Origin of the sequence: Pandoraea sp. XJJ-1, assembly GCF_026802345.1 — a bacterium.
Classification (GTDB): Bacteria; Pseudomonadota; Gammaproteobacteria; order Burkholderiales; family Burkholderiaceae; genus Pandoraea; species Pandoraea cepalis.
Genome location: NZ_CP113827.1, coordinates 173014 through 286763, shown reverse-complemented (window position 1 = coordinate 286763; position 113750 = coordinate 173014). Strand labels below are relative to the sequence as shown.

General features: G+C 64.9%; 104 protein-coding genes, 1 tRNA gene, 1 pseudogene and 1 riboswitch (2 of these 107 only partly in view). Of the genes and pseudogenes, 24 read left to right on the top strand and 82 right to left on the bottom strand.

Going from position 1 to position 113750, the window contains the following annotated elements:
• The 6 genes from metF to OYT13_RS01170 all read right to left on the bottom strand — a co-directional run.
• Positions 1 to 292 carry the 5' end (the start) of a methylenetetrahydrofolate reductase [NAD(P)H] gene (metF, locus tag OYT13_RS01195; RefSeq protein ID WP_017234009.1) on the bottom strand. The gene continues 539 nt to the left of window position 1, outside the view, so the window shows 292 of its 831 coding nt (coding positions 1-292); its start codon is at positions 290 to 292; the stop codon falls past the left edge of the window.
• A gap of 26 nt (positions 293 to 318) precedes the next feature.
• Positions 319 to 1158, bottom strand: a complete 840-nt coding sequence (locus OYT13_RS01190; RefSeq protein ID WP_261939384.1) for a TlyA family RNA methyltransferase — start codon at positions 1156 to 1158, stop codon at positions 319 to 321.
• A 47-nt stretch (positions 1159 to 1205) separates the two neighbouring features.
• Positions 1206 to 1565 carry a phage holin family protein gene (locus tag OYT13_RS01185; protein ID WP_017234007.1) on the bottom strand — a complete coding sequence of 120 codons (360 nt, stop codon included), beginning with the start codon at positions 1563 to 1565 and terminating at the stop codon, positions 1206 to 1208.
• A 173-nt stretch (positions 1566 to 1738) separates the two neighbouring features.
• On the bottom strand, positions 1739 to 3154 hold the full coding sequence (gene ahcY / locus OYT13_RS01180; RefSeq protein WP_017234006.1) for an adenosylhomocysteinase: 1416 nt from the start codon (positions 3152 to 3154) through the stop codon (positions 1739 to 1741).
• A gap of 32 nt (positions 3155 to 3186) precedes the next feature.
• Positions 3187 to 3312, bottom strand: a riboswitch (S-adenosyl-L-homocysteine riboswitch).
• A gap of 108 nt (positions 3313 to 3420) precedes the next feature.
• Positions 3421 to 4104: an LrgB family protein gene (locus OYT13_RS01175; RefSeq protein WP_017234005.1), complete on the bottom strand. Its 684-nt coding sequence runs from the start codon at positions 4102 to 4104 to the stop codon at positions 3421 to 3423.
• A gap of 70 nt (positions 4105 to 4174) precedes the next feature.
• On the bottom strand, positions 4175 to 4618 hold the full coding sequence (locus OYT13_RS01170; RefSeq protein WP_017234004.1) for a CidA/LrgA family protein: 444 nt from the start codon (positions 4616 to 4618) through the stop codon (positions 4175 to 4177).
• Between the two features lie 196 nt (positions 4619 to 4814).
• Here OYT13_RS01170 and OYT13_RS01165 point away from each other — a divergent pair, with 196 nt between their 5' ends.
• Together OYT13_RS01165 and OYT13_RS01160 are read left to right on the top strand one after the other, a co-directional pair.
• Positions 4815 to 5759, top strand: a complete 945-nt coding sequence (locus OYT13_RS01165) for a LysR family transcriptional regulator (RefSeq protein WP_268567155.1) — start codon at positions 4815 to 4817, stop codon at positions 5757 to 5759.
• A gap of 93 nt (positions 5760 to 5852) precedes the next feature.
• The gene (locus tag OYT13_RS01160; protein WP_039830358.1) at positions 5853 to 6626 is read left to right on the top strand and encodes an exodeoxyribonuclease III; all 774 of its coding nucleotides are present in this window, start codon (positions 5853 to 5855) and stop codon (positions 6624 to 6626) included.
• Between the two features lie 88 nt (positions 6627 to 6714).
• On the opposite strand, the gene OYT13_RS01155 is transcribed toward OYT13_RS01160, so the two are convergent.
• The 19 genes from OYT13_RS01155 to OYT13_RS01065 all read right to left on the bottom strand — a co-directional run bounded on the left by OYT13_RS01155 (position 6715) and on the right by OYT13_RS01065 (position 24764).
• Positions 6715 to 8010, bottom strand: a complete 1296-nt coding sequence (locus OYT13_RS01155; protein WP_017234001.1) for an AmpG family muropeptide MFS transporter — start codon at positions 8008 to 8010, stop codon at positions 6715 to 6717.
• 106 nt (positions 8011 to 8116) lie between these two features.
• Positions 8117 to 8779, bottom strand: coding sequence for a methionine biosynthesis protein MetW (metW, locus tag OYT13_RS01150; protein WP_017234000.1), 663 nt, complete (start codon positions 8777 to 8779; stop codon positions 8117 to 8119).
• A complete protein-coding gene (gene metX, locus OYT13_RS01145) occupies positions 8776 to 9957 on the bottom strand; it encodes a homoserine O-succinyltransferase MetX (RefSeq protein ID WP_017233999.1) in 1182 nt (393 codons plus the stop codon). The genes metW and metX overlap by 4 nt, the downstream gene beginning before the upstream one ends.
• Before the next feature lie 308 nt (positions 9958 to 10265).
• On the bottom strand, positions 10266 to 10922 hold the full coding sequence (gene slmA / locus OYT13_RS01140) for a nucleoid occlusion factor SlmA (protein WP_017233998.1): 657 nt from the start codon (positions 10920 to 10922) through the stop codon (positions 10266 to 10268).
• Positions 10923 to 10932: 10 nt separating this feature from the next.
• Positions 10933 to 11736 (bottom strand): HAD-IA family hydrolase, encoded by an 804-nt coding sequence (locus OYT13_RS01135; protein ID WP_017233997.1) that lies wholly within the window; start codon positions 11734 to 11736, stop codon positions 10933 to 10935.
• Positions 11737 to 12006: 270 nt separating this feature from the next.
• Positions 12007 to 13086 carry a porin gene (locus OYT13_RS01130; protein WP_369751577.1) on the bottom strand — a complete coding sequence of 360 codons (1080 nt, stop codon included), beginning with the start codon at positions 13084 to 13086 and terminating at the stop codon, positions 12007 to 12009.
• A 195-nt stretch (positions 13087 to 13281) separates the two neighbouring features.
• On the bottom strand, positions 13282 to 13764 hold the full coding sequence (locus OYT13_RS01125; RefSeq protein WP_017233995.1) for a nuclear transport factor 2 family protein: 483 nt from the start codon (positions 13762 to 13764) through the stop codon (positions 13282 to 13284).
• On the bottom strand, positions 13761 to 14516 hold the full coding sequence (locus tag OYT13_RS01120; protein ID WP_017233994.1) for an alpha/beta fold hydrolase: 756 nt from the start codon (positions 14514 to 14516) through the stop codon (positions 13761 to 13763). Before OYT13_RS01120 ends, OYT13_RS01125 begins: the two co-directional genes overlap by 4 nt.
• Positions 14513 to 15631 (bottom strand): 4-oxalomesaconate tautomerase, encoded by a 1119-nt coding sequence (locus tag OYT13_RS01115; protein ID WP_017233993.1) that lies wholly within the window; start codon positions 15629 to 15631, stop codon positions 14513 to 14515. Before OYT13_RS01115 ends, OYT13_RS01120 begins: the two co-directional genes overlap by 4 nt.
• A gap of 10 nt (positions 15632 to 15641) precedes the next feature.
• Positions 15642 to 16346, bottom strand: coding sequence for a 4-carboxy-4-hydroxy-2-oxoadipate aldolase/oxaloacetate decarboxylase (locus tag OYT13_RS01110; RefSeq protein WP_017233992.1), 705 nt, complete (start codon positions 16344 to 16346; stop codon positions 15642 to 15644).
• Positions 16343 to 17098: a PIG-L deacetylase family protein gene (locus OYT13_RS01105; RefSeq protein WP_268567154.1), complete on the bottom strand. Its 756-nt coding sequence runs from the start codon at positions 17096 to 17098 to the stop codon at positions 16343 to 16345. The genes OYT13_RS01110 and OYT13_RS01105 overlap by 4 nt, the downstream gene beginning before the upstream one ends.
• Before the next feature lie 35 nt (positions 17099 to 17133).
• Complete coding sequence (locus tag OYT13_RS01100; protein ID WP_268567153.1) at positions 17134 to 17853, bottom strand: ABC transporter ATP-binding protein; 720 nt, start codon at positions 17851 to 17853, stop codon at positions 17134 to 17136.
• Complete coding sequence (locus OYT13_RS01095) at positions 17846 to 18598, bottom strand: ABC transporter ATP-binding protein (protein WP_017233990.1); 753 nt, start codon at positions 18596 to 18598, stop codon at positions 17846 to 17848. The genes OYT13_RS01100 and OYT13_RS01095 overlap by 8 nt, the downstream gene beginning before the upstream one ends.
• A complete protein-coding gene (locus OYT13_RS01090; protein ID WP_150562102.1) occupies positions 18595 to 19683 on the bottom strand; it encodes a branched-chain amino acid ABC transporter permease in 1089 nt (362 codons plus the stop codon). The genes OYT13_RS01095 and OYT13_RS01090 overlap by 4 nt, the downstream gene beginning before the upstream one ends.
• Before the next feature lie 10 nt (positions 19684 to 19693).
• Positions 19694 to 20566: a branched-chain amino acid ABC transporter permease gene (locus OYT13_RS01085; RefSeq protein WP_268567152.1), complete on the bottom strand. Its 873-nt coding sequence runs from the start codon at positions 20564 to 20566 to the stop codon at positions 19694 to 19696.
• A 37-nt stretch (positions 20567 to 20603) separates the two neighbouring features.
• Positions 20604 to 21797, bottom strand: coding sequence for an ABC transporter substrate-binding protein (locus OYT13_RS01080; protein ID WP_268567151.1), 1194 nt, complete (start codon positions 21795 to 21797; stop codon positions 20604 to 20606).
• Between the two features lie 408 nt (positions 21798 to 22205).
• Positions 22206 to 23546 (bottom strand): LysR family transcriptional regulator, encoded by a 1341-nt coding sequence (locus OYT13_RS01075; protein ID WP_268567150.1) that lies wholly within the window; start codon positions 23544 to 23546, stop codon positions 22206 to 22208.
• 19 nt (positions 23547 to 23565) lie between these two features.
• Positions 23566 to 23925, bottom strand: coding sequence for a hypothetical protein (locus OYT13_RS01070; protein ID WP_017233985.1), 360 nt, complete (start codon positions 23923 to 23925; stop codon positions 23566 to 23568).
• A complete protein-coding gene (locus OYT13_RS01065) occupies positions 23922 to 24764 on the bottom strand; it encodes a gallate dioxygenase (RefSeq protein WP_017233984.1) in 843 nt (280 codons plus the stop codon). The genes OYT13_RS01070 and OYT13_RS01065 overlap by 4 nt, the downstream gene beginning before the upstream one ends.
• 211 nt (positions 24765 to 24975) lie before the next feature.
• On the opposite strand from OYT13_RS01065, the gene OYT13_RS01060 reads away from it, so the two are divergent.
• From OYT13_RS01060 to OYT13_RS01050, 3 genes are all read left to right on the top strand, one after another.
• The gene (locus tag OYT13_RS01060) at positions 24976 to 25644 is read left to right on the top strand and encodes a GntR family transcriptional regulator (protein WP_017233983.1); all 669 of its coding nucleotides are present in this window, start codon (positions 24976 to 24978) and stop codon (positions 25642 to 25644) included.
• Positions 25645 to 25728: 84 nt separating this feature from the next.
• Positions 25729 to 26802: an aromatic ring-hydroxylating oxygenase subunit alpha gene (locus OYT13_RS01055; protein WP_268567149.1), complete on the top strand. Its 1074-nt coding sequence runs from the start codon at positions 25729 to 25731 to the stop codon at positions 26800 to 26802.
• Positions 26799 to 27743, top strand: a complete 945-nt coding sequence (locus OYT13_RS01050; protein ID WP_017233981.1) for a PDR/VanB family oxidoreductase — start codon at positions 26799 to 26801, stop codon at positions 27741 to 27743. Before OYT13_RS01055 ends, OYT13_RS01050 begins: the two co-directional genes overlap by 4 nt.
• 115 nt (positions 27744 to 27858) lie before the next feature.
• On the opposite strand, the gene OYT13_RS01045 is transcribed toward OYT13_RS01050, so the two are convergent.
• From OYT13_RS01045 to mdlC, 3 genes are all read right to left on the bottom strand, one after another.
• Entirely contained in the window at positions 27859 to 29226 is a 1368-nt protein-coding gene (locus OYT13_RS01045) for an MFS transporter (protein ID WP_261939393.1), read from the bottom strand.
• Between the two features lie 94 nt (positions 29227 to 29320).
• Entirely contained in the window at positions 29321 to 30790 is a 1470-nt protein-coding gene (locus OYT13_RS01040; RefSeq protein ID WP_268567148.1) for an aldehyde dehydrogenase, read from the bottom strand.
• 53 nt (positions 30791 to 30843) lie between these two features.
• Positions 30844 to 32472 carry a benzoylformate decarboxylase gene (gene mdlC / locus OYT13_RS01035; protein WP_268567147.1) on the bottom strand — a complete coding sequence of 543 codons (1629 nt, stop codon included), beginning with the start codon at positions 32470 to 32472 and terminating at the stop codon, positions 30844 to 30846.
• Between the two features lie 251 nt (positions 32473 to 32723).
• Here mdlC and OYT13_RS01030 point away from each other — a divergent pair, with 251 nt between their 5' ends.
• Positions 32724 to 33629 carry a LysR family transcriptional regulator gene (locus OYT13_RS01030; protein ID WP_268567146.1) on the top strand — a complete coding sequence of 302 codons (906 nt, stop codon included), beginning with the start codon at positions 32724 to 32726 and terminating at the stop codon, positions 33627 to 33629.
• 15 nt (positions 33630 to 33644) lie between these two features.
• On the opposite strand, the gene OYT13_RS01025 is transcribed toward OYT13_RS01030, so the two are convergent.
• The 3 genes from OYT13_RS01025 to OYT13_RS01015 form a co-directional block, all read right to left on the bottom strand.
• Positions 33645 to 34343: a diphthine--ammonia ligase gene (locus OYT13_RS01025; protein WP_268567145.1), complete on the bottom strand. Its 699-nt coding sequence runs from the start codon at positions 34341 to 34343 to the stop codon at positions 33645 to 33647.
• Positions 34344 to 34456: 113 nt separating this feature from the next.
• Positions 34457 to 35362: an acetylglutamate kinase gene (argB, locus tag OYT13_RS01020; RefSeq protein WP_017235112.1), complete on the bottom strand. Its 906-nt coding sequence runs from the start codon at positions 35360 to 35362 to the stop codon at positions 34457 to 34459.
• Between the two features lie 662 nt (positions 35363 to 36024).
• Entirely contained in the window at positions 36025 to 36552 is a 528-nt protein-coding gene (locus tag OYT13_RS01015; protein ID WP_017235113.1) for a copper chaperone PCu(A)C, read from the bottom strand.
• Between the two features lie 241 nt (positions 36553 to 36793).
• On the opposite strand from OYT13_RS01015, the gene OYT13_RS01010 reads away from it, so the two are divergent.
• Together OYT13_RS01010 and OYT13_RS01005 are read left to right on the top strand one after the other, a co-directional pair.
• Complete coding sequence (locus OYT13_RS01010; RefSeq protein WP_268567144.1) at positions 36794 to 38062, top strand: ATP-binding protein; 1269 nt, start codon at positions 36794 to 36796, stop codon at positions 38060 to 38062.
• On the top strand, positions 38059 to 38601 hold the full coding sequence (locus OYT13_RS01005; protein WP_017235115.1) for a response regulator transcription factor: 543 nt from the start codon (positions 38059 to 38061) through the stop codon (positions 38599 to 38601). Before OYT13_RS01010 ends, OYT13_RS01005 begins: the two co-directional genes overlap by 4 nt.
• Positions 38602 to 38676: 75 nt before the next feature.
• Here OYT13_RS01005 and hslU read toward each other — a convergent pair whose 3' ends face one another.
• The 7 genes from hslU to OYT13_RS00970 form a co-directional block, all read right to left on the bottom strand.
• Complete coding sequence (hslU, locus tag OYT13_RS01000) at positions 38677 to 40035, bottom strand: ATP-dependent protease ATPase subunit HslU (RefSeq protein WP_017235116.1); 1359 nt, start codon at positions 40033 to 40035, stop codon at positions 38677 to 38679.
• Positions 40036 to 40142: 107 nt separating this feature from the next.
• Positions 40143 to 40694 (bottom strand): ATP-dependent protease subunit HslV, encoded by a 552-nt coding sequence (gene hslV / locus OYT13_RS00995; RefSeq protein ID WP_017235117.1) that lies wholly within the window; start codon positions 40692 to 40694, stop codon positions 40143 to 40145.
• A 289-nt stretch (positions 40695 to 40983) separates the two neighbouring features.
• Positions 40984 to 43173: a TonB-dependent receptor gene (locus tag OYT13_RS00990; protein ID WP_268567143.1), complete on the bottom strand. Its 2190-nt coding sequence runs from the start codon at positions 43171 to 43173 to the stop codon at positions 40984 to 40986.
• A 225-nt stretch (positions 43174 to 43398) separates the two neighbouring features.
• Positions 43399 to 43839: a hypothetical protein gene (locus tag OYT13_RS00985; RefSeq protein WP_268567142.1), complete on the bottom strand. Its 441-nt coding sequence runs from the start codon at positions 43837 to 43839 to the stop codon at positions 43399 to 43401.
• Between the two features lie 278 nt (positions 43840 to 44117).
• The gene (gene dksA, locus OYT13_RS00980; protein ID WP_130027651.1) at positions 44118 to 44537 is read right to left on the bottom strand and encodes an RNA polymerase-binding protein DksA; all 420 of its coding nucleotides are present in this window, start codon (positions 44535 to 44537) and stop codon (positions 44118 to 44120) included.
• A gap of 390 nt (positions 44538 to 44927) precedes the next feature.
• Positions 44928 to 46001: a CobW family GTP-binding protein gene (locus OYT13_RS00975; protein ID WP_268567141.1), complete on the bottom strand. Its 1074-nt coding sequence runs from the start codon at positions 45999 to 46001 to the stop codon at positions 44928 to 44930.
• 91 nt (positions 46002 to 46092) lie between these two features.
• A complete protein-coding gene (locus OYT13_RS00970) occupies positions 46093 to 46587 on the bottom strand; it encodes a Fur family transcriptional regulator (RefSeq protein WP_017235122.1) in 495 nt (164 codons plus the stop codon).
• Positions 46588 to 46731: 144 nt separating this feature from the next.
• Here OYT13_RS00970 and OYT13_RS00965 point away from each other — a divergent pair, with 144 nt between their 5' ends.
• Entirely contained in the window at positions 46732 to 47607 is an 876-nt protein-coding gene (locus OYT13_RS00965; RefSeq protein WP_261939400.1) for a DMT family transporter, read from the top strand.
• A gap of 19 nt (positions 47608 to 47626) precedes the next feature.
• Here OYT13_RS00965 and OYT13_RS00960 read toward each other — a convergent pair whose 3' ends face one another.
• From OYT13_RS00960 to OYT13_RS00940, 5 genes are all read right to left on the bottom strand, one after another.
• Positions 47627 to 48841 (bottom strand): class I SAM-dependent rRNA methyltransferase, encoded by a 1215-nt coding sequence (locus OYT13_RS00960; protein ID WP_026132182.1) that lies wholly within the window; start codon positions 48839 to 48841, stop codon positions 47627 to 47629.
• A gap of 120 nt (positions 48842 to 48961) precedes the next feature.
• A complete protein-coding gene (gene xerC / locus OYT13_RS00955) occupies positions 48962 to 50008 on the bottom strand; it encodes a tyrosine recombinase XerC (RefSeq protein ID WP_261939401.1) in 1047 nt (348 codons plus the stop codon).
• A 58-nt stretch (positions 50009 to 50066) separates the two neighbouring features.
• On the bottom strand, positions 50067 to 50735 hold the full coding sequence (locus OYT13_RS00950; RefSeq protein WP_130024549.1) for a DUF484 family protein: 669 nt from the start codon (positions 50733 to 50735) through the stop codon (positions 50067 to 50069).
• Between the two features lie 168 nt (positions 50736 to 50903).
• Complete coding sequence (gene dapF, locus OYT13_RS00945) at positions 50904 to 51755, bottom strand: diaminopimelate epimerase (RefSeq protein ID WP_026132183.1); 852 nt, start codon at positions 51753 to 51755, stop codon at positions 50904 to 50906.
• A 43-nt stretch (positions 51756 to 51798) separates the two neighbouring features.
• Positions 51799 to 52695, bottom strand: coding sequence for a lipid A biosynthesis lauroyl acyltransferase (locus OYT13_RS00940; protein WP_017235128.1), 897 nt, complete (start codon positions 52693 to 52695; stop codon positions 51799 to 51801).
• 188 nt (positions 52696 to 52883) lie between these two features.
• Here OYT13_RS00940 and metK point away from each other — a divergent pair, with 188 nt between their 5' ends.
• Entirely contained in the window at positions 52884 to 54062 is a 1179-nt protein-coding gene (metK, locus tag OYT13_RS00935; protein ID WP_017235129.1) for a methionine adenosyltransferase, read from the top strand.
• Between the two features lie 128 nt (positions 54063 to 54190).
• Here metK and OYT13_RS00930 read toward each other — a convergent pair whose 3' ends face one another.
• Both OYT13_RS00930 and OYT13_RS00925 read right to left on the bottom strand, forming a co-directional pair.
• A complete protein-coding gene (locus OYT13_RS00930) occupies positions 54191 to 55669 on the bottom strand; it encodes a coniferyl aldehyde dehydrogenase (protein ID WP_017235130.1) in 1479 nt (492 codons plus the stop codon).
• A 70-nt stretch (positions 55670 to 55739) separates the two neighbouring features.
• Positions 55740 to 57404 carry an isovaleryl-CoA dehydrogenase gene (locus OYT13_RS00925; RefSeq protein WP_017235131.1) on the bottom strand — a complete coding sequence of 555 codons (1665 nt, stop codon included), beginning with the start codon at positions 57402 to 57404 and terminating at the stop codon, positions 55740 to 55742.
• A gap of 290 nt (positions 57405 to 57694) precedes the next feature.
• Between OYT13_RS00925 and OYT13_RS00920 the strand changes: the two genes are divergently transcribed.
• Positions 57695 to 59374 (top strand): GMC family oxidoreductase, encoded by a 1680-nt coding sequence (locus tag OYT13_RS00920; RefSeq protein ID WP_017235132.1) that lies wholly within the window; start codon positions 57695 to 57697, stop codon positions 59372 to 59374.
• Here the strand turns inward: OYT13_RS00920 and OYT13_RS00915 are convergent.
• The 13 genes from OYT13_RS00915 to gatC form a co-directional block, all read right to left on the bottom strand.
• Entirely contained in the window at positions 59345 to 60238 is an 894-nt protein-coding gene (locus tag OYT13_RS00915; protein WP_261939403.1) for a prepilin peptidase, read from the bottom strand. The genes OYT13_RS00920 and OYT13_RS00915 overlap by 30 nt on opposite strands.
• Positions 60238 to 61236: a type II secretion system F family protein gene (locus OYT13_RS00910; RefSeq protein ID WP_157211530.1), complete on the bottom strand. Its 999-nt coding sequence runs from the start codon at positions 61234 to 61236 to the stop codon at positions 60238 to 60240. Before OYT13_RS00910 ends, OYT13_RS00915 begins: the two co-directional genes overlap by 1 nt.
• 135 nt (positions 61237 to 61371) lie before the next feature.
• Positions 61372 to 63090: a GspE/PulE family protein gene (locus OYT13_RS00905; protein ID WP_017235135.1), complete on the bottom strand. Its 1719-nt coding sequence runs from the start codon at positions 63088 to 63090 to the stop codon at positions 61372 to 61374.
• Complete coding sequence (locus OYT13_RS00900) at positions 63074 to 63535, bottom strand: hypothetical protein (protein WP_017235136.1); 462 nt, start codon at positions 63533 to 63535, stop codon at positions 63074 to 63076. Before OYT13_RS00900 ends, OYT13_RS00905 begins: the two co-directional genes overlap by 17 nt.
• The gene (gene pilO2 / locus OYT13_RS00895; RefSeq protein ID WP_261939404.1) at positions 63525 to 64889 is read right to left on the bottom strand and encodes a type 4b pilus protein PilO2; all 1365 of its coding nucleotides are present in this window, start codon (positions 64887 to 64889) and stop codon (positions 63525 to 63527) included. Before pilO2 ends, OYT13_RS00900 begins: the two co-directional genes overlap by 11 nt.
• Position 64890: 1 nt before the next feature.
• Positions 64891 to 66672 (bottom strand): secretin N-terminal domain-containing protein, encoded by a 1782-nt coding sequence (locus OYT13_RS00890; protein WP_026132186.1) that lies wholly within the window; start codon positions 66670 to 66672, stop codon positions 64891 to 64893.
• A gap of 52 nt (positions 66673 to 66724) precedes the next feature.
• On the bottom strand, positions 66725 to 67282 hold the full coding sequence (locus OYT13_RS00885; RefSeq protein ID WP_017235139.1) for a toxin co-regulated pilus biosynthesis Q family protein: 558 nt from the start codon (positions 67280 to 67282) through the stop codon (positions 66725 to 66727).
• Between the two features lie 55 nt (positions 67283 to 67337).
• Positions 67338 to 67985: a type 4 pilus major pilin gene (locus OYT13_RS00880; protein WP_017235140.1), complete on the bottom strand. Its 648-nt coding sequence runs from the start codon at positions 67983 to 67985 to the stop codon at positions 67338 to 67340.
• Positions 67986 to 68476: 491 nt separating this feature from the next.
• The gene (locus tag OYT13_RS00875) at positions 68477 to 69283 is read right to left on the bottom strand and encodes a polyphosphate kinase 2 family protein (protein WP_017235141.1); all 807 of its coding nucleotides are present in this window, start codon (positions 69281 to 69283) and stop codon (positions 68477 to 68479) included.
• Between the two features lie 126 nt (positions 69284 to 69409).
• Positions 69410 to 70882, bottom strand: coding sequence for an Asp-tRNA(Asn)/Glu-tRNA(Gln) amidotransferase subunit GatB (gene gatB, locus OYT13_RS00870; RefSeq protein WP_017235142.1), 1473 nt, complete (start codon positions 70880 to 70882; stop codon positions 69410 to 69412).
• Between the two features lie 127 nt (positions 70883 to 71009).
• Entirely contained in the window at positions 71010 to 71501 is a 492-nt protein-coding gene (locus tag OYT13_RS00865; RefSeq protein WP_150562071.1) for a hypothetical protein, read from the bottom strand.
• Between the two features lie 2 nt (positions 71502 to 71503).
• Complete coding sequence (gatA, locus tag OYT13_RS00860) at positions 71504 to 72994, bottom strand: Asp-tRNA(Asn)/Glu-tRNA(Gln) amidotransferase subunit GatA (protein WP_268567140.1); 1491 nt, start codon at positions 72992 to 72994, stop codon at positions 71504 to 71506.
• 122 nt (positions 72995 to 73116) lie between these two features.
• On the bottom strand, positions 73117 to 73416 hold the full coding sequence (gene gatC / locus OYT13_RS00855; RefSeq protein WP_017231545.1) for an Asp-tRNA(Asn)/Glu-tRNA(Gln) amidotransferase subunit GatC: 300 nt from the start codon (positions 73414 to 73416) through the stop codon (positions 73117 to 73119).
• Positions 73417 to 73966: 550 nt separating this feature from the next.
• Here gatC and OYT13_RS00850 point away from each other — a divergent pair.
• From OYT13_RS00850 to rodA, 5 genes are all read left to right on the top strand, one after another.
• Positions 73967 to 75010 carry a rod shape-determining protein gene (locus OYT13_RS00850; protein WP_010805637.1) on the top strand — a complete coding sequence of 348 codons (1044 nt, stop codon included), beginning with the start codon at positions 73967 to 73969 and terminating at the stop codon, positions 75008 to 75010.
• A 184-nt stretch (positions 75011 to 75194) separates the two neighbouring features.
• Positions 75195 to 76163 carry a rod shape-determining protein MreC gene (gene mreC / locus OYT13_RS00845; protein WP_017231544.1) on the top strand — a complete coding sequence of 323 codons (969 nt, stop codon included), beginning with the start codon at positions 75195 to 75197 and terminating at the stop codon, positions 76161 to 76163.
• 9 nt (positions 76164 to 76172) lie between these two features.
• Positions 76173 to 76685 carry a rod shape-determining protein MreD gene (gene mreD / locus OYT13_RS00840; RefSeq protein ID WP_017231543.1) on the top strand — a complete coding sequence of 171 codons (513 nt, stop codon included), beginning with the start codon at positions 76173 to 76175 and terminating at the stop codon, positions 76683 to 76685.
• Positions 76686 to 76728: 43 nt separating this feature from the next.
• Positions 76729 to 78942: a penicillin-binding protein 2 gene (mrdA, locus tag OYT13_RS00835; protein ID WP_150562068.1), complete on the top strand. Its 2214-nt coding sequence runs from the start codon at positions 76729 to 76731 to the stop codon at positions 78940 to 78942.
• Entirely contained in the window at positions 78942 to 80090 is a 1149-nt protein-coding gene (gene rodA, locus OYT13_RS00830) for a rod shape-determining protein RodA (RefSeq protein WP_017231975.1), read from the top strand. The genes mrdA and rodA overlap by 1 nt, the downstream gene beginning before the upstream one ends.
• Here the strand turns inward: rodA and OYT13_RS00825 are convergent.
• The 15 genes and pseudogenes from OYT13_RS00825 to def all read right to left on the bottom strand — a co-directional run bounded on the left by OYT13_RS00825 (position 80087) and on the right by def (position 94033).
• On the bottom strand, positions 80087 to 80800 hold the full coding sequence (locus OYT13_RS00825; RefSeq protein ID WP_157211336.1) for a tetratricopeptide repeat protein: 714 nt from the start codon (positions 80798 to 80800) through the stop codon (positions 80087 to 80089). The two genes, rodA and OYT13_RS00825, sit on opposite strands and share 4 nt — an antisense overlap.
• A 170-nt stretch (positions 80801 to 80970) precedes the next feature.
• Positions 80971 to 81393: a DsrE family protein gene (locus OYT13_RS00820; RefSeq protein ID WP_017231977.1), complete on the bottom strand. Its 423-nt coding sequence runs from the start codon at positions 81391 to 81393 to the stop codon at positions 80971 to 80973.
• Between the two features lie 38 nt (positions 81394 to 81431).
• Positions 81432 to 81818 carry a hypothetical protein gene (locus OYT13_RS00815; protein WP_268567139.1) on the bottom strand — a complete coding sequence of 129 codons (387 nt, stop codon included), beginning with the start codon at positions 81816 to 81818 and terminating at the stop codon, positions 81432 to 81434.
• A gap of 183 nt (positions 81819 to 82001) precedes the next feature.
• Positions 82002 to 82442 carry a 6-carboxytetrahydropterin synthase QueD gene (queD, locus tag OYT13_RS00810; RefSeq protein WP_442796503.1) on the bottom strand — a complete coding sequence of 147 codons (441 nt, stop codon included), beginning with the start codon at positions 82440 to 82442 and terminating at the stop codon, positions 82002 to 82004.
• A 12-nt stretch (positions 82443 to 82454) separates the two neighbouring features.
• Complete coding sequence (gene queE / locus OYT13_RS00805) at positions 82455 to 83090, bottom strand: 7-carboxy-7-deazaguanine synthase (protein WP_017231980.1); 636 nt, start codon at positions 83088 to 83090, stop codon at positions 82455 to 82457.
• Positions 83091 to 83112: 22 nt separating this feature from the next.
• Positions 83113 to 83850 carry a 7-cyano-7-deazaguanine synthase QueC gene (gene queC, locus OYT13_RS00800; protein WP_017231981.1) on the bottom strand — a complete coding sequence of 246 codons (738 nt, stop codon included), beginning with the start codon at positions 83848 to 83850 and terminating at the stop codon, positions 83113 to 83115.
• Positions 83851 to 84060: 210 nt separating this feature from the next.
• Positions 84061 to 84136, bottom strand: a tRNA-Phe gene (locus tag OYT13_RS00795).
• A 105-nt stretch (positions 84137 to 84241) separates the two neighbouring features.
• Positions 84242 to 84982, bottom strand: coding sequence for a response regulator (locus OYT13_RS00790; protein ID WP_261939409.1), 741 nt, complete (start codon positions 84980 to 84982; stop codon positions 84242 to 84244).
• Positions 84983 to 87274, bottom strand: coding sequence for a sensor histidine kinase (locus OYT13_RS00785; RefSeq protein WP_254440897.1), 2292 nt, complete (start codon positions 87272 to 87274; stop codon positions 84983 to 84985).
• Positions 87275 to 87473: 199 nt separating this feature from the next.
• Positions 87474 to 88067: pseudogene (locus OYT13_RS00780) on the bottom strand (DUF4390 domain-containing protein); the annotation flags it as partial.
• Positions 88064 to 89377 (bottom strand): 16S rRNA (cytosine(967)-C(5))-methyltransferase RsmB, encoded by a 1314-nt coding sequence (gene rsmB, locus OYT13_RS00775; protein WP_261939410.1) that lies wholly within the window; start codon positions 89375 to 89377, stop codon positions 88064 to 88066. The gene rsmB and the pseudogene OYT13_RS00780, both read right to left, overlap by 4 nt.
• 172 nt (positions 89378 to 89549) lie before the next feature.
• Complete coding sequence (gene htpX / locus OYT13_RS00770; RefSeq protein ID WP_017231986.1) at positions 89550 to 90410, bottom strand: zinc metalloprotease HtpX; 861 nt, start codon at positions 90408 to 90410, stop codon at positions 89550 to 89552.
• A gap of 211 nt (positions 90411 to 90621) precedes the next feature.
• Positions 90622 to 91605, bottom strand: coding sequence for a methionyl-tRNA formyltransferase (gene fmt, locus OYT13_RS00765; RefSeq protein ID WP_150562017.1), 984 nt, complete (start codon positions 91603 to 91605; stop codon positions 90622 to 90624).
• Positions 91606 to 91634: 29 nt separating this feature from the next.
• Positions 91635 to 93383, bottom strand: coding sequence for an ArnT family glycosyltransferase (locus tag OYT13_RS00760; protein ID WP_268567137.1), 1749 nt, complete (start codon positions 93381 to 93383; stop codon positions 91635 to 91637).
• A gap of 146 nt (positions 93384 to 93529) precedes the next feature.
• Positions 93530 to 94033 carry a peptide deformylase gene (def, locus tag OYT13_RS00755; protein WP_026131609.1) on the bottom strand — a complete coding sequence of 168 codons (504 nt, stop codon included), beginning with the start codon at positions 94031 to 94033 and terminating at the stop codon, positions 93530 to 93532.
• Positions 94034 to 94270: 237 nt separating this feature from the next.
• On the opposite strand from def, the gene dprA reads away from it, so the two are divergent.
• The 3 genes from dprA (at position 94271) to OYT13_RS00740 (ending at position 99005) form a co-directional block, all read left to right on the top strand.
• The gene (gene dprA / locus OYT13_RS00750) at positions 94271 to 95611 is read left to right on the top strand and encodes a DNA-processing protein DprA (protein WP_268567136.1); all 1341 of its coding nucleotides are present in this window, start codon (positions 94271 to 94273) and stop codon (positions 95609 to 95611) included.
• A gap of 91 nt (positions 95612 to 95702) precedes the next feature.
• Positions 95703 to 96092 carry a thioredoxin family protein gene (locus tag OYT13_RS00745; protein WP_261939413.1) on the top strand — a complete coding sequence of 130 codons (390 nt, stop codon included), beginning with the start codon at positions 95703 to 95705 and terminating at the stop codon, positions 96090 to 96092.
• 225 nt (positions 96093 to 96317) lie between these two features.
• Positions 96318 to 99005, top strand: a complete 2688-nt coding sequence (locus OYT13_RS00740) for a DNA topoisomerase III (RefSeq protein ID WP_017233788.1) — start codon at positions 96318 to 96320, stop codon at positions 99003 to 99005.
• 98 nt (positions 99006 to 99103) lie between these two features.
• Here the strand turns inward: OYT13_RS00740 and OYT13_RS00735 are convergent, their stop codons facing one another.
• Entirely contained in the window at positions 99104 to 100072 is a 969-nt protein-coding gene (locus tag OYT13_RS00735) for a LysR family transcriptional regulator (RefSeq protein ID WP_017233789.1), read from the bottom strand.
• Positions 100073 to 100716: 644 nt separating this feature from the next.
• Here OYT13_RS00735 and hemN point away from each other — a divergent pair.
• Positions 100717 to 102048: an oxygen-independent coproporphyrinogen III oxidase gene (hemN, locus tag OYT13_RS00730; RefSeq protein ID WP_268567135.1), complete on the top strand. Its 1332-nt coding sequence runs from the start codon at positions 100717 to 100719 to the stop codon at positions 102046 to 102048.
• 106 nt (positions 102049 to 102154) lie between these two features.
• On the opposite strand, the gene OYT13_RS00725 is transcribed toward hemN, so the two are convergent.
• Both OYT13_RS00725 and OYT13_RS00720 read right to left on the bottom strand, forming a co-directional pair.
• Positions 102155 to 102352 carry a YbdD/YjiX family protein gene (locus OYT13_RS00725; protein WP_017233791.1) on the bottom strand — a complete coding sequence of 66 codons (198 nt, stop codon included), beginning with the start codon at positions 102350 to 102352 and terminating at the stop codon, positions 102155 to 102157.
• A gap of 16 nt (positions 102353 to 102368) precedes the next feature.
• Complete coding sequence (locus OYT13_RS00720; RefSeq protein WP_017233792.1) at positions 102369 to 104435, bottom strand: carbon starvation CstA family protein; 2067 nt, start codon at positions 104433 to 104435, stop codon at positions 102369 to 102371.
• A gap of 365 nt (positions 104436 to 104800) precedes the next feature.
• Between OYT13_RS00720 and OYT13_RS00715 the strand changes: the two genes are divergently transcribed.
• Entirely contained in the window at positions 104801 to 106186 is a 1386-nt protein-coding gene (locus OYT13_RS00715) for a cache domain-containing protein (protein WP_017233793.1), read from the top strand.
• Positions 106183 to 106815 (top strand): response regulator transcription factor, encoded by a 633-nt coding sequence (locus OYT13_RS00710; protein ID WP_150562011.1) that lies wholly within the window; start codon positions 106183 to 106185, stop codon positions 106813 to 106815. Before OYT13_RS00715 ends, OYT13_RS00710 begins: the two co-directional genes overlap by 4 nt.
• Before the next feature lie 74 nt (positions 106816 to 106889).
• Here the strand turns inward: OYT13_RS00710 and OYT13_RS00705 are convergent, their stop codons facing one another.
• The 3 genes from OYT13_RS00705 to OYT13_RS00695 all read right to left on the bottom strand — a co-directional run bounded on the left by OYT13_RS00705 (position 106890) and on the right by OYT13_RS00695 (position 109666).
• Entirely contained in the window at positions 106890 to 107309 is a 420-nt protein-coding gene (locus OYT13_RS00705; protein ID WP_017233795.1) for a type II toxin-antitoxin system VapC family toxin, read from the bottom strand.
• A gap of 15 nt (positions 107310 to 107324) precedes the next feature.
• Complete coding sequence (locus OYT13_RS00700; RefSeq protein ID WP_130024507.1) at positions 107325 to 107525, bottom strand: DNA-binding protein; 201 nt, start codon at positions 107523 to 107525, stop codon at positions 107325 to 107327.
• 251 nt (positions 107526 to 107776) lie between these two features.
• Positions 107777 to 109666: a phosphoenolpyruvate carboxykinase (GTP) gene (locus OYT13_RS00695; protein WP_261939415.1), complete on the bottom strand. Its 1890-nt coding sequence runs from the start codon at positions 109664 to 109666 to the stop codon at positions 107777 to 107779.
• Between the two features lie 562 nt (positions 109667 to 110228).
• Between OYT13_RS00695 and OYT13_RS00690 the strand changes: the two genes are divergently transcribed.
• Positions 110229 to 111239, top strand: coding sequence for a D-2-hydroxyacid dehydrogenase family protein (locus OYT13_RS00690; RefSeq protein ID WP_130024506.1), 1011 nt, complete (start codon positions 110229 to 110231; stop codon positions 111237 to 111239).
• A 23-nt stretch (positions 111240 to 111262) separates the two neighbouring features.
• Here the strand turns inward: OYT13_RS00690 and OYT13_RS00685 are convergent, their stop codons facing one another.
• The 3 genes from OYT13_RS00685 to OYT13_RS00675 all read right to left on the bottom strand — a co-directional run bounded on the left by OYT13_RS00685 (position 111263) and on the right by OYT13_RS00675 (position 113293).
• The gene (locus OYT13_RS00685) at positions 111263 to 112111 is read right to left on the bottom strand and encodes a patatin-like phospholipase family protein (RefSeq protein WP_261939416.1); all 849 of its coding nucleotides are present in this window, start codon (positions 112109 to 112111) and stop codon (positions 111263 to 111265) included.
• 55 nt (positions 112112 to 112166) lie between these two features.
• Complete coding sequence (locus OYT13_RS00680) at positions 112167 to 112568, bottom strand: PaaI family thioesterase (protein WP_268567134.1); 402 nt, start codon at positions 112566 to 112568, stop codon at positions 112167 to 112169.
• A gap of 137 nt (positions 112569 to 112705) precedes the next feature.
• Entirely contained in the window at positions 112706 to 113293 is a 588-nt protein-coding gene (locus tag OYT13_RS00675) for a hypothetical protein (RefSeq protein WP_268567133.1), read from the bottom strand.
• A 383-nt stretch (positions 113294 to 113676) separates the two neighbouring features.
• Here OYT13_RS00675 and OYT13_RS00670 point away from each other — a divergent pair, with 383 nt between their 5' ends.
• Positions 113677 to 113750, top strand: partial view of a DoxX family protein gene (locus tag OYT13_RS00670; protein WP_268567132.1) — the beginning only. It continues 334 nt past the right edge of the window; 74 of the gene's 408 nt are visible here — the first part of the coding sequence; it begins with the start codon at positions 113677 to 113679; its stop codon lies off the right edge, out of view.

Here is a 113750-nt window from a genome sequence, read left to right as displayed (position 1 = left end):
GCAGCGCCACGATGTGGCGGATGCCGTGTTGGCGATACGTCTGCAGAATCTCGCGGATGTTGTCCTTGGTCGAACCGACGCAAGAAAGGTGGGGGGCCGCTTCCACGCCTTCGCGTTGGATTTCGACAACCGTATCGAGCGTACCCTGCTGCGTGGAGCCGCCGGCACCGAACGTCACCGAGACAAACTTGGGGCCGAGCGGGAAGAGTTGCTGGCGCGTGGCGCGCAGCTTCTCCGCGCCCTCCGCCGTCTTGGGCGGGAAGAATTCGAAACTGAAGGAAGGTTGCGTCATGATCGTTCTATTATCGAGAGAGTCGTTCATGCCGCGCGCGTCGCGTGCACGAAGAACTCCCGGTTGCCGTCACCGCCAGCGATAGGACTGTCGAGCCATGCGGCTACCGTCAGTCCCAACGTCTCACAGGCGGCGCGGATTTTTGTCTCCACTTGCGCATACTGCGCGGCATCTCGCACCAGGCCGCCGCGGCCAATGTGCTCACGCCCCACTTCGAACTGCGGTTTGACCAGCATCAGCAAATCGCCGGTCGCGCCCAGCAGCGGCGCCACGGCCGGCAACACCAGTGTGAGCGAAATGAACGACACATCCCCGACGATCAGGTCAAAGCCTGCCTCGGGAACAGCCGCCATCGTCGACGCCGGTTCGCCCTGTGCGCCGCCCTCCGCCGCCTGCTGTGCCAGACGCGCATCGAGCGTCTCACGCGACAGATGCCGCGCGTTGATCCCTTCGAGCGACACGAGCCGCGGCTCGCGCGCCAGTCGTCGATGCAGTTGCCCGTGACCGACGTCGACCCCGACCACCCGCGCCGCCCCCGCCTGCAAGAGGCAGTCGGCAAAACCGCCGGTCGACAACCCGACGTCGAGCGCGACGCGGCCGGTGACGTCGAGCCGCGTTTGCGCCAGCGCGCCCGCCAGCTTCAACCCGCCTCGCGACACGTAGCGGTCCTCGCCGGGCAGGCCGTCGGCGGCGGCACGTACTTCCAGATCTTCGTCGCTCGCCACAACCTCGCTGGCTTTCTTCACGGCCGTTTCGGTGCCCGCGTAATAAACACGTGCGGCATCGATCAGACGTTGCGCGGCGGTGCGCGATGCGGCCAAGCCTCGGGCGACGAGGGCTTGATCGGCACGAAGGGCTTGCGACATGACAGCGAATTTCCTGCAATACAAGGTCGACGACGACGCGTCGACCGTTACACGTTGGTAGCGCGGTCGCCGCCGAACACCAGCGCCGACAGAATCCACGAGATCAGGCTATACAGCAGCGAGCCGAAGAGCGCCGCCCAGAAGCCCGAGACTTCAAAGCCCTTGACGACATGCGCCGCCAGCCAGAACAACAGCGCATTGATCACGAAGATGAACAACCCGAGCGTGAGCACCGTGACCGGCAACGTCAGCACGACGAGCAACGGCCGGAGAAACGCGTTGATCAGGCCGAGCACGATCGCAACGACCAGGGCCGTCCCGATGCCCTTGAGCTGAATGCCCGACACAACGTGCGGCAAAACGAGAAGTGCAATGGCATTGATGAGCCAAATCAGCAGCAGACGCATGGCAAGCTCCGAAGGACAGGCCGGTGCGGGAGGTCGCTCCCGGCACCGGCAGTGACAAAAACCAACGCGGCGCACGATGTCGCCGCGCGAAACCGTTGCCCGTCACCCGTGCCTTGCAGCGCACCGGCGACGGTCGGTAAGACACGTTATTGATCGGTAGCGATCGCGACCGATCAATAACGGTAATGCGCCGGCTTGAACGGACCGTTCTTGTCGACGCTGATGTAGTTCGCCTGATCGTCGGTGAGCACCGTCAGTTCGGCGCCGATACGTCCCAGGTGCAGGCGCGCGACCTTCTCGTCCAAATGCTTCGGCAGCACGTACACGCTGTTCTTGTACTTGTCGCCATGCACGAACAATTCGATCTGCGCGAGCGTCTGATTGGTGAACGAGTTGCTCATCACGAACGACGGGTGGCCCGTGGCGCAGCCCAGGTTCACGAGGCGGCCTTCCGCCAGCAGGATGATGCGCTTGCCGTCCGGGAAGATGATGTGATCGACCTGCGGCTTGATGTTTTCCCACTCGTACTTGCGGGTCGACGCCACATTGATTTCCGAATCGAAGTGACCGATGTTGCACACGATGGCCTGGTGCTTCATGGCCGCCATGTGGTCGTGATCGATCACGTGGAAGTTGCCCGTGGCCGTCACGAAGATGTCGGCCTTGTCGGCGGCGTATTCCATCGTCACCACGCGGTAGCCTTCCATCGCGGCCTGCAGCGCGCAGATCGGATCGATTTCCGTGACCCACACCGTGGCGCCCAGACCGCGCAGGCTTTGCGCGCAGCCCTTGCCCACGTCACCGTAGCCCGCCACGAGGGCGATCTTGCCGGCGATCATCACGTCGGTCGCGCGCTTGATACCGTCGACCAGCGACTCGCGGCAGCCGTACAGGTTGTCGAACTTCGACTTGGTGACCGAGTCGTTCACGTTGATGGCCGGGAACGGCAGCGTGCCGTCCTTTTCCATCTGATACAGACGGTGCACGCCCGTGGTGGTTTCTTCGGTCACGCCCTGGATCTGGGCCAGGCGCTTGCTGTACCACTGCGGATCGATGGCGATGTGGCGCTTGATCGACGCATACAGCGCGACTTCTTCCTCGTTGGTCGGGTTGCCGACAACCGACAGATCCTTCTCGGCCTTGCTGCCCAGAATCAGCAGCAGCGTGGCGTCGCCGCCGTCGTCGAGAATCATGTTGGCGAACTCGCCGTTCGGCCATTCGAAGATGCGGTGGCTGTATTCCCAGTATTCGTCGAGCGACTCACCCTTGAAGGCGAACACGGGGATCCCGGCAGCGGCGATGGCCGCCGCGGCGTGATCCTGCGTCGAGAAGATGTTGCACGAGGCCCAGCGCACTTCGGCGCCGAGGGCGATAAGCGTCTCGATGAGCACGCCCGTCTGGATGGTCATGTGCAGCGAGCCGGCGATGCGCGCGCCCTTGAGCGGCTGGCTGGCCTTGAATTCGGCACGCGTGGCCACCAGACCCGGCATCTCGCTCTCGGCGATGGTCAGCTCTTTGCGGCCCCAATCGGCCAATTTGATATCGGCAACATGGAAATCGGAGAATTTTGAATCGACTACGGCGTTCATCACGCCTCCTTTCTCTAAAAGACTAGATAGTTGGGACGTGAGCGCCGTTCTTGGGGCCCACACGCCATGCGCTCCGGAGGTAACCGGCGGCCGGCGGGGCCAATAGGAAGGATCTTGAGCCTGGCAGCACGGTGGCTGTCGCAACGCTCCTCAAGACCCCGGCATTGTAGCAAAACTGATGCGCGCCGTCGGGGCAAGGGCAACGCCCGAAGGGATATTTTTCGAGGGGGAGGCGCGAGCGGCACGGCGCCCGTGCCGACCGGTCGTCAGATGGGCAGATGGGCGAGCAACGGCGCGGCAAAGACCATCACGATGCCGTTGATCATCATGACGAGACTGGCCACGACACCCTCTTCGCTGCCGATCTGGCGCGCCTTGGCGGTGCCGAAGCCGTGGGCCCCCGCGCCGAACGGCGCGCCGCGCGCCATACGGGTGCGCAGCGGCAACCACGACAGCAGCGCCTCGCCGAGCAACATGCCGATAAACCCGGTGATGATGACGAAAAGCCCCACCAGATCGCGCGAGCCGCCGACCTTGTCGGAGACCGCAAGGGCAAACGGTGTCGATATCGACCGGGCGAGCAGGCTGCGCGCCATTTCGGGGGGCAGCTCGAACAGGCGGGCAAGCACGAAGGAGCTTCCCACGGCCACGACCATCGCGACGAGCACGCCGACGATCAGTGCAAAGGCATGCCGGCGAATGATGTCGCGATGCTCATAGATCGGCACGGCAAACGCGATCGTCGTCGGGCCAAGCAGCCACACGAGCCAGCGCGAGTCTGAGATGTACGTCGTGTACGAAATGTCGCCGCCGACCATCACGGCGATGAGCAGGACCGGCGCGAGAATGGCCGGGCCGAGCCACACCTTGCCGAAACGCGCATACAGACGCTTCGACACGTAATAGAAGACGACCGTGAGAACGAGCAGCAGGAGCGCCGTATGATTCATGGCAAGACCCGGCAAGCGCCAGCAGGATTGGGCGCCGCTGCGACAGCGGCGACTTGGCACACGTCACGCATCAGCGGGCGTCGTGCGCGTGCGCACGGCGAACGAGGGCGCGCTTGAGATGACGCTCGGCGCGGCAGGCCAGATCGACCGCCAACGCCGTCGAGACCATCACGAGCACCGTGCCGACGCCGATCACGGCGAGCAATTGCAGGCCCTCTTGGCGCAGCAGATCGGTGTATTGCATGACGGCCGCGACCATCGGCACGAAGAAGAGAATCATTTCCGCCAGAAACCAGTCGGCACCGCGCTTGATCTTCTCCGTCTTCAGCACACCGCTCATGAGCAGTGCCACCACGGCGAGCAGCCCCAGTACGCCACCCGGCAGCGGGAGATGAAAATGCCGCGATGCAGCATCCGCCACCAGATAGATACCGGTGAGCAGCGCGATCTGCCAAACCACGTCAACCACGCCCTTGCTACGGCGATACATACGGCTGGCAATCATCTTGGTCATGGCGGGCTCCCGGGTGTGGCATCAATATGAGACGGAGTATAGGAAGCACCGCAACATAAATATAATGAATTAGAATTATCAAATCGATTCCAAATTGGAATAATTTAAGTATTAACCCTAATGGTGCGTGAGAAAGCCATACAGGACGGGGCTTTCCCGCCGATCGCACCAAAGCGGTGCAAACGAGAGATCCAAAATGGAACTGCGCGCGTTGCGAGGATTTGTGGAAGTGGTGCGACAGCAGAGCTTCACGGCGGCGGCCGAGGCGCTGTTTGTCACGCAACCGACCGTGAGCAAGATGGTCAAGGCGTTGGAAGACGAGTTGGGTACGCCGCTGATGTTGCGCGAGGAGCGCGGCTTGGGGCGCAGGCTCCAATTGACCGATGCGGGACGCGTCGTCTTCGAGCGCGGGCAGGATGTGCTCGCCGCTTACGCGCGCCTGCAGCAGGAGGTGGCCGATCTCGAGACGGTCGCGCGCGGCGAATTGTCGATCGGGATTCCGCCGCTCGGCGGCGACTTGTTCATCCCGGTGATCGGCGCGTTTCATCAGCACTACCCGGATATCGAGATGAAGCTCTTCGAAACCGGCTCGCGTGCCATCGAACAGGCGTTGCTGGCCGGCGACATCGAATTGGGCGCCGTGCTGCTGCCGGTCGATCCCACGATTCTCGACGTGCTGCCCGTGTGCCATTACCCGTTGCGGTTGATTGCACCGCGCGATTCACGCTGGGAAGGCCGCGCCTCCATCGGTCTGGGCGAGTTGCGCGACGAACCGTTTGTCTTTTACGGCGAGGGATTTGCCTTGTCCGAACTGGTCATCACCGCATGTCGTCGCGCGGGCTTCACGCCCAAGATTGCGGGACGCTCCAGCCAGTGGGACTTCATTGCGTCGATGGTGGACAACGGCGTCGGCATCGCCTTGCTGCCCGAGCCCTTCTGCGCGCGGCTCGACCCGAAACGCTTCGTGATCGCGAACGTGCGCGACCCCGAGATTCCGTGGGATCTGGCGATGGCGTGGCGGCGCGACTCGTATCTGTCGCACGCGGCGCGACGCTGGCTCGCGCTCGCGCGCGACCTGCTCGGCCCGGGCGGCGACGGCGAGGCCAAGGCGGCCATCGCCGGCGGCGCCCGGCGGACGTGACATCTGGCCGTCGACCGGCGACCGGCTGGCGATTGCGGTATCCTTGCCGCTGACATTTTCCCCTTGCCGCGTCAGCGCGGCGCATCGACACTCATGCGCATCATTACCGCGAATCTGAACGGCGTGCGATCGGCCGCCAAGAAGGGCTTTTTCGAGTGGTTCGGCAATCAGGACGCCGACATCCTGTGCGTGCAGGAAATCAAGGCGCAGTTGCCGGACATGACAGCGGACTTCCTCACGCCCCACGACTACCAGGGCCACTTCCATTACGCGCAGAAGAAGGGCTACAGCGGCGCGGGCGTCTACGTGCGACGCGAGCCGGACGACGTCGTCGTCGGCTGGGGCAATGCGGAGTTCGATGCCGAGGGCCGCTATGTCGAAGTGCGTTACGGCAACCTGTCGGTCATTTCGGTGTACATCCCGTCGGGCTCGAGTGGTGAGGAACGACAAACCGCCAAGTTCCGCTTCATGGCCGACTTCATGCCGCATCTGCTCGCGCTCAAGGCGGCGGGACGCGAGGTCGTCCTGTGCGGCGACGTGAACATCGCGCACAAGGAAATCGACATCAAGAACTGGAAGGGCAACCTGAAGAACTCAGGCTTCCTGCCAGAAGAGCGCGCCTGGCTCACCCAGTTGTTCGACGACCACGGCTATGTCGACGTCTTCCGCACGCTCGACCCGCGCGCCGATCAATACACGTGGTGGAGCAATCGCGGACAAGCCTATGCGAAGAACGTCGGCTGGCGCATCGACTACCAGATCGCCACGCCCGGCATCGCCGGCAAAGCCAAGACGACCTCCGTGTTTCGCGACATCAAGTTCAGCGACCACGCGCCGCTTACGGTCGACTACGATCACGCGCTGTAATCCAGACGCCCAAGGGGCCGGCACGCTCGTGCCGCGCCCGAGCCATAGCATCACAGCGAAGGCGACGAACGGTGCCGGCCCCTTCGCGTCAGCGCGACCCGCTTGCCGCGGGTACGCCATCGCCGTCGTCATCGTCGGCTCCCCAGGGGGCGACCTTCGGCAAGAGCAGCATGCCCGGCACGGCCAGCACCGTGCAGATGAGGAAGAACGTCACCCAGCCCACGCCGTCGACGATATACCCGGTGCCCGCGTTCGCGAACGTGCGTGGCACCGACGCCAGACTCGTGAACAGCGCGAACTGCGTCGCCGTGTAACGCGGGTCGGTGGTACGGGCAATGTAGGCGGTAAACGCCGCCGTGCCCAACCCGGCCGTGAACGCTTCGAAGGCGATCACCGCGCCCAGCCCCGTGACGACCGGCCCTGCCTTCGCCAGCCACGCGAAGCCCAGCACCGACACCAGTTGCAGCACGCCGAACACCCATAGCCCACGGTTGATGCCAAGTTTGATCAGCCAAACCCCGCCGATGATGCCCCCCGCCACGCTCGCCCACAGGCTCGTCGCCTTGGCGACCACGCCGATCTGCGTCTTCGTGAATCCCAGATCCAGGTAGAACGACGTGGCCAGCGACGTCGCCATCGAATCGCCCAACTTGTAGAGAAAGATAAACGCGAGCACCAACAGCGCCTTTGCCCAGCCGCCGCGCGTGACGAACTCGTGGAACGGCTCGACCACCGCCTCGCGCAGCGTCTTCGGCGGCGTACCGCGAATCGCCGGCTCCTTGACGACGAGCGTCATCACGATGCCCGGCAGCATGAACGCCGCCGTCGCGAAGAACACCTGCGACCACGGCAGATGATCGGCCATGATGAGAGCCAGGGACCCCGGCACGAGTCCCGCCACCTTGTAGGCATTCACGTGCATCGCCGTGCCGAGCCCCTGCTCGCGGTCGGACAGCAACTCACGCCGATAGGCATCCAGAGAAATGTCCAGACTGGCGCTGAAGAACGCCAGCGCGGCCGCGAGCGCGGCAATCGTCATCAGGTCGCGCTGCGGCGAATACGTTCCCATGAGCGCCACCACACCGGCCACCAGCAGTTGCGTGACGAACATCCAGCCGCGTCGCCGTCCCGGCTTCCATCCGAACACGTTGGGCGCGAAGCGATCCATGAGCGGCGCCCACAGGAACTTCCACGTGTACGGAAACTGGATGAGGGCGAACAGGCCGATGGCCTTGAGGTCCACGTGCTCGCTGCGCAGCCACGCCTGCACCAGGTTGAGCAGGATGAACAGCGGCAAGCCGGAGGTGAAACCGAGAATCACGCAGATGAGCATCCGCGTGGGGTGGAAGACGCGCCCGTCGTCGGGCGGCAGCGAATCGGTCATGGAAAGGACAGTTGGGGCCAGCCGCCCGCGGTGCACGGCACCCGGCCCCCTTTGCCTTCACCCGCCAGGGGCCCGGCGCTTCGCTGCCCCGTTAGCTGCCGTCGGTTCAGGAACGCTTGACGCGATAGACCGCAAGACTACCACGCCAGTTCGCGCCCACGGACACGAGTCGCCCGTTATGCAGCACGGCCCGATCGAGAATCTGCACACCGACGTCCGGGGCCAACGCCTCGAAGTCCTTGATGGTCAGCACGCGCACGTTCGGCGTGTTATGCCACTGGAACGGCAGGCTCTTCGACACCGGCATGCGTCCCTGCAACACCGACAGCCGGTGCGGCCAATAACCAAAATTCGGGAACGACACGATCGCTTCGCGGCCGACCCGCACGGTCTCGCGCAGAATGTCCGCCGTGCGGTGAAGCGTCTGCAAGGTCTGCGACAGAATGACCGTATCGAAGCTCTGATCCTCAAAGAGCTTCAGCCCGTCTTCCATGTTTTGCTGGATGACGTTGATGCCGCGCTGCGCCGAGGCCAGCACGCCAGCGTCGTCGATCTCTACGCCGTAACCGCTCACGTCGAGTTCGTCGATCAGCAAACGCAGCAGCGAGCCGTCGCTGCACCCGAGGTCGAGCACCTGCGACGACGGTTCGATCCATCGCGCGATCACCCGGAAATCGGGCCGCTCGGCCAGCGACGCCGCAATACGGCCCCGCGACGCCGCGAGCGCCGCCGCCTGGGCGCTGTTCACCGGTACCGTGGACTGACTCATACCCCGACCTCCTGGGCGATACGTTCGTAGTAGGCGCGCACCAGGTTGTGATAGCGCGCATCGGTAAGCAGGAAGGCGTCGTGCCCGTGCGGCGCGTCGATCTCGGCGTAGCTCACGGTACGGCGCGTGTCGAGCAGCGCCTTGACGATCTCGCGCGAGCGCGCGGGCGCGAAACGCCAATCGGTCGCGAACGACACAATCAGGTACTTGGCCGTGGTGTGCGACAACGCCTTCGCCAGATCGCCGCCCACGGTGCGGGCCGGGTCGAAATAATCGAGCGCGCGCGTGATCAGCAGATAGGTGTTGGCGTCGAAGTACTCGGCGAATTTGTCGCCCTGATAGCGCAGGTACGACTCCACCTCAAACTCCACGTCGAAGCTGAAGCGATAGCCTTCGTCCTGCGCGTTGCCGTCGCCCTTTACGCCGTCGGCCATCACCTCGGCACGGCGCAGCGCGCGGCCGAACTTGGTCGCCATGTCCTCGTCGGACAGATAGGTGATGTGGCCGATCATGCGCGCCACGCGCAGACCGCGACGCGGCACCACGCCATGCGCGTAATAGTTGCCACCGTAGAAGTCCGGATCGGAAAGGATGGCCGAGCGCGCCACTTCGTTGAAGGCGATGTTCTGCGCCGAGAGCTTCGGTGTGGAGGCGATCACCAGACAATGCCCAATGCGCTCCGGATACATGATGCTCCACGCCAACGCCTGCATGCCGCCGAGACTGCCGCCCATCACCGCCGCGAACTTGTGGATGCCGAACGCATCGGCCACGCGCGCCTGCGCATTGACCCAGTCTTCGACGGTCACGACGGGGAAGCGGGCGCCGTACGGTGTGCCCGTGGCTGGGTCGAGACTCATCGGCCCGGTCGAGCCGAAGCACGAGCCGAGGTTGTTCACGCCGATGACGAAGAAGCGATTCGTGTCGAGCGGCTTGCCGGGCCCGACCATGTTGTCCCACCAGCCGATGTCCTTGGGATTGTCAGCGGCGATACCGGCCACGTGATGCGACGCATTGAGCGCGTGACACACCAGCACCGCATTGCTGCGATCGGCGTTCAATTCACCGTAGGTCTCGACCATCAGGTCGTAGCCGGCGAGCATGCTGCCGTTCTGCAGTGCCAGCGGCTCAGCGAAGTGCATCCGCTGCGGTGTGACGATTCCGATTGAAGATTCCATAACTCCCTTTCCGAAACATGCCGGGGCCAGCGCCCCAGTCGACAAGGGTCGACGGACGGCGTCCTGAAGCGTTCTGTGCGGGAAAAGGGGTCGACGGAAAAACGGCGGCGTGCGCGCACGACCTCTTTAGCCGCATTTTTAATGAATGCCCTCTGCCGGGAAGCCCCCCAGAGTCATTCGCGCGCCCGCAAGCGAGTCACCAAATCGGCGCGCCAATCATCGCGTCAAAGCCTGTCAAACGTACGTCGGCCTCGGCGCGGGAAGCAAAAGTATAACGTAATCCGCGCCGTCGGCGCAGACCCGGGATCTTAGCGCAGGAGCGCGGCGATCTGGGGCTCGGCCCCCTCGACCGGCGAGCGCTTGAAGCCGCTCTTGGCGAAGCGATGCCAGCGGCCGAGCACGTAAGACACGAGCAGGTTGGCGCGCGAGTTGGCATCGAACGTCTCCGGCAGCGTGCCCTGTGCACACGCCAGACGCAACACCTGGCGCAGCGAGGCCTCGATGCGGTCGAGCAACTGGTTCATGCGCTCCTGCAAGCGCTCGTGTTCGCCGACCAGCGCTTCGCCGGTCAGCACGCGCGTCATGCCGGGGTTCTTCTCTGCGAACCCGAGCAGCATCAGCACGATGGCGCGTGCTTGCGTCACGCCGTCCTGATCCTGCGCGGAGATCTGGTTGATCAAACCGAAGATGGTCTGTTCGATGAACTCGATCAGACCCTCGAACATCTGGGCCTTGCTCGCGAAGTGGCGATAGAGCGCCGCTTCGGAAACGTCGAGACGCGCGGCGAGCGCGGCCGTGGTGATCTTTTCGCCCTTGGGCGTCTCGAGCATGGCGGCGAGGGTCTGCAACACCTGCACCCGGCGCTCACCCGGCTTGGGGCGGGTTGTCTTCACTGGCGCGGGCACGGCCTCAAGCGCATCGGCGGCGCCGTAACCGGCACCGCTCGAAGAGTTTTCCTGCTGCATCGTCTGGTCGTTATCGGTAGGTATTTTTGGGTCGGGCGGCTCGGGCTGCGCGTCTCGCACCGGCCCCGGTCGCAAGGCGCGCCCGTAACTCGCGCAGAGATTGTACTTTGATATCCACGTAGTGTGGGCGCCCACTGCGCGGCATGGCATCGCCAAGACTGTTTCTGGCCGGCAGATGCCCCGTGATCCAGACCGTCTTGATACCGAAATGCCGGAGGTGCTTGAGGTGGGAGCGCGTGTCTTCGACCAGCCACGTCCGATACGGCGCGAGGCCCTCGCGCACCAGCAGACGACGCAACATGATCGCGTCCGGTTTGGCGCGCCAGGCCCGGCGGTCCGCCATGTCCTCGATGCTCACGCAGCGCTCGAAATGTCGGCGAATGCCCAGCGCCTCGACAATCGGCAGGGCGTAATGCGCGGGCGCATTGGTCAGGAGAATTTTGCGCCCGGGCAGGCCGGCGAGCAGGCGGGCGATCCCGCGCTCGGCGCGCAGCACCTCGACCAGCGGCGGCAGCTCGTGCACGCGCGCCAGAAACTCATGTGGATCGATGGCGTGATGCTTGATGAGGCCCAGCAGCACGGCCCCATACTTCGCCGTGTAGTCGGTACGCAGACGATTGGCTTCGTCGGGCGGCAGCCCCAGCTTCTCGACGATATAGGCCGTCATCGCGCGATTGATGCGCGGAAAGATCGCGTGCGACGCGCGATGCAGCGTGTTGTCCAGATCGAACAGCCAGACCGGACCGCGCGTGCCGTGTTCGCTGCGGGCGCGGGGCGCCCGGCGTCGCCGGCTCAGAACGTGAGAAGAAGACACGAAGATAGCGGATTCATGCGAGGAGATACGGGGAGATGGCTGCCGCGCCCCGACAGCCACCCTTCCTGTCGCAGAACACATTGCCGCCATGGCTAGGCACGATGCTAGCGCGTGAATCCCGCTTTGACAAACCTCGGGGCGCAGCACCGCATCACGTGGGGATCGCCCCCCCGGACGATCCCCACGCCTGAACGACACGCGATGCTGCGCGATCTGGCCGTTGTCATGGCGCCTCGATGACGTCTTTCGCGTCATCGCCAGCGCCACCGATCAGAACGTGTGCTGAATGCCCAGCATCGTGCCGAACTGATTACCGCCCGTGGCAACCGAGCCGCCTGCGGCAATCGCCACCGCGCCGTTTTGGCTGTTTGCCACCCAGCCGACCAGGCCATACAGCGACGTGCGCTTCGAGAGCGAGTACGAGGCGCGGCCGATGAGCATCGTCGCGTTGGCACGGCTCTTCAACTGGTAGCGAATGGCCTGCGCGTCGAACGCCCACGTGATCGTCGGCAGATAGCTCACGCCGATGAAGTAGATGTCCGAGCGCAGCGAGGCGGCATCGGCGCTCACGTTACGGTGAATCCAGCCACCGCCCACGCGTCCCGTCGACCATTTGTAGTACGCGTTGATGACCGAGTGCGAGTCGGTGTAACGCGAGCTGGTCAGCGGGGCCGCGGCGCCCGTGTTGCCGCGCATCTGGTCGTACGATGCCGAAATGCCGAAGTTCTGGTAGTCGTAGCCGATCAGGCCCGTGAACTGCTTGCAGGCCTGGTAGTTGCCGGCGACGTTGCCCGCGCAGTTCGTGGCCGACGGACCGCCGGCGGACGAGCCATCGCGCCCGAAGCTATACGTCGCGCCGAGCGTCACGCCGGAGAATTTACCCATGTAGCCGACCGCGCTGTCGCTACGTGCGCTGGCGATGTACGGATCGACGCTGGCCAGCGAGAAGATCGACGGTCCGATCACGTCGGCGTTGCCGGTCACGTAGAACGTCATGTTGTTCTGACGGCCGAGGAGCACCGTGCCCCAATCGCCCGACAGACCGACGTTCGCCTGACGGCCGAACAGACGTCCGCCGTAGTTCAGGTTGCCGGTGCCCGGCTGGAAGCCGCTTTCCAACGTGAAGACGGCTTTCAGGCCGCCGCCCAGATCTTCGACGCCCTTGAAGCCGAAGCGCGACGGCACCTTGCCCGTGAGGGTCGGCTCGCCGATGAAGCTACCGCCCGTGGCGGCGTTGTTGTAGTAGGCGATGCCGGTATCGACGATCCCGTACAGCGTCACGTTGCTTTGTGCGTGCGCCAGGCCCGCCCCCAGCAGCAGGCCAGCGGCCAATGCATGTTTCACTTTCACTTCTGTCCCCTTGTTTTTGAAATACACAGCAACTACAGACTTCAACCTCCGGACCGTTGGCAACCTCGCCGGCCCAGTCTTTTGCAAGACGGCATGCTGGCCGCCTCGGGTACTGCCCTTGGAACCACCGCCCTAACTGCGCCCTCGGCCGGGTTCAAGTGCAGGGATGGCGCGACGTGCGATGCTGTTTTTTCCTCACGCCTCGCGTACGAAAGCGAAACGCGCTTCGCGGCGGGCAATGCGCCAACCCTGCGCGGTCCGCACGAACGTGTCTTCGAACTCCCCCATGACCTGCCGGCCCTGTGCCGGACGTCCGAATGGCCCCGGCACATCGTGTGCCGAGCCGCTCCAGAGCAACACCGTGCTGCTGCCGATTGCGCGCGTCGGCGACGTGACATCGATCAGCACGTTGCCTACGAGATGCCGCGTGAGCCGATCCACTGGACGCTGCGCATAGGCAGCCGCAATGGCGACGGGGCCAATGAGCGCGTCGCCGTTGGGGCGCACGAGCACCCCCGCCTCGGCAAACAGCGCGGCGAGTCCCTGCGCGTCGCGCCGGTCGTTGCAGGCGACGAAGCGCATCACCAGGTCGTGGCAAGCCTGTTTGGCCAGCAGGGCGTCGAGCGATTGCGGGTCGACGCCGGGCGTCAGGTCCTGATCGGCGGCATCGTTCGTCATGCGTCGCGCCCCTCGGTGGGTGCGATGTCCAACGCGGGCCGTGCCAGCCAGGTCCGCATGGCCTGCGCCACTTCCTGCGGGCGCTCCATCGGACTCATATGGCCACTGTGTTCTATGACGTGCAGCACGCTCCCCGGGATGAGCCCCGCCATCACTTCGTGGCGCGCGAGCGGGCTCCATGTGTCCTGCCGGGCGCACAACACGAGCGTCGGACAGCGAACGCCGCCCAGCAGCGACGTTGCATCCGGTCGACCGAGCAATGCATGAATCTGGGCGGCAAACTGATCGGGGTGGCTGCGCTCGATCATGTCGAGAATCGCGCCGAACAGCGGCGTGCCGATCTGGTCGGGATGCACCATCCCGGTCGCCCATACCTGCCCCATCGCCCGCATGCCGGCTTCGCGCGCGCGAGCGAGCAAGGCGGCGCGTCCGGCACGTTCCTTCTCGGCCGCCTCGCCGTCGGGCAGCGCCTGATAACCCGTGTCGAGCAGCGCAAGATGCGTGACGCGATGCGGTGCGCGGCGCACCACCTCCAGCGCCACGCGTCCGCCCATCGAGTGCCCTGCGAGGGCGAAGCATGGCGCGGCGGTACTTGCCAACACGTGATCGGCCATCGCGTCGATGGTGTCGAGCATGCCCCACGTGGGAACGCGGCAATCGTATTGCGGCAGCGCTGCCGCCGTGGCCGCCCAGGCCACGTGATCGCAAAGCAAGCCGGGGAGCAGGAGCAACGGGGAACGTTCGACACTCATGGTTTTCCTCCCTGCGGCCAAGCACGATTCGGTATGCACACCTCGCCGTCGAAGAGCCAGCGCGCCGTGCGCAGCAGGCCGGCGCCGGCGACGTCCGGCGCACCGTCGGCATCGACGCCGAGCGCGAGGCGCACGGTGAATTCGCCCGTCGGGTGTTCGATGGCGAGCAGCGGCGCGTCGTCGTCCGGCACCACGGCCATCGCGTGGCAAACGGTGCCCGGCAGCGCGGCAGCCGTCGCCACGCTCACTGCCGCCAACACGCCGATGGACGAGTGGCAACGATGTGGGATGAAACAACGTGTCGCGAGGGCGCCACCGGCCTTCGGCGGCGCGACGAGACACATCTTGGGCACCGTGCGCGAACGCACGTCGCCAAGATGCATGCGCGGGCCGACGGCCAGTCGAATGGCCTCGATCCGGTCGCGCATCGTCTGAAACGCTGGCGCCGAGTCGAGCTGCTCGCAAGACTCAGCGCCAGTGATGCCCAGGTCCGCCGCGCGCAGGAGCACGAGCGGCATGCCGTTGTCGATGCATGTCACCGTGATGCCGTCCACGACGTCCTGACGCTGCCCCGTCGGGAACAGCGCACCGCAGGAGGAGCCTGCCGTATCGCGAAACATCAACGGAATCGGGGCAGCCGTGCCCGGCACACCGTCGATGGCCACGTCGCCGTCGTACTTCACCACGCCGCGCGGGGTCTGCACGGTGGCCACCGCCACCTGCCCCGTATTGAGCATGTGAATGCCGACGTCCGTCACGTCACCCGGTGCGCTCACGAGCCCCCGCTCGATCGCGAACGGCCCCACCCCGGCGAGCAGGTTGCCGCAGTTCTGTCCGTAGTCGACACGCGCTTCATCGACCACGACCTGGGCAAATAGATAGTCCACGTCGGCGTCGGGCCGCGTGGCGCGCGAGACGATGGCGACCTTGCTCGTGAGCGGATTCGCACCGCCCATGCCGTCGATCTGACGTGCGTCGGGCGAGCCCATCGCCGCGAGCAGCACGGCGTCGCGCGCGGCGCCCTGCTCAGGCAAATCCTCGGCGAGGAAGTACAACCCCTTCGAGGTGCCGCCCCGCATGACGGCCGCCCGGATACGCGTTTGCGAATGCGTCACGTCGCGGTCCTCATTCGCCTTGCAGCTCGTCGAGCGAATCGACGTAGCGCAAGCCCTTCGCGGCAAGGCGTTCGCGCATCTTGTAATAGTCGAGCCCCAGCGTGCCGCCCGCGAGCACACCGCGCTTGTAGGCTTCGTCGGCACCGCGTGCGGCCGCCGCCTTGGCCACGGCCTCGGCGTTCGCGAACGGCACCACGACCACGCCGTCGTCGTCCGCGACGATCACGTCGCCCGGGTTCACGATCTGATGGGCGCACACGACCGGCACGTTCACCGAGCCGAGCGTCTCCTTGACCGTGCCCTGTGACGAGATGGCCTTCGACCACACCGGAAACCGCATGTCGGTGAGCGTGCCGATGTCGCGACAGCCCGCATCGATAACGAGGCCGGCGACACCGCGCGCCTTCATCGACGTGGCGAGCAGGTCGCCGAAGTAGCCGTCGTCGCAAGGCGACGTCACGCCAACCACAACGATGTCGCCCGGCTGCGCCTGCTCCACGGCAACGTGCAGCATCCAGTTGTCCGAGGGCGGCGCGAGCACCGTGACCGCACTGCCGGCCACCGCAGCGCCGGCGTAGATCGGGCGCAGATAGGTGGCCATCAGGCCGAGCCGGCTCTGCGCTTCGTGCACCGTGGCACTGCCTGCGCTGCGCAGCACGTCGAGCGTGGCGGCGTCGACACGGGGAATTTGACGAACGACGACGCCGCGGATCATGACAGTTGCTCCGTCACGACCGGCGTGAGGCGCATGAGCCCCTCTGCGTACTTGATGTCGCGCGCGGCGGCGATGCCGATGTTGCGCTTGGCCTGCACGCCGCGTTGCAACGCCACGCGCGTGTAGTAATCCCACAAGTGCTCCTGCCCCGCCATGCACTCGATGGCGGCACGCTTCGTGTCCCACACCGGCGTGATGTCGACGAAGGTGTTCGGGATCCATTCGCACTGCTCGGTCTGATGCGGCTCGAACGCGAGCACGGCGGGAGCGCCGATGATCTTTGCGCCCGGCTTGTGGCCCTCGGCCTGCGCAATGACGCGGGCTTCCTGCGTGACGTGCATCGCGAGCGGATGATCGAAGTTATACGGATCCTTCTCCGAGTGGCTCAGCACGAACGACGGTTGCAGCTCGCGATAGATGTCGACGAGCCGGAAGAGCGTTTCGTCGGATACGCGCATCGGGTAGTCGCCGATATCGAGGAATTCGATTTCCGCGCCGAGAATATCGGCCGCGCGCTGCGCTTCTTCGCGACGCGCGACCTTGACCTTCGCCTCGGTCATGTCCGCGCCCTTGCGCCAGAGCTTGGCCGACTCGCCACGCTCGCCGAAGGACAGGCACACGACCTTCATGCGATAACCCTGCGCGACATGCGTGGCAATCGTGCCCGCCGCACGCCAGACGAAGTCCGCCGAATGGGCGCTGACCACAAGGCCGGCCAATCCGCCGGTGAGGGTGTGCTGTGATGTGCTCATATGTTTGACGTCAATACGTGTTGTGCTGTGCCCGTTCAGGCACTTTCCAAGCCGACCAGCGTGCCGAGCAGTTCCGGCGATGCGGCCAGTTCGCTGCTGCGTCCCGTCCAGACCTCGCGGCCCCGGTCGAGCACCAGTGCGCGGTCCGTCAGCTCCAATCCCAGTTCCGCGTGCTGTTCCACGAGCACCACGCCCATGCCGCCGTCCGCGCGCAGCTTCCAGAACGCATCGACCAGTTGATCGACGATCACCGGTGCGAGCCCTTCAAATGGCTCGTCGAACAGCAGCACGCGCGGATTGCCGATCAACGCGCGGCCGATGGCCAGCATCTGCTGCTCGCCGCCCGAGAGTTGGTTGCCCAGGTTGCGACGCCGCTGGTGCAGGCGAGGGAACAGGTCGTACACACGATCGAGCGTCCAGGCGCCGTCGGCCGTCCCCATCGCGGACACCTGCAGGTTTTCTTCGACGGTGAGCGACTTGAAGATCTCGCGCTCCTGCGGCACCAGCGCCAACCCGGCGCGCGCTCGCTTGTACGCGGGCCACGACGAGATATCGTCATGGCGATAACGCACCACGCCGCCGTGGCGCGTGGTCAGTCCCAACAGGCTGAGCAGCAGCGTGCTCTTGCCCACGCCGTTGCGACCGAGAATGGCGAGCGCTTCTCCCGACGCCAGACGCAGGCTCACGTCTTCGAGCACAATGGTCTCGCCGTACCCGGCGCTGAGCCCGCCGGCTTCGAGCACGATGTCAGTCATGATGGCGACGCCCCAGATAAATGTCGCGCACGCGCGGATCGCGGCGCACGTCGTCCTTCTCGCCTTCCATCAGCACCGCGCCTTCGACCAGCACCGTGATGCGGCGCGCGAACCGGAAGACCAGATCCATGTCGTGTTCGATGACCATCACCGCCACGTCTTCGGGCAAGCGTTCCAGCAATTCGAACAGCTTGCGGCCCTGCCCTGACGGCACCCCGGCCACGGGTTCGTCGAGCAGCAGCACCTTGGGATCGAGCGCCAGACCGAGCGCGATTTCGACCTGACGACGTTGGCCGTAGGCCAACTCGTCGATGCGCCTGCCCGCGAGATCGAGCATGCCGAGCGCGCGCAAACGCTCCGCCGCTTCCTCCACGACTGCCGGACGGCTGGCCATCGGCTTGCCGACGCGACCGTCGAGGCCGCTGCGCGCCGAGAGGGCGAGCGCAACGTTCTCGGCCACGGTGAGTGTGTCGAATAGCGTGTTGAGCTGGAACGTGCGCGCCAGACCGAGCTTCACGCGCTTGTGCGACGGCATCGATGTCACGTCGGTGCCCCCCACGCGCACCACGCCCGCGTTCGGTTTGAGCACGCCCGTGAGCAGATTCATCAACGTGCTCTTGCCGGCGCCGTTCGGGCCGATCAGCGCGTGTCGCGCGCCCACGGGCAGCGACAGGCTGACGTTGCGTGTGACGTCGAGCTGGCCGAAACGCTTGGACAGCCCCTGAATGTCGAGTGCAGCGCTCACGGCGTCACCTCCTTGTCCGTGGTCGTTGCCTGGGTGTTGCCGATGGTGTCCGTCACGATCGCGCGCGGGTCGCGACGCCGCGCACGGGAGACGCGAGCGGCAAAGCGATCCACCAGTCCGATCAGGCCGTCGGGCGCGAAGCGCACCACGACAATGAGCAACACGCCGAGGGCGGCGAGCCAGTTCGTCGGGTCGATGGCAGCGATGCGATCGGACAGCACCATGAAGACGATGGCACCGAGGGCCGCGCCATAGAGGCGTCCGGTGCCGCCCAGGGCAAGCATCACAAGCACGTTGGCCGACAGCGTGAACGACAGTGTGTCGAGGGCGACGATATTGTTGACCTGTGCCGAGAGCGCGCCCGCGACGCCGGCCAGGGCGGCGGCGAGGGTATAGAGCATCAGGCGCCGCAAGCCAACGCGCACACCGAGCAGCGACATACGCGTGGCGTTCTCGCGAATGCCCTTCACGGTCAGACCGAACGGCGAGTTCACGAGGAATTGCGTGAACAAATACACGACGAGCAGCACGGCGAGTGCGTAGAGATACGCCGTATGTCCATAGATATCGAACTCGAACTTGCCGAGCACCGGCGCGATGGTGTAGCCGGTCAGGCCGTCGTCGCCCATCGTGATCGACTTCGCGACGTTGCCGGCCTCATAGAGCAGCGTGGCGCACACGAGCGTGAGCATGATCTGCGTGAGCCCACTCACCCGCAGCACGACGATGCCGGTGACGAGCCCCACCAGCGCCGCTACCACGGCACCCGCGACCAGCCCGAGCAGCGGGTCGGGCGAGACGTGCAGCGCGAAGAGACCGGCCGCGTAGGCACCGCTGCCGAAGAATGCCGCGTGCCCGAGTGTCTCGATGCCGCAATAGCCCTGCACGAGATCGAGCGAGAGCGCAAAGATGATCATGATCAGCACGCTCGTGGCGAGCGCGAGATACAGATCGGCGAAGAAGTAAGTGGCAACGGCGGCGAGAAGCAACACCGCATCGAGTGCACCGAGACGTTTGCGTCGCAGCGCGGGGACAACGTGCGTCGTGCCTGCGGCCGACGGCAGCGGATTCGTATGAGACATCATGACCCTCCGCTCAGGCGCGCCCGACCAACCCTTGCGGGCGGATCAGCAGAATGGCCAGCACGGCCAGGTAAATCATGAAAGCGCCGAGCGCTGGCACGTAATAGCGCCCCAGCGTGTCGATCAGGCCGAGCAGCAGGCCTGCATAGAGCGAGCCGCGCAGACTGCCGAGACCACCGGCCGCCACCACGATCAGCACGAGCACCAGATACTTCAGACCGTAATAAGGCTCAAGCGGCAGGATCTGGCTCGACAGCGCGCCGCCCAGTCCGGACAGCCCGCATCCGATGGCAAATGTGATCGAGAACACGAGCGGCACATCAATGCCAACGCAGCGCGCCATGCGCGGGTTGTCCACGGCCGCGCGCAGCTTCGCGCCGAACGGCGTGCGCTCCAGCCCCCACCAGATGCCGAGGGCCACGACCGCGCTGCATACCAGGGCGAAGATGCGATAGACGGACACGGAGAATGCACCGAAGTCCCATGTGCCGCGCAGTGCCTCGGGAATGGGAATCGACTGCAGCTCGGTCCCGGCGAGATGCTTGGCCAGCGCGCAGATGATGAACGCGAGCCCGATCGTCATGAGCAATTGCCCCAGACCGTTGGCCGTGTAGACCCAGCGATACAACGTGCGTTCGAGCACAGCACCGAGCACCATGGTGCCCGCCACACCGACGAGCAACGCGGCGAAGAAATCGAGCCCGGCACGCTGCATGGCCCACAGGGTGAAATATCCGCCGATCATGGCGAAGGCGGAGTGCGCGAGATTGACCACGCGCATTACGCCCAACGTGACCGTGAGACCCACGGAGATGAGGAACAGCAACATCCCGTAGGCCACACCGTCGATCGACAACGACAGTAAAGTGGCAAGCGATTGCGTCATGACGAATTACCGAACGAACTGAGCGACAACGCCTGCGTTACTTGGCGGCCACTTGGGGGTGGCTCACATGCCACGGCTCGACCACCGACTTGAAGGTCTCGATGGGCTTGTTGCCCAGCTTTCCATCGATGTTCTCCACCCGGCGGATATACACGTTCTGCACGATTTCACGCGTCTTCGGATCGATCGACACCGGACCCCGGGCGCTCGTCCAGGCGAAACCCTTCACGGCGGCGATCGCCTTGTCGCCATCCTTCTTGCCCTTCGTGGCCTTGATCATCTGTGCGATGACGGTCATCGAGTCGTAGGCCGACACCGAGGCAATCGACGGCAGCGCCCCCGGACCGTACTTCGCCTTGTAGGCCTTCACGAACGAGGTGTTTTCCGGCGACGTCAGGTACGGCGAATAATGCAGGGCGGTAATCGTGCCGATTGCGCTGTCGCCGATGGCCGGCAAATCGGACTCCATCGTCTCCGTCGTTGCGAAGAGCTGGATACCCGCTTTGTCCAGTTCGCGCTCCTTGAACGCCTTGACGAAGCCGGCTGACATCGGCCCCACCGGCATGAACAGGAAGAGGGCATCCGGCTTGGCATCGCGAACACGTTGCAGATAACTCGAAAAATCGGTCGTGCCGAGCGGCACCTTCACTTCGGTGGCAATCTTGCCGCCCGCCTTCTTGAACGTCTCGCTGTAGGCGTCGATCGCGTCGTAGCCTGGCGCGAAGTCGGCCACCACGATGGCCGCGTTCTTCACGCCCTTGCTGGCGGCGTACTCTACGAGCGGCACGCTCACGGCCCACTGCGTGAAGCCCGTACGCACGAAATACGGCGACTTGAGCGTCACACTGGACGTGCCCGAATTGCCAATGACGAGCGGCGTCTTGGTCTGCGTCGCCACATCGGCCATGGCCAGCACGTTCGGCGTGAACGAACCGCCGAACAGGTACTGCACCTGATCGCGCACCACCAGCTCCTGCGCCAGCTGACGCGTGCGTTGCGGGTTGACGCCGCCTTCGTCACGCTCAAGGATCACGAGCGTGTCGTCGCCCACTTTGCTCTTGTGCTGCTCGAGCCACAGGTTGACGCCGCGACGATACTCCGTGCCCCACCAGGACGCCGAGCCTGAGAACAGCCCCAGCATGCCGACCTTGATTTCCCCGGCATGCGCCGAGACAGCGGTGAATTGGCAAACACTCGCAAGTGCTACAGCAAGCCACAGATGGCGCTTCACACAGATGGCGCTTCATCATGATGTCGTCTCCTCGTCGGCGTCGAGCGCCGCTCCGCTTTTTCGATGTGGCGCGCCGGGGGGCGGGCCTTTTCAAGGTATGGGAAACAGCTTAGGCAGCCGAGCGCGGCGCGTCGAATGAAACTCCCGCGTCGAGCGTCGCGTTTTTCGTATATCCCCGAGATTTCCCTTACGTGACGGGACGCATTTCGCGAGCGAGATTTCGCAGTGCGAGACGTTTTGCGTTCCCATGGTGGAACGCCCGCCGCAAAAGGCGCGGCGGGAAGGCGTCACGGCACATTTCAAGTCGAATGACTCGGAAGGAAGAGAACGCGTCGACACATGCAAGCCATGGCGAAATCAGCGAATTTCGCCGCGCTCGCGAACCGTATCGCGAGCCTGTCACGCGTCTTACGTCGGATGCTGCATTGTCGGGGCCAGCGCGCGCAGCTCGTCGAGCAATTGCTCAGCGGCCGGGGACAGCAAGCCGTCGCGCCGCGTGGCGACACCGATCGCACGACGTGCATGCTGCAACGGCACCGGTACAACGGCCAGCTCGCCGGTGCGCAACTCCGACGTGATCTGCACCGGCGAGAGCAACGCAAGCCGGTCGCTCGATGACAATAACCCGCGTACCACCGGTGAACTGCTCGCGTGCACCTGCGTACGCGGCAATGCCAGACCCTCCGCATGAAACACGCGCTCGAATACCCGGCGCGCGGGCGTGGAGGGCAGCGGGCTCACCCAGCCGTACTCGGCCAGTTCCGCGAGCGTGGGCGTGCAGCCCGACGACAGGCAGGGATGATCGGCACGGGCGACCACCGACAGGTGATCCTCGAACAGCGCTTCCTGGCGAATGTCCTGCGGCACGTCGCTCGCTCGCAGGGCGCCGACGATCATGTCGACGTCGGCCTGTCGCAGCTGGCGAATCAGAGCTTCGTAGGTGCCGTCCACCACTGTCACATTCAGATACGGCGACTGGTACAGCAGACTGTCGATGGCTTTGGGCAGCAGAAAGCCACTGGACAGCGGCAACGCGGCCACGATCACGGTGCCTTGCTGACGCCCCCCGAATGGCGCGAGTTCGTCTTCGGCGATCGCCAGCTCGGCCAGCGCGCGCTTGACCGGGCCGAGCAACGCCTGCGCCTCGTCCGTCAGACGCGTGCCGCGCGGCGTGCGTCGAAACAGCTTGATACCGATCAGATCTTCGAGCTGATCGAGATTGCGCTGGATGGTCGGTTGAGAGCATTGCAGGCGGCTCGCCGCGAGCGGCCCGCTACCCAGCTCCGCGACCGCGATGAAGCTGGTGAGTTGCTGGGGAGCGACAACCGCCGCGAAGCGACTTGCGGCCCGCGCACCGCCGTCGGCCTGCGACGCCGTGGCGGCAAACGCGTCGCGATACCCGTTGGCCAACTCCGCGAGTGCGCGCGTGGCGCGCACACCCAGGCGCTGACCGGCCGCGTTCGGCGTCAGGCCGCGCGCGCTGCGGTGAAACAACGGAAAGCCCAGCTCCGCCTCGATATCGGAGATCGAGCGTGCAACGGCCGACTGTGAGAGATGCAGCATGCGCGCCGCACGCGCTACCGAATCGCATTCCAGCACGGCGACCATCGCGCGCAGGCCGCGCAATTTTCGGCACAGGAGCGTCGCCTCGTTGCTCTGTGGCGCACGGCTCCATGTGCCGCGCTCGTGACAGGCGAGTTGAGGGGCGGCCAACGGCGTGGTCAGGCTGATCGACGTGTCGATGGACATGCGCGGTGCGTCGCCGGGTTCAGCGCAGGGTCGGCACGCGGCGCGTGGCCATGAACTCGTCGAGCGTCTCGCCGCGCATGAGCGCATAGACTTCGAGGTTCGTCTTGCGCACCACGCGAGCGAATTTTTCGAGCACGAAGAAATTCACGCCGTGACGCACGAGTCCAAGCCAGTCCTGCGCTTGCACCATCGCCTGTTCGTCGGCGGTCAGACCGGCGGCGGTCATCGCAGCAACGGGGTCGCCGAGAAACGACTCCCGATTGTCGGCGCGAATCATGTGCCAGAAGAAGCGATTGAGCTTGAGCGTGCGATGGCTCACGCGCAAGTCGAACGCGTACGTGCCGGTGATCGCCTCGATGCCTTCGAGCTGCGGGTTCATGCGGCGTCCTCCTCGTAGAGCGCGACGGTCATGGCCGTCGTCGTCGCCAGGTAGTAGTTCAGATGCAGACGCTTGATGCGCGGGCCCAGCGCACCGCGCATCGACAGCCACATGATTTGCTCCACGCTCTCGGCACCGCCGCGCTCGACGTAATCCACATGCCTGAGTTCGGTCAGCGTCTCGGGCTGATGTTCGAGCAACGACAGGAATTCGCGATCCCACGCTTCGTCGTTGTAGCCCGCGCGCTCGCCGTGGATCTGGTGCGAGAGACCGCCCGTGCCCACCACCACCACGCGCAGATCTTCCGGATACGACTCGATGGCGCGGCGCACGGCCTGACCGAGGCGATAGCAGCGGCGCCCCGTCGGCAATGGGTATTGCAAAACGTTGATGGCGATCGGCACGACCGTACCCGGCCAGTCCGGCTTGTGCGGCCACAGCAGCGGCAGCGGCGACGCGCAGCCGTGATCGATGGGCTTGTCCTGAAATACGGTGATGTCGAATTCGTCGTTCACGAGCGACTCGGCAATGTGTGCCTGCAGCGCGACGTCGCCCCGAATCGGCGGCAACGGACGCAGCCCGGCCCCTTCGTCGGCGATCGGGAACGAGTCGCCCACGCCGAGCGCGAACGTCGGATACATGTCGAAGAAAAACGTGGTCGCGTGATCGTTGTAGAAGAACACCAGCACATCGGCCTGCTTCTCCGCCAGCCACTTCGCCACGGGCTCGTAGCCCTGGAACAGCGGCGCCCACGCGGGATCCTGCTGCTTGCCCTTGTCGTACGCCACGCCGATGGTCGGCACATGCGACGTACCGATCCCCCCAATGATCTTTGCCACGTGAAGTCTCCGTCCTTTGTCTTGTCATGCGTGGGCGATGCCATGCGATCCCCCACCGTTATGCTGCGGCGAGTCTATACGGGATCCCATATGCACATAAAGCAGGGTATTTACTGATGCAATGTCTTATTATGGGATCCCATAATAAAAAAGCCGGGCCTGGAAGCCTCCAGAATGACCGGCACGAATTCCCGCCATCGAAAGGAGACGCATGCTGCATCCCACGCCCACCACGGTTCAGTTGCGCGAGATGATTCTCAAGGGTGAACTTGCGCCGGGCGAGCGTCTGGCCGAAGCCAAGCTCGCGGAGCAACTCGGTGTCTCGCGCATGCCGGTGCGGCAGGCATTGCCGGTGCTTGCCGAGGAAGGGCTGGTCGTGCGTGCCGGTCAGCGCGGCTACGCGGTGCGAGCGCATACGCGTGAGGAAAGTGTCGAGGCGCTGCATCTGCGTGGCGCGCTCGAAGGTTATGCCGCACGTCTGCTGGCCGAAAAGGGCGCAAGCGCCGAGCTGCTCAAGCAGTTGCGCGACCTGTTGGCCGAAGGCGACGCCCTGCTCGCCGACCATACGATGACAGCCGAAGTACAGATCGGTTACGCGTCGCTCAACGCGCGCTTTCATGACCTGCTCGTCGTCGGCGCGCAGAATCCGCTGCTCGAAGGCTTCGTCGCGCGCTGCAATCTGGTGCCTTTCGTCGCGCCGCGTACGGTGGCCTTCGGACACAAGGACCGACGCCAGTACGCCGACATCATCGCGTACGCGCATCGCCAGCATCACGCGATTGTCGAGGCGATTGCCGCCCGTCAGCCCGATCGTGCCGAGTTCATGTGCCGCGAGCACATCGTCACCCAGGAACACAGCATGGGCGCGCAGTTGCTCTGACACGCGTCCCTCGACTTCATCCCGACCATCCTCTATCGACACGAGAGCGCGCCCGTCGACGGCGCGCCAAGGAGACAAACGAACATGTTTCTGAAAAATACCTGGTACGTCGCATGCACGCCGGACGAGTTCGCCGACAAGCCATTGGGCCGCAAGGTCTGCAACGAAGCGATGGTGTTTTTCCGTGAAGCCAACGGCAACGTCGCGGCCCTGGAAGACTTCTGTCCGCATCGCGGCGCGGCGCTGTCGCTGGGCTTCGTCAAGGACGGCCACCTCGTGTGCGGCTATCACGGCCTGACGGTCGACGGCGGCGGCAAGTGCACGAAGATGGTCGGCCAGCGCGTCGGCGGCTTCCCGAAAACGCGCGCGTATCCGTGCGTGGAGCGTTACGGCTTCGTGTGGGTCTGGCCGGGCGACGCCGCGCTCGCAAATCCCGACGAGATTCCTCACCTGGAATGGGCGGTGAGCGATCAGTGGGCCTACGGCGGTGGCCTGTATCACATCAAGTGCGACTATCGACTGATGATCGACAACCTGATGGATCTGACGCACGAGACCTACGTGCACGCGACGAGCATCGGTCAGGACGAGATCGAGGAAGCCCCGCCGAAGACGACGGTCGAGGGGGATAGCGTGATCACCGCGCGTCATATGGAGAACATCAAGGCCCCGCCGTTCTGGGCGAGCGCACTGCGCGCGAACGGCCTGGACGACCAGGTGCCGTGCGACCGCTGGCAGGTGTGCCGCTTCACGCCGCCGAGTCACGTGATGATCGAAGTGGGTGTGGCGCACGCGGGTCATGGCGGTTACGACGCCCCGGCCGACAAGAAGGCCGGCAGCATCGTGGTCGACTTCATCACGCCCGAGACCGACGAATCGATCTGGTACTTCTGGGGCATGGCGCGTAACTTCAAGCCCGAAGATGCCGAGCTGACCGCCGCGATCAAGCGCGGCCAGGGCGGTATCTTCGCCGAGGACCAGGAAGTGCTCGAAGCCCAGCAACGCAACCTCTCGGCGTATCCGGAGAAGAAGATCCTGAAGCTCAACATCGACGCCGGCGGCGTGCAGTCGCGCAAGGTGCTCGATCGGCTGATCGAGGCCGAACGGGCCGCAAAGGGGATCGCGGGCAGCCTGGGGAACGCGGAGAACGCGGCATGAAGGTCCGGCTCGCGAGCAAGCGCGATGTCGCCACCGACATCTGCGAATTCGAATGGGTGAGTGTCGACGGCACGCCCTTGCCGGCCTTCACCGCGGGTGCGCACATCGACGTGCATGTCGCCGACGGGCTCGTGCGGCAGTACTCGTTGTGCAATGCGCCCGGTGAGACCCATCGCTATTGCGTGGGTGTACTGCGCGACCCGGCGTCGCGCGGCGGTTCGACCGCCATGCATGCGCTCACGCCCGGCACGACGGTGGAGATCAGCGCGCCGCGCAATCACTTCCCGTTGGTGGAACACGCCACGCACAGCATCCTGCTTGCCGGAGGGATCGGCGTGACGCCCATTCTGTGCATGGCCGAAGCGTTGTGCGCCCGCGGCGCGTCGTTCGAAGTGCATTACGGCACGCGTGAACCGGCGCGCACGGCGTTTCGCGATCGTTTCGCGCGCGACGATCTCGCGGCGAAGACGCACCTGTACTTCGACAGCGAAGGCGAGCGCGCCGATCTCGACGCGATTCTTGCGCAACCGTCCGTCGGCAAGCACCTGTATGTCTGCGGCCCGGCAGGATTCATCGACGCCGTGCTGGCACGCGCAGAAGCGGCGCAGTGGCCGGAAGGCAATGTGCATCGCGAGTACTTCGCCGCACCGGTGCCGTCGGACACGGCGGGCGACAAGGCATTCCAGGTCAAGCTGCATTCGAGCGGTCGCGTGATCGACGTGAAGGCGGGCGAGACCATTGTCGCGGCGCTCGCCGCGCACGGCGTGGAAGTGCAGATGTCGTGCGAGCAAGGCGTGTGCGGCACGTGCCTCACGCGGGTGATCGACGGCACCCCGGAGCATCGCGATGTCTACCTGACCGACGACGAGCGCGCCGCCAACGACCAGATCCTGCCGTGCTGCTCGCGCAGCCGGTCGCCCATGCTGGTGCTCGATCTGTAACGCATCCTTGTCCTCACCGAAGGAAATCGCCCCGCTTCGCATCGCGAGCGGGGCTGACTTTTCTTGATGACCTGACCGCGTCGCGAACGCCATCGACGTCTCTATGTCGTGGGCCTCACAGCACCCGGGCCTTCGTCTCCCGGACGAGGAACGTCGAGATCAGCGCCATCGCGGCGAGCACGAGGAAGTAGACGATGACCGGCCAGATGTGGCCATGGCTCCAGGCAAGCAGACTCGCCGCGATCATCGGTGCGAGTCCGCCCCCCAGCACGGTACCGATCTGCTTGCCGAGCGACACGCCCGAGAAGCGTACGCGCGTATCGAACAGTTCCGAGAAGAAGCTGCCTTCGGGACCGAACATCATCGGGTGAATCAGGCCCGCGCCGATCACGATGGCGAGCACGACCAGCGCCGTCTCCTTGCTGCCCATCATCAGGAAGAACGGATAGATGAAGATCGCCGTGGCAGCCAGCCCCAACAGGAACATCGGACGGCGGCCCAGCTTGTCGGAGAGCATGCCGAACGTCGGGATCGTCAGCATGGCGAGCAGGTTCGCGTACAACACGCCGTCAGCCATCATGCTGCGCGGCAAGCCGAGCGTCTTGGTGCCATACGACAGCGAGAAAATCGCGACCAGGTAAAAGAAGCTCGTCTCGGCCAGGCAGATGAAGAACGTGACGAGCGTCGGCCGCCAGTAATGCGTGAGCACTTCCACGACCGGCACTTTCGCGATGTCGCGATGCTGCTCCGCCGCCTTGAAGCTCGGCGACTCCTCGACTTTCAGGCGCACGTAGGTGCCCAGCGCCACGAGCAGCAGGCTCACGAGAAACGGCACGCGCCAGCCCCACGCGAGCAGATCCTTTTCGGGCAGGCGGGTAATCAGCACGATAGCGAGCGACGCGCCAACGATCGACGTCGGCCCGGCGGCCTGGATCAGTCCGCCGAACAGGCCGCGTAAGTGCGCGGGGGCCGCCTCGACGGTCATCAGCAACCCGCCGACCGACTCGCCACCGAGCGCAAATCCCTGCACGAAGCGCAGCGTCACGAGCATGATCGGCGCCCACATGCCGACCTGGTCGTAGGTCGGCAACAGACCGATCATCGTGGTGGCCACGCCCATCAGAATCAGCGTGAACAGCAGGATCGACTTGCGACCGATGCGGTCGCCGAAGTGTCCGAATACAATGCCGCCAATCGGCCGCGCGAGGAAGCCTACGGCGAACGTGGCGAATACGGCGATCATGCCGGTCATCGCGTCGAGCTGCGGGAAGAACAGCCGATCGAACACGATGGGCGCGAGAAAGCCGTAGACGAAAAAGTCATACCACTCGATGGCGGTACCGAAGCAACTAGCCGCCACTACGCGGCCGAAATTCGCCGTCGCGCCAGCGGTGTTCGCTTCAGGGTGGTGCGCGTCGCCGGCCTGGGTGTGGCCGGACGTGGCGCCGGCAGTCGCCGGCGCAGTCTCAAACGGTTGTGACACGGTTGTCTCCTCCGGCCGTCTGTTCCGGTGTCCCGGCTGCGGCGGTATGGTGGTCCTGCATGACATCATCGGTGCGCTGGCGACTGGACGTCGCTCAGAACGGGTAATGACGCGGGGTGGTCTGCACCGTCATCCAGCGCAGATCGGTAAATTCGTGAATGCCGGCTTTGCCGCCGAAACGTCCCCAGCCGCTCGACTTCACGCCGCCGAACGGCATCTGCGCTTCGTCGTGCACTGTGGGGCCATTGATGTGGCAGATGCCCGATTCGATGCGCTTGGCCACGCCCATCGCGCGGGCGATGTCGCGACTGAACACGGCGCACGACAGGCCATAGGCGTTGTCGTTGGCGCAGGCGATGGCGGCTTCGTCGTCCTTCACGCGCACAATGCCCTTGACCGGACCGAACGACTCTTCGCGGTAGATCTGCATGTCCGGCGTGACGTGATCGAGCAACGTCGCAGGCATGAGCGTGGTGTCGGCACGGCCGCCGCACAGCAGCGTTGCGCCCTTGGCAAGCGCATCGTCGATCAACGCATTGCAGCGCGCGACGGTCGCCATGTCGATCACCGAGCCCAGCACGACCGGGCCGTCGCGCGGATCGCCCAGCGGCAGTGCGCGCGCCTTGGCGGCAAGCTTGTCGACGAAGGCGTCGGCAATCGATTCCGCCACCACGATGCGCTCCGTTGACATGCAGATCTGGCCGGAGTTGGCGAACGCGCCGAACGCGACACCGTTGACGGCCGCGTCGAGATCGGCATCGTCGAGCACAAGACACGGCGCCTTGCCGCCCAGCTCCAGCACCGCGGGCTTGAGATGCTCGGCGCACAGCGTGGCGATGATGCGGCCGACGCGCGTCGAGCCGGTGAAGTTCACGCGACGCACCGCAGGCGCGGCGATCAGCGCTTCGACGATGGCGCCCGCGTCTTTCGGTGCATTCGTAATGAAGTTCACGACGCCCGGCGGCAGACCGACTTCGTCGAGCGCATCGGCAATCAGGCCGTGCGTGGCCGGGCACAGCTCCGAGCCCTTGAAGACGACGGTGTTGCCGCAGGCGAGCGGCAGCGCGAGCGAGCGCACGCCAAGAATCACCGGCGCGTTCCACGGCGCGATGCCCAGCACTACGCCGGCGGCCTGACGCACGCCCATCGCGAGGCTGCCCGGCACATCCGAGGGGATGATCTCGCCGGCGATCTGCGTCGTCATGGCGGCGGCTTCGCGCAGCCCCTGCGCCGCCAGATGCACGTTGAAGCCGGCCCACAGACCGGACGCTCCCGTTTCCGCCGCCATGGCCGCCTGAAACGCCTCGATCTTCGCTTCGAGCCGGTCGGCGGCCTTCATCAACAGCGCGCGCCGTTCGCCGGGACCGGTGTTCGACCAGGCGGGGAACGCGTCCCACGCGGCGCGCACCGCGGCGCGGGCGTCGTCGACCGTGGCGGCGGGGGCGCGCGAGGCGACCTCGCCGTCCAGCGGATTGCGTCGCTCGAACGTGGCGCCGTGTGTGGCGCCGACGCGCTTGCCGGCGATCAACATCGTCAGCGCTTTGGGATCTTGCTGGGCTTGCATGGTGTTTTGTCTCCTGGCTCGGTAGTTCGTCTCGGGATGGCACGCGCCGTGCGTCATGTCACCACGATCTCGACAAGACGCGTCTCGCCGCTCGCGAGTGCCTGCGACAGGACGCCGTGCAACTCGCCGCCCTGCGCGACGCGTTGCGCGCGCACGCCCATGCCTTCGGCCAGACGCACGAAATCCAGATCGGGCAGATCGGTCCCCTGCACCGGATCGGTGGGGCCGAAGCCGAACGACGGCGCGAAGTCCTGCAACGCGGCGTAGCGCCGATTATTCAGGATAACGAACGTGATTGGCAGCCTGGCTTGCGCCGCGCTCCACAAGCCTTGAATCGAGTACATCGCGGAGCCATCGCCAATCAGGCCGATGACGCGCCGCCCGGGATGCGCCATCGCCACCCCGACGGCCGCGGGCATCGAGTAGCCGAGACCGCCGCTGTTCATCGTGTAGAACGTGCCCGGCTGCGAGAACGGCAGGTATTGCTGCATGACAGAGCGTGCGCTCGGCGCCTCCTCGACGACGATGTCGTGCGCCGCGCGAACGCTCGCGAGCGTTTGCAGTGCGAAGGCCGTCGACATGCGCTCGCCTGCCGCGTTCGGCAGCGCCACCGGCGGCATGCTGCGCGGCGGCGGCAACGCGCGCTCGCCGGGCACCTCACGCGCAAGCAAGGCTTCGACACCGAGTCGCACGTTACCGACGACGGAGGCGCCGACCGGCGTCCACGCGGCCACGCCCGGATCTTCGATCAACTGGAACAGCGAAGCGCCCTCGGGCACGTGCGGCCCGGTCCCTTCCACGTGATACGTGAACGCCGGGGCGCCAATCACAAGAATCAGATCGTGGCCGCCCAGCAGATCGACGATCTTCTCGCGCATCGGCGGCAGGAAACCGGCAAACAGCCGGTGATCTTCCGGGAACGCGCAGCGCGCGGACATCGGTGCGGTGAAGACGCGCGCGTGATGCCGCTCGGCCAACGCGCGCACGGCATCGAACGCCCCGGCGCGGTCAATCGACGAGCCGACCACGAACACCGGACGCAAGCATGCATCGAGCGCCGCCCCCAGTTGGGCAAGTGCGAACGGATCGGGCTGCACCCGCGTGCTCACCTGACGCGGCGGCAACGCCTCTGCCGGCCGGTCCCAATCATCGACCGGAATGGAGACGAAGACCGGCCCCTTCGGTTCCTGCATGGCGATGTGATAGGCGCGGGCCAGCGCCATCGGCACGTCTTCGGCGCGCGCCGGCTCCAGACTGAACTTGACGTACGGTTGCGGCAACTCGGTCGCACGCACCGACGCGAGGAACGGATCGAACGGGAGAATCGAGCGCGCCTGCTGTCCGGCCGTCACGATGAGCGGCGTCTGGTTCCTGTAGGCGGTAAAGATGTTGCCCATCGCGTTGCCGACACCGGCGGCCGAGTGCAGGTTGACGAACGCCGCGTTGCCGCTCGCCTGCGCATAACCATCGGCCATGCCGACAACGACGGCCTCCTGCAGGCCCAGCACGTACTCGAAGTCCGGCGGGAAGTCGCGGAACAACGGCAGCTCGGTCGAACCGGGGTTGGCGAATACCTTTGTCATGCCATGGCGGCGCATCAGATCGATGACCACCTCGCGAACCGTCAGGGTCTGAGGGTCGCCGGCGCGTTGGCCGGCACGAAGTTCTCGGCTGTCTTTCATGGGGGCTGTCGTCTCCTGCCACCGTCGACGGGCGAACGCGTGACGGCGGGCGGTTGTCGTAGCTCGGGCCGCGCGATCAGTTGCGGGTCTCGGCGAGCGCTTCGACGAGTATAGGGAGTCGATATATGCACCGGAATTGCTTTTGCGTGCCGAAGTCATTACGATTTTGCATGACTTATGCGCCGCCCTGCTGCCACGTTGCCGGAGCGGCGCTCGGTCTCGTTCCGACCTCTGGAGTGCCCTCCCCCCTCATGAGCCTCAATCTCCAGCAATTGCGCGCTTTCACGACCATCGTCGAGACCGGCAGTCTCGGACGCGCCGCGACCGAGCTGCATCTCACGCAGCCCGCGCTGAGCCGTACCATCAAACGGCTCGAAGCCGATCTCGGCGCGCCGCTGTTCGAGCGTCACAGCAAGGGGATGGCCTTGACGGCATTCGGGCAAGCGTTGCTGCCGCACGCCATGTTGCTCGAGCGCGAAGCCGAGCATGCGCGTGAAGAAATCGATGCGCTGCGCGGGCTCGCGAAAGGCACGATCAAGGTCGGCGCGGTCGGCGCCATCGCCAGCCATGTGCTGCCGCTCGCTGTCGAGCGCGTGCTCGACCGCTGGCCGAACCTGCGCGTGGAAATCATCGAAGGGGTTTGGGACCGGCTCGCCCAGGGACTGATGCACCACGAGATCGATCTGGCGCTCTCGACTGTGGCCCCCGACACCGATGACATCGTCGCGATCTCCGACTGCCATTGGAAGGACGACAGCTATGTGGTCGCCGCGTGCGACCATCCGTTGCGCCAGCGCGGCACGCTCACACTGGCCGACACACTCGGAGAACGCTGGGCGATTCCGCCCCGCGGCACCGCGCCATACGCGCATGTGGAAAGCGTGTTCGCCTCGCATGGGCTGGCGTTGCCCAGCATTGTCGTGGAGACGCGCTCCGTCCCGGTGCTCAAGAGCATGGTCGCGCGATGCGGCTTTCTGACGTGGATGCCCGAGCCGATGTATGACGTCGAAGCACGCGCGCGTGTGATGGACACCCTGGCGATCCCGACCGTTCACGCCACGCGCACGCTCACGGCCTTCCGCCGCCGTCAAGGGATCTTGCCAAGCCCCGCCGCCAAGCTGCTCGACGAACTGCGTCGGCTGACGGCGCCCGGCTGATGCCGTGGGCGCCGGTCAGCCGCCCGCTGCCACGATCTGCGCGCGGTGGTATGGCGTGCCGCCGTACTCTTTGGGGCCGTGAATCGTCTCGACACGCTCGATGCGCCACGGCACCGGGCGCGTGAAGCGAGGGCCATCGAAGGCGAACGTGTGGAACTCGCCGTTCTCACCGCACGCGTCGACGTGCGCCGGCAGGTCCGCCAGCAGCGAGGCATCGTATTCGCGGCCGACGAATTCCGGCCCGAGGTGCCGACCGTCCACACAGACGATCACCGCCCGATAGCCCAGCGAGATGAATTCGTGCGCGAGTGTCAGGCGCTCGCGTTGCCACAGCGGCAATACGGCGGTCATGCCCGCCGCCGCGCAGACCTTCTCTTCCCAATCGCGATGCGGTTGCAAATCGATATCGCCGAACAAGCCGTGCGTGATGCCCTCGGCACGCATCGCCAGCAAGCGGGCGACGAACGCCGCCTCGTATTCGTGCCAGCCGGCATGGCCGACGTCGAGCGCGATGCCGAGTGCCTCGGCCTGCGACTGCATCAATTCACGCGGCAAACCATGCGAGCGCGAGCTGTCGCCCGTTTCGTCGAACATCGCAAGCAGACGACGCACCTCGTAGTGCGGCTCGCCGCGCGTGTCGCCAGACAATGCGTGATGCAGGGCAAGGCAGGAATCCTTGCCGCCGCTCCAGGAGAAAAAGGCGGGGGTGGGCATGCGGTCTCGCGAAGAAGGGGTCACACCAAAACAAAGCGGACCCCGCAGGGTCCGCCTTCGATACTCGGGGGGCCGGGCGATGTTGGCATCGTCACCGCTCCCACGCGTCGCACTCAGTGCGAGCGGATCATCGTGCCGAATGGCTGTTCCGTCAGGATTTCGAGCAGCACCGAATGCTCGATACGGCCGTCGACGATGTGCACCGACTTCACGCCGCTCTTCGCAGCGTCGAGTGCCGACGAGATCTTCGGCAGCATGCCGCCCGAGATCGTGCCGTCGGCGAACAGGTCGTCGATCTCGCGCGCCGACAGGTCGGTCAGCAGATTGCCGTCCTTGTCCATCACGCCCGGAATGTTGGTCATCATCACCAACTTCTCGGCGCCCAACACCGTGGCGAGCTTGCCGGCCACGAGGTCGGCGTTGATGTTGTACGCCTGGCCATCTTCCCCAACGCCGATCGGCGAAATCACCGGGATGAAAGCGTCGTCTTGCAGCGCACGCACCACGGCCGGATTGATCGAGTCGACTTCACCGACGAAACCGATGTCGAGCAGCTTGCCGGCGTTTTCGCGATCCGGAATCAACATCTTGCGCGCGTTAATCAGGCCGCCGTCCTTGCCGGTGAGACCCACCGCCTGGCCGCCGTACTGGTTGATCAGCATGACGATGTCCTGCTGGACTTCGCCGCCGAGCACCCACTCAACCACTTCCATCGTCTCTTCGTCGGTCACGCGCATGCCCTGGACGAACGTGCCCTGCTTGCCGATCTTCTTGAGCGCCTGATCGATCTGCGGGCCGCCCCCATGCACCACCACCGGGTTGATGCCCACGAGCTTGAGAAGAATGACGTCGCGCGCGAAGCCTCGCTTCAGGCGCTCTTCGGTCATTGCGTTGCCGCCGTATTTAATCACCACGGTCTTGCCGTGATATTTGCGGATATACGGCATCGCCTCAGCCAGAACTTCGGCCTTGAGAGCAGGAGCGATGTCGTCGATGGAAGACGGTTGCAGATCGGACATGGCGGGAAGGTTTTTCGCAGGTGGACCAGAAACACGGCGAATTGTACAGCCAAGGCGCCCGGCCGTGCGGGGCTTTGACGGGATTCGACAGGGTCTGGGACTTGCGTCGGTCGATGCCCATGGCGACCCTTCGTCACATGCGGGGCGGCAACCGCAAATGCGGCGATTCTCGCCCCGTCAGCGGCGCAGGGCCGCGCGTGCGTATCTCCCCTTTGGCCTCTCCATGCACGCCCGTCAGCGGCCGATTTTTACCGCGTCCCCTTTCGCTCCCGATTTACGCGCTGCGCCCCCCCGCCAGAGGCCAGCCCCTGACAACGCCGCCGCTGTTGCAGTTGTGCAACTCGTTTCGCCGCGGGGCACCTGTCTATGCCCCGCCTGTCTTCGCGCGGCGCTGCTTGCGGCCGGTGTGGGAATCAACGGCACCGCCGCCGCCCGTGCGACGTCCGCCAACCTCACCAACCCCACCGACCTCGCGACCATTGCCAATCCCGACTGACCCCGGCCGACGGCCCGGCACCCCGGGCGCGCCAGGCGCCGGTGGCGGAGGCCGCCCCCCCGTGTAACGGGCGCCCACCCGGCCGCCGACACCCGCCGTGCCGCGAAACATCAGCTTCTGCCGGGTACCGAGCGTCTTGTTGGCCATGGCCTGAACCGCCGGCGCTCTATTGACTATGGGCGGCGCCGTGCGCCATGCCGGCCATACCGCTCATACCATTCATACCACTCATGCCGGCGCCCGCAGGCCCGCTCGCCGTCAGGTCGAGCACGGGGATCTGAACCTGCTGCTCGGACATCTTGTGATCGGCGGATTCGAAGCGCAACGTGACCGGCACGGTGTCGCCCTTCTTGAGCGGCGTCTTCAGGTCGCTGAGCATGATGTGATAGCCGCCCGGCTTGAGCTGCACGGGCTGATTGGCCGGCAGCGGCAAACCGCTCGGCAGGGCGCGCATTTTCATGAGCGTGCCTTCGAGCTTCATTTCATGCACTTCGGCGTTTGCGGCGGCGGGGGTGCTCACGCCCACGAGCGTGGTCGCCCGAGGCGCCTGCAACGTCATGAAAATGCCGGTCGCACTCTGACCCGGCACGGTGCCGCGTGCCCACGCGTCGGACACCGTCACCTGCCCCACCTGTGCGTAGGCCGAAGCCATGCCGAGACTCAGTGCGGCAACTGCCCATAGCTTGTGCTTCATGCAAACTCCTTATCGTTGTCGACGGAAGGCTTCCGCCCTGTATCGCATGAGAGGTTACGCGACACCCTGCCGCGCAAGACGTGGATGCTCATTGTAGTCGCGCCCCGCCACCCGCGGGAACGCGTTGCGTGATTCCGGTCATCGGCGCCTCATCGGTTCTTCATCGGTACCCATGCGGCAGAGTGTCGCAGCGCCCTGCGACGCGGGATAGCCCGTGACCCGGACTTGGTACACTTGTCGTATGACCCATTTCCCCATCGAGCGAGCCAACGTCGTTCAGCTCTTCTGGTTGCGCTGTCTGGCCATCGTCGGCCAGTTGGCGACGATCGGCGTTGTGCAACTCTGGCTCGGCGTGCGACTGCCGCTCGAGCCGATGCTCACCATCATCGCCCTCGAAGTGCTGTTCAACGTCCTCACGTGGGTGCGCGCGCGGCGGGGTATCGAGCGCGCCCGGCGCCGCACCGATCTGGACCTGATGAGCCAGTTGCTCGTCGATCTGGCCGCGCTCACGGCGCTGCTGTTCTTCTCGGGCGGCGCGACCAACCCGTTCGTCTCCCTCTTCCTGCCGGGCCTGGCGATCGCCGCCGCCGTGCTGCCATGGCGCAACGCGTCGCAACTGGCGCTGCTCTCGCTGGTCGCGTATGGCGCGCTGAACTTTCAGTACGTGCCGCTCGATCTGGCGGACCCGGGCAATCTGCTGCGCCTGCATCTGGCCGGCATGTGGGTCAACTTCGTGGTCAGCGTGCTCGTGATCGCGTGGTTCGTTTCGCGGATGTCGCGGGCCTTGCGCGCGCGCGACGCGCAACTCGCCCGCGCCGAACAGCGGCTGCTGCGCGACGAGCGGATGGCCGCTCTCGGCGCTCAGGCCGCGAGCGTGGCGCACGAACTCGGCACCCCGCTCTCGACCATGGCCGTGGTCGTCGGCGAACTGCGCAGCGAGAGCCTGGGCAATGCCGCGTTGAAGCCCTACGAGCCGGATCTGCAGACGCTTGAACAACAGATCGCGCTGTGCAAGAGCGCCATCGGCCACGTGCAGACGCGTGCGGCGGCACCGGTGCGGCAGGCGTTGGCCGAATGGTTGCCGGCGTTCACCACGCAATGGCGCTTACGGCATCCGCAAGTCCAGTTCCAGATGCACGTGCCGCCGAAGTTGACCGCGCGCATCGAAGACACCGTGCAAGTTGGCCAGATCCTGACCATCGTGCTCGATAACGCCGCGTATTTCAGCCCCTCGTCGGTCACCCTCGACGTGGCGGTCACGCCGGACGACATCCGCTTCACGGTCTGCGACGAAGGCCCCGGCATGACCGCTGAGCTGCGTACCCGGCTGGGAAATTCACCCGTCATGAGTACGCACGGCGGACAAGGCATGGGCCTGTATCTGGCCTTTGCCAGTGCCCAGCGTCTCGGCGGCGACATCGTCCTCACCCCCAACACGCCGCAAGGCACGCGCGCCGAGCTGCGCCTGCCGATGGCCACTTTCCTCTTCGGCTCGCGGAGTCAGACATGAACGCCTCCCACTTCCTCCTTATCGACGACGACGTCGTCTTCGCCGAAACGCTCGCCCGCGCGCTGACGCGGCGCGGCTATGACGTGCAGATCGCCGCCGACAGTGCCGCGGCGCTGCTCGCGGCGCGCACGCGCCAGTTCGACCTGATCTCGGTCGACCTTCATCTGGGTCACGACTCGGGACTGCCGCTCATCGCGCCATTGCGCGCGTTGCAACCGAAATCACGCATGCTGGTGCTCACCGGCTACGCGAGCATTGCGACGGCGGTGCAAGCCGTCAAGGATGGCGCCGACAACTACCTGGCCAAGCCGGCCAACGCCGACACCATCCTCGCGTCGCTGCGCAGCGATGCGAGCGAGACCCAGGCCGACGAAGCCATCGAAAACCCCTCGCCGCTGTCGGTCGCGCGCCTCGAATGGGAGCACATTCAACGCGTGCTCACCGAGCACAACGGCAACATCTCCGCCACGGCACGCGCGCTGAACATGCATCGGCGCACGCTGCAGCGCAAACTGCTCAAGCGTCCGGTGAAGCAGTAACGCCCATCGTCAAATCGTCAAACGCAAAAAAAGGCCCCGAGGGGCCTTTTTCACATTGCAGCGAACGTCACGCCATCACAGCACGTAGCGCGACAGATCTTCGTTCTGCGCCACTTCCTCGAGGAAGCGATTGACGTAGCCGGCGTCGATCGACACCACTTCGTTCGCCTGCTTGCCGGCGTTGTACGAGATGTCCTCGAGCAGCTTTTCGATGACGGTGTATAGACGTCGCGCCCCGATGTTTTCCGTCTTCTCGTTCACAGAGAAAGCGATTTCCGCGAGCCGCTTGATGCCGTCCGGCGCGAAGTCGAGCGTCACGTCTTCCGTGGCGAGCAAGGCCTGATACTGCTTCACGAGGCTGGCATCCGTCTGCGTGAGGATCGCTTCGAAATCCTGGACCGACAGCGATTCGAGTTCGACGCGAATCGGGAAGCGGCCCTGCAGTTCCGGAATCAGATCGCTCGGCTTGGCCAGATGGAACGCCCCGCTCGCGATGAACAGAATGTGATCCGTCTTGATCATGCCGAACTTCGTGCTCACGGTCGTGCCTTCCACGAGCGGCAGCAGGTCGCGCTGCACGCCCTGACGCGACACGTCGCCGCCACCCACTTCGCTGCGCGTGGCGATCTTGTCGATTTCGTCGAGGAACACGATGCCGTTCTGCTCGACGTTGCGCAAGGCCAGTTGCTTGACCTCCTCGTCGTTGAGCATCTTCGACGCTTCTTCGTCGGTCAGCACCTTGAGCGCGTCCTTGATCTTGAGCTTCTGGCGCTTTTTGCGCTGGTTGCCCAGATTCGCGAACATGCCCTTGATCTGCTCGGTCATCTCTTCCATGCCCGGCGGGCCCATGATCTCCATGCCCTGCGCCGGAATTTCCACTTCCAACTCGACTTCCTTGTCGTCGAGCTGACCTTCGCGCAGACGCTTGCGGAACGTCTGGCGCGTGGCGTTATCCTCGCTGCTGGCCTCGACCTCGTGCGACGCCGAACCGAAACGGATATCGCGCGACGACTCGCGCCCGCTCGGCAGCAACAGATCGAGAATGCGATCCTCGGCGCGATCTTCCGCCGTGGTGCGCACCTTCTTCATTTCAGCTTCACGCGTCTGCTTGATCGCGATTTCCGCGAGGTCGCGCACGATGCTGTCCACGTCGCGCCCCACGTAGCCGACTTCGGTGAACTTGGTCGCCTCGACCTTGATGAATGGCGCGTCGGCCAGCTTGGCCAAACGGCGCGCGATTTCGGTCTTGCCGACACCGGTCGGACCGATCATCAGAATGTTCTTCGGCGTGATTTCCTGACGCAGGGGATCGGCCACCTGCTGACGGCGCCAGCGGTTGCGCAACGCCACCGCGACGGCCTTCTTGGCCTTGTGCTGGCCGATGATGTGTTTGTCGAGTTCGGAAACGATCTCTGAGGGGGTCATATGGGTCATGACGTTCGCCAAATTAGGGGGTTCGCACGGAGGGTGACGTCCGGCCGGTCACCTGCCGACCGGCCAATCGTGCCGCAGGAGGGAGGCCCGCTGCGGCACGCGCGTCGTCACTGCGCTGCCTTCGGGGGCAGCGCCTCGATGATGTGATTGCCGTTGGTGTAGATGCACATTTCGCCCGCGATCGTCAGCGCCTTCTTGACGACTTCCGCCGGCGTCAGGTCCGTGTTCTCGACCAGCGCGCGGGCGGCCGCCTGGGCGTACGATCCGCCCGAACCGATCGCGGCAACGCCACCCTCCGGATCGAGCACATCGCCGTTGCCGGTGATGACCAGCGTGGTCTCGGCATCGGCGACGATCATCATCGCTTCGAGCCGGCGCAGCATGCGGTCGGTACGCCAATCCTTGGCCAGTTCCACCGCCGAGCGCGTCAAATGCCCCTGGTGCTTCTGGAGCTTCGCCTCGAAACGATCGAGCAGCGAGAAGGCATCGGCCGTCGCACCCGCGAAGCCAACCATGACCTTGCCGTCGTAAATCGTGCGAACCTTGCGGGCGGTGCCCTTCATCACGATGTTGCCGAGGGTGACCTGACCGTCGCCGCCAAGCGCGACCTGATCGCCGCGCCGAACGCAGACGATGGTGGTGCCGTGATATTGCTCCATGCCTGTTCCTTTTCGGGGGGCGACGTGCGCCCCGTAACGATTGGCCCGGCCGCGCGCGCCACACAATCGTGACGACGTGCCCGACCGGGCGAGATGTCACTGTAGTTTAGGGCAATCGAAAGAATATCAAGAGGCGTCGACGGCAACACGCCCGCCCTGCTTGACGCCCTCGAGGCGATGCCGCACAACGTGGCATGGATCGTGAAATTCGCGCGGCAATGCGCCGCGCGAATCGTCTACTGCGACGAAATTTCTCGGAAATTACTCCGTTTTTGCGGCACGATCCCGCTCAGAACGTGGTGCGCAAACCCACGCGAACCGAGCGCCCCCCCTGCGGCGCAATGTCGCGCAGCACCGAGCTGGCCAAACGTACCTCCTGGTTGGTCAGGTTCTCTCCCTTCAAGTACGCCAGCCACTGCGCGCCACCCGCCTTGAACTGATAGGTGAGCGCCGCACCGAGCGTGGTGTAGCCACGGGTCGTCAGATCGTTGGCGGGCACGCGGCCTTGAGGACTGGCGTGCACCATTTCCAGTCGCGCGCCCCAGTGACCCAACGCATAGGCAAGCGCCGCCGTCAGACGCAATGGTGCGATGCGCGGCAGCGGTTCGCCCGTCTCGCGGTTGCGCGCGATTGTGTAGTCGCCGCGCAGTTCGAGATCGAGGTTGCCGTGACCGCGCCAAAGGCGCGCACGGCCTTCGGCTTCCATTCCGTAGAGGTCGGCTGGCACACCCGCGTACTGATAGACCGGCAAACTCTGGCCGCCCTCATCGATCGTGCGCCCCGTATTGTTGAGTGCGATGAAGTTGTTGAAGCAGCTGTAGAAGAGACCGACGCTGGCCTTGTTCGGGCCCTGCTCATAGCGTAGCGACAGGTCCGTCGAAAACGCCTTTTCAATCGCGGCCTGCGGACTGCCGATTTCCCAGACCCCGGTCGCCAGGTGCGGGCCGTTCGCATACAGCTCGTAGAACGTGGGCGCGCGCTCGGTGTACGAGGTGTTGAGCGCGACCGACCACGCGGGGGCCAATGCGAAGACCGCACCCGCCGACACGCTGCCCGGCGTGAAGTCGCGCGACGGCAGATTGTCGAAGCGCTCATTACCGCCCGCCGTCGGCTTGACGCTCGAGTGCTCGATGCGCGCGCCGAACGAGAGCTTGATCGCCGGATGCATCGCCCACTCTTCGAGGGCAAACAGCGCGACATTGCGCGTGTCGCTCTTCGGCACAAAGGCCTCTTCACCTAGCGCGGAGAAGGTGTTCTGCGAGAACTGCACGCCCACGGCGCCGTCGAGTGGCCCGAGCTTCGCGTGACGCGCTTCGATACGGCCTTCGTAGCCGTGATTCTTGAAGGTCGTTCCCGTCTCGCCGTTTTCGATTTCCTTGTGCTCGTAATCGGTGTAGCCAAAGTTGAACTTGAGAGCGGTGATCGGGCCGCTCAGGTCGCGGATCTCGCTGGCCAATGCCAAACGCTGCTGCCGCAGCCGAATGCGTGTGTCCGCCTCGGCCACGGTGCCGTAATCCGAGTCGTAACCGGAGTACGACAGGCCCGTATAGCCGTCGGCCCACGTCCACGACGCACCGACAGCCGCGCCACTCACCTGCCCCTGGCTGTTGGGCAAGGTGCCCGACGGTTGCGGCGTGTCCTCGTCATCGCGGGCGCGTTGTTGCGCCGAACGGGCGAAGCCGGGAATGCGCAGGTCCGCGCTTTTTCGGGCGAAGCCGTCAACGTGGAACGCGAACTCGCCGTTGCCGAATTCAAGTTGCGCGGCCCCGGCACGTTCGCGGTTCGCACCGCCATAGCTGAAGTCCGTCGCACCGGAAATGCCGGTGATGGATTCTCGCGGAATGCGGTTGTCAATGGTGTTGATCACGCCGCCGACCGCATTGCCGCCGTAGAGCAGTGCCGCAGGGCCCCGCACGACTTCTACGCGTTCGATCGTCAGCGGATCCTGCGCCACGGCGTGATCGTAGGATAGCGACGAGGCGTCGAGCGCCGCCGTGCCGTTCTGCAACACGCGAATGCGGTCGCCGTCGAGGCCACGAATGATGGGGCGGCTGACGTTCGGGCCGTACGATGTGGCTGAAACGCCCGGCAGCCCGTCGAGCGTCTCGCCCAGCGTGCCCGCACGGCGCAACGCCAGCGCCTTCCCTTCGAGTTCGGTGAGTGGCACGGTCAAGTCGGCGGCGGCGCGCCCAAGCGGATTGCCGGTCACGAAGGTGGTTGGCAACGTCACTTCGGGCCTCACCGGGACGGCAGTGGCAGACGTTGCTTCCAAGGGTGCATCGGACACATCGGCCGCCTGCACGGACGCGCTTGCCGCAGCGAGCGCGCTGAACGTCAGCGCTGCGGCGAGCGGGCGCGGCGAGTTCACGGGCCACGGGCGGCGTGCCCGGCGGGAAGCCGAAGGGGCCTCGATGGGGAAAGCGGGAGCTAGCAAGGGCGTCGCGCGCTCACGCGCGGCGTTCAAAGCAGAAAGTGCCATGTCGGTATCGGGTGTGTTGGGTCGGTGCGCGGGAGCCTCGTCAACGGGCTCCCGAGGATTCCGGGCCTCGGCGCGAACGAAGCCCCGCCGCGTCGGCGATGATGGGCCGACGAGCGTGCAGCCGCCGCCATCGCGGGCCCGAAGGCTGCGAGGGTCGGCACGGACAGTGGCAGGGATTCGCGCAGTCAGCGCGGAGAAGTTCGAATGGCGCGAATACGCGTGGCGTCAGATCGCGAGCGGCGGTGCGCGGGAGTCGAACGGTCGTCGGTGAACGCTCGGGTGACGGCGCCCGGTCGCGCGCTGGGGGAGGCTCGCGATGACGGTATCGCTTCCCCACGACAGGACGGCCACGGCCATGGCCGCGGCCAGCGTGGCGCCTTCGAACAGATGGCAATGGTGGTGGGAGTTGCCGAAATCGACGGACACCGTGCCGACCGCTTGGGCGCGACCGTCTGCGGCCATCGCGAGATCCGCACCTCCCGCCTCGTCCGGATCATTCGCCTCGCCCGCCGCTGACCGGCTCGCATCTGCCGAAACCGGCGGCACGCCGGACAACCTTCGGGCATGCAGAATTTCGTGTTGCAGCCCCCAGATCTGTACGCCGATCAGCCCAACGATGAGCCACGCGACCCAACCGCTTCGCCCACACCCCACCCGCGTGCGCAAACGCGCGCGCCAAAAGCGAGAAGCGGATTCGATAGACGGCATAGGCGGCCACAATTGCAACTGAGTTGCAATTGTGTCATAAAGTTGGCTCGACGGCGAGCGTCAGCAAGCGTTGCGTGCAAGCCACAGTTCCGGGAGGAACGGGCCGCGGTCGACCGGACGACGTCAAAAAACGGCAACAAAAAAGGCACGTCGAGACGACGTGCCTTTGGCAAACCGGGCGCCGACGGACCTGACCTGCCGCCACCGCGCGGCGTCGGGCCGGTTGTGCGATGCGATCAGTCGCCGAACAGCTTCTGACGCAATTCGCGACGCTCTTGCGCTTCGAGCGACAGGGTGGCGGTCGGGCGGGCGAGCAGACGCGGAACGCCGATCGGCTCTCCGGTTTCTTCGCACCAGCCATATTCGCCCGATTCGATGCGAGCGAGCGACTGTTGCACCTTCTTCAGCAGCTTGCGTTCACGATCGCGGGTACGCAGCTCAAGCGCGTGCTCCTCTTCAATCGTGGCGCGGTCGGCCGGATCCGGGACGAGAATGGTTTCGCGCAGGTTCTCGGTGGTTTGACCGGCGTTACGCAAAATGTCAGCCTGCAGGTTTTCCAGACGATCCTTGAAGAAGGCGAGTTGATCTTCATTCATGTAGTCCTTCTCGCCCATCTTCAGAATTTCGGCCTCGGTCAAAAGTCTTTTCTTGCTCATGGGTTTTTGTGGCGTCTCTTTCGGATAGTCCGGTGACGCCCCTGCAGCGAGTGGGACGTCTTGCTTACCGGCGATGCCGCGGGCGGCTTCTTGGGTTACGTTCCTACCGGACGATTTGGGCGCCCCGTGCTTGGCGGCGGCCTTTTCGCCCGTCTTCGAATTACCTGCTGGAGCCCGCTTGGCGCCCGCTTCCGACGCCGGCTCTGACCGGCGCGTGGGGCCTGCGGTGGCAGTCTTGCGAGAGGCGGTAGCCATGGCGGTGCTCCCCTGCCGGCCCTCCGAAGTGCCGCGTTGGTTCGCTGGCGGCAGCCCCAGTGGGCACGTATTGTAACCGAATCGTTCAACAGCCCTGATTAAGGGGTTTCCCGTTGCACGGTTCGCCGGTCCCGCTCAGACCAGACAGCGCTCCAGCCCTTGCAGGATGATCTCTTTCGGCAGCTCGGCACCAATAAACACCATCTTGGTGTTCGGCGTCTCATCGGGCTGCCATTTCGCGCCCACGTCGCTGCCCATCATCTGGTGAACGCCCTGGAACACGACCCGGCGGTCGATGCCACGCATGTTTAATACACCTTTATAACGCAATAAGCGTTCGCCGTACACCTGTAGGATGCTCCCGAGGAAATCCTCCAGCTTCGCCGGATCGAAGGCTTTCTCGCTGCGAAAGACAAACGATTTGATGGCGTCGTCGTGGTGGGCATGGGCGTGACCGTGGTCGTGCCCCTCGTGCGCGCACTGGTCATGATCGTGATCGCAGTGCGAGTGATCGTGATCATGGCTGTGATTGTGATCGTGATCGTGCGCGTGGTCGTCGGCGCCCAGGAATTCCGGATCGATGTCGAGCTTGTCGTTCAGGTTGAAGCCGTGAAGGTCGAAGATCTGCTTGAGCTCGGCCTGGCCGAAGTCGACTTCCTGCTGCGGCGCGCGCGGATTCATGTGCGCGAGGCGATGCTTCAGGTCGTCCAGCGCCTCGGGCGTGACCAGATCGGCTTTGGTGATGAACAGGCGATCGGCAAACCCCACCTGGCGCTGCACCACTTCGTGCTGATCGAGCTGCTGCTGGGCGTGCTTCGCGTCGACCAGCGTGATGATGGCGTCGAGCCGGTAGGTGTCGGCCACCTCGTCGTCGATGAAGAAGGTTTGCGCCACCGGGCCGGGGTTGGCCAGGCCGGTCGTCTCGATGACCACGCGGTCGAACTGGATCGCACCCGCGTCGCGCTGGCTGTTCAGGTCGGACAGCGCCTTCACCAGGTCGCCACGAATCGTACAGCAGATGCAGCCGTTGCTCATCTGTACGATCTGCTCGGCGTTGTCGTGCACGAGGATGTCGTTATCGATGTTCTCTTCACCGAATTCATTTTCGATGACGGCGATCTTCATGCCATGCGCCTCGGTCAGGATGCGCTTGAGCAGCGTGGTTTTTCCGCTGCCGAGAAAGCCGGTCAGGATGGTGACGGGGGTCATGAATGCTATGTCCTGTTGTAATGCGGCGTACTCGACGCCGTCTCAATGTCGCCCACTGTACCCGAGGTAACGAAAAGCGGCTGGGGACGCGTCAGTTGGGGGCGCCCGCGCACTGTGCGCAAGTGCCATGAATCATCAGCTCGACCTGTTCGCCCACGAAACCCTTGGGCAGGCGCTTGAGTTCGCGCTCACTCAATTGGGGATGCTGGGGCCAATCGTCAAGACAGAAGGTCCGGTGGCAGCGTACGCAACGAAAATGTCCGTGTTGCGTATGCGGACGCGGCGATGCCGCACGCTGCGGGTCGACATGCTCGGCCATGACGAAGCGGAAGATTCGGTCGTCACCGGCCTGCTTGATGGCCCAGCCCTGCGCGACCAGCCAATCGAGCACGCGGTAGGCCGTTACGCGGTCGAGCGGATCGGCGTCGGTGGCCAGATCGGCCAGCACTTCCTGGTGCGTGAGCGGACGGCCCGCCTTGAGCAGCATCGCCAGCACGCGCACGCGTCCAGAGGTCACGCGGCCCGATTGCTCTTGCAAGCTCGTACGGGCGGCTTCCAGATAAGGTTGTAGTTGAATAAGGCTCATAAATCGATTTAAGCACAGCACCGCCAGCACTGCAACGGAGTTGCAAAAGTAGGCATTTCCCGAGCCCTGAAGGCCGCCGACCGAATCTGTCCGGAGGTGAACGGGCAATGCGTCATACAATTGACGCAAAAAACACCGCTCACCATGTCGCTCACCGCTCTCGCCCTCGTTGTTACCGCCGCATTCCTGCATGCCACCTGGAATTTCCTCGCCAAGCGCATCGACACGCGCGAAGGCGGGGGCCCGCAGCTCGTCTTCCTCTATGCGCTGCTGACCGTCGTGCTGTACACGCCGCTGGCGATGTTTTTCCTGATCGGTTCAAACGCCAGTTGGCCGAATGCGCTGGGTTGGGGCGTGATCGCCACGAGCGCCATGCTGCACTACGGCTACACGCTAGTCCTGCAGCGCGGCTACCGGGTGGGCGACCTGTCGGTCGTCTATCCGCTCGCACGGGGCACCGGGCCATTGCTGTCGTCGCTGGGCGCCATCGTGCTGCTGGGGGAACGCCCGGGCTGGCTGGCGCTTTTCGGGATCGGGCTGGTGGTCGTCGGCGTGCTGATCATCGCCGGGGGCGAGCGCCTGTTCCGGCGCGACACCATGCACGCGGGCGCGGGCTGGGGCGTGCTGACCGGCGGATTCATCGCAGCGTATACGCTGGCCGACGCCTACGCCATCCGCACCCTGCTGCTTGCACCGCTCGTCTATTACTACCTGGAGAATGTGCTGCGAGTCGTGCTCTCGGCACCGATGGCGTGCTCGCGTCCCGCCCGCATGGTCATGGTGTGGCAGGCGAACTGGCGCAAGATCGTGCTGATCTCGCTTATCTCGCCGATGTCCTACTTCCTGATCCTGACGGCGCTCAAGTACGCGCCGGTGTCGCACGTCGCCCCAGCGCGGGAGATGTCGATGATGATTGCCGCGCTGTTGGGCGTGCGGCTGCTGGGCGAAGGGGAGATGCACCGCCGCGTGGGCGGTGCCGTGTTGATCGCGCTGGGCGTGGTCGCACTGACACTGGGTTGACGCCCACAGAAGCGAGCGCTTACATACGCTGCAACCAAAGCCCCTTGAGATATTCGCCTTCGGGGAACTGGGTGAGCATGGGGTGATCCATGCCCGCCGACAGGCGCCGCAGAATGCGGGCGTCCACGCCGGCATCCACGGCCGCGCCCGCCACGATCTTCTGGAACAGATCGGCATCGATCGCGCCTGAGCACGAGTACGTCAGCAGCTGGCCGCCCGGGCGCAGCAGCTTGAAACCGGCCAGATTGATGTCCTTGTACGCCCGTGCGGCACGCTCCACGTGATGGGCCGACGGTGCGAACTTGGGCGGATCGAGCACGATCATGTCGAACAGGCGCCCCTCTTCGCGCAACGCGCGCAGGGTCTTGAAGACATCGGCGTCGCGCCATTCGGCGCGCGCGGCGTCGAAACCGTTGAGTTCGACATTGCGCGCGCCGATGGCCAACGCGTCGCCCGACGAGTCGATGGACAACACGCTCTGCGCCCCGCCCGCCAGCGCCGCCAGCGAAAAGCCCCCGGTATAGCAGAAGCAGTTGAGCACGTCGCGGCCCTTGGCCTGCTGCTTCACCAGCAGACGATTGTCGCGCTGATCGACATAGAAGCCGGTCTTGTGCCCGTTGCGCACGTCGACGTAATACTTCACGCCACACTCGTACGTCGTGAGCAAGTCGGGCGCCTGGGGCGGCTCAGCCCCCGCCAGCACGCCAGTGAGGCTCGGCAGACCTTCGCGCTCGCGCACGGCGGCGTCGGAGCGCTCGTAGACATTGGGGCAGCCGGTCGCGCCGACGAGGGCATTCACGATCGCGTCTTTCCAGACTTCCACGCCCGCCGCCATGAACTGGCAAACGATCTGGTCCGTCACCGGCGCACCGGGCGCGGACTGATAACGGTCGACGATCAGACCCGGCAGGCCGTCGGCCTCGCCGAAGATCAGGCGGGTCGCCCCGGTGTCGTGCACCATCTGCTCGCGATAAGCGAGGGCGGCGGTCACGCGACGCTTGAAGAACGCATGATCGACCGGCTCGTTTTCATCGAACGTCCACACGCGTGCGCGGATGGCCGAGACCGGGCTGAAGGCGGCGCGAGCGAGAAATCGCCCGTCGGCGGCGCGCACCACGACCGTCGCGCCGGAAGCCGGTTTGCCGTCCACGCGTGCCACGGCGGTGGCGTAAATCCAGGGGTGACGGCGCAGCAAGGACTTTTCTTTGCCGGGCTTGAGGGTCAAGGTATTCATGCGGGACGGACCAACGGTTGACGACGGGGTGACGGCAAGTCATCCAGCAGACGGAGAACATGCGGGACTTGCTGAGGAAGGACGCGATTCTACACCGAGTCGCGCCGCCCACCGCAACGCTCAGGGCTTCTTGCGCGAGCGCGGATGCGCCTGATCGTAAACCTTCGCGAGATGCTGGAAGTCGAGCTTCGTGTAGATCTGTGTCGTCGAAATATTGCTGTGCCCCAACATCTCCTGCACGGCGCGAAGATCGCCGGACGATTGCAGGACGTGCGTGGCGAACGAGTGACGCAGCATGTGCGGGTGCACGTGTGTCGGCAGCCCGGCCGCCAGCGCGTGGCGCGACAGCCCCTGCTGCACCGCGCGCGCGCCGATGCGCTTGCCGCGCGCCGACAGGAACAGCGCATGCGGCTCAGCCGTTGCCAGTTCTGCCCGCATGTCCAGCCAACCGGCCAGCGCCTGCGCCGCTTTCTCGCCCACGGGCACGCGGCGTCGCTTGTTCCCCTTGCCGGTCACGACCACCTCGCGTTCGGGCAAATCAAGCCAGCTCACGGAACGGTAGCCCTCGGCCTCGACGTAGCGATGATCGAGGCTCGTGAGTTCCGACAGGCGCAGGCCAGACGAGTACAGCAGCTCGAACATCGCCCGATTGCGCACGGCCTCGGCCGACGTGCCGGAGACGAACTCGACGAGCGCCGATGCCTGATCCGGCGACAGCGCTTTCGGCAACGGCTTGGGTTGTTTCGGCGCGCGCACGCCGTCGACGGGATTGGCCGCCAGCGACGTGCGCTGGGCAAGCCACGCGAAGTAGCCTCGCCAGGCGGAGAGCTTGCGGGCGATGGAGCGGCCGACGAGGCCCTCGCTGTGCAACTGCATGGCGAAGCGGCGAATGTCTCCATGCTCCAGCGATTCGAGCGGGCGGCCGCGCGCCAAACGCTGCAACTGGCGCAAGTCGCGCGTGTAGTTTTCCAGGGTGAGCTCGGCGAGCTTGCGCTCGCTGGCGAGCGACGTCAGGTAGTGGCGGATGCCCGGTTCGAGCGGCGTCTCGTCGTCCGACGCCTCTGCGTGCGCCCCGGGCTTGCGCGCGCGTTCCGGCGCGGCGCGCCCGGCGCGCGCCTTGGGCGTGGCCACGCTGGCAGGACGCGGCGATCGGGTCGAGGTGACCATAAGGCGTGGTGAAAGGTGCCGTCAGCGCGTCAGTCCGCCCGGGCGCCGGCGACGCGCATCAATCGTTCGCGCGCAGCTTGCTGAGCGCCGCGCCGGCCAGTTCCCCGATCTGCGTCAGGAAGTCGGTCGCCATGCCTTCATGGAAACGGCGGGCGTCTTCCGAGCCCATGACCAGCAGGCCGAAGACCGGCCCATCCGTGACTTGCGGGTCACGCAGCGCGAGCAGCGCCACCGACGCCGGATCGCTCGGCGCGCCGAGCCATGTCACGGCTTCGAAACCGGTGTTGGCACCGCAATAGGGAGTCGCCAGGCTCGAGGCGAAGATCTTGACCTCTTCGCTCACGCTGCGGGCGAACTCGGCCGGTTGGTACGGCGCGGCCACGTTCCACACACGAACGGCCGCAAAGGGGACGTTGAAAACGTCGCGCAGGCCGCGGGCAATCGCGTCGGGCAACGCGTGCGGATCGCGCTCGCCGAGCAGGCCGAGGTTCCAGCGATGCAGCTTGGCCGAGATGTCGTCGTTCTCGTGCCCGTAGCGCATCAATTCGGCGAGGCGTCGCTCGATCTGCTTGGTCTTTTCGCGCTGCATCTCGATCTGGCGCTCTTGCAGCGACACGGCGCGCTGGCCGTGCGGGCTGGTGAGCCGCACGCCGGCCAGCAATTCGGCATGGCGTTCGAAGAAGTCGGGATGCGCGATCAGGTATTCCGCAATATCTCGGTCGTTCATGAGTGTCCGTCTGCTGTTCGTCAACTGCCGCCGACCGCCGCTGCGCACGAGGCACAACGGTGGCGCACGGCCGCCTGGGTCGCTAAATCAGAGTCCGTCAGAAACCAAAATCTTACTGTGCTGCGCCCGCGGCCTGCCCGCGCGGAACACCGGGACCGACGTTTGGCGTCAGATCTCGATCGTCCCTTCGAAGACCGTGGTGGCGGGTCCCGTCATGATGACGGGACCGCTTGCGCCGTCCCAGTCGATGGTGAGCGTGCCGCCGTGCGTTTCGATGGCCACGGGCGCGGCCAGCAGCCCGCGGCGGATGCCTGCCACTGCCGCCGCGCATGCGCCGGTGCCGCAGGCGAGCGTCTCGCCCGCACCGCGCTCGTACACGCGCAGACGCGCCTGATGCTTGTCCACCACCTGCAGGAAGCCCGCATTCACGCGGCGCGGGAAGCGCGCATGACGCTCGATCAGCGGGCCGTCCGTTTCCACCGGCGCGGTATCGACGTTCTCCACCACCTGCACGGCATGCGGATTGCCCATCGAGACCACGGAAATCCACGTCGTCTTGCCGGCCACGTCGAGCGGCCAGAGCGTGTCGTCGCCCTCGCGACGACCTGCCAGCCCGCTGGCGTCGAACGGCACATCCGACGCCGTGAGGATCGGCGCGCCCATGTCCACGCTGACCTGGCCGTCGTCGCGCATCGTGAGCGTGATCAAGCCCTGCTGCACCTCGACGCGCACCGTGCGCTTGTCGGTCAACCCCGTGTCGCGCACGAACTTGACGAAGCAGCGCGCCCCATTGCCACAATGCTCCACCTCACCGCCGTCGGCGTTGAAGATGCGATAGCGGAAGTCAACGCCAGGCTGCGTCGAGCGTTCGACGAGCAGGAGCTGGTCTGCGCCGACGCCGAAATGGCGGTCGGCGAGCGCCCGCCACTGGTCGGGCGTGAAATCGATGGATTGCGAGATGCCGTCGATCACGACGAAGTCGTTGCCGGCACCCTGCATCTTGGTGAATTTGAGCTTCATGGCGCTATTGTAGTGGAGAAGGCCGACGCGCATCCGGCGCCTGTCAGTACACGCTTGGCTCGCCGGGCGGGCGCGTCTTGAAGCGCTTGTGCACCCAGTAGTACTGCTCCGGCATCTTCAGGATTTGTTCTTCGAGGAACGCGTTCATCCGGCGCGCGTCGGCGTCGGGGTCGCCGCTGGGATAGTTTTCCCACACCGGGAAGACCTTGAGGCGGTAGCCCTTGTAGTTGGGCAGCACCTCGCCGATGAACGGCAGGATCTGGGCCCGGCCGACTTCGGCCAGACGGGACACGGACGTCAGCGTACAAGTGTTCACGCCGAAGAACGGCACAAACGTGGAATTTCGCGCGCCATAGTCCATGTCGGCCGCCAGCATGACCGGCTTGCCCTTTCGGAACATGCGCAGCACATCGCGGGCACTGTCGCCGCGCGCGATCATTTCCGCGTCGAAACGACCGCGCTGCTCGCGGGCCATGGCGTCGAACGCCGGGTTGGACATCGGCGTGTAGAGCGACGCGCACGGCCGGTGCAGCGAATAGTTGATGAACACCGAGCCCGCCTCGATGCCCACGAAGTGGAACCCGAGCAGGATCGTCGGTGGCATATTCGGGTCGAGCAGGTCGACCGCCGAGTCGAGTTCGATCAGCCGCTCCAGCTTCTTGCCGTCGGCGAACCATTGCACGCTGCGCTCCGCGTAGCTGCGAATGGCATGCACGAACGACGCCTTGGCCACGCGCTCACGCGTCGCCTCGTCCCAATGCGGGAAACACAGCCGCAAATTGGTGTGCACAACGCGCTTTCGCGAGCTGGGAATCAGGTACAACAGGTGCCCGAGACCCGCGCCAAAGCGCGCGACCCAGCCATAGGGCAGCAGGTTGAGCCCGCGCAGCAGGCCAACGCTCAGGTAGTAGCCGAGGGATTTCTTGGGTGTGGTTGCCATGTCGCAAGCAGGATTTCTTCAGGGGCGTATAATAAGCGACATCGCCGAGTTAACTGACAACTTGCGGGGCGATTCGAATGTGCCACCCTATCGAGGCAGCGCATACGACCAATTTTCCGCTAAAGCGTCGCCGCTTCCCCTCCGATGACGGCAACGTGAGTCGCCAAATTCGTTTAGAGGAGCCAGAAGTGGCGAACGATTATCTCTTTACTTCCGAATCGGTCTCCGAAGGTCACCCGGACAAGGTAGCCGACCAGATTTCGGATGCCGTGCTCGACGCCATCCTGAAGCAAGACAAGTACGCGCGCGTTGCCGCAGAAACGCTGTGCAACACGGGTCTCGTCGTGCTCGCGGGTGAAATCACCACGACCGCCACGGTCGACTATCAGCAAGTCGCGCGCGAGACCATCCGCCGCATCGGCTACGACAACACCGACTACGGTATCGACTACAAGGGTTGCGCGGTGCTGGTCGCCTACGACCGCCAGTCGCCGGACATCGCCCAGGGCGTGGACCGTGCGCATGACGACAACCTCGATCAGGGCGCCGGCGACCAGGGCCTGATGTTCGGCTACGCCTGCGACGAAACGCCGGAACTCATGCCGCTGCCGATCTATCTGTCGCACCGCCTGGTCGAGCGCCAGTCGCAAGTGCGCCGTGACGGTCGTCTGCCCTGGCTGCGCCCGGATGCCAAGTCGCAAGTCACCATCAAGTACGAAAACGGCCGTCCGCACAGCATCGACACCGTCGTGCTCTCGACGCAGCACCATCCGGACATCGCGCTGGAAGCCCTGCGCGAAGCCGTCATCGAAGAAGTCATCAAGCCGGTGCTGCCGGCCGACCTGATCAAGGGCGACATCAAGTTCCTGGTGAACCCGACCGGTCGCTTCGTGATCGGTGGCCCGCAGGGCGACGCCGGCCTCACGGGCCGCAAGATCATCGTCGACACGTACGGCGGCGCCGCACCGCACGGCGGTGGCGCGTTCTCGGGCAAGGATCCGTCGAAGGTCGATCGCTCGGCCGCCTACGCGGGCCGCTATGTCGCGAAGAACATCGTGGCGGCCGGTCTCGCCTCGAAGTGCGTGATCCAGGTCTCGTACGCCATCGGCGTGGCGCGACCGACGTCGGTCATGGTCAACACGTTCGGCACGGGCAAGATCAGCGATCAGCGTATCGCCGAGTTGGTCGAGAAGCACTTCGACCTGCGTCCTAAGGGCATCATCCAGATGCTCGACCTGCTGCGTCCGATCTACGAGAAGACCGCCGCCTACGGTCACTTCGGCCGTGAAGAGCCGGAATTCTCGTGGGAAGCGACCGACCGCGCCGACATCCTGTTGGCCGACGCCGGCCTGCGCGCGGTGGCCTGATCCGGCATCGCTAGCGTGGTGCCCGCCGGTCTCGACCGGCGAGCACCCAACAAAACCCCCGCTCGGGTCGAACCGGCGGGGGTTTTGTTTTATCGCGACGTCGGATGCCCGACGTCAGAGCTCAGAGGTCAGCGCATCAATTGCCGGATCATCGTGGCGAATACCTTGCCATACGGCGGGTTGAGCAGGCCGGCGCCGTTCCAGCGCGCCTGCCGGAAGATCGGCTTCTCCTTGGAGAACGTCCGGAAGCCCGCCTCACCGTGGTACCCCCCCATGCCCGACGGCCCCACGCCACCGAACGGCAGCGCATGCTCCGCAACGTGCAGCAGCGTGTCGTTGATCGTCACGCCGCCGGAAATCGTGCCGTCGACGACACGGCCAATGCGCGTATTGTCGGTATCGAACACATACAGCGCGAGCGGACGCGCACGCTCATTGACATAGGCGATGGCGGCGTCCAGGTCATCGTAGGGCACCACCGGCAACAGCGGCCCGAAGATCTCCTCGCGCATCACGCGCATGCCGTCATGCACGCCAGTGAGCACCACGGGCGGCAGACGCCTGCGCGCCGCCTGCGCCGGGGTATCGAACAGCGCGTGCGACGTGGCGCCCTGCGCCGCCGCCTCGGCGGCAAGCCCGGACAACCGCTCGAAGTGCCGCGACGACACAATGCTCGTGTATTGCGGATTGTTCACGGCGTCGGGATACAGACGCGCCGCCACCTGCCGCGCCGTGGCAACGAAGGCGTCGAGCTTGTCGCGCGGCACGAGCACATAGTCGGGCGCCACACAGGTCTGACCCGCGTTGACCAGCTTGCCGAGCATGATGCGCTCCACCGCGTGCTCCCAGCGCGCGCCCGGCCCGATGATGGCCGGCGACTTGCCACCGAGTTCGAGCGTCACCGGCGTGAGGTGTTCGCTGGCCGCACGCATCACATGATGGCCGATCGACGTCGCGCCAGTGAACAGCAGATGGTCGAACGCCAGCGTCGAGAACGCCCTCGCGACCCGTGCATCGCCAGTCACGACCGTGACCCACTCCGGCGGGAACGTCTCGGCCACGGCGGCCGCAAACGCATCCGCGAAGCGCGGCGTGACCTCGGAGACCTTGATCATCACCCGATTGCCGGCGGCCAAGGCGTCGGTGAGCGGACCGACGGCCAGAAACAACGGGTAATTCCACGGCACGATCACACCGACGACGCCGAGCGGCTGCGGCACGACGGCGCGTCGCGCAGGCAGCATCCACAGGTTTGCCCAGCCGCGCGACCCGCGCATCCAGCGGCGCGTGTGCGCGAGCGCATGCTTCAGGTTGCCGTGCGACGGGAACAGTTCGAGCATGTCCGTTTCCTGCGCCGAGCGGCCGCCGAAATCCGCATCGATGGCGTTCGCGAACGTTTCACGATACTTGTGAAGCATCGCTTGCAGCGCTTTCAGGTGACGCTTGCGCGTCGGCCAATCGACTTGCGGCGCGGCGTCGTGTGCGCGGCGCATCGCGTCGAAGCGCGGCAATAGCGACGCGCGGGCGATGTCGTCGTCGGTCGAGGTATCCGGTGCCGACGACGGTGTCGCCTCATGCAACCCGTTCAATTCATGTTGGTATCCCATGCCTTCTCCTCCCTGAGGTCGCAGGTGGCCCCGTCGGTGCCGCCCAACGCCATCGATATATTGTTATCCGTTATGCGAGAAAAGCCCGGTCGAGCCAGGCACGTTGCACTGCCACCGCGAGCGTGTCCGGCATCACGCCGTACACCCGCCCGCCCGCGTTCGAGAATCGGCTCTCGATGAAGCCATGCGCCAACTCGGCCGGCGCGTGTTCGAGCAACAATGCCGCCTGTGCCAGCAGTACCACCTGCTGTGCAATCGCACGCGCGCGGGTCGCGTGCGTTGCCTGATCGGCCGCCAGCCAACCGTGCAACTGCGCCAACGCCGCGCGCAGCGGCGCATGCGATCCCGTGCGCTCACCGATCCATCGGAACCAGTACTGTGCGACGTCAGGCTCGCGGCTCATGGCGCGCAGCACGTCGAGACACATCACGTTGCCCGAGCCTTCCCAGATCGAATTGACGGGCGCCTCGCGATACAGCCGCGCGAGCGGGCCGGTCTCGACGTAGCCGTTGCCGCCCCACACCTCCATGCACTCGCCCGCGAGTTCGAGCGCGCGCTTGCATACCCAGAACTTCGCGGCGGGCAACACGATGCGGCGCCACGCCCGCTCACACAGCGAATCGTTGTCGGACACGCCCGCGTCGAACGCCTGCGCCAGCCGCATCGCCAGCCACGTCGCCGCTTCCGACTCCAGCGCCAGATCCGCTAGCACCGTCGTCATCAGATCCTGATCGACAAGCTTCGCCCCGAACGCCGAGCGATGGCGCGCGTGATGAATCGCCTGCACGACACCCGCGCGCATCATTGCCGCGCTGCCGATCACGCAGTCGAGCCGCGTATACGTCGCCATCTCGATGATCGTGGGAATACCGCGCCCCGGCGCACCCACGCGTGTGCCATACGCGCCCTGCAACTCGACTTCACTGCTCGCGTTGGAGCGATTGCCGAGCTTGTCCTTGAGACGTTGCACTTGCACACCGTTCTTGCGCCCGTCCGGCGCGTAGCGCGGCACGAAGAAGCAGGACAACGCTTCGCTGTCGGCGTCGCGTGCGAGCACCAGATGCGCGTCGCACTGCGGCGCCGAGAAGAACCATTTGTGCCCGACGAGCGAGAACGTGCCGTCGCCGCAATCGGTGGCCGTGGTGGTGTTGGTGCGCACGTCGGAGCCGCCTTGCTTCTCCGTCATCCCCATGCCGATAAGAATGGCGTGCTTCTGCGCGAGCGGCACGTCGCGCGGGTCGTGCTGTGGCGCGAGCAACTTGTCCTTGATCGACGCGAAGGCCGTGGGCTCCTTGGCGAGCACCGGAATGCTCGCGAACGTCATGGTCGTAGGGCACAACGCACCGGCCTCGTTCTGCGCGTGCAGGAAATACGCCGCCGTGCGCGCCGTCATCGCGCCGTCGCGCGGATGCGCCCACGGCAATGACTGCAGTTCGGCCCCCCGCAACAAACCCATGAGCGCATGCCACGACGGATGAAACTCGACGCGATCGATGCGATTGCCTTGCGAATCGAACGATTGCAGTTCCGGCGCGTGACGATTGGCCGCCTCCGCCCACGCCTGCACCTCGGCTTCGCCCAGGCGAGCGCCCTGGCGGTAAAGCGTTGTCGCATGCCACCCCGCGCCGAAGGCCGCCACTGCGGCTTGCAACGCGGCGTCGGTGGCGTAAAGGTTGTAGTCCGTAAGCGGCGGCACCTGATTGGTGACGTCGTGGGTCTGCCAGGCTTGCGTCATCCGTGTCTCCGTATGCCCAATTGCCGTATGTGACGGTCACGCCATGGGGATCCTTTCATCATAGCGGCTAGGTCCGCGCGCTCCCATAAATTAGAGGATTGCTTCACATCCCCCCCGAGCGCAGGGATTGTCTGCTTACAATGAGTGCCGCTCCGAGGCGTCGCCCATGCGGCGGCACCGCGCGCAGCGAGACACGAGACAATCGCGCTCAGAACGACAAGCAAAAAGCAGCGAACAAAACGTCAAAAAAAAGCGGTAGATGCAGTGCCCATCCAAGGGAGGATGACAGCATGGACTACGACTACATCATTGTCGGCGGCGGCTCGGCCGGTTGTGCGTTGGCGGCGCGATTGGCCGACGGTGCGCCGGGCAGCACGATCGCGCTGATCGAAGCGGGTCCGCCCGACAACAGCTTTCTCGTACGGCTGCCGCTCGGTCTCGCCGCATTGGTGCCGTTCCGATCGCGGCGCAACTATGGCTATCGCACAACGCCGCAGGCGGGGCTGGCCGGACGTCAGGGCTATCAGCCGCGCGGACGCGGTCTAGGTGGCTCGAGTTCGATCAACGCGATGATCTACACGCGCGGTCACCCGGACGATTACAACGCGTGGGCGCAGGCCGGCTGCACCGGCTGGGGATGGGACGACGTGCTGCCGTACTTCCGTCGCAACGAGAACAATGAACGCGGTGCGGATGCCTGGCACGGTACCGGCGGCCCGCTCAACGTTGCCGATCTGCGCACGGTCAATCCGTTCTCGCAACACTATGTCGACGCGGCGCGCGAAGCCGGGTATCCCGTGAGCGACGACTTCAACGGTCCGCACTACGAAGGCGCGGGCATCTATCAGGTGACCCAAAAAGACGGGCAGCGCTGGAACGCCGCGCGCGCCTATCTGCAAGGAAAATCACGCGCAAATCTTCATGTCATCACCGATGCGCTGGTGCAGCGCGTTGTCTTCGATGGCAAGCGCGCGACCGGCGTCAAAGTGCAACGGCGCGGCGCGCTGGAGACGCTGCGCGCACGCGCTGAAGTCGTGCTGAGCGCCGGAGCGTTCAATTCGCCGCAGTTGCTGATGTGCTCCGGAATCGGCCCTGCCGAACACTTGCGCTCGCATGGCGTGGAGGTGCACGTCGATGCCCCGGGTGTCGGAGAGAACCTGCAGGATCACATCGACTTCATCATCAACAAGTACGTGGCGCATCGCGATCTGGTCGGCTACACGCCCGCGGGATTGTGGCATCTGCTCACGCAAGGGCTGGACTATCTTCGCGAGCGGCGCGGCCTGTTCGCCAGCAACGTGGCCGAAGCCGGTGGCTTCCTCAAGAGCGATCCGTCACTGGCGTGCCCCGATTTGCAGATGCACTTCCTCGTGGGCATCTGCGACGACCATAATCGTCGGCTACATCTGCGGCGTGGCCTGTCGTTGCATGCCTGCGTACTGCGTCCGAAAAGCCGCGGACGCGTGACGCTTGCCAGCGCCGACATGCGCGACGCGCCGCGGATCGACCCGGCCTTTCTGCAAGCGCAGGAGGACGTCGACACGTTGCTGCGCGGGGTGCGCGTGATTCGTCGGATTCTCGCAGCGCCGTCGCTCGCGCGGTTCGGCGGCGAGGAGCTGCACAGCCGGGGCATCGAGTCGGACGAAGCGCTCACCGCGCTGATACGTGCGCGCGCCGACACCATCTACCACCCGGTCGGCACCTGCCGCATGGGCAGCGATGCGGCGTCGGTCGTCGATCCGGAACTGAGGGTTCGCGGCGTGGAAGGTTTGCGCGTGGTCGATGCGTCGATCATGCCCACGCTCATCGGCGGCAACACCAACGCCCCGTCGATGATGATCGGCGAAAAGGCCGCGGACCTGATGTTGTCCGGCGCGGGTCGATTGACGCAGCGCGTTGGATCGACATCCGTCGACACCGCGCCGCACGCACCAGCGACGTTAGCCGCCCGGGCGCAGCCACAGATCTAGGAAAGGCTCGCCCCACAGCCGGCTCGCCACCGCGCCCAAGCATAGCCAGGGACCAAACGGCAGCGGCTCGCGCAACGCGCGGCCGCGCCACACGCCGAGGCCCGCAAAAGCGAGCGTGGCCGCCACCGCGCCGAAGGCCAGCATCAGCGGCGTGCCGATCCACCCCAGCCATGCCCCACACGCGGCGACGAGCTTGGCGTCGCCGCCGCCCAGTCCGTCGACACCGGTCAGCGCCCGGTACGCGCCCGCCATCGCCGCCATGACGCCATATCCCAACGCAGCGCCAAGCACGGCTTCGTCGATGGGCAATGTCAGGCCCGCGACGCTGCCCAGCAAGCCCGCCCACAGTAGCGGCAACGTGAGCGCATCGGGCAACAACCGCGTATCAATGTCGATCAGCGCGAGCGCCAGCAGTGCCGCGCCGAAGCCGCACCATGCCAGCATCGCGAGGTACTGCATCGAAGGGACGAACGCCCACGCGAGCGTTGCGAACATGATCCCTACGGCTAGTTCGACAAGCGGATAGCGCAGGGAAATCGCCGCGCGGCAATTTGCGCAGCGGCCGCGCAGGAGGACAAAGCCTAGCACCGGGACATTGTGACGCGCCGCGATGCGCGTCTCGCAATGCGGGCAGTGCGATGGCGGCCAGGCGAGGTTGAAGGCGGGCACGACCGGCGGCGCCTCGCCCGCCCACGACGCCGCGTCGTATGCCCATTGCCGCTCCAGCATGCGCGGCAGGCGGCAGACGACCACGTTCAGGAAGCTGCCCACCAGCAGCCCCAGCGTCGCCATCGCGGCCACCACGGCTTCGCGCGGCAGCGCCCGGAAGGCGTCTCCAACGTTATCGATGAGCAACGCCATCATCAGAACATCGACTCCGCGTACTCACCCGCCGCGTGACCGATCTGCAACATGCCGCCCACGGTGAAGATGATCGTCAGCCCGACCAACGCCATCAGCACCGAGCGTAGCGCGGCAGATCGCGCCTTGACGCGCTCCGCGACTTCCTCGATGGTCATCAGGCCGATCTTGCGAATGCCGGCATCGAAGTTGGTGCGTCCCGAGTATTCGACCAGACGATCGAAGACTTCCTCGTTGAAGATGCCGGTATCCATCGCCTTGACCATGCTTCGCTCGCTCTTGAGCGACGCCCGCATGCGCAGCAAATGCGAGCGCATCCAGGGCGAGGCGCCCGCGAGCATGAGTGACACGGCGTCGAACACCGACGTCTTTGCGCCGGTCAGCGCGGCCAGTGACACCAGAAACTCCCCGGCGCGCACGTCGCGATACACGGCATAGGGGCCGAAGTTCTCGACGCGCTGCCGCATCGGCCCCGTCCATCGGCTCAGCGACAGCAAGACCGCCACCACGATCACGACCGGCACGCCATAGAGCAGTGGCCACCAGTTCGCCACGAACCCGGACACGATATACAGCCCCGCGCCCACGAGGGGAAACATCTCCGGCGGCATGATCTCGGTCATGATCGGCATCATGCCGTAGGCCACGCCCAACTGGATCGCGGCGAGCAGCACCGACATGAAGATCGGCAGCACAACGGCCCCGGCGATCGCCGCGCGCGTTTGCTGCTGCAAGGTAACCACCCGCGCCAGAAAGCGCAGCGTGCCGGCCAGGTCGCCCTTCTCGCCGGCCGAAATCACGATCAGATCTTCGTCGGGGATCGTGCCCTGCCACGACTTTCGCAGGTTCTTCGAGCTGGCGCGATCGCGCCATATCGCATAGAGGGGCGCCATCGGACTGCGCCGCTCCTTGGCGCGTGCATACCGACGCGAGAATAGCTCGAACGGATTGGCACCGTCCTCGATAGCGTCGGCAAAGTCGCTGTAGAACTTCGCTCGCATTTTGCGAAAGTGACGTTTCGCGCGACTCAGGCCCGGGTAAGAATCACGCGCGGGAGATAGCTTGGCAAGCAGACGATTGACGGCTTCTAGCATAGGAAATTGGGCGACGTTTCAAACAAGTTTCGTGAGGACGACTTACACACTCGAGAGTCGGCGCGGGGGTTGGGGCGATGTGGAGCCCCCTTTCCATATCTGGAATTTCTTGAGCTTGTAGAACGAGGCTTCGATGTCATGCGGATCGACGCGACCCTGCGCCATCTTGTAGATCGCATGCTCCATCGCCGATTTTCCGTGCATGACAGGGCTCGTGAGATCGCCATCGTGGTACGTACGCCAGTGGCGCTGCGCCTCCCAGAATTTCGACTGTCGCAGCAGTTCGAGCAACTCCTCGGTCACCTCGCACACCTCGGCCACGACCGTCTGCCCCGCCGTACCCCGTTCCTTGCAGTGCCCGCACCCCGGCCCCGCCACGCACACGCGCGCCGTGTCGATACCGAGACTACCGATCACGCCCAGCGTCATCTCGTCGAGCTTGCCGACGGCCGGCAACTTGCAGTGATCGCACAACACCGGGATCAGTTTTTGATACACCATCGCGGTGAGAAAGTTGGGCGACGTCACGGCCGAGACTGGCATGCCGATCTCGTCGCTGATCAGGCGCGGAATGATGCCGAAGGCGCTCGACGCGTGCACGGTCGAGAGTACCTGGTGGCCCGTCTCGGTCATCGATTTCGCGAAAGACCCGGTTTCGACATCGCGGATCTCGCCAGGCATGAGCTTGTCCGGGTCGCCGCGCAACAGCACCTTGGCTGCCGCACCGAAGGCCGATTCGCCGTGACCGTCTTCGGCACGCCGTTGAATCGGGATCTGCGTCACATGCGGCTGGATGTATTCGACCGGATCTTCGATGGAGAAGAATTTCTTACCGGCGTCGCGCTCGTACATCATCATGGTGCGCAGCGTCGTCGACTTTCCCGAGCCCGTCTCGCCGGCGATGATCGTCAATCCGGGGCTGCGATACACCGCGTTCTCCAGCACTTCGATCTGATCCTCGGAGTACCCGAGTTCAGCGAGCGTCATGACATCGTCGTCGACGGCCTCGTTCACAAGCAGACGCAGCACCACGTCGACGCCACGATTCTCCTTGATGCTCTGCAAGCGCAGTTGGTACTTGCGATTGCGCAGGTTCAGCGGAATGGAGCAACTCTGGTGCTGGGCTTCATCGAAGTGATTGTGGCTTCGGCTGCTGGGGTCGGCGCGCGAGTTGTAGGCCGCCGAAACGGCATCGAGCATGGCATGGTAGTCGCGCGAAAGGCGATCCAGCTCGCCGGTCGCACGAAGCTTGCCGTGGATGCGCATGCGCACGCGCACATGCCGGCCCTCGCGAAACTCGAAATGAATATCGGAGGCACGCGCATCGATCGCCCGCTCGATGATCAGATCGAAGTTTCGATAGGCGCCCGTGCGCTGCTCCTCGGCTCGGGCACCCGTTTCGCTATGCTGCTGGAGGCGCGACTGCATGAGCAGAATCTCTTCGGTCGTGCCCACGTAGACACCCTCGAGATCGAGCCGATGCGTCGCGCGTACTGCCTGTTCGAACCGCGCGAGCAGATCGGACCCCTGCATGCGAACGAACGTCGTGTGTTCGAGCAGCACCAGGAACAGGCGCGGCTTGATGGCCACGAGCACCAGCGATCCGTTCTCGGCGCCGGCCAGGGTAATGCCGAGATCCTGACGCCAGCCCTGCGTCTGGATATCTTCGATGCGAAGGTCGGCAATCGGCCGCGCCACCGCGCCGCCGCGTCCATTGACGCGCGAAAATGCCGCCTGGAAGCGGTCAGAAATCGTCGCCATTGCGCCGCCCTGGTGACCCCTGCCTTGCACTGCCCGCCTGCGTCGCGCCCATCGCATTGGGTAACAACAGGCGACGTGGCTTGCCGCCTCGCGCCACGTCGACGTAGTCGCTGCCGATCTTCACCACTCGCCAGTCGCCAAACCGGTCGCCGTCACTCACGCTGTAGCCAAAACGACCGTCAACGCGCAGATAGGCCACCGTGGTGTCGTCAACGCCGTGAATGAACAGCAGCTCTGGCGCTACGTCGGGCGTCGCGCCCGTGACGGGCTGAGGCTCGCCCCCCGCCGCCGCGCTCTGGGCGGCCGTGGCTTCCTGCGACGACTTGAGATGCGCACGCGCAAAGGTGTCGATCGTCTCGGCGGCACGCACAGGCGTGATCGCCATCGGCAACGAGAGCATCGCGGTCATCGCGAACCCTGCGGTGAGGCGAAGCTTAGTGGACATAGTAGGTTCCTTGAGCGGAGAAGACCGGTTTGGTGTCGTCGATCACAATCGTCAACTCGCGCAACGACATGTTGCCCGCGCGCATCATCAAACCGGCCACGGAGTCGACAAAGGCCAGGTGCCCGGCCATCTTCCATTCGCCCTTGGCGATCGGCGGCGGCACATCACTGCGCCCCGCCGCCCCCGGTGGGGCATTGACGAGCGGTTTGGGCATGGACAGCGAAATGTCCATGCCGTAGTCGCCGAGCGATTGCAGACGGGCGCCTGCCGTGCGCAGGAACTGCGTGCGCGGCACGGGCGTCACGCGCGCATCGCCATCGTCGCCATCGTCGCTAACGTCTTCGTCGTCGGCGAGCGCTGTGGCGGCATTCGCGGCCGACGCCGTCGTAGCCGGCTTCGACACAGGTACGAGGGTATCGGGCGGCGTCATCATTTCCGTTGCATTGTCGAGATCGACGATTTGCGCGTTCGGGCGCTGGGAGAGAAGCAGATCGAACGTGCCACCCTCCTGGCGACGCCACTGGATCTCGCAGGCATGGGTGTTGCACGCGATGGCTGCGGGACGCCATCCGCCAGCACTCGCCGGCAATGACTGAATCGCGTATTGCAAGCGCCTGACATACGACGCCCCGGCCGAGAACGGCTCCGCGGCGATCGCCCGCGCAAGTGCCTGCTTGTAGGCGTCGATCGGATCGACCTGATTGGCCGCCGCAAGCTTCGCCTGCTGCATGTCGTCATACCAGGACCATCCCCACCAACCGGCGCCACCGACGAGACAGAGCGTCGCGAACGAGAGGGCCGCGATCTTCAGTTGCCGCGCCGGCAGAGGCTTGCGCACCTCCCGCAGCCGCGCATCCTGCGGGACATCCCCATGCATTTGCTTCGCGATGTCGTCCAGCGTGAGCGCCACGTCAGCACCGCCGCAACTCAAGGGGGCGATACCGGCAATCGTGATCTTGCCCTCGATCTCCGCGGCCCATTGCTCCAGCCTCGCGGCAACTTCAGCGGCGGGCATCACCAGATCCAGTTCCGGACGGCGATCGCGCAACGTAATGAAGAGCGTTGCCGAGGCATTGTCGGGATCGGGATGCAGGAACGCGACGTTTGGCGCATCGACCATGGCGCCGAGCACCGCGCCGAGTGCATATCGCTCCGGCACGCTTTGCCCTGTGATGGCGGGATCCATCGCAAACAATCCTACGGTACGCGTACCTGCGCCGTCATCCGCCACGGCGAAGTGCGACGCATCGCGGCTCCTGGCGAGACCCCGGATCTCCGTGGGCTCTTTTTGCAGGCCGAGCAATGTCTCCCACTGCGCACCGACAACGAGCTGGTTGGTCAATATGCGCGTCATGTCACACGCCCTCGGTCAGTTCCGGCGAAATCAGGATGACGACTTCCTTGACCTGCTGACGCGCCTCCTTCGTGCCGCCTTCGTAATTGAAGATGCCGTCGCGGTCGGTCGAATCGTCTGTGCGACGGAAGCCGCTGAGTACCAGCGTATCGCCCGACTTGAGCGACGCCCGCTGCATGGTCTGGATCGATGCCGTGATCGGCAACTGCATGAACGAGCCCACGCCGAGACCGTCATCGCCGCTCGAGCGTCCGTTCGCTCTGCCGCCGACCCCCACCTTGACGCCATCGGATCCAATTTCCGCGGTGACATCCGAACCGCCGTCGCTGACGCCCGCATTGCTGCCGCTGGGCGCCTCCTTACCCGTGCGCAAATTGATCTTGTCGAGCTTCCTGAGGTCGGACATGTCGATCTGCACCTGCAACATCACGCTTCGGTTGTCCATGAGCGTGGGCAACAGGTTCATCACGAAACCGGTGGTCAGCACGGACTGCTCGGCGGTCACGACCGCCTGTCCACCGTAGTTACCGGGCGACATTTTTGTTTGCGCGACAAAGCCCTGATTCTGGGTGACGGCAACCGGCGCCGGCTGGTTGTTCAGCGTGACGACCGTGGTGTCGATCACCGTGCTCACGCGCCCCTGTTGACTGAGCGCGCGGATAAACGCGTTGGAGCCCTTGAATCGCCCGCTGTCGAGTGTTCTGAGCTGCATACCGCCTTTGCGCGACATCAGCGATCCGCCGGCGGCGGGACCGGCCAGCCCCAGCGTAATGCCGCTCGCGGCCTGGTACACCAGGTCCCAGTCGACGCCGACGGCCGAATTTTCTTCCAGCGAGACGGAATACACCTGCACGCGCAACTTGACCTGACGGCCGAGCACCGCGTTCTCGGATTCGATATAACTCGCTACGCGTTCAACGACGTCGGCCGTGTCGCTCACGACCAGCGAACTCGTCACGACCGAGGGCGTGACACGTCCGCCCTCGGAGAGCATGTCCGTGACTGTCTTGACGAGATCCGACCAGTAATCGAGTTCGGACTCCACGCTCACGTTGGCGTCAGCGTTGAAGCTCAGGTCGACGCCGCCCGCCGAGCCGCTCGCCCCGCCACCGCCGGAGGCGCCGCGATTGGCCTGCATTTGCGAAGCCTTGCCCACGGACGCCCGATACGACGAGCTGCCGGGCATCATCTTGATCTGGAAGGTTCGTGTGACATACCTCGCGAAGTGAACGACACCGTCACGATAGGTCCAGTGCGTCCCGGTTCGATTGGCGATGGTGTCCAGCAAACCCGACAGCGTGCCGGAGAATTGCAACGGCACCGTCGGCTCGCCGGTCTCGGCACAGTTGAGTTGGAAGAGGTTCGTCGGACTGCCGCCGCCGTTACCCCCGCGACTCGGCCCGCGGGCACCAGGTGCGCCACCGCCCCCGGTGCCCGCGGCGCACGACACGTCCGAGGCCATGCGGATCGTCAGGCCATTGCCCCGGGCCACCTGTGCCAGCACGACCGACATCGGAAGCGGCGCACCGGTCGCAAAGCGTACGTTGCGCTTGAAGAAGTCCGGCAACGCGACCGACGCGTTGATCGGGACGGAGCGCTTCGCCAGCCACGCCCCCTCGACGTGTTCAATGGCGCGAATCGGGGCTGCCGAATGCGCGTCGAACGCCGATCGCGCGCTCGTTTGCGCTTGCGAGACGTTGGCATCGGTCTTGGAGAGCATGCCGGGCGTACCGCACGCCGTCAGGAACAGGGTGGCGCACAACACGCCTAGTCGCTTACTCATGGATTGCCGCTTCCGTGATGATGGCTGCGCCGGGGGGGGTGCGCTGCGCTTGTTATTGAGTGGCGTGAACGACGCGCAGCACCCGGTTGGCCTCGTGGACCTTCACGCGAATGGGGGCGTCGGTGTTCTGCAACGAGACCACGACCTGCTCGACGATGCCGAGGAAGTCGCCCGTGAACGTTGCCGGATACTCGATGGGGAAGTCGCGGTCGATTTCCCAGGCGAGTTGCCAGCCGTGCGCCTCCAGGTAGCGCGCAAGCGCCACGGAGACACGGCCGTCGCCCGGCGACATCAGCAGTTCGAGAAGCTCGCGGACTTCGACCTGTGCCGCCAGCGGCTCGGGCGATGCCGCGGCCTGCGAAGCCGCGTCTGGCGTCGAGTCCACATCCGGCGGCGCATCGTTCGGCGGTGCCATGTCCAGCGCGCTCGCGAACGAACGTTGCGACGATGCGCCTGCCGCCGCATCGCCCGACATCAACGGCTGATGGCTGGCGAACGCGATCGGCAGATCGGCAGATCGATGCGCCCCATCGGAAGTCTCGAAAGCGAAAGCCGTACTCGACCATACAGCTGACGCGACAGCAGCGGTCAGCACTATTTTGATGTGCATGGTTTCCTCACGTCGAATTCAATGCCGAAATGCTGGATGGGGTTCGACCATGGGATCAGGAGCCGCTGATGGTGAAATCGAGCTTGGCCTTGGTAAGATCGTTCTTCTCGTCCGCGTTAGTGCCGCCAGAATTCGACGACTTGCAAGCCTCCGCCAACTTGCCCATCTGGAAGCTTGTTTTCAGATTTTTAAGCGTCGTGCCGTTCACAGATATCGTCGCGAAGTTCGAATGCAACGTCGTCATGAATTTTTGACATTGGTCGCTGGGAACATCCTCCGACGTAACCTGAACCCCGAAATTCGGACCATCGTTGATAGCGGCAGTGATAGGTGCCATCTTCATGGTCCCGCCGAACCGGTTCAAGTATTCACCATCAACGTTACCCGGCGACGGCGTCATCGCCCCGAACAGCCCCATATTGTCCATATCCTTCGGGGTCGTCTTGGCGGTCAACTGCCCCGACAGCACGGCGTTCTGCACCGACACCACCGCCATCTGCCAGTCCTTGATCTCCTGGTTCACCCGGACCGAATTCATCAGCCTGGGCACACCCACCATCGCGCCGGCCATGATCAGCCCCATAACCGCCACGGCGACGGACAACTCCACCAGCGTCACACCGCGCTGACGGCGCTTGCTCCACCGGCCAACCATGTTGTTCTTCATTTGCACGAGTGCGCCCTCGTTCACTTGCATGTCCATACCCCTCTTCCTGAGCAAATCGATTGGAAAAGCCGCGCGCCTTTGCGGTGACATCCGTGCGCTGCGACAGGGGCGATTTATGCCTGAACACCCGGCACCGCGTTATCGCGTGTTATCCGAATTTTTCGCAAAATGACAATTCCGGGGGGCAGGAAAGCACCCATCTGCGTGCCAATTTCGATAAGTCGCTGTCTATCGCCAAACGGCGAACAAGCGTCCTGAAGGAAGTTCAGAGCAAGGAGGGGCAAGGATCGACGCGAACGAGTGTTGCGTCAGGGGTCGTCGTGGCCGTCAGAATCGGCCCAACCGCAGCAAGAGTATTCCCAACGTCGCGTGCCGACGTCATCATTCAGCGGTTTCACAAGGCGCGTGGCGCGCCTGCGTACGCAGATCGGGACGGTGACGCAACGCGCCGTGGAAGACCGGACGCACAGCGGATTTGCGCCGCCCGCCGCCGAAAACGCGACGCCGGTCGCGTCAGCGCACCGCAGTCATTCCACCTTCATGCCCGCGAGTTCCGGTCGTGCGGGCGGGTAGGACAGATTCAGGTCGGTCAGCGCCTGCACCAGCAACTCAGCCACCATCAGGTTGCGGTGACGTTTCGAGTCGGACGGCACGACGTACCACGGCGCGTGTTCCGTCGACGTGGCCGATAGCGCCGCCTCGTAAGCCTTGGTGTAATGCGGCCAGAAGCTGCGTTCCTTCAGATCGTTCAGTTCGAACTTCCAGTGCTTGTTCGGATCGTCGATGCGCTCCTGCAAGCGCTTGCGCTGCTCGTCGGACGAGATATACAGGAAGCACTTGACGATGCGCGTGTGGTTGTCAGCCAGCAGACGCTCGAAGTTGTTGATGTGCGCGTAGCGTCGCTTGCACTCGTCGGCGTCGATCCAGTCGTGCACGCGCGTGATGAGCACGTCTTCGTAATGGCTGCGATTGAAGATCACCAACTCGCCCGCCCCCGGCACGACGCTATGGACACGCCACAGAAAGTCGCGCGCCAGTTCCGTGGGCGTGGGCGACTTGAAATTCGCCACGCGAATGCCGAGCGGATCGACGTTCTGGAACACCGCGCGGATGGTGCTGTCCTTGCCGCTGGTGTCCATGCCCTGCAACACGAGCAGGACACGTTGCCGGCTGTTGGCGTGCAGAAGCGTCTGCAACTCGTCGAGCTTGAGCGCCAGCTCGGCCATGCGCGCCTTGTCGTCGCCCTTGCTCTCGCCGGTAAATGGCGTATCGGCCGGATCGTAATCCGACAGGTCGAGCTTCTTGCCGAGCGGTACGCGGTATTTCTCGAACATCGCCAACTCCTCGTGACAGGCCTGCGGGCTAGTATCTCGCAAAAACAAAAGCGCGGCGCCGAACCGGCCACCGCGCTTTTTGCCTGAGGGATTCTCGTCGCCGCGTTGGCGCCGGGTTCTCCCGCGTCAGGCCCCGAGCTTCTTCTTGAGCAACTCGTTGACCTGGGCCGGATTGGCCTTGCCCTTGGTGGCCTTCATCGCCTGGCCGACCAAGGCGTTGAATGCCTTCTCCTTGCCCGCGCGGAACTCTTCGACGGACTTGGCGTTGGCGGCCAGCACCTCGTCGATGATCTTCTCGATCGCACCCGTGTCGGTGATCTGCTTCAGCCCCTTCGCTTCGATGAGGCGATCCGCCGCGCCCTCATCGGTGGCGCGCTCCTCCCACATCAACTGGAAGACCTCCTTGGCGATCTTGTTGGAGATCGTGTTGTCGGCGATGCGAGCGAGCAGACCCGCGAGCTGCGCGCTCGAGACCGGGCTTTGCTCGATGCCGATGTCTTCACGGTTCAGCAGGGACGACAGCTCGCCCATGATCCAGTTCGCGGCCGGCTTGGCACTCGCCTTGCCCGCCTTCGCGACCACGGCTTCGAAGTATGACGCTTGGGCTTTCGATTGGGTGAGCACAGCGGCGTCGTAGTCGGACAAGCCGTACGACTCGACGAAGCGCGCCTGCATGCCGGCGGGCAGCTCGGGCAACCCGGCGCGCACGCGCTCGATCCATGCGTTATCGATCACGAGCGGCAGCAGATCCGGATCCGGGAAGTAGCGATAGTCGTGCGCGTCTTCCTTGCTGCGCATCGAACGCGTTTCCTTCTTGTCCGGATCGTACAGACGCGTTTCCTGCACCACCGTGCCGCCGTCTTCGATCAACTCGATCTGACGGCGCACTTCGTACTGAATCGCCTCTTCGAGAAAGCGGAACGAGTTCAGGTTCTTGATTTCGGCACGCGTGCCGAATGCCTGCTGACCGACCGGACGCACAGAGACGTTGGCGTCGCAGCGGAAAGAGCCTTCCTGCATGTTGCCATCGCAAATACCGAGCCACACCACGAGTCCGTGCAACGCTTTCGCGTACGCCACGGCTTCGGCCGCGCTGCGCATGTCGGGCTCGGTCACAATTTCGAGCAACGGCGTGCCGGCGCGGTTCAGGTCGATGCCGGTCATGCCGGCGAAGTCTTCGTGCAGCGACTTGCCCGCGTCTTCCTCAAGGTGCGCACGCGTGAGCGTCACGACTTTTTCATAGGCTTCGCGACCGGTGCGTGCATCCGCCTCGACCTGAATCTTCAACGAGCCGCCCTGCACCACCGGAATTTCATACTGGCTGATCTGATAGCCCTTCGGCAGGTCGGGGTAGAAGTAATTCTTGCGCGCGAAGATGCTGCGCGGCGCAATCGTCGCCCCAATGGCCAGGCCGAATTCGATCGCGCGCTCGACAGCCCCGCGATTGAGCACCGGCAACACGCCCGGCAGCGCCAGATCCACGGGGCAGGCCTGCGTGTTGGGGGCCGCGCCGAACTGCGTCGATGCGCCCGAGAAAATCTTGGAAGCGGTGGAGAGCTGTGTGTGCGTCTCCAGACCAATAACGACTTCCCATTGCATAAGGTTCACCCTGTCTCAACTTGTCGGCATGGCGCGTTCGCCCTGCCCTTGCCGCCGGTCGTCGCCGCGACGGTGACGCTCCGGCCTCTGTTCCTGTTCGCCGATGCTGGCTGGCGCTGGTTCGCGTCTATCGGCGAGTGTCCGCCGCGCAAATCCCAGAGCGCGGATCGAAACTCACCGGCCAGGCGTTCTGGTAAATGCCCGGCGTGCAATACGCCTCGCAATTGGCATGACCGATGGTCACGTTGCCCGGATCCTGCCAGATGAGCAGTTTGCAGCTTCCGCTGTTCGCCCGCAGTTCGATGCTCGGACGCCACTGCGTCTGGTGGAAATCCGCCAGATTGAAGTGGCAGCTCCCCCGCTGGCCGACCCACAGACGCCAGTCGAGCGACTGCACCTGGTTGGCCGACACCTTGAGCGTTGCCTGCTCGCGGAAACCGTCTTCGTCCGTCTGCGAGCAGTAGCCCGACAGATTGATCTCGCGGTAGGCGATCGGCGTAGGACGCCCGAACGGCAGGCTGCACGACGCGAGCGTGAGCACCATGCCGGCGAGCGCCAGCCCCTTCGATACCCACGCGGCGTGCGGGGCGAGCGACGTCGTCAAGCGTTGGCGGCGCACGATCAGACGCCTGCCGGAGCGCGCTTGTGCCAGTCGGTCGCGCGCTGGAACGCGTCGGCCACTTGCAGCAGGCGGGCTTCGTCGAAGTAGTTGCCAATCAGTTGCAGACCGACCGGACGCGCATCGCGCCCCGCGCCGACCGGCAGGCTCATCCCCGGCAAACCGGCCAGGCTCACCGACAGCGTGTAGATGTCGGCCAGGTACATCTGCACCGGATCGGCGCTCTTCTCGCCGAGGTTCCACGCGACCGACGGCGCCACCGGACCCATGATGACGTCGCACTGCGCGAACGCATTCTGGAATTCCTGCGCGATCAAACGGCGAATCTTCTGCGCCTGCAGGTAGTAGGCATCGTAGTAGCCGTGCGAGAGCACGTACGCGCCCACGAGAATGCGGCGTTTGACTTCGGTGCCGAAGCCTTCGGCGCGCGACTTCTTGTACATGTCGAGCAGATCGCGGTACTCGGCCGCGCGGTGGCCGTAGCGCACGCCGTCGAAACGCGACAGGTTCGACGAGGCTTCGGCCGGTGCCAACACGTAGTACACGGGAATCGACAGTTCGGTCTTCGGCAGCGACACCGGCACGCGCACGGCGCCGAGCCGCTCGAACTCACGCAATGCGTTGTCGATCGCTTCGCGCACGTCGGCGTCGAGACCTTCACCGAAGTACTCGGCCGGCAAGCCGATGCGCAGACCGGCCAACGGCTTGTCGGCCGTGGCGCCGTCGAGCGGCTTGCCCAGACCGCGCGCGAAGTCTTCGTCGGCGCGCTCCAGGCTGGTCGAGTCGCGTTCGTCGAAACCCGCCATGCCGTTGAGCATCCACGCGCAATCCGCCGCGCTATGACCGAACGGGCCGCCCTGGTCGAGCGACGAAGCGAACGCGATCATCCCGTAACGCGACACGCGGCCATACGTCGGCTTGATGCCGGTCACGCCGCAGAACGCCGCCGGCTGACGGATCGAGCCGCCGGTGTCGGTTCCGGTGGCGACCGGCGCGAGACGCGCGGCCACCGCGGCAGCCGACCCGCCCGACGAGCCGCCGGGCACGGCGCGCGTGTCCCACGGGTTCTTCACCGGGCCGTAATACGAGTTTTCGTTCGACGAGCCCATGGCGAACTCGTCCATATTGGTCTTGCCCAGCGTGACCATGCCCGCGTGCGCCAGGCGCTCGACGACGGCGGCGTCGTATGGACTGACGTAGTTCTCGAGCATGCGAGAGCCAGCGGTGCTGCGCCAGCCGCGCGTGACGAATACGTCCTTGTGCGCAACGGGAATGCCCAGCAACGGCCGGTTCGCGCCCTCGCCGGCGGCGATGCGCGCGTCGGCGGCACGCGCCTGCGCGAGGCTCGCCTCGGCGTCGACGTGCACGAATGCGTTCAGATCGGCGGCCCCGGCAATGCGGTCCAGATAGTGCTGCGTCAGTTCGACGCTCGAGACGCGCTTGGCGTCGAGCGCAGCGCGCAAATCTTGCAAATGAATCAGATCTTGTTCCATGGTGGCTGCTGTGCGTTATAGCGCATGAAGGCATGAGGGCATGCGGGGCGCCGAGGGCGCGCGGCAATCCGTTGCGCGAGCGTCCGGCGCACCGGAGGCATACATCGCGCAACGGGCCGGACTCATTCGATGACCTTCGGCACCAGATAGAGGCCGTCCTGCACGGCGGGCGCGGGGCGCTGATTGGCTTCGCGATCGACCTGCTCCGTCACCGCGTCGGTCCGCAGACGCTGGGCGACCGCCTGAATTTGCTCGATCGGATGTGCCAGCGGGGCTACACCTTTCGTGTCGACCGACTGCATCTGCTCGACGAGCGCGAAGAAGCCGTTCAGCTCCTTTTCCATGTGAGCGGCCTCGTCATCGGCCAGCTCGAGACGCGCGAGGTGGGCGATGCGTTTGACGTCTGAGAGATTCAAAGCCATGAAGAAATCCCGAAAAAATGCGCATTGGAGAGCAGCCGGGTGCATGCCTGACGCCAATATTAGGGACAGAATGCGGAGAATGTGCGGACGGCGTTGGGTTCGTCCACCGTTTTACTCCGTGCACCGGGCCGCGCAGGAGGGCTGGCGCGCCGTGCCACAAGGCTCCCGGCGGGCGCACCGGGGGCGTCGAATGGGGTGTCAACGTGCTCGTTTTTCCTGCAAAACCTGCGAAATTATAAGGTATCATTGCGCATTAAATTTGCGTCGGAGCGTGTTTTTGCACCCTTCGACGCTGTCGCGCAGGTGGGCCACGGTCAGTCCGGGGGGCGCGACAGACGTTCGCGCAGTCCATTGGAAGACCCTGACGCGACGGATGGATAACGGCAGTCCCGCCTCCTGCCCGGTACCGCATTCCTCGGTTTGTCCGCACGTTTCGCGAGCCGCCGCGTGGCGCCTGGCGATTTTTTTGCGAACAGGCCGGAACCCAGATGACAGGCCGCCGTCCCAGTCACATCCATTGGGACGGCCTCACGCAGACACAGGATTTTGCATGTTCGGTTTTCTTCGAAGCTATTTCTCCAACGACCTGGCCATTGACCTGGGCACCGCCAACACGCTCATCTACATGCGCGGCAAGGGCGTCGTGCTCGACGAACCGTCGGTCGTCGCCATTCGCCAGGAAGGCGGCCCGAGCGGCAAGAAGACGATTCAAGCCGTCGGCAAGGAAGCCAAGCAAATGCTTGGCAAGGTGCCGGGCAACATCGAGGCGATTCGCCCGATGAAGGACGGCGTGATCGCCGACTTCACCGTGACCGAGCAGATGATCAAGCAGTTCATCAAGATGGCTCACGAGTCGCGCCTGTTCTCGCCTTCGCCGCGCATCATCATCTGCGTGCCGTGCGGCTCGACCCAGGTCGAGCGCCGCGCCATCAAGGAAGCCGCGCACGGCGCGGGCGCCTCGCAGGTGTATCTGATCGAAGAGCCGATGGCCGCAGCCATCGGTGCCGGCCTGCCGGTCTCGGAAGCCACGGGCTCGATGGTCGTCGACATCGGTGGCGGCACGACCGAGGTGGGCGTGATCTCGCTGGGCGGTATCGTCTACAAGGGATCGGTACGTGTCGGTGGCGACAAGTTCGACGAAGCCATCGTCAACTACATCCGCCGCAACTACGGCATGCTGATCGGCGAACAGACCGCCGAAGCGATCAAGAAGGAAATCGGCTCGGCCTTCCCGGGTTCCGAAGTCAAGGAAATGGAAGTCAAGGGTCGCAACCTGTCGGAAGGGATTCCGCGCGCTTTCACCATTTCGAGCAACGAAATCCTCGAAGCGCTGACCGATCCGCTCAACCAGATCGTGTCGTCGGTGAAGATCGCCCTCGAACAAACGCCGCCGGAACTGGGTGCCGACATCGCCGAGCGCGGCATGATGCTCACGGGCGGCGGCGCGCTGCTGCGCGATCTCGACCGTCTGCTCGCCGAAGAAACGGGCCTGCCGGTGCTGGTCGCCGAAGACCCGCTTACCTGCGTGGTGCGTGGCTCGGGCATGGCGCTCGAGCGCATGGACAAGCTCGGCAGCATTTTCTCTTACGAGTAAGCTAACGTGCGTGGTTCGTCGTCCGGCGCGGTGGGGCCATCCCTTCCCCCCCTCGCCCGACACGACTGGCCACGTAGCAAGACCACGCGCACGGAGCTTGTCGTCATGCCGCGCCGTCGCACCCGACTGACACCATTCGCGCACCGCGGCGCCTCGCTGCGCGTGCTCCCCTGAAGGGCCCACCATGCAGTACAGTCCGCCGCCACTGTTCAAACAGGGTCCGTCGGCGTTGGCCCGGCTGATCTGTTTCGTCGCGCTTGCCATCGGCCTGCTCGTGGTCGACTCGCACTACAACACGCTGGAACGGGTTCGGGCCGTTGTCGGCACCGCCCTGTATCCGGTGCAACGCATGATGCTGTTGCCGCGCGACGCCATTCTCGGCGTGGCGGGCTTCTTCTCGACCGAATCGCAACTCTCGGGCGAGAACCGGGCGCTTCTCGCGCAAAACCTTGAGCTCTCCGTGCAGGCTCAACGCAATAACCAGTTGACCGCCGAGAACGAACATCTGCGCCAGATGCTCGCCTTGCGCGAGCGCCTGCCCGTGCCGAGCATTCCCGCCGAGATCGAGTACGACACACGCGACCCGTTCACGCAGCGCGTGGTCATCGATCGCGGCACAAAGCATGGCGTGAAGCTCGGCGCCCCGGTGGTCACGGAACAGGGTCTGCTCGGTCAGGTCTCGCGCGTCTTCCTGCTGCAAAGCGAAGTCACGCTGCTCACCGACAAGGAGCAAGCCGTACCCGTGCAAGTCACGCGCAGCGGTGTGCATAGCGTGATCTACGGCGGACTGCGCGGCAACGTGCTGGACCTGCGCTTCATTCCGCTGTCGGCCGACGTCAAGGTCGGCGACGAAATCGCCACGAGCGGCCTGGACGGCATCTACCCCGCCGGCCTGCCCGTGGCTCGCATCACCAAGGTCGACCGCGTGTCCGACACCGCGTTCGCGCGCATTCTGTGTCAGCCGGTGGCCAATCTGCGCAGCCAGCGTCAGGTGCTGGTGCTGCAATACACCACGCCGCTCGCCCTGCATCCGGACGCCGCCGCCGATCTCGCGCGCGCGTCCGATCCGTCGGCAAGCGGCGAAAAGCCCGGCCAGAAGGGCGGCACGCGCGCCGATCCAAAGCGCGCCCCGGCCGCCCGCAAGGGTCATTGAGGAATCGACATGCCACGACCGCAATACATTCTGCTGCCGGTCAATCCGTACTTCATCGCGATCAGTCTCGTGGTGGCGTTTCTGGTCAACCTGATGCCGTGGGGCCACGCCCCCGCCATGCCCGACTTCGTCGCGCTGGTGTTGATGTTCTGGAACATCCACCAGCCGCGCAAGGTGGGCATGGGCGTGGCATTCCTCGTCGGCCTGCTCATGGACGTGCACAACGCCGGCCTGCTGGGCGAGCACGCGCTCGCTTACACGCTGCTGTCCTACGGCGCGATCATGATTCACCGCCGTGTCCTGTTTTTTACGCTGCTTGGCCAGGCGCTGACGGTGCTGCCGTTGCTGCTGCTCGCGCACGTGGTGCCATTCATCATTCGTCTGGCGACCGGTGCGGCGTTTCCGGGCTGGTGGCCGCTCGCGGCGGGGTTTGTCGAAGCCCTGCTCTGGCCGGTGATCAGTATTCTGTTGCTGGCGCCGCAGAAGCGCGCCGTCGACCGCGACGACACGCGTCCGATCTGATGGGCCCCGTCCCCACCCGATCGCGCCACCGAGCCCTGCTTGCATGACCGAGTTCAAGAATCCCCAGCAACAACTGCAGACGTTTCATCTGCGGATCACAGCGGCTGCATTTTTCGTGCTGATCTGCTTTGGCCTGCTCGGCGTACGCTTCGTCTACCTGCAGGTCTTCCGCCATAACCAGTACGCGCTGCAAGCCGACGAAAATCGCGTCTCGCTCGCGCCGATCGTGCCCAACCGGGGCGTGATCATGGATCGCAACGGCGTGGTGCTCGCGCGCAATTATTCCGCTTACACGCTGGAAATCACGCCATCGAAGATCGGCCGTCCGCTGGAAGATCTCATCACCGATCTGTCCGACGTGATCGAGATCACGCCGCGCGACCGCGCCCGCTTCAAGAAGCTCATGGACGACAGCAAGAGCTTCGAGAGCCTGCCGATCCGCACACGCCTGACCGACGAGGAAGTCGCGCGCTTCACCGCGCAGCGCTTCCGCTTTCCCGGCGTGGATGTGCACGCGCGGCTCTTCCGCCAGTACCCGCTGGGCGAGACCGCCGCGCACGTGATCGGCTACATCGGCCGGATCTCGCAGCGCGATCGCCAGCGGATCGAGGCGATGAGCGAAGAGAACGACAGCGACAGCGCCAAATACGACATCCGCCGCGACGTCAACAACTACAAGGGCACCGATTACATCGGCAAGATCGGCGTCGAGCAGAGCTACGAGACGCAGCTCCATGGCATCACCGGTTTCGAGGAAATCGAAGTCACTGCCGGTGGCCGCCCGGTGCGCACGATCTCGCGCACCCCGGCCACGCCCGGCGACAATCTGGTGCTGTCGCTCGACATCAAGCTCCAGCAAGTGGCCGAGCAAGCGTTCGCCGGGCGGCGCGGCGCCGTCGTGGCGATCGAGCCGAAGACGGGCGACGTGCTGGCGTTCGTCTCGGCGCCGAGCTTCGATCCGAACATGTTCGTCGAAGGGATCGACCAGCAAAACTGGGACGCCCTGAACAATTCGCCCGACCGGCCGCTGCTCAACCGTCCCTTGCGCGGCACCTATCCGATCGGCTCGACGTACAAGCCGTTCATGGCGCTCGCCGCCCTCGAACTGGGCAAGCGCACCACGAGCTGGGGCTTCCAGGACACGGGCGCATTCACCCTCGGGAACCACACGTTCCGCAACGACGTTCGCAACGGCCAGGGCTGGATCGACATGTACCGTTCGATCGTGGTGTCGAACGACACGTATTACTACATGCTCGCGCACGATATGGGCGTGAATGCGATTCACGACTTCATGGCGCCGCTCGGCTTCGGTCAGTTGACGGGCATCGACATCGAAGGCGAGGCGCGCGGCATTCTGCCGTCGACCGAATGGAAGCGCAAGGCGTACAAGAAGCCCGCGCAGCAGAAGTGGTACGACGGCGAGACGGTCAGTCTGGGCATCGGGCAAGGCTACAACTCGTTCACGATCCTGCAACTTGCGCACGCGACGGCCACGCTGGCCAACAACGGCGTGGTGATGAAGCCTCACCTCGTGAAGGCCATCGAGGATCCCGTCACGCACGCACGCCAGCTCACCGTGCCGCACGAAAGCGCACGGCTGCCCTACAAGCAGGCGAACATCGATTTCGTCAAACGCGCGATGGTCGGGGTGATCAAGGAAGGCACCGGCCGTCAGGCATTCGCGGGCGCGCCGTACGAGGCCGGTGGCAAGACCGGCACGGCGCAGGTCTACTCGCTCGGCAAGAACGAGAAGTACAACCACAACGCTATCCCCGAATTCAAGCGCGATCATGCCTTGTTCATCGCGTTCGCCCCCGCCGACGATCCGAAGATCGCCGTCGCACTGATCGTCGAGAACGCGGGATGGGGCGCCGCACAAGCCGGTCCGGTCGCGCGTCGTCTGCTCGACTACTACCTCATCGACGAGCCGAAGGAGCGCGCCGCCGAAGCGGCGGCGTTGCAGGCGGCCGCATCGGCTCCGGGGGCGGCATCGGGCGTCTCGGCCGTGTCCGCCACACCCGATGCCGCCCCCGCCAGCGCTGCCGAACTGAGCGGGCGCACGACCGTGGCACGCGTCGCCCCGGTCGCATCCAACGCGACGGCGAGCGTATCGGGTACCGCCGACGGCAAGGCTTCCGCTGCCGGTGCACCCAAGCCCGCCCCGGCGCCGCATCGTCAGCCGGCCGTGAGTCCGACCGTCGCCGACGAAGCTCGCCATCGCGCGGCCATTCGCGCGCAAGGAGGAACGCCATGATGGCGCTCGACAAACATACGTGGAAGCAGCAGGTGAAACGCCTGTTCGTCGGTTTCGACAGGCCCCTGGCGCTGATCGTCTTCCTGCTGTTGTGCGTGGGACTGGTCACGCTCTATAGCGCCAGCATCGATGTGCCCGGGCGCGTCGAAGACCAGGTGCGCAACATCGTGCTGACGTTCATTCTGATGTGGCTGCTGGCGATGCTGCCCACGCAGACACTGATGAAGTTCGCGGTGCCGCTCTATACGGCCGGCGTAGCACTGCTCATTGCGGTCGCGATGTTCGGGCTGACGAAGAAAGGGGCGAAGCGCTGGCTGAACGTGGGGATGGTGATCCAGCCGTCCGAGATCATGAAGATCGCCATGCCGCTGATGCTGGCGTGGTACTTCCAGAAGCGCGAAGGCAATATTCGCTGGTTCGACTATCTGGTCGCCATGGTGTTGCTCGGCTTGCCCGTGGGGCTGATCGCCAAACAGCCTGACCTCGGCACCGGCCTGCTGGTGGCCGCCGCCGGACTTTACGTGATTTATCTGGCCGGACTGTCGTGGAAGCTCATTCTGCCGGTACTCGTCGCTGTCGTGATCGGCATCGGCACCGTTCTGGCCGTGCAGGACAAGATCTGTCAGCCGGGGGTCGAATGGTACTTCCTGCACGACTACCAGAAGCACCGTGTGTGCACGCTGCTGGACCCAACGTCGGATCCGCTCGGCAAGGGCTTCCACACGATCCAGTCGGTCATTGCCATCGGCTCGGGCGGCACAACCGGCAAGGGCTGGCTGAAGGGAACGCAGGCCCACCTCGAGTTCATTCCCGAGAAGCACACCGACTTTATTTTCGCGGTGTTTGCCGAAGAGTTCGGGCTGATCGGCGAAGCCGTGCTGCTGGTGCTGTATCTGCTGCTGGTCGCGCGCGGGCTGGTGATCGCGGCCTCCGGCGCCACCTTGTTCGGGCGCCTGTTGGCAGGGTCCGTCACGATGATCTTCTTCACCTACGCCTTCGTGAACATGGGCATGGTGAGCGGCATTCTGCCGGTGGTCGGCGTTCCGCTTCCGTTCATGAGCTACGGCGGCACCGCGCTGGTCACGCTCGGCCTGGGGATCGGCATTCTGATGAGCGTGGCGCGCGAGAAGCGCCTGATGCAAAGCTAACGGGCCGGCGCAGGGGACAGGGTGGGCGCGGGCCCCCGATTCATCGCATCGAGCTTGCCTTGGGCGGCCACGTCGCCCTGGGCGGCGGCCTTTTCGTACCATAGACGCGCACGTCCGAGATCCGGCGTCACGACGCCATAGCCCCGCTCGTAGTAGCTCGCCACGATGTACTGCGACGGCAGATCGCCACCGCGCGCGGCTTTCTCGTACCAACCAAACGCTGTCTTGTAATCCTTGGGCACGCCGCGCCCGATGAAATACTCGTTGGCGATGGCCGCCTGCGCCTGCACATGGCCCTGCTTCGCCGCCTTTTCGTACCAGAGATTGGCCTGGGGAATCGATTTTCCGACGACATAGCCGTCGTCGAACATCTTGCCGTAGACGTACTGCGCCTGGGTCATACCTGCGTTCGCCGCGCGCTCGAGCCACTGCACGGCGCCGCTCGGATCGGGCGTGCCGCCCTCGCCGTTGAGCAGCATCATGGCGTAGTCGAACTGGGCGAGGCGATTGCCCTGCTCGGCCGCCCGGCGAAACTCACCGAGTGCCTGCGACTGCTGGCCCGCCTCATAGTGCTGCACGGCCTGATCGGTCAGCCCCTGGGCCGGGGCTTGCGCGGCGGCTACCGCATAGGGAATCGGCTGGCAGGCCGCCCCCACCAACGTGGCGGCGAGACCGGTGAGCAGCCGGCGCATGGCGTAAGACGTCGACATCGCGAATCTCCCGAGACAGGCTTTGGACGTATTGTGCGCCAAATGGACAAGATGCGCCGGGGCGAATGCCGGCGCCGGTTTCGCCGCCGTGTTGACGATCGAGATCGCGTCGGCCAAGGTGAAAGCCCCGGCGTAGGGCCAGGGCTTGGATGGGCGGCAAGACGTCCGACTTACGGCTTGATGTACGCGTAACCCTTTTGCTGCAAGCGCGTGAGTTCGACGACACCGGACGGCGTGAAGTCCGCGTCGAGCACAAACTGGTCCTTCTTCAGGTTGCGCTGCTTCATCGTGATTTCACACACCTCGAACTTGACGCCACGCGCATGCAACGCCGCGATCAGCGGCCCGACGGTCGCGGCGTCCTTGTAACTTTCCATCAGGAAGTCGACCCCCTTCGCGTGCGCGACGACCACGATGTCGGTATCCGGCACCGTGTCGAGCTGGTTGCGAACGTTGCGCAAAGCGGCCAGCGCCTGTTGCTCGGCGTCGTTGATGTGATACACGACCTTGTCGCGCGCGAACGCCGGTGTGGCAGGCACGGCGAATGCCGCGAACAGGAATGCGGCCAGCAAGCCGCGCAGCAGCGTCTTCATTTGCGGAGTCTCCTATTGGTTACGTGGTGTCAGCCGCATCATAGCGCGTTGGCCCGCCCCAGGGCATCGCTCCGGCCCGGCGCGCCGGGCGTCACATCCCGCACCGAATACGGCGGCGGCCCCTCCCACCCCGCGTCGGTCTGCGTCGCGGCATCGGAACAGACCACTCGCTCCTCTCGCGCCGGAACGGGCAACCGCGCAGGGCCTGCGGGTCCCGAACTCACAAAATCTGCGCGGAATTCGCCGTGATCGAGCGGCGATGCGCTTGGCCGCCGCCGTGGGAGCACGGCAGCCACCGGTCGATTCACCACCTGATCCAGGGAATGCAGATTGCCGTGCGAATCTCGCCGCCGCATGGCGACAAGCTGTACCAAGGACTGCACGTTCTGCGCAATCACGTCGCTGCCCGCTGAAATTCTAGTCATGCCAACTCCTGAAATGAAAAAACCCGCCAGACTCAAGATCTGGCGGGTTGGCACTTTCGGTCAGGTGGCCACTGGCCGCCGTCGAATTCGCCGGCGGGAGTGTCGAATTCGTGGCGGCGTGGGCGTCACCCCAGCGACGGGAGGACGCAGCATCAACGAAGATCTCGCAAGCGTCGAAGCGTATTACGCCGCGACTTCCGACCAGCAGTTCGGCGTCTCGTACAAACGCAGGCGCACCAGGCGCAAGTCGCGGCCGTAATGCGCGTCAAAGACGTGGCTCAGCGTGTCGAAGGCAGCCGCCGCCAGATTCTCGACGGTCGGCACCCGGTCGAAGACCACCGTCTTGTGGTCGGGCATCGTCTCGAGAAAATTGCGCACGGCCGTGTCGCCCTCATAAACGAGGAACGCGTGGTCCCACACCGACACGAGATGCTCATTGGCCAGGGCCTTCACGTCGGCGAAGTCCATCACCATGCCATTGTCGGAGGCCCCGCTCTCGCGGCTCACTTCGCCCGCGAGCGTGATCTCGAGCACATAGCGATGCCCGTGCAGGTTGCGGCACTGGCTTCGGTGGTCGGGAATGCGGTGGCCCGCATCGAATTCGAGTTTCCGGGTAATCGTAATCACGGCAACGGCTCAGGGAATATTCAGGTATTTGTGCGTCTGCATCGACAACGACCAGCGCGGATGCGCTTTGCAATAGTCGATCGCCAACTTCGTATTCGTGTCGCGCAGCGGTCCGTCCATCGGCTGGAGGTAGAAGTACTGGAAATCGAGCGCTTCGTACTCAGCCAGACGTTGGCGATCTTGCGGCACCACAACTTTCAGCTCATCGCCGCGCGTGACGATCAGCTCGGCATCGGCCTTCGGGCTCACGCACACCCAGTCGATCCCCTCGGGGATCGCTTGCGTGCCGTTGGTCTCCACCGCGATGCGAAAGCCCTCGGCGTGCAGCGCGTCGATGAGCGGCGCGTCGAGCTGCAGCAGCGGCTCACCGCCCGTGCAAACGACGAACCGGTGGGCGCGCTCGCCCGCCGGCCACAACGCCACGATTTGCGCGACGAGATCGGCCGGCGTACGGTACTTGCCGCCATTCTCGCCGTCGGTGCCGATGAAGTCGGTGTCGCAGAACTGGCAGACGGCGTCCGCGCGGTCCTCTTCGCGGCCGGTCCACAGGTTGCATCCCGCAAACCGGCAGAACACCGCCGGACGTCCGGCGTTGGCGCCCTCGCCCTGCAAGGTGTAGAAGATTTCCTTTACCGCGTACGTCATGTTGCCCTCGATTCTCCCAGGATCAGACCGCGCTGCGATCGTGATCGTGACCGCGCGCGCGCCACTGCTCGAAACCGCGCTGGCGCAACTGGCAGGCCGGACATTCGCCGCATCCGTAACCCCACGCATGCAGCACGCTGCGCTCGCCCAGATAGCATGTGTGCGTGTCTTCGCGCACGGTCTCGACCAGCGCGTCGCCGCCCAGATCCTGCGCCATCTGCCACGTGTCCGCCTTGTCGATCCACATCAGCGGCGTCTCGACGATAAAACGTTGGTCCATGCCCAGATTGAGCGCGACCTGCAGCGCCTTCATGGTGTCGTCGCGGCAATCGGGGTAGCCCGAAAAATCCGTCTCGCACATGCCGCCGACCAGCACGCGCAAACCGCGTCGATACGCAATGGTCGCACCAATCGTCAGGAACAGCAGATTCCGGCCCGGCACGAAGGTGTTCGGCAGATGGTTTGCCGCCATTGCGATCGTGGTCTCGCGCGTCAGCGACGTCTCGCTGATCTGGCCCAGGATCGACAGGTCGATCATGTGATCGTCGCCGAGGCGCGGCGCCCACTGCGCAAACCGCGCGCGCAGCTTGGCCAGCACGTCGGTGCGGCATTCCAGTTCCACCCGGTGGCGCTGGCCGTAATCGAAGCCCAGCGTTTCGACGCGCGCATAGCGCGACAGTGCCCACGCGAGGCAGGTGGTCGAATCCTGTCCACCGGAGAACAGGACCAGAGCGGAATCAGTGCTTGTCGTCATGATCATGCGCTAGCAGTATCGCCCTCGCCGTCAGGGCGACGGGGGCCGGGGCACGCGCTTGCGGCCGCCCCTCGGGCAGCCCGCGTGCGGGATAGGTCACGCGATTGTGAACCGCGACGCCCGGCATGGCTATCGTCAGGGCGTGATACCCATCATCGGGCAGCGTTTTCGTTCAAACGCAAAAAGGGCTTGCGATGTACGCAAGCCCTTCGAATTTGGTGGCCTGGGTCGGAATCGAACCAACGACACGCGGATTTTCAATCCGCTGCTCTACCAACTGAGCTACCGGGCCAAGAGAAAGCGATTATAGAGACTGCCGACGCTTCGCGCAAGCCCCTCGTTGAAAAAATCCGCTGGAAAGCGGCGTCGCAGCGCGCTCGGGCGCGCCGCACCTCCGTCATGTCTTGCTCTTCGAGAGCTCCACGCCCAGTTGCTTGAGCTTGCGATACAGGTGCGTGCGCTCCAGGCCCGTTTTCTCGGCCACGCGCGTCATGCTGCCGTGCTCCTTGGCCAGATGGTAGGCGAAGTAGGCACGCTCGAACGCATCGCGCGCCTCGCGCAGCGGAACGTCGAACGAGATGTCGCCCGACATGCCCACCACCGCCCCCGCGACGCCGCCATCGAGATCGTGCGCGCCGAGCGGCGCGTGATGCACCGCCGAGCCGTTCAGGCCCCCGCCCACGTGGCGCGGTTCGCTCTCGCCGAAGACGCCCGCGTCAGGCGCATCGTCATCGGCGGCGAATGCGCTGGGCGCGCCGCCAGACAGTTCGCGTTTGCCGCGCGCGAGCCCCTGCTCCACCGCCTGCAACAGCTTCTGCAGGGCAATGGGCTTTTCGAGGAAATTGAGGGCACCGATCTTGGTCGCCTCGACGGCGGTATCGATCGTGGCGTGGCCCGACATCATGATCACGGGCATCGTCAACAACTGCTGCGCCGCCCATTCCTTGAGCAAGGTTACGCCGTCGGTATCGGGCATCCAGATATCGAGCAGCACGAGATCGGGCGTGTGCGCGGCGCGAAAGGCCCGCGCTTCCTGCGCGTTCTCCGCGACCTCCACGACATGCCCCTCGTCGCTCAGAATCTCGGAGAGCAGCTCCCGGATCCCCATTTCGTCATCCACCACCAAAATGGTTGCCATTTACGCTACCTTCGTGTGTTCTGCCGGCTTGTTGCGCGACAGTTCCTGGTCGTCAGCCAATTGAGTAAACAAGATCGAAATCTGTGCGCCTGCACTGCCTTCGCCCTCGGGTAATGGCCGGTTGCGAATGTCGATGCGCGCCTGATGCTCGTCGATGATCTTCTTGACCATCGCGAGTCCGAGCCCGGTGCCCTTCGACTTCGTGGTCACGTAGGGCTCGAATGCGCGGGTCAGAATGCGCGCCGGGAAGCCCGGCCCGTTGTCCGTGATCGTCAAGCGCACTGCCGTGCGTTTCGGTTCGCCGGGCTGCATGTCCGTTCCTGCGTATTCTACTGTCTTCGTTTCCACCGTGATAAGAGGCTTTTCGGTTGCGCTGACGGCATCTTGAGCATTCTGCAGCAGATTATGAATAACCTGACGCAATTGCGTCGAGTCGCCGCGTATCTCCGGCAGGTCCGCATCCAGATTCGGACGAATCGCGCCGCGCCCTTCATCCACCCCGTATAACGTCAGCACCTCGCCGATCAACTCGTTGAGTTGCAGCGAATGCATGATCGCTGGCGGCAGTCGCGCGTAGTCGCGGAAATCGTCGACCATGCGCTTCATGGCCGCCACCTGGTTGACGATGGTCGTCGCGCCCCGGCGCAGCACCTCGGCATCGGCCGGCGGCAGCTTGTCGGACAATTTCATTTGCAGCCGCTCGGCGGAGAGCTGGATCGGTGTGAGCGGATTCTTGATCTCGTGTGCCAGACGCCGCGCCACCTCGGCCCACGCGACCGAACGCTGTGCCGAAATCACATCGCTGATATCGTCGAACACCACGACGTAGCCGCCGCCCGCACGTGTCGGCACGCCCGCCACCGCGACCATCGGCTCCGGCAAATGCGAACCGCGCACGAGCAGCGTCACGGCATCGGTCTCGCCCGGCAGCGTCAGACCGATCTGCTGCTGCCAGTGCCCGCCCGGGCCGAGATCGGCGTTCGCATCGCGATCGGCGAACGCGCGACGCAGCGTCTCACCAAACTCCACCAACGCCGGAATATGCGCGGGCGAGCGGTTCAGCTCACCCTGCAAGCTCTGCTTGAAGATGCGTTCGGCGCCGGCATTGGCCGTCGTCAGGCGGAAGTCGCGGTCGAATACGAACACGCCGGCCGTGAGGCTCGACAGAATACTCTCCAAGTGCGCCTTCGAACTTTCAAGCGCCAGCCGATTGCGCTCGACCGTGGCGCGCGCGTCGGACAACTGACGCGTCATGGCATTGAACGCCTGCGTCAGGAAGCCCAGTTCGTCGTTGGTGCGCATTTCCCCTTTCGGCGACAAATCGCCTGCCGCGACTTCCTGCGTGCCGCGTGCCAGCAAGAAAAGCGGCCGCGCGAGCTGGTTGCCGAGTGCCAGCGCGAGCATCATCGCCACGAACGTGGCGAGGAACAGCGACAGCGTCAGCGTGCCGATATACATCTTTCGCAGGCCCGTGCGGCCCAGCGCCTTTTCCTGATATTCGCGATAGGCGCTCTGCACCGCCTCGGCGTTCTGCGCAAGATTGGCCGGCACCAGTTGCGTGACTTGCAGGAAACGCTCTTCGTCTTGCAATGACGACGTGTACCCGGAAGGAATGCGGATCACCACGCGCCAGCGCAATTGATCTCGTGCCTGATGCTTGTCGTAGCCCTCGCTGCCGCCTTCGATGGCCGTATAGCCGCGCGACTGCGTGCGCGCCTGACGCAGCATGAGCGGCGTCGGCAGATCCGGCACCAGCGCATTGAAGCTGCCAGACGCCGACGCGAGCACACGCCCATTGCCGTCGACGATGGTCGCGTCTTGCAGGCCGAACTGGTCACGCATGCGCAGCAGCGCGAGCGTCCCCCCCTTGTCGCCGCTCGACGCAAGGTTGTCGGCCACGAGTTGCGCCTTGGCGCTGAGGTCCGACAGACCGTTGTTGAGGATGGCGCGTCCGAGTTCGAGTCCGGAGTCGAGCGCCGTCTCGACGCGCACGTCGAACCACGACTCGATGCTGCGCGAGACGAACTGCAGCGACACCAGATAGATGATGCCGCCCGGCAGCACCCCCACCAGCGCGAAGAAGATGGCCAGCTTGGCGAGAAGTCGCGTGCCGAAGCGTCGCTCGCGCAGCCGCGCAAGAATGATCCAGACGAGCGCACCGACGATGAAGACGAAGATGATCGCCACCGCGATGTTCGCGGTGTAGAGCAGCGAATAGTAGCGATCGAAGAATTCGGTATTGGCCGATGCCAGCGCAAGCAGGCCGAACAGCCCGATGGCCACGAGCGCCATCGTGACGATCAGCGTGCGAATGACGATGCGCTTGAGCAGGCCGCCGCCGTTACTTGACACGGGCGACTCCGGGCGGCAGCGCCGCGCTGAAGGCAAGTGGCAAATGGCCCCTTAGACGGAACGCATGATTCACGGGGTCGAGCGGCGTGCTCGTCGCTACGACCGGGAGCGCCGGAGCGCTGGCCGCCGCCGACGGTGGCGCGGGCGAGAACATGAAGCGCGCCCAGTCGGAGCTGAGATTCCAGTCGCGATTGTTGACCGCGTCGATCTGGAACGGCTTGGGCATCAGCGCATTGTCGAGCCGCATGCGTACCGAGGCCTGATATTGCGTGCCCGGTTTGACGACGCCCTTCTCGATGACGCGCCAACCGCTCACATTGCGCACGAGCGCGAGCGCCTCGCGCAACGAGCCGAAGCCAAGCTGCAATCCGCTGTTGCTGCTGTTCCCACTATTGCTGGAGACGCGATACTGACGCGTGAGCGGCTGGAACCACAACCGCACGCTCTGCGACGTGGTCACGACCTTCTCGTCGAACCAGTACCAGCGAGAGCGAGTGAGTTCGAAGTCGGTTGTGAAATAGAGCGAGATGCCGCGATTGACCGCGTCCTCCAGGCTGCTGTTGAGCTCAAAGGCAAAGCGCGCGTCGAGCAACCAGCCGCCCTCGGACGGCTCGAGCCGCGCTTCGCGCACCTGGATGTCATTTTCGGCGCGCGCGGGCGCAGCGAAGCCGAGCGCAAAAACGCACAGCAGCAGCGGCAGCAAACTGGCCAGTAGCCGTTGGGAAAAGGTCACCGTTTCTGGAAGCGAGCGTAATAGAAGCCGTCGTGGGCGCCGCCAGGGGTCATCAGCAATTGCCCGGGAGCGTCCAATCGTACCGCATCTGTGCGAATACGTTCAAACCATTGCGCTTGCTGCTCGTTTTCCGCCGGGAAGATCGAGCACGTCGCATAGATCAACTCGCCGCCCACGGCCAACGTGTCCCAGAGCGCCAGCAAAATGCGCCGCTGCTCTTCGACCAGGGCCGCAATGTCGGCCCGGCGACGCAGCCAGCGAATATCCGGATGACGCCGCACGATGCCGGACGCCGAACACGGCACGTCCGCCAGAATGCGATCGAACGGCACGCCGTCCCAGCCGCCGCCGGACCACTTCGACGGCGTGCCGGCGTCGCCGATGCGCACGTCCGCACTGAGTCCCAGACGCTCGAGGTTTTCGTAGATGCGCGGCACGCGCAGGCGATCCGACTCGAGCGCCGTGACCTGCACGTCGGCCAATTCCAGCAAATGGCCGGTCTTGCCGCCCGGGGCAGCGCATGCGTCCAGCACCCTCATGCCGGTACGCGGTGACTCGCCCAGCACGAGCGGAGCGGCCAGTTGTGCCCCGGCGTCCTGCACCGACACCCATCCGTCGGCAAAACCCGGCAGACGGTCGACCGGCACGGCTTGCGCGAGCCGCAACGCGACCGGGCCGATGATCTCGGCATCCATGCCCGCCGCCGCCAGACTTGCCTGCATGGCGGCCACACTGACGCGACGTGTGTTCACGCGCAGCGTCATCGGCCCGCGGCTGTCGCCGGCGGCAAGCAACGTCTCCCATCGATCGGGATAGCCTGCGCGCACGGTGTCGATCCACCACGCGGGGTAGTTCCAGCGGGCTTCGGGCTGCTTCGCGATCTCGGCCATCAGGCGCTCGCGCTCGCGCAGGAAGCGACGCAGTACCGCGTTGGCCAACCCCTTCGCGGCGACGGTGCGACGCTGCACGGCAATCGCCTCCACGGCCTGGTCGACGACCGTAAATTCGGTGTACGCAGCATCCTCGGCGGCGTCTTGCAGCAACGCCAATGCGCACAGCAGGATGTCGCGCACGCGCGCTTGCAGTGCGGGCTTGACGAGCAAGGCGAGCAACGCGCGGCTGCTGCCCAGCCGGCGCACGGCGCGGTAAGCGAGATCCTGTGCGGCGGCCCGCACGGTCGGTGCGCATTGCGTGGTGGCCTGTGCCAGCGCTTGCGGCAATGCGGTGCCCTTCTGGACGGATTCGAGGGCCTGCGCGGCGCGCTGCAGCGCATAGGCCAGGGATTCGGTGGGCAGACTCGATTGCGGCATGGGCTTTCTACAAACGGACATGCCCGCGCGACGGCGGGCATGGGAGATATCGGACGGCTGTCGGGCCACAGAATAGCAGACTGGTGATGCGCGCCGGACGGTGACGCCCGCGCCGGCGGGCGAGGCCATGGCCGACGAGCTCAGGCCTCACTTTCGTGCATGCGGCGCGCGATCAGGCCGGATACTGCCCGGTGCGCGCCATCTCCATCAGTCGGGCGACGCGCTCCTCGGTCGCCGGGTGTGTCGAGAACAAATTCGCGATCGCGCCGCCGGACAGCGGGTTCATGATCATCATCTGCGCCGTGGCCGGATGCTGCTCGGCCGCCTCGAACGGAATACCCTGCGCATAACGATGAATCTTGTCGAGCGCCATCGCCAGCGACTGCGGGTCGCCGGAGATTTCCGCGCCGCCGCGGTCCGCCTCGAATTCACGCGCGCGCGAAATCGCCATCTGGATCAGCGAGGCGGCCAACGGCGCGAGGATCGCCACGGCAATGCTCGCGATCGGATTGGAGGGGCGGCCGTTCTCGTCGCGCCCACCGAAGAACATGGCGAAGTTGGCGAGCGCAGAAATCGCACCGGCCATCGTGGCGGAAATCGTCGAAATGAGAATGTCGCGATGTTTCACGTGCGCCAGCTCATGCGCCATCACGCCGCGCAGCTCTCGATCGGAGAGCACACGCAAAATGCCGGTCGTGGCAGCCACGGCCGCGTTCTCGGGATTGCGCCCGGTCGCGAACGCGTTGGGCGCGTCCTCGTTGATCAGGTAGACCTTCGGCATCGGCAGCCCGGCACGCTGCGACAACTCGCGCACCATGTTGTAAAACTGCGGTGCGCTCGTCTCGTCGACTTGCTGCGCGTTGTACATGCGCAGCACCATCTTGTCCGAGAACCAGTAGGAAAAGAAATTCATCGCCAGCGCGAACGCCAGCGCGAGCATCATGCCCTGCCTGCCGCCGATCATGCCGCCCACCACCATGAACAACGCGGTGATGGCCGCCATCAGCAGGGTGGTCTTCATCCAATTGAACATGGTGTTCTCCTCTGCAAATCTTGATGACCCGAGGAAACCACGCACTTTGCGTGTCCTCGGGCGTTAGATGGTGCCGGTCGTCAAAAATTCAACGGCAGCGGCGTTCGCATCGATACTTTTCAGACGTTCGCTGGAATTTCCCGCCGATTCCGTGACGTTTTACGATTTTTCCGTACGGTTTCAATGAACAGAACGGTCGATTCGGTCGATATTACTTCGCCGGCGGGTGGCCTGCCGCGAAAACATCGCCGGGCGCCAGTGCGAACCCCGCAAGGAATTCACGTACCGGCAGACGTTTGCCGCCCGGCTTCTGGCACTCAGTCACATGAAGCGCGCCCGCCCCGCATGCGACGACGATCGCGTCGGCGCTCACGTCGAGAACGGTGCCGGGGGCAGCCCCCGGCTTGCCCGCCACGGCGCACGCGCGCCACAGCTTGACGGGGGTGTCGTGCACTGTGCCGAGCGCCCCCGGGAAAGGATCGAACGCCCGGACCTGGCGCGCCAGTCCCTCGGCGGGTTTGCGCCAATCGAGCACCGCTTCCTGCTTGGCGATCTTTTCCGCGTAGGTCACCCCGGCGTCGGGCTGGGCAACACTCGGCAGATGCCCGTCGCGCGCGAGCTGACGCAAGGCGTCGACGATCAACTTGCCGCCAAGCGCCGCCATGCGGTCGTGCAGCGTCGCCGTGGTGTCGTCCGGGCGGATGGGCTCGGCCTCGCGCAGAATCATCGCGCCGGTGTCGAGGCCGGCGTCCATCTGCATGATAGTGATGCCGGTCTCGGCGTCGCCCGCCTCGATGGCACGATGGATCGGTGCCGCACCGCGCCAGCGCGGCAACAGCGAGCCATGAATGTTCAGGCACCCGTATCGAGGCAGATCGAGCACTTCCTGCGGCAGGATCAGGCCGTAAGCGGCCACGACCATGACATCGGGTGCCAGCGCGCGCAGTTGTTCGATGGCGGCCGCGGCTTCCTCCGGAAACTTGCCGTTACGGCGCAGCGACGCCGGCTGCGACACCGGCATGCCATGCGTCTGGGCGTATCGTTTGACCGGACTGGCGTGCAGCTTCATGCCGCGACCGGCCGGACGATCCGGCTGAGTGAGCACCAACTCGACAGGGAAGTCAGCGGCGTCGATGGCGGCAAGCGCGGTTTGTGCGAATTCCGGCGTACCGGCGAAGACGATGCGAAGCGTCATGACGAACTTCCTTGGGCTAACGCGATAACTTATTTGACGGTGCCGGCGGCGGACGCGGCCACCGCAGTCGAAGGCGCCACGAAGGCGCGGAAGCGCTCGTTGGTATCGCCTGCACGGCCGCCCTGCCAGATCTCACGCCAGCCGTCCGGCGCGGGGATGCGCGCGTTGGCCTTGTCGAGCACCAGCAGCACGTCGCAGCGCGACGCATCCGCCAGATCCGGAAGCTGTACCGGACGCACGTCGATGAAATAGTCGAGCATGGCGCGCTCCGACTCGCCGACGTTGAACGACCCGACGCATCGGGTCGCCAATGGCGTGCCATGTGGCGCCGCATGGGCAAGCGACTCACGCAGTCCCTCGAACGGCGTGCGGTAGCTGCGAGCCTCGTTGATCCAGGGCAGCAACAGCGTGGAAAGCGTTCCCCAGACGAACATCAGCCCGGCGAAACCGAAGACCAGGGCACCGAGCTGACGGCGGTGCACGATGGCACTCACCCACAACGCGGCGACGACAACCGCCGCGAGCACCAGCCCCGGCGAGAACGGCAGCACGTAATCGAGAGGCAGCCACTTGCCGATCGGGCCCGCGGCGACGTGCCCGTTCCCGGTCAGTTGCAGCCCCCAACGCACCCAGAGGAACAGTCCCAGCGCACTCATGAGCACGAGCGCCACGCCCGACCACGCCTTCTCGAGCCACGTTGGCAAGCGTGCGTTCGCACCCAGCACCGCGATAGCCGGAAAGAGCGGCAACATATAGATGTCGCGAATGGCCGACGACGCGACGAGCGTCGCCACGAACAAGCCGGCGTACAGCCAGAGCATGGCCTGCTCCGGAAAATCGATCACGTAACGCCGTAACCCGCCGCCCTGTCGCAGTTGCGCGATCAGCGCGCCCAGCGCGAGCCAGCCCGCCGGAAAGGTCAGCCCGATCAGGCTCGCGAGATCGCTGCCATAGGTCGTGCGTTCTCCGCCGAGATGGACAAAGCCGAAGAACCGACCGAAGTTGTTATCCCAGAACCACTCAATGAAAAGTGGCTCCGAGGCATGCCAGAACAACGCAGGCCAGATCACCAGCCACGGCAGCGACGCCAGCACCGCCCAGCCGAGCGCCCCCGCATAGCGGCGCGTACGATACGCCGGCACGGCGAGCACGACCAGTGCGGTGAGACCCAGCACACCGGGCACCAGCAGGCCCTTGCTCAGAAAGGCAATTCCGGCGCCCGTGCCGAACAGGAGTCCCCACAAGCGCGACGAGTTCTCGGCTTTGGCCAAGCGGGCCAGCGCCGCCAGCGCGAGCGCGGCGCCTGCAAGTTGCGGCACATCCGCCGTCAGTTTGTGAATGTTCTCGATGGCCCCGAAGCTGCCTACCATGAGCATGGGCGCGAGCCAGTTGAATGTGTCCGTATTTTGCGTATCCGCAGGGCCGTAGAGGCGTTGCGCCAGCCGGCCGACACAGATCACCGCAATGACCAGCCAGGCGAGCACCGCGAGCTGGGCCGCATCGAAGACCGGCAGCACACCGGACGCCAGCCGAGCGAAGAACGCGCCCGTCCAGTACATCACGGGGGGCTTCTCCACGAACGGATCGGCGGCCACGTGCGGCACGACCAGATCGTGGCCGCGAAAGAAGTTGAGCACCATGCCTACGGAATACGGCTCGTCGGCTTTCCAGGGGTCGCGGTCGAACAGGCCCGCCAGCAGGAAGGCAAACAGGAGCGCGGCGCTCAGCCAGTAGATCGTGCGGGTGCGGGAGGACGACGAAGCGATGGCGATGGACATCTCGGCAAACAGTCGGGAGTTGGCCCGACGGCAGACGTTCGATGACGCCCCGTCGCAGCGGCAGAAAGCGGACACACGCGCCCGCGAGCGCTGCAAGTATAGAGGACTTTACCGGCCGCGCCCACGCTGGGCGCCGCCGGAGTGGTTCAGGCGCGTTCGACCTGTTTTTTCATCTTTTGCTTGATGCGGTTGCGCTTGAGCGGCGAGAGATACTCGACGAACACGCGGCCCTTGAGGTGATCCATCTCGTGCTGGATGCACACGGCGAGCAGGCCGTCGGCGTCCAGTTCGAACGCCTCACCCTGCTCGTTCAGGGCGCGCACGCGCACGCGGTCGGCGCGCTCGACTTCGTCATAGATGCCGGGCACCGAGAGGCAGCCCTCTTCATAAACCTTCTGTTCGTCGCTGCGCCAGACGATCTCGGGATTGATGAACACGCGCAATTCGTCGCGCGTTTCCGAGAGATCCATCACGATGACTTGCTCGTGCACGTCGATCTGCGTGGCCGCGAGGCCAATGCCGGGGGCGTCGTACATGGTCTCGGCCATGTCCTTGACGAGCTTGCGGATCCGATCGTCGACCTTGGCAACCGGCTTGGCCACCTTGTGCAGACGCGGATCGGGATATTGAAGAATTGTCAGTAATGCCATGATGAAAACGGGAATTCGCCGCATTGCCCTGCGAGTGGCCGTGAACGCACAATCCTGCGATGGCAGCTGCGTCGCGATGCTCGCGCCGCAGGGGATATCCGCCTTGGCCCCCCGGTCAATGCTTACCGGATGATGAAAAATTTTAGCATAGCGCCCCTCTCGACGCTGACGGCGGGCCACGCGCGACCCGCCCGAGCCTCTTGCGCCGAGCCCTGTCCCGAGGCCCGTTCTGACGTCATGTCCCGCGAAAGCGCCCTTCACACCGACGCCACGCACGATAGCCCTCATATCGGGGCCGACCGCGCGGAAATCAAGGACTGGCTGCGGCTGTGCCACACGCCCGGGGTACCCCCGGCTGCGGTACGGCGTCTGCTGAGGGCATTCGGGGTGCCTGAAGCGATCTTCCGGGCGTCGCGCGCCAGGCTCGCTGGCGTGCTGCCGGACACGCTCGTGGACAGGCTGCTCGCGCCGATGTCCGCCGAGTTGACGGCACAGATCGCCGGTACCGTCGACTGGGCCAGTCGTCCCGGGTGTGCGGTCGTCACGTTGTCCGAGCCGGCCTACCCGCGTGAGCTGCTGACGCTTGGCGACGCCCCCCCAATCCTGTATTGCCGCGGCGATGCCGGTCTGCCAAACCGCGCCGGGGCCATTGCGGCGGCGCTTGTCGGCAGCCGCCGCGCCACGCCGCAGGGACGCGACAACGCGCGACACTTCGCCCGCGCGCTCGGCGACGCGGGCGTGACCGTCGTGTCGGGGCTGGCGGCAGGCATCGACGCTGCCGCGCACGAAGGCGCGCTCGAGACGGCGGGCGGCACCTGCGCCGTCGTGGGCACGGGGCCTGATCTCGTCTACCCGACGCATCATCGCGACTTGGCCGAGCGCATCGCTGAGCGCGGCCTCGTGTTGTCCGCGTTCCCCGTGGGCACACCACCGCGTGCCGATCACTTCCCGCGGCGCAACCGGCTGATTGCCGCGCTCGCACGGTGCACCGTGGTCGTCGAGGCCACCACGCACTCGGGATCGCTGATCACAGCACGTCTGGCAGGCGATCTGGGCCGAGACGTGCTCGCCGTGCCCGGCTCGATCCACGCGCCGCAAAGCCGCGGCTGCCACACGTTGATCCGCGACGGTGCCACGCTCGCGACATCGCCCGACGACGTCTTCGAAGCCTTGGGCATTGCGCCGCCCGCGCCGAGCGTGGAAACGCTCCCCCTGTCGGACAGGGGAAGCGCGGGAAATGCGCGCAAAAGCGCACATGGCGGACAGGCCCGTGTATCGAGGCGCCCGCCGTCCGACGGCGCGGCGACCGATCTATTCAGCATGGCCGAGACCGTGCGCGCCAGTGGCCCACCGACGGCCCGCGCCACCGTGGCGACGCCCACCGCCGCGCCCCCCGGCATGGCAGCAGTCCTGGAAGCGCTGGGGTATGATCCGGTCAGCGCGGACACCCTTTGCGGGCGCACCGGCCTGGCGATCACCACCGTGCTTGCGCATCTGAGCGTGCTTGAACTCGACGGCCGGATCGCCCGACTGGCCGGCGGACGATTTGCCCGGCAGACCGACCGGGGCGTACGCTGACGAATGCCCGGGTCGCCGAGGCCGATGCCTGAAATGCGCCGGTCGCCGCTGCGCCCCCTCCCAATTCCGAGATACCGACATCACCGACACCATGCCCGTTTTCGATCCTGTGGCCGACCGCTCCGCGCTGGCTGCCGCGCTGGCCGATGGCAACACGCGTCTCGTGGCCTGCATGTGCGCGGCGTGGTGCGGCACCTGCCGCGAGTATGCGCAGGCGTTCGAGCAATTGGCGGCCCGCCATCCGGCGCTGTGCTTCGTCTGGGTGGATATCGAGACGCACGCCGACTGGCTCGACGATCACGACATCGAGAACTTTCCGACCCTGCTCGTTCAGGATGCGCAGCAGCCGGCGGGACAAGCCCGTTTTTTTGGCCCAGTGCTGCCGGCCGTCGGCATTCTCGACCGTATGCTCGACGCGCGAGTGCTGGGCGACGCGACGGTGGCCGCCCCTGCGCTGCGCGAGCACCTGCTTGCCGGATAGCCCCGTCGGAGCCGACCGGCAAGCGCATCAGGCAAAGCGCGACGCCGTGTCGCAGCGGTGGGGCCGCGCCGCCGGGCCTGCGCTTGCCGCCGGCTTGCGACGCGCTTATGATGTGCCGCTTTCAGGCATGCCTTGTGCCCGATCCGACGGCAACGCCGGACTGGCTATATGTTATAAAGCCAACGAATGTCGCTTGCCGACGCCCCCTCACCATTACCTAACGTCATGTCAAAAGCTCTGATCATTGCCGAGAAACCGTCCGTCGCGAATGACATCGCGCGGGCGTTGGGGGGCTTTACCAAGCATGACGAGTACTTCGAGAACGACGACTACGTCGTCTCGTCGGCGGTTGGCCACCTCGTCGAAATCGGCGCGCCGGAAGACTATGAAGTCAAACGCGGCAAGTGGAGTTTCGCCAACCTTCCCGTGATTCCTCCGCATTTCGACCTCAAGCCGATCGCCAAGAGCGAGTCGCGTCTGAAGGTGCTCACGCGGCTCATCAAGCGCAAGGACGTGGACGTCCTGATCAACGCCTGTGACGCGGGACGCGAAGGGGAACTGATTTTTCGCCTGATTGCGCAACACGCGAAGGCGAAGCAGCCGGTCAGGCGGCTGTGGCTGCAATCGATGACGCCGCAGTCGATTCGTGACGGCTTCAGTCGCCTGCGCAGCGATGACGACATGCTGCCGCTGGCCGACGCCGCGCGCAGCCGCGCCGAAGCCGACTGGCTCGTGGGCATCAACGGCACGCGTGCCATGACCGCGTTCAACAGCAAGGGCGGTGGTTTCTTCCTGACGACCGTCGGTCGCGTGCAGACGCCGACGCTGTCGATCGTGGTCGAGCGCGAAGAGAAGATTCGCAAGTTCGTGTCGCGCGACTACTGGGAAGTGCGCGCCGATTTCGTTGCCGCCTCAGGCTTCTACGAAGGCCGCTGGTTCGATCCGAGCTTCAAGCGCAACGAATTCGATCCGGAGCAGCGCGATTCGCGTCTGTGGAGCGTTGCGGCGGCCGAGTCGGTCGTGGCGGCGGTGCGCGGCAAGCAGGGCACGGTCACGGAAGAATCGAAGCCGTCGACGCAACTCTCACCGCTGCTGTTCGACCTGACGAGCTTGCAGCGCGAGGCCAACGGCCGCTTCGGTTTCTCTGCCAAGAACACGCTGGGTCTGGCGCAGGCGCTGTATGAAAAGCACAAGGTGCTGACGTACCCGCGTACCGACGCGCGCGCGCTGCCGGAAGACTATCTGGCCACCGTCAAGGAGACGATGGCCGTGCTCAAGGAGAGCAACAACTACCACCAGTTCGCCAACCAGATCCTGAGCAAGGACTGGGTCAAGCCGAACAAGCGGATCTTCGACAACAGCAAGATCAGCGATCACTTCGCCATCATCCCGACGCTGCAGGCGCCGAAGAACCTCTCCGAGCCGGAACAAAAGCTGTACGACCTCGTCGTCAAGCGCTTCCTGGCGGTGTTCTTCCCGGCGGCCGAGTATCAGGTGACGACCCGGATCACGGAAGTGGTGGGCCATCACTTCAAGACCGAAGGCAAGGTGCTCGTCAACGCTGGCTGGCTGGCCATTTACGGCAAGGAAGCGCAGGGCGACGGGAAAGACGGCAAGGAAGAGCAGCCGAACCTCGTGCCGGTCGCGAAGGACGAGAAGGTTGGCGTCGACAAGGTCGAATCGGTCGGCCTGCAAACCAAGCCTCCGGCACGGTACAGCGAAGCGACGCTGCTCTCGGCGATGGAAGGCGCGGGCAAGCTCGTTGAAGAGGGAGAGTGGCGCGAGGCGATGGCGGGCAAGGGTCTGGGGACCCCGGCCACGCGGGCGGCCATCATTGAAGGGTTGCTGACGGAAAAGTATCTCGTGCGCGAAGGCCGCGAGTTGCATCCGACCGCCAAGGCCTTCCAGTTGATGACACTGCTGCGCGGGCTCGGCGTCGACGAACTCACGCTGCCCGAACTCACGGGCGAATGGGAAGCCAAGCTCTCGCAAATCGAGCGCGGCGGCCTCAAGCGTGATGAGTTCATGCACGAGATCGCGCAAATGACGCAGACCATCGTCAAGCGCGCGAAGGAATACGACTCGGACACGATCCCGGGCGACTACGCCACGCTCACCACGCCGTGTCCGCATTGCGGCAGCGTGGTCAAAGAGAACTATCGGCGCTTCGCGTGCACGAGCTGCGCTTTCTCGATCTCGAAGATCCCGGGCGGGCGTCAGTTCGAAATCCCGGAAGTCGAGGACCTGCTCAAGAACAAGACCATCGGACCGCTGTCGGGATTCCGCAGCAAGATGGGCCGTCCGTTCTCGGCCATTCTCAAGCTCTCGCCCGACGACGAGATGGGTTACAAGCTCGAGTTCGACTTCGGCCAGGACAGCGGCGACGAAGACGGTGAGGCCCCCGATTTCACGGGACAGGAGCCGGTCGGCAAGTGTCCGAAGTGCGGCGGAAACGTGTTTGAGCACGGTATGCGTTATGTCTGCGAGAACGCCGTCGCCAGCCCGAAGACTTGCGACTTCACGTCGGGCAAGGTGATTCTCCAGCAGGAAATCACGCGCGAGCAGATTCACAAGCTGCTGACCGAGGGCAAGACGGATCTGCTGACGAGCTTCAAGTCGTCGCGTACGGGGCGAACGTTCAAGGCGTATCTGGCCAAGCAGAAGGACGGCACCATCGGCTTCGAATTCGAAGCGAAGGCACCGAAGAAGACGGCTGCGAAGGCTGGCGACGCCGAGGCTGACGGCAAAGCCGCCCCGGCGCGCAAGACGGCAACGAAGACCGCGGCGGCGAAGGCACCGGCCAAGAAGACAGCGGCCCGGAAAACGACGGCCAAAGCCAAGCCGGTCAAGAAGGAAGCCACGTCCGGCGCGTCGGACAACGCTGCCGTCGAGGACGAGGATCCGCCGTTCTAAGCGGATCGAGTACGGCATCGCCCGGTTGTCGCCGGGCAATGAAAACGGCCACTTCCTTGCGGGAGTGGCCGTTTTTTCATCTCGCGAAGCGCACTACGTCACACCGAAATGCCCGTGGTGGGCGCGCTCGGCGACGGGATCTTGGGGGGCACCCAGCGTTCGGCCGCCGAAATGCCTTCGTTCTGGCGGAAATACTCGACGGTGAGATCGATGAAACCGCGCGTCTTGGCCGACAGATACTTCCGGCTGGGATAGACGAGCGAGACATCGACCGGCGTTTGGGAGTAGTTGCGCATCAGCGCGACGAGATCGCCGTCGCGCACATCGTGCCCCACGAGATATGACGGCAGGAACGCAATGCCGTGCCCCAGCAGCACCGATTGACGCAGCAGCGCCGTGTTGTTGCAGATGAACTTGTTCTGCACACGCACGCGCACCTCGCCGTCCGGGCCGGAAAACACGCGGTCTTCGCTCCAGATGTCATTCGGCAGACCGAGCACACCGTGCTCGCCCAGCTCTTGGGGCGTGACCGGTTCGCCGTGCTCGGCGATATACGCCGGCGAAGCACACAACATCACGCGCGTCTCGGCGAGCACGCGTGAAATCAGGCTTTCGCTGTTGATCATGCGCGTGAGCAGAATGCCGCAATCGTAGCCCTCTTCCACCAGATCGACCGCCCGGTCGGTCAGCGCGAGATCGACCACGACCTTCGGGTGCAACTCCTGGTACTTCTTGACGAGCGGTGCGAGGTTGCGTAGACCGAACGACACCGGCGCAACGACCTTCAAGGTGCCTTTCGGATCGCGTGAGGCGCTGGAGATGAGGGCGTCGGCCTCGTCGACTTCGTCGATGATCTGCCGGCAGCGTTCGAGATACACCTGCCCGGCACCGGTCAGCGACAGACTGCGCGTGGTGCGATTGAGCAGGCGAACACCGAGATGCGATTCCAGTTCGGCGACGTGCCGCGTGACCACGGCGGCCGACAGGTCCATCTGGGCAGCCGTACGGGCAAAGCTGCCGTTGTCGGCCACTTTGACGAAAACGCGCATCGATTGCAGACGATCCATAGTGTTTCCAATCGTGATGTGCCGCGTCGTACTGGCAAGGACAAGCATGGGCGGGCCGGCCATTCACCGGCGCTGCGCGCACCCGCGGGCACCGGCCTGACCCCCGCCCCGGATCGTTCCGGGGTGGGCCGTGCGTGCCGCCAGGGCTGTCGACACGGCGGGGAGACTTCAATAAGGCGCTAGCTTACCGTAGGCAGCCGAAACTTGCCTGACGTGGCAACGATTTTGGTGCATGACCGCCCTGTGACATGCGCCTCAGGGCACCGGGATCCGCGACAGATGCGGGAATTCACTCGACGTCGTCAGCCATCACGTCTGCTTCTCGCCACTTTCGCGCCACTTTCGCGCCGTGAGCCGGGTGTTTGACGCAGGTCAGGGCGCGGCGTTCGCAGCGCCGCTACAGTCCTCTATCACCTACTGTTACAGGCCGCGTCATGACTCCGCTCCGCCTTTCGTCGACGCCTTGCGCCAACGCCGCAGCCCCCAGCGAACCGCACGCTGGTACGCCATGTCCCGGCTGTGCGTCGCGGACGTCGTCCGAGGGTCACGGGCATTCACGATGCGGCACGCCGCCGGCGCCGCGAAACACCGCGGCCCCGTCCGCCCCGCTTCACTTCGATGCACAACTGCTCGCCCGTTACGACGTGAACGGGCCGCGCTACACCTCGTACCCGACGGCACTGCAATTCCGTGACAACTTCGGCGCTGACGACTATGCGCGCGCAGCCGCGCAGTCCAAGCGCACTGGCAAACCGCTGTCGCTGTATGTCCACGTGCCGTTCTGCGACACGGTGTGCTTCTACTGCGCGTGCACCAAGATCGTCACGCACAATCGCGCCCACGCGCAGGCCTACGTCGAGCGCCTGCATACCGAGATCGCGCGGCAGGCGTCGCTGCTCGGCGCCGGCCGCGGGCTCGCGCAGATGCATTGGGGCGGGGGCACGCCGACGTTCCTGTCGTTGGAACAGATCGCCTCCCTTGTCGAGGCCATCAGCCGTCATTTCGTGATGACGCTCGACGACAGCGCCGAGTACGCCATCGAAATCGACCCGCGCAGTGCCGGCCCGGCATCGATCCGCGCCTTGCGCGCGCTCGGGTTCAATCGTCTGTCCATCGGGGTGCAGGATTTCGATCCCCGTGTCCAGGCGGCGATTCATCGCGTGCAGCCGCGCGCGCTGGTCGAAGCCACGCTCGACGCCGCGCGAAGCTGTGGTTTCCGGTCGGTCAACTTCGATCTGATCTACGGCCTGCCGTATCAAACGCCCGAGTCGTTCTCGAATACGCTCGACGCCGTGATCGAGATGGCGCCGGAGCGCCTGTCGGTCTTCAGCTACGCGCATCTGCCGCAACAGTTCAAAATGCAGCGCTGCCTGCCCGACGCCCTGCCGGACGGCCCGCAAAAGCTGGCGCTGTTGCAGACGATCATTGCCCGCCTGAGCGCAGCGGGCTATGTCTATATCGGCATGGATCACTTCGCGCGGCCCGACGATGAACTCGCCCGTGCGCAGGCCGCTGGCAGTCTGCATCGCAACTTCCAGGGTTACAGCACACGGGCCGATTGCGACCTCGTCGGGGTGGGCATGTCGGCCATCGGCCGGGTGGGGGATAGCTACGCACAGAACGCCAAGACCCTGAAGGCGTATTACGAAGCCATCGATGCCGGCGGACTCGCCATCGCGCGTGGCGTGCGACTCGATGACGACGACCATATCCGGCGCGACGTCATTTCGCGCCTGATGTGCCACATGTCGCTGGAATTCGCGCCCCTCGAACAGGCTTACGACATCCGCTTCGCCAGCTATTTTGCGAGTGAGCTGGGCGAGTTGGCCGAGCTGGCGGCCGATGGTCTCGTGGCCATCGAGGCCCACGGACTGCGCATCTTGCCGGCCGGACGCTTGCTGGTTCGCGTCGTCGCCCAGGTCTTCGATCGCTATCGTCGCGGCAACGCTCACTCGCGATGCGCAAAAGTGATGTGAGCGCAGCGCGGGTCGGCCCATGAAAAAACGCCCGGTGAAGTGCTCACCGGGCGTTCTCACTTTCTGGGTTAACGAGGCTGACGAGGCGATTGAGGCCAACGACGCCTCAGCAGCATCGTCCGCCGCCTTTGCCGCCGTAGCGCGCTTCCTGCCGTTCCCGGAAGAACGCCTCGTAGCTCATGACCGGCTGATCCGGGTGCGTGGCCTGCATATGCGCGACATAGGTGTCGTAGTCGGGCAGGCCGACCATCAGACGCATGGCCTGCCCCAGATACCGGCCCACCTTACCGACTTCATCGAGCATGGCGTCGCCCCCGGCCTCAGACCTGACGACCGGTCGGCATCGGCTCGAACGGCGTTTCGCGAGCCGTCGGCTTGTTGGCCTGGCGTGCCACGAGGATGGTGCGTACGCCGAAGATCGCCACGGATACGACCACGAACATAAACACGCCGGAGAGCGTTGCATCGACGTAATCGTTGAACACGATCTGCTGCATCTGCGCGACCGACTTGGCCGGCGCGAGCAACTTGCCGTCGGCGAGCGCCGCCTGATAATTGGCCGCGTGCGCCAGGAAGCCGACCTTCGGATTCGCATCGAACATCTTCTGCCACCCGGCCGTGAGCGTGCAGGCCAGCAGCCACAGCGTGGGCAGGACCGTCACCCAGGCAAAGCGCTCGCGCTTGAGCTTGTAGAGCACGCACGTCGCGAGGATCAGCGCGATCGCGGCCAGCATCTGGTTGGAGATACCGAACAGCGGCCACAGCGTATTGATGCCGCCCAGCGGATCGACCACGCCCTGGTACAGGAAGTAGCCCCACGCAGCCACGCACAGACCGGTGGCGGTCAGGTTCGCGGGCCACGAATCCGTGCGCTTGAGCGACGGCACGAATGTCCCCAGCAGATCCTGCAGCATGAAGCGGCCGGCACGCGTGCCTGCATCGACCGCCGTCAGGATGAACAACGCTTCGAACAGAATCGCGAAGTGATACCAGAACGCCATCATCGCTTCGCCGCCGACCACCTTGTGCAGGATCTGGGCCATGCCGACGGCGAGCGTCGGCGCGCCACCGGCACGCGAGATGATCGTGTTCTCGCCCACGGCGTGTGCGGTGGCGGTGAGCACGTCCGGCGTGATGGCAAAGCCCCAGCCCGAGACGACGTGCGCCACGGCTTCGGGCGTCGTACCGATCACGGCGGCCGGGCTGTTCATCGCGAAATACACGCCCGGATCGATCACCGAGGCCGCGACCAGCGCCATGATGGCCACGAACGACTCCATCAGCATGCCGCCGTAACCGATGAAGCGCGCGTTGAGTTCGTTATCGAGCAGCTTGGGGGTGGTGCCCGACGAGATCAATGCATGGAAGCCGGACACGGCCCCGCACGCGATCGTAATGAAGAGGAACGGGAACAACTTGCCCGACCAGACCGGGCCGCTGCCGTCGACGAACTGCGTGAGCGCGGGCATCTTCAGCTCGGGTGCGACCACCAGAATGCCGATGGCCAGCGCCATGATCGTGCCGATCTTCAGGAACGTCGACAGATAATCGCGCGGCGCAAGCAACAACCACACAGGCAACACCGATGCGACAAAACCGTAACCGATCAGCATCCACGTGAGTTGCTTGCCGTCGAACGTGAACAGCGGCGCAAAGGTGGCGCTGTCGTGCACGTTCTGGCCGAAAAAGATCGCGGCCATCAGCATCACGAAGCCGATGATCGACACTTCCCCGATGCGGCCCGGACGGATGTAGCGTGTATAGACGCCCATGAACAGCGCGATCGGGATCGTCAGTCCGACGGTGAACGTGCCCCACGGCGAACCGGCCAGCGCCTTGACCACGATCAGCGCCAGCACGGCCAGAATGATGATCATGATGAGGAACGCGCCGAACAGCGCGATCACCCCGGGAATCATGCCGAGTTCGGACTTCACGAGATCGCCCAGCGAGCGGCCGTCGCGGCGCGTGGAAATGAACAGCACCATGAAGTCCTGCACTGCGCCCGCGAACACCACTCCGGCGAGAATCCACAACATGCCCGGCAAATAGCCCATTTGCGCGGCGAGCACCGGGCCGACGAGCGGTCCTGCGCCGGCAATGGCCGCGAAGTGGTGCCCGAACAGCACATAGCGATTGGTCGGCACGTAGTCCAGGCCGTCGTTATGGCGCCAGGCCGGCGTCATGCGCGAGCCGTCGAGTTGCGCGACGCGCGTCGCGATGAACTTGCTGTAGAAACGATAAGCGATCAGATACACGCAGACAGCCGCGATCACGATCCAGAGTGCGCTGACGGTTTCGCCGCGCGATAGAGCCACCGTGCCAAGCGCGCAAGCGCCGACGACGGCCACCGCTGCCCAGGGCAGTTGTTGCCAGATGCGATTCATTGTCTCTCCTCGGAACTGCCTCCTTCAGGCAGCAACCCGGGACCGCGCCGTTGCGGCACTGCCCCGCCTCTTGACCCGGCACCATGACGGCACCGTGGAACGTGGCTCGCAGCACGCGCCCCTCTTTCGGGGGCCTGCGCACAGCAAGGACCGGTGGTGCTACGCAGCGCATCGGCGTGTGAACATCCGAACTGGCGTAACACCGGCGAGACGCTGACGAATGACACTCGGCAGCCCCGGCCACGATTCGGCGTGTAGTATTGGCGTTTGCCCGCTGCGCCACAAGCGCGAAACTACGCAGGCCCGCTACGTGCTATTACGTAGCGAAGCCCCGTGAAACGCGGCATTGCAGCTTTCCGAATGCCATGAATCTCCGACAGAAATTTTTCGTCCTGGCGCTGTTGCCGGTGGCCCTGGCGATGGTCGCCATCGCGCTGGCCGTGCGACACCAAGGCAACGAGCTTTCGAGCGCGCAGCACGACGCTGTGCAAACCACATCGCTGGCCAACAAGCGGGCGGAGCTGCTGCATTACGTGGGCCTTGCGCGCAAGGCCATCGAGCCGCTGTACGACGGCCCCGACACGCCCGCCGCCCGCGAGGCGGCCCTCGCCATCCTTGCCCGCCTGGAGTTCGGCAAGGACGGCTACTTTTTCGTCTACGATCTCGAAGGCCGCAGCCTGATGCACCCGCGCCAACCCGAGCTCGTCGGCCACAATCTCTGGTCGCTCAAGGATGCGTCGGGCGCGCCCACGATCCAGCGCCTGATCGCGGCGGCGCGCGCCGGCGGCGGCTACGTGCAATATCCGTGGGAAAAGCCGTCCCTGCACCAGATGGCGCCAAAGCTCGGCTACGTCGTCGCCCTGCCCCGCTGGAACTGGATGATCGGCACCGGGATTTATCTCGACGACGTCGAAGCTACGCTGCGCGCGTCGGACGAGCGCGCGCAGGCGAACATCGATCGCACGCTGATCTGGATCACCCTCATCGCCTCGACATGCCTGGCGATCGTGGCCCTGTGCGGGCTCGTCGTGAACATCACCGAACTCAAGACCGCCGATGCGAAGTTGCGCCAACTGGCGCGTCAGGTGGTGGAATCGCAGGAAGTCGAGCGCGCGCGCATTTCGCGCGAACTGCATGATGGCATCAGCCAATTGCTGGTGTCGGTCAAGCTACTGCTCGAGTCGGCGTCGATGCGTTTGCCGGGCTCGCCCGCCGCCGCCAGCACCGCGCTGGGCGTGGCCATCGAGCGGTTGAACGGCACGCTCGGGGAAGTACGACGTATTTCGCAGGCGCTGCGCCCGGCCATGCTCGACGATCTCGGTCTGGCCGCGGCCATCGACCAGCTCGCACGGGAGTTCGGCTCGCATGCGAATCTGCCTGTCGAGATGCAAGTCGAAGGCGACGCCCCCGTGCTGGACGATAACATCAAAACAATGCTCTATCGCATCGCGCAGGAAGCGCTGACCAACATCGAACGCCATGCGCACGCGTCGCGCGTTTCGATCCTGCTGATGTTCAAACCCGACGGCATTCACCTGTCGATTGCTGACGACGGCTGCGGATTCGACGTGACCGACGTGCATCACAATCCCAGCCATGGCATCGGCCTGCGCAATATGCGCGAGCGGCTCGATGCCGTCGGCGGCGTTCTCGGCATTCAGTCGTGGCCGGGTCTTACCACCATCAGCGCGTGGGTGCCCCTCACGCCCGCCGCCGCGAAAGCGGCGCTTCGTACAGCCTCACACCAATGACGCAAGCGCATCCCATTCGACTGCTCCTGATCGACGATCACCCGCTCGTGCGCGATGGACTGCGCGCACGCTTCGATGCCTCGCCCAACCTGCAGGTCGTCGGTGAGGCGGGCAATGCACAGGAAGCGCTCACGCGGGCGAAGACATCGTCGCCGGATCTGGCGCTGATGGACATCAGCATGCGCGGCACGAACGGCATTGAACTGACGGCCCAGTTTCGCGAGCAGTTCCCCCACATCGCCGTGCTGATCCTCTCGATGCATGACAACGCCGAATATGTGCGTCAGGCCGTCCGCGCCGGCGCACGCGGCTACGTGCTCAAGGATGCCCCCGCCCACGAGATCGTGACCGCCATCGAACGCGTGGCGCGCGGCGATTCGTACTACAGCGCCGCCATTGCCGCGCGCGTGGTGCAGGCCTCGACGTCGCACGCGCCCATCGATACGCTTACACCTCGCGAACGCGAAATCCTCTCGCGGATCGCGCGCGGACTGGCAAACAAGCAAATTGCCACGGAAATGGATTTGTCGGTCCGCACCGTGGAGACGCACCGGCTCAACATCAAGCGCAAGCTCGGCATCGAAGGGCAGGCGGAGTTGATCAAGTTTGCGGTGGAGAATCGACTGTAGGTCGCGTGGGGGCGCCTGTCGAGCGCACGGCGCGCATGGGTCGAGTGACGGTACGGCGCTCACACCGACCGTGATCAGTGCACAAATGGGTTGTATACCTCCACGCCGGTACTGGAAAAATCCCTCACGTTGCGCGTGACCACGACAAGCCGATGCACCAGCGCAGTGGCAGCGATCAACTTGTCGATGGGGTGCTCGGAATGGGGCACGCGTAGACGTGCCCAAACGTTACAGATCGTCTGGTCCACCGGCAAAATCTCTCGCGCGTAATCGCGTTTCAGCTTTTCGAGCCATGCCTCGATCAGCACCGCCTGTCGCGCATCATTCCGGTGCCGAAGGACTTTCACACCACGCTGTAGTTCTCCCAGCGTGATGACCGAAAGAAAGCGCGGTGATTGATCACGATCGGTCCGACGGATAAAGCGCTGAACCCCTTCGTCACCGCCCCCGCATTTCCGACACTCGCTAATAACGTTCGTATCGAGTAAATACATCGGACACTCATTGCCTTAATTGATACGTTCAAAATCGCTGTCCAGTCCAACATTCGGCATGGCCAACAGTGCTTCCCCCAGCGAGCGAAACCCCGGAACCCGCGCCACGTTATCCAGAATCGTCAGCACTTCTTCCTCCGGGGTTCTCCCGTACATGGCCGCACGCGACCGAATCGATCGCATGAGCGGTTCGTCAATACCTTCGATCAACATCATGTGCATCAGCGCCTCCTGGGGTTCCGAATGGAAAAGTCGTTGTCCGAACAGAACAACAGGAGAAATGCTATCACCACAGTCCTATCGAAAACCGCCCCGATCCTTGCCTGGCAAGCCTTTCGGAAGTCTCACAAGGCAACAAAAATCCCACCGAAGTCTCCCTCGGTGGGATCGTTGTGTGCATCCTTAACTTGATCCGTGATGCCGGCGTCTCGCAAGTTCAGCGCGCGATCATTCGATCATCGGACGAATCACGACTTCAGGCGACGCTCGATGTCGGTCTTCGTGTCGAGCAACGCTTGCGGCAGACGATGATTGAACGTGTCGAACAGTTCGGTGTGGAGCTTCAACTCCTCGTGCCAGGCGGCCGAGTCCATCGAGGTCACGTCGTCGAACTGCGACGGCGTGAACGACAGACCGTTCCAGTTCAGGTCCTCGTAGCGTGGTGTGATGCCGAACGCGTTCTCCACCCCTTGCGCCGTGCCGTCGATACGGCCGAGCATCCACGCCAACACGCGCATGTTCTCGCCGAAGCCCGGCCACACGAACTTGCCGTCCGCGCCCTTGCGGAACCAGTTCACGCAGTAGATCTTCGGCAACGCGGCGCCAAGCTTGTCCAGATGCGCGCCGGTATCGAGCCAGTGCTGGAAGTAGTCGCTCATGTTGTAGCCGCAGAACGGCAGCATAGCGAACGGATCGCGGCGCACCACCCCCTGCTGGCCCGCCGCCGCGGCCGTCGTCTCCGAGCCCATGGTCGCGGCCATGTACACGCCCTCGGTCCAGTCGCGCGCTTCTGTCACCAGCGGCACGGTCGTCGAACGGCGGCCGCCGAAGATGAACGCATCGATCGCCACCCCGGCCGGGTTTTCCCAGTCGGCATCGATCGACGGACATTGCGATGCCGGTGCCGTGAACCGCGAATTCGGATGCGCCGCCTTGCGGCCCGTCTCCTTCGCGCTCTCCGGCGTCCAGTCCTTGCCCTGCCAGTCGATCAGATGCGCCGGCGGCGTGTCGGTCAGGCCTTCCCACCACACATCGCCGTCGTCCGTCAACGCCACGTTGGTGAAGATGACGTTCTCACCGAGCGTCGCCAGCGCGTTCGGGTTGGTCTTCTCGCTGGTCCCCGGGGCCACGCCGAAGAAGCCGGCTTCCGGATTGATCGCGTATAGACGGCCATCGCGGCCCGGCTTGATCCAGGCGATGTCGTCGCCAATGGTCTCGACCTTCCAGCCGTCGAAGCCCTTCGGCGGGATCAGCATGGCAAAGTTGGTCTTGCCGCAGGCCGACGGGAACGCCGCCGCCACGTGATACTTCCTGCCCTCGGGCGACGTCACGCCGAGAATCAGCATATGTTCGGCGAGCCAGCCTTCGTCGCGGCCCATCTTCGAGGCGATGCGCAGCGCGAAACACTTCTTGCCCAGCAGCGCATTGCCGCCGTAGCCCGAGCCATAGCTCCAGATTTCGCGGGTTTCCGGAAAATGCACGATGTACTTCGTGTTGTTGCACGGCCATGCCACGTCCTGCTCACCGGCGGCGAGCGGCTTGCCCACCGTATGAACGCAAGGCACGAACTCGCCGTCGGCGCCCAGAACGTCATACACGGCACGGCCCATGCGCGTCATGATGCGCATGTTCACGGCCACGTACGGTGTGTCGGACAATTCCACGCCGATATGGGCAATCGGCGAGCCGAGCGGACCCATCGAGAACGGTACGACATACATCGTGCGACCGCGCATGCAGCCCTGGAACAGGCCGTCGAGCGTCGTGCGCATTTCATGCGGATCGATCCAGTGATTGGTCGGGCCCGCGTCTTCACGCGTTTCGCTGCAGATGAACGTGCGGTCTTCCACCCGCGCGACATCCGACGGATCGGAGAGCGCGAGGAACGAGTTCGGGCGCTTGGCCGGGTTGAGCCGCTTCATCGTGCCGGCAGCCACCATCTGCTCGCACAGACGGTCGTATTCCTCCTGTGAGCCGTCGCACCAGACGACACGCTCGGGCTGGGTAATCGCCGCGATGTGCGACACCCAGTCGATCAGCTTGCGATGACGCACCCAGGCGGGCAGATCACGGGTAGCGACATTGGACGAGGAGGAGGAGGCGTTGAGCGCGCTTGCGCTCACACTGGCTTGCGTCATGGGGGTTGTCTCCATGCAGAGTCGGGAAATCGAGGCGGACGCCGGGCGTCCGTCGTGCAGGCACCTTGGATGGCCGGGCGACCCTTCCGGTTGGGGATACCGGAAGGGCAGGATAGCCCCGGCGATCGCCGTGTGCGCAGAACCTCAACGCGCACGCAGGCATGGGCCGCACGAAGTACGGAGCGTGTTGTGTGGCTTGCGACGCACGCAAGTCCACACGCGGGACAGCAGGGGGCAACACGCGCACCGATACGTGCGCATCAGGCGTCTCGCTCACCGGATCCGACTTGCTTTTGCGGGGTGGGTTCGATTTTTTGCCATCGTGTTGAGGCGGTTTCGCCATGGTTGCCAGGACACCTGCCATACTATGCAAAACGAGGCGTCAGCATACCACCGCGCAAATCGCGCCGGTGCTGCGTCGCAACAAGGCCGGCGCTGGGTGGCCCCGACAAACGCCGTCCCTGTGGTCGACCCGTTCGTCCGCCGGTCGCGGCGGCCTCAGACCCATGTTCCGCCCGCGCAGAGCGCTCGCCGTCCTGCGCCGATCCGATTACGTTTTGCCATGAAAATTGCCATTCTCGACGACTATCAGGACGCCGTTCGCAAGCTCGACTGCTTCTCCCTGCTGGCTGGTCACGACGTCAAGGTCTTCAACAACACGGTCAAGGGCGTCGGGCAACTCGCCGCCCGTGTCGGCGAAGCGGAAGTGCTCGTTCTGGTTCGCGAGCGCACCGCCATCACCGCCCAGCTCATCGACAAACTGCCGCGTCTGCGCATCATCAGCCAGACCGGGCGTGCCGGCGCGCACATCGACATCGACGCCTGCACCGCCCGCGGCGTGGCCGTGCTCGAGGGCATCGGCTCGCCGACCGCGCCGGCCGAACTCACCTGGGCACTGATCATGGCCGCCCAGCGCCGGATTCCTCAATATGTCTCCAGCCTCAAACACGGTGCGTGGCAGCAGTCCGGTCTGAAATCGTCGAGCATGCCGGCGAATTTCGGGCTGGGTCAGGTGCTGCGCGGTCAGACACTCGGCCTCTGGGGCTACGGCAAGATCGGCCGACTCGTGGCAGGCTACGGCCGCGCGTTCGGCATGGAAGTGATGGTCTGGGGACGTGAAGGATCGCGAGAAGCCGCCGCCGCCGATGGCTTGCGCGTGGCGAACAGCAAGGAAGAACTGTTCACGCAAAGCGACGTGCTGTCGTTGCACCTGCGCCTGAACGACGAGACGCGTCACCTCGTCAAACTCGACGACCTGCTGCACATGAAGCCCACGGCACTGTTCGTGAATACGAGCCGTGCTGAACTGGTCGAAGAGAACGCATTGATCACGGCACTCAATCGGGGCCGCCCCGGCATGGCCGCCATCGACGTCTTCGAGAGCGAGCCGATTCTGCAGGGCAACCCCCTGCTGCGACTGGAGAATTGCGTGTGCACGCCGCACATCGGCTACGTCGAGCGGGAAAGCTACGAGCTGTATTTCCGCGTGGCCTTCCAGAATATCGTCGACTTCCTGAACGGCGACCGCTCGCACGTCGCCAACCCGGCCGCGCTGCTCGGCTTCGGGCGCTGACATCCGCCGCGCCGGCGAGGCGCCTACGCCATCGTGTCCCGATGTCGCAGGAAAGTTTCGCCGTCCTGGCGACCCAGCGCGAATGCCGGGCCCATCATGTCGGGGCGAGTGTAATCCCAACTCGAAATCGGCACGGGCACCGACGGCTGCACGTACAAGCGGTCCTGCCCGGCGTGATGTTGCGTAAAGATCTGCGGACGTGGATAGCGCCGCGTCACCAGCACCAGCACTCGCCCCGGCGTGGCGTCGAGCGCATCGACCGGTACGTTGTCGACCATGCCGCCGTCGAGCACAGGGCGACCGTCGCGCCGCAGAATCGGCGTGAACGGCGGCGTGCATGACGATTGCAGCATCAGATCGGCCAGATCCGCTGTCGTTCGGCAGTCCTGCGCGCGCACGAATTCGGGGGTAAAACCGAGCTGCCTCGCGAGCGTTGGATGCAACGTGCGACGCACGTGCTTGTCAATGTTGTAAGCCACTAGCCCCGCCGCCGTCGCCATGCGTGGCCCCAGCCAGCGCGGGATGTGTGACAGTCCCACGCGAATCTCCGGCGCCGCGGCAAGTTTGTCGAGCTGGCCATCATAGATGGCGAGCAGCGCCTGACGATAGATGCGGTAATGTGGAAACACCCGCTCACGGCGCACCAGATTGCCCCAATAGGCATTCTTGCGATTGCTCGCGAGCGCCTGCCGGTAGTAATCCATCACCCAGTCCGACGAGCGCATGTGCAGCATGCACGCCGTGGCCGCGCCGGCCGAAATACCGGTGATGACACGCGGGCGCAGCGGCATGTCGCGCGTCACGCGTTCCCAGAATCCCGCCTGCCACCAGCAACGGTTGCCGCCCCCGGCGAATACGATCTGATCGAACACTTGCCCTCCTCGGTGCTATCGCGCGAGCCACGTCGACCGCCTCGCGCCTGTGTGCTCACAGCAGCGCGTAGGTCGTCGTCGCATGCACGGCCATCTTGCCCGACGCGTCGAGAATTTCGATTTCGCCGAACACCAGGTTCTTGCCGCGACGCAGAATTCGCGCGATCACGCGCAGATCGCCATCGGTCACCGGGCGCATGAACTGCGTGTTGAGCGTGACGGTTGTCATCGGCTGGAAGCCGCCGAGCGCGGCTGAGAGTGCCACCACCATCGCCGTGTCGGCCACGGCCATGAACACCTGCCCGCAGATCACGCCACCACCATGCTTGAATGCGGCATCGAACGGCAATCTCAGCTCGCTTTGGTCCGGTCCGGTCGCCTCGATCCGCAGATTCAATTGCCGCACCCATGGCGACACGAGTCCGTCGAGCATCTTCTGCGCTTGCACCAGCTCCATCCTGAGCGTCCTCCGGTTTCGTTGAGACGCCGATGATAGCCCCAAAACAGAAGCGCCACCCCGCCAGGGGTGGCGCTTGCGTCATCCACCAGGGTCATGCGCCTCAGTCATGCGCGCGAATAACCCTCAGCGGCCGATCATCCGTTCGTCTTGTCGTGACGAATCCGTCGGCTCTGATGATTCTCGCGGTGCTGCACGCCGGCCTGCTCGCCCGCGCTCACGTGACCGTTTTTGCCCGCGTGCGCTTCGGCGGCGTCGACATGCGCCTGCCCGCGCTCAAGGCTACCGGCCTGCTGGTTGGTCAACGTACCAGCGGCTTGTCCTTGCGCGATGCGCTTCTCCTGATTGACGTTGCGTTGCACGTCAGCCTGCATGCGCTCCGACGACGCCGATCCGGGATTCGCTGCCCGGTCGTTGTGCTTGAGCTGCTCGATCTTTGCGCTCTCCTTGTTCTGGGCGCGGGCGATGCGGGCCTTCTCGGCCGCCGTATCGCCGGTGTGATCGGCGTGCGCCTGCATCCGGTCGATCTTCGCCTCGCCCTTCTCGAGACGCGACGCTTCCTTCGTCGTCAACTGACCGCTCTTGAGGCCATTGTCGATGCGCTGCTGTTGCTTGACGTCGCGCGACGTCTCGGTCGTGGGCGTCTGGGCAAACGCCTGCGAGGCGAACACACCGCCCAAGGCAAGGGTCGCGGCGCTCAGAATCACGGTTTTGCGGACGTTCATAATGGAATCCTTATTGGCTTTGCACTGCTTTGAATTGGCCTGAACGCGCATGCGGTGATGCGTCTTCAGGAAACCGGCGGGGATCCGGACCGTTGGCGGGATTGCCAGCGAATGACCGTGTCCTTATGCGGTATAACGGCGCAGGTGAGCACCGCGCCGACAGCCGGCGTGTAACCGGGCAGTCCGAAAAGTAACCAGGTGTAATCAGCGCGCCTGTAGCGATTCGCGCTATGTCCCTGAAATCGATAGGACACCCGCAGACAGCGCCGTAACGATTTGATACAGTGGTGCCCATTTGGCCGGCACGCGGCGCTAGCGAGCGTGCCACTCCGTACCTGTCAGCCCCCTTACGCGAACTCGCGAGTCAAGAAGGAGCCTTCCCCATGCAGAGCACCAGAGACGATCTCGGCAAACTGATCTTGCGCCTTACCCTCGGCATCCTGCTGCTGTTTCACGG

What these genes read in the sequence shown, in the direction of transcription:
- xerC (WP_261939401.1), bottom strand. Translation starts at nt 50,008, where the DNA reads ATGGTCACCTCGACCCGATCGCCGCGTCCTGCCAGCGTGGCCACGCCC.
- OYT13_RS01085 (WP_268567152.1), bottom strand. Translation starts at nt 20,566, where the DNA reads ATGACGCAATCGCTTGCCACTTTACTGTCGTTGTCGATCGACGGTGTG.
- mdlC (WP_268567147.1), bottom strand. Translation starts at nt 32,472, where the DNA reads ATGAAAGACAGCCGAGAACTTCGTGCCGGCCAACGCGCCGGCGACCCT.
- OYT13_RS01005 (WP_017235115.1), top strand. Translation starts at nt 38,059, where the DNA reads ATGAACGCCTCCCACTTCCTCCTTATCGACGACGACGTCGTCTTCGCC.
- OYT13_RS01190 (WP_261939384.1), bottom strand. Translation starts at nt 1,158, where the DNA reads ATGTCGCAAGCCCTTCGTGCCGATCAAGCCCTCGTCGCCCGAGGCTTG.
- argB (WP_017235112.1), bottom strand. Translation starts at nt 35,362, where the DNA reads ATGTCCGATCTGCAACCGTCTTCCATCGACGACATCGCTCCTGCTCTC.
- gatA (WP_268567140.1), bottom strand. Translation starts at nt 72,994, where the DNA reads ATGGAACAAGATCTGATTCATTTGCAAGATTTGCGCGCTGCGCTCGAC.
- ahcY (WP_017234006.1), bottom strand. Translation starts at nt 3,154, where the DNA reads ATGAACGCCGTAGTCGATTCAAAATTCTCCGATTTCCATGTTGCCGAT.
- OYT13_RS00815 (WP_268567139.1), bottom strand. Translation starts at nt 81,818, where the DNA reads ATGACTAGAATTTCAGCGGGCAGCGACGTGATTGCGCAGAACGTGCAG.
- OYT13_RS01100 (WP_268567153.1), bottom strand. Translation starts at nt 17,853, where the DNA reads ATGACTGACATCGTGCTCGAAGCCGGCGGGCTCAGCGCCGGGTACGGC.
- OYT13_RS00940 (WP_017235128.1), bottom strand. Translation starts at nt 52,695, where the DNA reads ATGGCAACCACACCCAAGAAATCCCTCGGCTACTACCTGAGCGTTGGC.
- dksA (WP_130027651.1), bottom strand. Translation starts at nt 44,537, where the DNA reads ATGAGCAAGAAAAGACTTTTGACCGAGGCCGAAATTCTGAAGATGGGC.
- rodA (WP_017231975.1), top strand. Translation starts at nt 78,942, where the DNA reads ATGGCGCTCGACAAACATACGTGGAAGCAGCAGGTGAAACGCCTGTTC.
- OYT13_RS01015 (WP_017235113.1), bottom strand. Translation starts at nt 36,552, where the DNA reads ATGAAGCACAAGCTATGGGCAGTTGCCGCACTGAGTCTCGGCATGGCT.
- mreC (WP_017231544.1), top strand. Translation starts at nt 75,195, where the DNA reads ATGCAGTACAGTCCGCCGCCACTGTTCAAACAGGGTCCGTCGGCGTTG.
- OYT13_RS00930 (WP_017235130.1), bottom strand. Translation starts at nt 55,669, where the DNA reads ATGGGATACCAACATGAATTGAACGGGTTGCATGAGGCGACACCGTCG.
- OYT13_RS00905 (WP_017235135.1), bottom strand. Translation starts at nt 63,090, where the DNA reads ATGGCGACGATTTCTGACCGCTTCCAGGCGGCATTTTCGCGCGTCAAT.
- OYT13_RS01170 (WP_017234004.1), bottom strand. Translation starts at nt 4,618, where the DNA reads ATGACCAAGATGATTGCCAGCCGTATGTATCGCCGTAGCAAGGGCGTG.
- OYT13_RS01175 (WP_017234005.1), bottom strand. Translation starts at nt 4,104, where the DNA reads ATGAATCATACGGCGCTCCTGCTGCTCGTTCTCACGGTCGTCTTCTAT.
- pilO2 (WP_261939404.1), bottom strand. Translation starts at nt 64,889, where the DNA reads ATGACGCGCATATTGACCAACCAGCTCGTTGTCGGTGCGCAGTGGGAG.
- metW (WP_017234000.1), bottom strand. Translation starts at nt 8,779, where the DNA reads ATGAGTCAGTCCACGGTACCGGTGAACAGCGCCCAGGCGGCGGCGCTC.
- OYT13_RS00785 (WP_254440897.1), bottom strand. Translation starts at nt 87,274, where the DNA reads ATGGCGCTCGTGGCCATCGGGCTGTTCGGCCTGCTTGCGCTGGCATCG.
- OYT13_RS00960 (WP_026132182.1), bottom strand. Translation starts at nt 48,841, where the DNA reads ATGAATACCTTGACCCTCAAGCCCGGCAAAGAAAAGTCCTTGCTGCGC.
- OYT13_RS01155 (WP_017234001.1), bottom strand. Translation starts at nt 8,010, where the DNA reads ATGACCGATTCGCTGCCGCCCGACGACGGGCGCGTCTTCCACCCCACG.
- OYT13_RS00690 (WP_130024506.1), top strand. Translation starts at nt 110,229, where the DNA reads ATGAAAATTGCCATTCTCGACGACTATCAGGACGCCGTTCGCAAGCTC.
- OYT13_RS01060 (WP_017233983.1), top strand. Translation starts at nt 24,976, where the DNA reads ATGCTGCATCCCACGCCCACCACGGTTCAGTTGCGCGAGATGATTCTC.
- OYT13_RS01070 (WP_017233985.1), bottom strand. Translation starts at nt 23,925, where the DNA reads ATGAACCCGCAGCTCGAAGGCATCGAGGCGATCACCGGCACGTACGCG.
- gatC (WP_017231545.1), bottom strand. Translation starts at nt 73,416, where the DNA reads ATGGCTTTGAATCTCTCAGACGTCAAACGCATCGCCCACCTCGCGCGT.
- queE (WP_017231980.1), bottom strand. Translation starts at nt 83,090, where the DNA reads ATGACGTACGCGGTAAAGGAAATCTTCTACACCTTGCAGGGCGAGGGC.
- OYT13_RS00920 (WP_017235132.1), top strand. Translation starts at nt 57,695, where the DNA reads ATGGACTACGACTACATCATTGTCGGCGGCGGCTCGGCCGGTTGTGCG.
- OYT13_RS00695 (WP_261939415.1), bottom strand. Translation starts at nt 109,666, where the DNA reads ATGACGCAAGCCAGTGTGAGCGCAAGCGCGCTCAACGCCTCCTCCTCC.
- queC (WP_017231981.1), bottom strand. Translation starts at nt 83,850, where the DNA reads ATGATCATGACGACAAGCACTGATTCCGCTCTGGTCCTGTTCTCCGGT.
- OYT13_RS01165 (WP_268567155.1), top strand. Translation starts at nt 4,815, where the DNA reads ATGGAACTGCGCGCGTTGCGAGGATTTGTGGAAGTGGTGCGACAGCAG.
- OYT13_RS00825 (WP_157211336.1), bottom strand. Translation starts at nt 80,800, where the DNA reads ATGTCGACGTCTTACGCCATGCGCCGGCTGCTCACCGGTCTCGCCGCC.
- OYT13_RS00925 (WP_017235131.1), bottom strand. Translation starts at nt 57,404, where the DNA reads ATGACGCAAGCCTGGCAGACCCACGACGTCACCAATCAGGTGCCGCCG.
- hslU (WP_017235116.1), bottom strand. Translation starts at nt 40,035, where the DNA reads ATGACCCATATGACCCCCTCAGAGATCGTTTCCGAACTCGACAAACAC.
- OYT13_RS00720 (WP_017233792.1), bottom strand. Translation starts at nt 104,435, where the DNA reads ATGAATCGCATCTGGCAACAACTGCCCTGGGCAGCGGTGGCCGTCGTC.
- hslV (WP_017235117.1), bottom strand. Translation starts at nt 40,694, where the DNA reads ATGGAGCAATATCACGGCACCACCATCGTCTGCGTTCGGCGCGGCGAT.
- OYT13_RS01040 (WP_268567148.1), bottom strand. Translation starts at nt 30,790, where the DNA reads ATGCAAGCCCAGCAAGATCCCAAAGCGCTGACGATGTTGATCGCCGGC.
- OYT13_RS00915 (WP_261939403.1), bottom strand. Translation starts at nt 60,238, where the DNA reads ATGATGGCGTTGCTCATCGATAACGTTGGAGACGCCTTCCGGGCGCTG.
- OYT13_RS00740 (WP_017233788.1), top strand. Translation starts at nt 96,318, where the DNA reads ATGTCAAAAGCTCTGATCATTGCCGAGAAACCGTCCGTCGCGAATGAC.
- OYT13_RS00715 (WP_017233793.1), top strand. Translation starts at nt 104,801, where the DNA reads ATGAATCTCCGACAGAAATTTTTCGTCCTGGCGCTGTTGCCGGTGGCC.
- htpX (WP_017231986.1), bottom strand. Translation starts at nt 90,410, where the DNA reads ATGTTCAATTGGATGAAGACCACCCTGCTGATGGCGGCCATCACCGCG.
- OYT13_RS01185 (WP_017234007.1), bottom strand. Translation starts at nt 1,565, where the DNA reads ATGCGTCTGCTGCTGATTTGGCTCATCAATGCCATTGCACTTCTCGTT.
- OYT13_RS01125 (WP_017233995.1), bottom strand. Translation starts at nt 13,764, where the DNA reads ATGACGAACGATGCCGCCGATCAGGACCTGACGCCCGGCGTCGACCCG.
- OYT13_RS00725 (WP_017233791.1), bottom strand. Translation starts at nt 102,352, where the DNA reads ATGCTCGATGAAGTCGGTAAGGTGGGCCGGTATCTGGGGCAGGCCATG.
- OYT13_RS00675 (WP_268567133.1), bottom strand. Translation starts at nt 113,293, where the DNA reads ATGAACGTCCGCAAAACCGTGATTCTGAGCGCCGCGACCCTTGCCTTG.
- OYT13_RS01090 (WP_150562102.1), bottom strand. Translation starts at nt 19,683, where the DNA reads ATGATGTCTCATACGAATCCGCTGCCGTCGGCCGCAGGCACGACGCAC.
- dprA (WP_268567136.1), top strand. Translation starts at nt 94,271, where the DNA reads ATGTCCCGCGAAAGCGCCCTTCACACCGACGCCACGCACGATAGCCCT.
- OYT13_RS00890 (WP_026132186.1), bottom strand. Translation starts at nt 66,672, where the DNA reads ATGAGTAAGCGACTAGGCGTGTTGTGCGCCACCCTGTTCCTGACGGCG.
- dapF (WP_026132183.1), bottom strand. Translation starts at nt 51,755, where the DNA reads ATGAAGCTCAAATTCACCAAGATGCAGGGTGCCGGCAACGACTTCGTC.
- OYT13_RS00910 (WP_157211530.1), bottom strand. Translation starts at nt 61,236, where the DNA reads ATGCGAGCGAAGTTCTACAGCGACTTTGCCGACGCTATCGAGGACGGT.
- fmt (WP_150562017.1), bottom strand. Translation starts at nt 91,605, where the DNA reads ATGACGCTTCGCATCGTCTTCGCCGGTACGCCGGAATTCGCACAAACC.
- def (WP_026131609.1), bottom strand. Translation starts at nt 94,033, where the DNA reads ATGGCATTACTGACAATTCTTCAATATCCCGATCCGCGTCTGCACAAG.
- OYT13_RS01105 (WP_268567154.1), bottom strand. Translation starts at nt 17,098, where the DNA reads ATGAGCACATCACAGCACACCCTCACCGGCGGATTGGCCGGCCTTGTG.
- gatB (WP_017235142.1), bottom strand. Translation starts at nt 70,882, where the DNA reads ATGCAATGGGAAGTCGTTATTGGTCTGGAGACGCACACACAGCTCTCC.
- OYT13_RS00705 (WP_017233795.1), bottom strand. Translation starts at nt 107,309, where the DNA reads ATGTATTTACTCGATACGAACGTTATTAGCGAGTGTCGGAAATGCGGG.
- OYT13_RS00820 (WP_017231977.1), bottom strand. Translation starts at nt 81,393, where the DNA reads ATGAAGACGCTGCTGCGCGGCTTGCTGGCCGCATTCCTGTTCGCGGCA.
- OYT13_RS01050 (WP_017233981.1), top strand. Translation starts at nt 26,799, where the DNA reads ATGAAGGTCCGGCTCGCGAGCAAGCGCGATGTCGCCACCGACATCTGC.
- OYT13_RS01055 (WP_268567149.1), top strand. Translation starts at nt 25,729, where the DNA reads ATGTTTCTGAAAAATACCTGGTACGTCGCATGCACGCCGGACGAGTTC.
- OYT13_RS01010 (WP_268567144.1), top strand. Translation starts at nt 36,794, where the DNA reads ATGACCCATTTCCCCATCGAGCGAGCCAACGTCGTTCAGCTCTTCTGG.
- OYT13_RS01025 (WP_268567145.1), bottom strand. Translation starts at nt 34,343, where the DNA reads ATGCCCACCCCCGCCTTTTTCTCCTGGAGCGGCGGCAAGGATTCCTGC.
- OYT13_RS01120 (WP_017233994.1), bottom strand. Translation starts at nt 14,516, where the DNA reads ATGAGTGTCGAACGTTCCCCGTTGCTCCTGCTCCCCGGCTTGCTTTGC.
- OYT13_RS00875 (WP_017235141.1), bottom strand. Translation starts at nt 69,283, where the DNA reads ATGTTCGAGAAATACCGCGTACCGCTCGGCAAGAAGCTCGACCTGTCG.
- OYT13_RS00790 (WP_261939409.1), bottom strand. Translation starts at nt 84,982, where the DNA reads ATGGCAACCATTTTGGTGGTGGATGACGAAATGGGGATCCGGGAGCTG.
- OYT13_RS01075 (WP_268567150.1), bottom strand. Translation starts at nt 23,546, where the DNA reads ATGTCCATCGACACGTCGATCAGCCTGACCACGCCGTTGGCCGCCCCT.
- OYT13_RS00680 (WP_268567134.1), bottom strand. Translation starts at nt 112,568, where the DNA reads ATGGAGCTGGTGCAAGCGCAGAAGATGCTCGACGGACTCGTGTCGCCA.
- OYT13_RS00850 (WP_010805637.1), top strand. Translation starts at nt 73,967, where the DNA reads ATGTTCGGTTTTCTTCGAAGCTATTTCTCCAACGACCTGGCCATTGAC.
- slmA (WP_017233998.1), bottom strand. Translation starts at nt 10,922, where the DNA reads ATGCAGCAGGAAAACTCTTCGAGCGGTGCCGGTTACGGCGCCGCCGAT.
- OYT13_RS01160 (WP_039830358.1), top strand. Translation starts at nt 5,853, where the DNA reads ATGCGCATCATTACCGCGAATCTGAACGGCGTGCGATCGGCCGCCAAG.
- OYT13_RS00745 (WP_261939413.1), top strand. Translation starts at nt 95,703, where the DNA reads ATGCCCGTTTTCGATCCTGTGGCCGACCGCTCCGCGCTGGCTGCCGCG.
- OYT13_RS00880 (WP_017235140.1), bottom strand. Translation starts at nt 67,985, where the DNA reads ATGGACATGCAAGTGAACGAGGGCGCACTCGTGCAAATGAAGAACAAC.
- OYT13_RS00950 (WP_130024549.1), bottom strand. Translation starts at nt 50,735, where the DNA reads ATGAACGACCGAGATATTGCGGAATACCTGATCGCGCATCCCGACTTC.
- metX (WP_017233999.1), bottom strand. Translation starts at nt 9,957, where the DNA reads ATGGAATCTTCAATCGGAATCGTCACACCGCAGCGGATGCACTTCGCT.
- OYT13_RS00975 (WP_268567141.1), bottom strand. Translation starts at nt 46,001, where the DNA reads ATGACCCCCGTCACCATCCTGACCGGCTTTCTCGGCAGCGGAAAAACC.
- OYT13_RS00885 (WP_017235139.1), bottom strand. Translation starts at nt 67,282, where the DNA reads ATGCACATCAAAATAGTGCTGACCGCTGCTGTCGCGTCAGCTGTATGG.
- OYT13_RS00990 (WP_268567143.1), bottom strand. Translation starts at nt 43,173, where the DNA reads ATGGCACTTTCTGCTTTGAACGCCGCGCGTGAGCGCGCGACGCCCTTG.
- mreD (WP_017231543.1), top strand. Translation starts at nt 76,173, where the DNA reads ATGCCACGACCGCAATACATTCTGCTGCCGGTCAATCCGTACTTCATC.
- OYT13_RS00700 (WP_130024507.1), bottom strand. Translation starts at nt 107,525, where the DNA reads ATGATGTTGATCGAAGGTATTGACGAACCGCTCATGCGATCGATTCGG.
- OYT13_RS00900 (WP_017235136.1), bottom strand. Translation starts at nt 63,535, where the DNA reads ATGTCCACTAAGCTTCGCCTCACCGCAGGGTTCGCGATGACCGCGATG.
- OYT13_RS00970 (WP_017235122.1), bottom strand. Translation starts at nt 46,587, where the DNA reads ATGAGCCTTATTCAACTACAACCTTATCTGGAAGCCGCCCGTACGAGC.
- OYT13_RS00760 (WP_268567137.1), bottom strand. Translation starts at nt 93,383, where the DNA reads ATGTCCATCGCCATCGCTTCGTCGTCCTCCCGCACCCGCACGATCTAC.
- OYT13_RS00710 (WP_150562011.1), top strand. Translation starts at nt 106,183, where the DNA reads ATGACGCAAGCGCATCCCATTCGACTGCTCCTGATCGACGATCACCCG.
- OYT13_RS00965 (WP_261939400.1), top strand. Translation starts at nt 46,732, where the DNA reads ATGTCGCTCACCGCTCTCGCCCTCGTTGTTACCGCCGCATTCCTGCAT.
- OYT13_RS01030 (WP_268567146.1), top strand. Translation starts at nt 32,724, where the DNA reads ATGAGCCTCAATCTCCAGCAATTGCGCGCTTTCACGACCATCGTCGAG.
- OYT13_RS01110 (WP_017233992.1), bottom strand. Translation starts at nt 16,346, where the DNA reads ATGATCCGCGGCGTCGTCGTTCGTCAAATTCCCCGTGTCGACGCCGCC.
- OYT13_RS00735 (WP_017233789.1), bottom strand. Translation starts at nt 100,072, where the DNA reads ATGGATCGTCTGCAATCGATGCGCGTTTTCGTCAAAGTGGCCGACAAC.
- mrdA (WP_150562068.1), top strand. Translation starts at nt 76,729, where the DNA reads ATGACCGAGTTCAAGAATCCCCAGCAACAACTGCAGACGTTTCATCTG.
- rsmB (WP_261939410.1), bottom strand. Translation starts at nt 89,377, where the DNA reads ATGCCGCAATCGAGTCTGCCCACCGAATCCCTGGCCTATGCGCTGCAG.